The 111,851-nt window shown below is 68.4% G+C and carries 107 protein-coding genes, 3 tRNA genes and 1 riboswitch (2 of these 111 only partly in view); of the genes, 62 read left to right on the top strand and 48 right to left on the bottom strand.

Annotated features, from left to right (window positions below; translation table 11 throughout):
* On the top strand, positions 1 to 166 hold the final stretch of the coding sequence (locus KY493_RS14045; RefSeq protein WP_219896927.1) for an RNA pyrophosphohydrolase. The gene continues 323 nt to the left of window position 1, outside the view; 166 of the gene's 489 nt are visible here — the last part of the coding sequence; its start codon lies off the left edge, out of view; the stop codon is at positions 164 to 166.
* A gap of 57 nt (positions 167 to 223) precedes the next feature.
* Here KY493_RS14045 and KY493_RS14040 read toward each other — a convergent pair whose 3' ends face one another.
* A complete protein-coding gene (locus KY493_RS14040) occupies positions 224 to 688 on the bottom strand; it encodes an Hsp20 family protein (protein WP_219896926.1) in 465 nt (154 codons plus the stop codon).
* A gap of 234 nt (positions 689 to 922) precedes the next feature.
* Between KY493_RS14040 and KY493_RS14035 the strand changes: the two genes are divergently transcribed.
* The 11 genes from KY493_RS14035 to KY493_RS13985 all read left to right on the top strand — a co-directional run bounded on the left by KY493_RS14035 (position 923) and on the right by KY493_RS13985 (position 10,575).
* Positions 923 to 1,708 (top strand): class I SAM-dependent methyltransferase, encoded by a 786-nt coding sequence (locus tag KY493_RS14035; RefSeq protein WP_219896925.1) that lies wholly within the window; start codon positions 923 to 925, stop codon positions 1,706 to 1,708.
* Between the two features lie 109 nt (positions 1,709 to 1,817).
* Positions 1,818 to 2,741 carry a class I SAM-dependent methyltransferase gene (locus KY493_RS14030; protein WP_219896924.1) on the top strand — a complete coding sequence of 308 codons (924 nt, stop codon included), beginning with the start codon at positions 1,818 to 1,820 and terminating at the stop codon, positions 2,739 to 2,741.
* Entirely contained in the window at positions 2,738 to 3,736 is a 999-nt protein-coding gene (locus tag KY493_RS14025; protein ID WP_219896923.1) for an alpha/beta fold hydrolase, read from the top strand. The genes KY493_RS14030 and KY493_RS14025 overlap by 4 nt, the downstream gene beginning before the upstream one ends.
* A 134-nt stretch (positions 3,737 to 3,870) precedes the next feature.
* On the top strand, positions 3,871 to 4,365 hold the full coding sequence (locus KY493_RS14020) for a hypothetical protein (RefSeq protein ID WP_219896922.1): 495 nt from the start codon (positions 3,871 to 3,873) through the stop codon (positions 4,363 to 4,365).
* A gap of 55 nt (positions 4,366 to 4,420) precedes the next feature.
* Entirely contained in the window at positions 4,421 to 5,044 is a 624-nt protein-coding gene (locus tag KY493_RS14015; RefSeq protein ID WP_219896921.1) for a hypothetical protein, read from the top strand.
* On the top strand, positions 5,017 to 5,748 hold the full coding sequence (locus KY493_RS14010; protein WP_255567914.1) for a DUF2459 domain-containing protein: 732 nt from the start codon (positions 5,017 to 5,019) through the stop codon (positions 5,746 to 5,748). Before KY493_RS14015 ends, KY493_RS14010 begins: the two co-directional genes overlap by 28 nt.
* Before the next feature lie 65 nt (positions 5,749 to 5,813).
* On the top strand, positions 5,814 to 6,263 hold the full coding sequence (gene rbfA, locus KY493_RS14005) for a 30S ribosome-binding factor RbfA (protein ID WP_219896920.1): 450 nt from the start codon (positions 5,814 to 5,816) through the stop codon (positions 6,261 to 6,263).
* A 39-nt stretch (positions 6,264 to 6,302) separates the two neighbouring features.
* A complete protein-coding gene (gene truB, locus KY493_RS14000) occupies positions 6,303 to 7,247 on the top strand; it encodes a tRNA pseudouridine(55) synthase TruB (protein ID WP_219896919.1) in 945 nt (314 codons plus the stop codon).
* Between the two features lie 71 nt (positions 7,248 to 7,318).
* Complete coding sequence (gene rpsO / locus KY493_RS13995) at positions 7,319 to 7,588, top strand: 30S ribosomal protein S15 (protein WP_219896918.1); 270 nt, start codon at positions 7,319 to 7,321, stop codon at positions 7,586 to 7,588.
* Positions 7,589 to 7,825: 237 nt separating this feature from the next.
* A complete protein-coding gene (pnp, locus tag KY493_RS13990) occupies positions 7,826 to 10,063 on the top strand; it encodes a polyribonucleotide nucleotidyltransferase (RefSeq protein ID WP_219896917.1) in 2,238 nt (745 codons plus the stop codon).
* A gap of 131 nt (positions 10,064 to 10,194) precedes the next feature.
* Positions 10,195 to 10,575 (top strand): hypothetical protein, encoded by a 381-nt coding sequence (locus tag KY493_RS13985; RefSeq protein WP_219896916.1) that lies wholly within the window; start codon positions 10,195 to 10,197, stop codon positions 10,573 to 10,575.
* Positions 10,576 to 10,593: 18 nt separating this feature from the next.
* Here the strand turns inward: KY493_RS13985 and KY493_RS13980 are convergent.
* Positions 10,594 to 10,669: transfer RNA gene (locus KY493_RS13980), tRNA-Ala, on the bottom strand.
* Positions 10,670 to 10,849: 180 nt separating this feature from the next.
* Here KY493_RS13980 and KY493_RS13975 point away from each other — a divergent pair.
* The 6 genes from KY493_RS13975 (at position 10,850) to KY493_RS13950 (ending at position 16,895) form a co-directional block, all read left to right on the top strand.
* A complete protein-coding gene (locus KY493_RS13975) occupies positions 10,850 to 11,155 on the top strand; it encodes a YggT family protein (RefSeq protein WP_219896915.1) in 306 nt (101 codons plus the stop codon).
* Between the two features lie 133 nt (positions 11,156 to 11,288).
* Positions 11,289 to 12,170: a 3-hydroxybutyryl-CoA dehydrogenase gene (locus KY493_RS13970; RefSeq protein ID WP_219896914.1), complete on the top strand. Its 882-nt coding sequence runs from the start codon at positions 11,289 to 11,291 to the stop codon at positions 12,168 to 12,170.
* Positions 12,170 to 12,718: a phthalate transporter gene (locus tag KY493_RS13965; RefSeq protein ID WP_219898603.1), complete on the top strand. Its 549-nt coding sequence runs from the start codon at positions 12,170 to 12,172 to the stop codon at positions 12,716 to 12,718. Before KY493_RS13970 ends, KY493_RS13965 begins: the two co-directional genes overlap by 1 nt.
* A 45-nt stretch (positions 12,719 to 12,763) precedes the next feature.
* The gene (locus KY493_RS13960; protein ID WP_255567913.1) at positions 12,764 to 13,984 is read left to right on the top strand and encodes a DUF418 domain-containing protein; all 1,221 of its coding nucleotides are present in this window, start codon (positions 12,764 to 12,766) and stop codon (positions 13,982 to 13,984) included.
* 41 nt (positions 13,985 to 14,025) lie between these two features.
* Entirely contained in the window at positions 14,026 to 15,921 is a 1,896-nt protein-coding gene (gene cobT / locus KY493_RS13955; protein ID WP_219896912.1) for a cobaltochelatase subunit CobT, read from the top strand.
* Entirely contained in the window at positions 15,918 to 16,895 is a 978-nt protein-coding gene (locus tag KY493_RS13950; RefSeq protein WP_219896911.1) for an esterase-like activity of phytase family protein, read from the top strand. Before cobT ends, KY493_RS13950 begins: the two co-directional genes overlap by 4 nt.
* Here KY493_RS13950 and KY493_RS13945 read toward each other — a convergent pair.
* From KY493_RS13945 to otsB, 3 genes are read right to left on the bottom strand one after another with little or no spacing between them, the layout of a single operon-like run.
* Positions 16,826 to 18,313, bottom strand: a complete 1,488-nt coding sequence (locus tag KY493_RS13945; RefSeq protein WP_255567912.1) for a trehalose-6-phosphate synthase — start codon at positions 18,311 to 18,313, stop codon at positions 16,826 to 16,828. The two genes, KY493_RS13950 and KY493_RS13945, sit on opposite strands and share 70 nt — an antisense overlap.
* Before the next feature lie 40 nt (positions 18,314 to 18,353).
* On the bottom strand, positions 18,354 to 20,138 hold the full coding sequence (locus KY493_RS13940) for a glycoside hydrolase family 15 protein (protein ID WP_219896910.1): 1,785 nt from the start codon (positions 20,136 to 20,138) through the stop codon (positions 18,354 to 18,356).
* 2 nt (positions 20,139 to 20,140) lie between these two features.
* A complete protein-coding gene (gene otsB, locus KY493_RS13935) occupies positions 20,141 to 20,896 on the bottom strand; it encodes a trehalose-phosphatase (protein WP_255567911.1) in 756 nt (251 codons plus the stop codon).
* Between the two features lie 175 nt (positions 20,897 to 21,071).
* On the opposite strand from otsB, the gene KY493_RS13930 reads away from it, so the two are divergent.
* From KY493_RS13930 to truA, 9 genes are all read left to right on the top strand, one after another.
* Positions 21,072 to 22,022 (top strand): SIS domain-containing protein, encoded by a 951-nt coding sequence (locus KY493_RS13930; RefSeq protein ID WP_255567910.1) that lies wholly within the window; start codon positions 21,072 to 21,074, stop codon positions 22,020 to 22,022.
* A 1-nt stretch (position 22,023) separates the two neighbouring features.
* Positions 22,024 to 23,301 carry a glycosyltransferase family 1 protein gene (locus tag KY493_RS13925; protein WP_219896909.1) on the top strand — a complete coding sequence of 426 codons (1,278 nt, stop codon included), beginning with the start codon at positions 22,024 to 22,026 and terminating at the stop codon, positions 23,299 to 23,301.
* 66 nt (positions 23,302 to 23,367) lie between these two features.
* The gene (locus KY493_RS13920; RefSeq protein ID WP_219896908.1) at positions 23,368 to 24,567 is read left to right on the top strand and encodes a polysaccharide biosynthesis/export family protein; all 1,200 of its coding nucleotides are present in this window, start codon (positions 23,368 to 23,370) and stop codon (positions 24,565 to 24,567) included.
* 7 nt (positions 24,568 to 24,574) lie between these two features.
* Positions 24,575 to 25,153: a hypothetical protein gene (locus tag KY493_RS13915; protein ID WP_219896907.1), complete on the top strand. Its 579-nt coding sequence runs from the start codon at positions 24,575 to 24,577 to the stop codon at positions 25,151 to 25,153.
* Positions 25,154 to 25,216: 63 nt separating this feature from the next.
* Complete coding sequence (locus KY493_RS13910; RefSeq protein WP_219896906.1) at positions 25,217 to 25,618, top strand: acyl-CoA thioesterase; 402 nt, start codon at positions 25,217 to 25,219, stop codon at positions 25,616 to 25,618.
* A gap of 72 nt (positions 25,619 to 25,690) precedes the next feature.
* On the top strand, positions 25,691 to 26,266 hold the full coding sequence (gene def / locus KY493_RS13905; protein WP_219896905.1) for a peptide deformylase: 576 nt from the start codon (positions 25,691 to 25,693) through the stop codon (positions 26,264 to 26,266).
* A complete protein-coding gene (locus KY493_RS13900) occupies positions 26,266 to 26,541 on the top strand; it encodes a hypothetical protein (RefSeq protein ID WP_255567909.1) in 276 nt (91 codons plus the stop codon). Before def ends, KY493_RS13900 begins: the two co-directional genes overlap by 1 nt.
* A gap of 27 nt (positions 26,542 to 26,568) precedes the next feature.
* Positions 26,569 to 27,492 (top strand): methionyl-tRNA formyltransferase, encoded by a 924-nt coding sequence (gene fmt / locus KY493_RS13895; RefSeq protein WP_219896904.1) that lies wholly within the window; start codon positions 26,569 to 26,571, stop codon positions 27,490 to 27,492.
* Positions 27,492 to 28,235 carry a tRNA pseudouridine(38-40) synthase TruA gene (gene truA / locus KY493_RS13890; RefSeq protein ID WP_219896903.1) on the top strand — a complete coding sequence of 248 codons (744 nt, stop codon included), beginning with the start codon at positions 27,492 to 27,494 and terminating at the stop codon, positions 28,233 to 28,235. Before fmt ends, truA begins: the two co-directional genes overlap by 1 nt.
* A gap of 139 nt (positions 28,236 to 28,374) precedes the next feature.
* On the opposite strand, the gene fabB is transcribed toward truA, so the two are convergent.
* From fabB to KY493_RS13875, 3 genes are all read right to left on the bottom strand, one after another.
* Complete coding sequence (fabB, locus tag KY493_RS13885) at positions 28,375 to 29,604, bottom strand: beta-ketoacyl-ACP synthase I (protein ID WP_219896902.1); 1,230 nt, start codon at positions 29,602 to 29,604, stop codon at positions 28,375 to 28,377.
* A gap of 72 nt (positions 29,605 to 29,676) precedes the next feature.
* Positions 29,677 to 30,210, bottom strand: coding sequence for a 3-hydroxyacyl-[acyl-carrier-protein] dehydratase FabA (gene fabA / locus KY493_RS13880; protein WP_219896901.1), 534 nt, complete (start codon positions 30,208 to 30,210; stop codon positions 29,677 to 29,679).
* An 83-nt stretch (positions 30,211 to 30,293) separates the two neighbouring features.
* Positions 30,294 to 30,815, bottom strand: coding sequence for an SH3 domain-containing protein (locus KY493_RS13875; protein WP_255567908.1), 522 nt, complete (start codon positions 30,813 to 30,815; stop codon positions 30,294 to 30,296).
* Positions 30,816 to 31,064: 249 nt separating this feature from the next.
* Between KY493_RS13875 and KY493_RS13870 the strand changes: the two genes are divergently transcribed.
* Positions 31,065 to 31,733 carry a hypothetical protein gene (locus KY493_RS13870; protein WP_219896899.1) on the top strand — a complete coding sequence of 223 codons (669 nt, stop codon included), beginning with the start codon at positions 31,065 to 31,067 and terminating at the stop codon, positions 31,731 to 31,733.
* Positions 31,734 to 31,745: 12 nt separating this feature from the next.
* On the opposite strand, the gene KY493_RS13865 is transcribed toward KY493_RS13870, so the two are convergent.
* The 3 genes from KY493_RS13865 to KY493_RS13855 form a co-directional block, all read right to left on the bottom strand.
* Positions 31,746 to 32,498 carry a hypothetical protein gene (locus tag KY493_RS13865; RefSeq protein ID WP_219896898.1) on the bottom strand — a complete coding sequence of 251 codons (753 nt, stop codon included), beginning with the start codon at positions 32,496 to 32,498 and terminating at the stop codon, positions 31,746 to 31,748.
* 93 nt (positions 32,499 to 32,591) lie between these two features.
* A complete protein-coding gene (locus KY493_RS13860; protein WP_219896897.1) occupies positions 32,592 to 33,332 on the bottom strand; it encodes a molybdopterin-synthase adenylyltransferase MoeB in 741 nt (246 codons plus the stop codon).
* Between the two features lie 45 nt (positions 33,333 to 33,377).
* Complete coding sequence (locus KY493_RS13855) at positions 33,378 to 33,797, bottom strand: BLUF domain-containing protein (protein ID WP_219896896.1); 420 nt, start codon at positions 33,795 to 33,797, stop codon at positions 33,378 to 33,380.
* 101 nt (positions 33,798 to 33,898) lie between these two features.
* Between KY493_RS13855 and hslV the strand changes: the two genes are divergently transcribed.
* Together hslV and KY493_RS13845 are read left to right on the top strand one after the other, a co-directional pair.
* Positions 33,899 to 34,495 (top strand): ATP-dependent protease subunit HslV, encoded by a 597-nt coding sequence (hslV, locus tag KY493_RS13850; protein WP_304502413.1) that lies wholly within the window; start codon positions 33,899 to 33,901, stop codon positions 34,493 to 34,495.
* A gap of 74 nt (positions 34,496 to 34,569) precedes the next feature.
* Positions 34,570 to 35,316 carry a DUF4893 domain-containing protein gene (locus tag KY493_RS13845; protein ID WP_219896895.1) on the top strand — a complete coding sequence of 249 codons (747 nt, stop codon included), beginning with the start codon at positions 34,570 to 34,572 and terminating at the stop codon, positions 35,314 to 35,316.
* A 7-nt stretch (positions 35,317 to 35,323) separates the two neighbouring features.
* Here the strand turns inward: KY493_RS13845 and KY493_RS13840 are convergent, their stop codons facing one another.
* Entirely contained in the window at positions 35,324 to 36,940 is a 1,617-nt protein-coding gene (locus tag KY493_RS13840; RefSeq protein ID WP_219896894.1) for a serine hydrolase, read from the bottom strand.
* 116 nt (positions 36,941 to 37,056) lie between these two features.
* Positions 37,057 to 37,710, bottom strand: a complete 654-nt coding sequence (locus tag KY493_RS13835; protein WP_219896893.1) for a BA14K family protein — start codon at positions 37,708 to 37,710, stop codon at positions 37,057 to 37,059.
* Between the two features lie 203 nt (positions 37,711 to 37,913).
* Here KY493_RS13835 and clpB point away from each other — a divergent pair, with 203 nt between their 5' ends.
* On the top strand, positions 37,914 to 40,487 hold the full coding sequence (clpB, locus tag KY493_RS13830; RefSeq protein WP_219896892.1) for an ATP-dependent chaperone ClpB: 2,574 nt from the start codon (positions 37,914 to 37,916) through the stop codon (positions 40,485 to 40,487).
* Between the two features lie 468 nt (positions 40,488 to 40,955).
* Here the strand turns inward: clpB and KY493_RS13825 are convergent, their stop codons facing one another.
* The 7 genes from KY493_RS13825 to bcsS all read right to left on the bottom strand — a co-directional run bounded on the left by KY493_RS13825 (position 40,956) and on the right by bcsS (position 45,606).
* Positions 40,956 to 41,264 (bottom strand): DUF1493 family protein, encoded by a 309-nt coding sequence (locus KY493_RS13825; protein ID WP_219896891.1) that lies wholly within the window; start codon positions 41,262 to 41,264, stop codon positions 40,956 to 40,958.
* 6 nt (positions 41,265 to 41,270) lie between these two features.
* The gene (locus tag KY493_RS13820) at positions 41,271 to 41,414 is read right to left on the bottom strand and encodes a hypothetical protein (RefSeq protein ID WP_219896890.1); all 144 of its coding nucleotides are present in this window, start codon (positions 41,412 to 41,414) and stop codon (positions 41,271 to 41,273) included.
* Positions 41,411 to 41,770, bottom strand: coding sequence for a hypothetical protein (locus KY493_RS13815; RefSeq protein ID WP_219896889.1), 360 nt, complete (start codon positions 41,768 to 41,770; stop codon positions 41,411 to 41,413). Before KY493_RS13815 ends, KY493_RS13820 begins: the two co-directional genes overlap by 4 nt.
* Before the next feature lie 759 nt (positions 41,771 to 42,529).
* Positions 42,530 to 42,931, bottom strand: a complete 402-nt coding sequence (locus KY493_RS13810) for a response regulator (RefSeq protein WP_219896888.1) — start codon at positions 42,929 to 42,931, stop codon at positions 42,530 to 42,532.
* Positions 42,932 to 43,079: 148 nt separating this feature from the next.
* Positions 43,080 to 43,835, bottom strand: a complete 756-nt coding sequence (locus KY493_RS14565) for a Crp/Fnr family transcriptional regulator (protein WP_219896887.1) — start codon at positions 43,833 to 43,835, stop codon at positions 43,080 to 43,082.
* On the bottom strand, positions 43,832 to 44,845 hold the full coding sequence (locus KY493_RS13800; RefSeq protein WP_219896886.1) for a sensor histidine kinase: 1,014 nt from the start codon (positions 44,843 to 44,845) through the stop codon (positions 43,832 to 43,834). The genes KY493_RS14565 and KY493_RS13800 overlap by 4 nt, the downstream gene beginning before the upstream one ends.
* A gap of 38 nt (positions 44,846 to 44,883) precedes the next feature.
* Positions 44,884 to 45,606 carry a cellulose biosynthesis protein BcsS gene (gene bcsS / locus KY493_RS13795; protein ID WP_219896885.1) on the bottom strand — a complete coding sequence of 241 codons (723 nt, stop codon included), beginning with the start codon at positions 45,604 to 45,606 and terminating at the stop codon, positions 44,884 to 44,886.
* Between the two features lie 256 nt (positions 45,607 to 45,862).
* On the opposite strand from bcsS, the gene KY493_RS13790 reads away from it, so the two are divergent.
* Positions 45,863 to 46,858 (top strand): endo-1,4-beta-xylanase, encoded by a 996-nt coding sequence (locus KY493_RS13790; RefSeq protein WP_219896884.1) that lies wholly within the window; start codon positions 45,863 to 45,865, stop codon positions 46,856 to 46,858.
* Positions 46,859 to 46,863: 5 nt separating this feature from the next.
* On the opposite strand, the gene KY493_RS13785 is transcribed toward KY493_RS13790, so the two are convergent.
* Positions 46,864 to 48,294: a glycosyltransferase family 2 protein gene (locus KY493_RS13785; protein WP_219896883.1), complete on the bottom strand. Its 1,431-nt coding sequence runs from the start codon at positions 48,292 to 48,294 to the stop codon at positions 46,864 to 46,866.
* A gap of 615 nt (positions 48,295 to 48,909) precedes the next feature.
* Between KY493_RS13785 and KY493_RS13780 the strand changes: the two genes are divergently transcribed.
* The 4 genes from KY493_RS13780 (at position 48,910) to KY493_RS13765 (ending at position 52,149) form a co-directional block, all read left to right on the top strand.
* A complete protein-coding gene (locus KY493_RS13780) occupies positions 48,910 to 50,343 on the top strand; it encodes a hypothetical protein (protein ID WP_219896882.1) in 1,434 nt (477 codons plus the stop codon).
* Positions 50,344 to 50,408: 65 nt separating this feature from the next.
* A complete protein-coding gene (locus KY493_RS13775) occupies positions 50,409 to 50,816 on the top strand; it encodes a hypothetical protein (RefSeq protein ID WP_219896881.1) in 408 nt (135 codons plus the stop codon).
* Positions 50,816 to 51,535 (top strand): C39 family peptidase, encoded by a 720-nt coding sequence (locus KY493_RS13770; RefSeq protein ID WP_219896880.1) that lies wholly within the window; start codon positions 50,816 to 50,818, stop codon positions 51,533 to 51,535. Before KY493_RS13775 ends, KY493_RS13770 begins: the two co-directional genes overlap by 1 nt.
* A 5-nt stretch (positions 51,536 to 51,540) precedes the next feature.
* Positions 51,541 to 52,149 carry a hypothetical protein gene (locus KY493_RS13765; protein WP_219896879.1) on the top strand — a complete coding sequence of 203 codons (609 nt, stop codon included), beginning with the start codon at positions 51,541 to 51,543 and terminating at the stop codon, positions 52,147 to 52,149.
* A gap of 78 nt (positions 52,150 to 52,227) precedes the next feature.
* On the opposite strand, the gene KY493_RS13760 is transcribed toward KY493_RS13765, so the two are convergent.
* The 3 genes from KY493_RS13760 to KY493_RS13750 all read right to left on the bottom strand — a co-directional run bounded on the left by KY493_RS13760 (position 52,228) and on the right by KY493_RS13750 (position 54,930).
* Positions 52,228 to 53,511, bottom strand: a complete 1,284-nt coding sequence (locus KY493_RS13760; protein ID WP_255567907.1) for a porin family protein — start codon at positions 53,509 to 53,511, stop codon at positions 52,228 to 52,230.
* A gap of 129 nt (positions 53,512 to 53,640) precedes the next feature.
* Entirely contained in the window at positions 53,641 to 54,366 is a 726-nt protein-coding gene (locus KY493_RS13755) for a Crp/Fnr family transcriptional regulator (RefSeq protein ID WP_219896877.1), read from the bottom strand.
* A gap of 186 nt (positions 54,367 to 54,552) precedes the next feature.
* The gene (locus KY493_RS13750; protein ID WP_219896876.1) at positions 54,553 to 54,930 is read right to left on the bottom strand and encodes a response regulator; all 378 of its coding nucleotides are present in this window, start codon (positions 54,928 to 54,930) and stop codon (positions 54,553 to 54,555) included.
* 130 nt (positions 54,931 to 55,060) lie between these two features.
* On the opposite strand from KY493_RS13750, the gene KY493_RS13745 reads away from it, so the two are divergent.
* Complete coding sequence (locus KY493_RS13745) at positions 55,061 to 56,866, top strand: PAS domain S-box protein (RefSeq protein ID WP_219896875.1); 1,806 nt, start codon at positions 55,061 to 55,063, stop codon at positions 56,864 to 56,866.
* Between the two features lie 44 nt (positions 56,867 to 56,910).
* Here KY493_RS13745 and KY493_RS13740 read toward each other — a convergent pair whose 3' ends face one another.
* The 7 genes from KY493_RS13740 to KY493_RS13710 all read right to left on the bottom strand — a co-directional run bounded on the left by KY493_RS13740 (position 56,911) and on the right by KY493_RS13710 (position 65,529).
* On the bottom strand, positions 56,911 to 58,362 hold the full coding sequence (locus KY493_RS13740) for a methyl-accepting chemotaxis protein (protein WP_255567906.1): 1,452 nt from the start codon (positions 58,360 to 58,362) through the stop codon (positions 56,911 to 56,913).
* A 144-nt stretch (positions 58,363 to 58,506) separates the two neighbouring features.
* Entirely contained in the window at positions 58,507 to 60,702 is a 2,196-nt protein-coding gene (gene paoC, locus KY493_RS13735) for an aldehyde oxidoreductase molybdenum-binding subunit PaoC (protein WP_219896874.1), read from the bottom strand.
* Positions 60,699 to 61,649, bottom strand: a complete 951-nt coding sequence (locus KY493_RS13730; protein WP_219896873.1) for a xanthine dehydrogenase family protein subunit M — start codon at positions 61,647 to 61,649, stop codon at positions 60,699 to 60,701. Before KY493_RS13730 ends, paoC begins: the two co-directional genes overlap by 4 nt.
* Positions 61,646 to 62,317, bottom strand: a complete 672-nt coding sequence (gene paoA, locus KY493_RS13725; protein ID WP_219898592.1) for an aldehyde dehydrogenase iron-sulfur subunit PaoA — start codon at positions 62,315 to 62,317, stop codon at positions 61,646 to 61,648. The genes KY493_RS13730 and paoA overlap by 4 nt, the downstream gene beginning before the upstream one ends.
* A gap of 229 nt (positions 62,318 to 62,546) precedes the next feature.
* Positions 62,547 to 62,636: transfer RNA gene (locus KY493_RS13720), tRNA-Ser, on the bottom strand.
* Positions 62,637 to 62,702: 66 nt separating this feature from the next.
* Positions 62,703 to 63,554 carry an alpha/beta hydrolase gene (locus KY493_RS13715; protein WP_219896872.1) on the bottom strand — a complete coding sequence of 284 codons (852 nt, stop codon included), beginning with the start codon at positions 63,552 to 63,554 and terminating at the stop codon, positions 62,703 to 62,705.
* A gap of 19 nt (positions 63,555 to 63,573) precedes the next feature.
* Positions 63,574 to 65,529, bottom strand: a complete 1,956-nt coding sequence (locus KY493_RS13710) for an AsmA family protein (RefSeq protein ID WP_219896871.1) — start codon at positions 65,527 to 65,529, stop codon at positions 63,574 to 63,576.
* Positions 65,530 to 65,778: 249 nt separating this feature from the next.
* Between KY493_RS13710 and KY493_RS13705 the strand changes: the two genes are divergently transcribed.
* The gene (locus tag KY493_RS13705) at positions 65,779 to 66,090 is read left to right on the top strand and encodes a hypothetical protein (RefSeq protein WP_219896870.1); all 312 of its coding nucleotides are present in this window, start codon (positions 65,779 to 65,781) and stop codon (positions 66,088 to 66,090) included.
* Positions 66,091 to 66,143: 53 nt separating this feature from the next.
* Here the strand turns inward: KY493_RS13705 and KY493_RS13700 are convergent, their stop codons facing one another.
* Positions 66,144 to 68,252 (bottom strand): S9 family peptidase, encoded by a 2,109-nt coding sequence (locus KY493_RS13700; protein WP_219896869.1) that lies wholly within the window; start codon positions 68,250 to 68,252, stop codon positions 66,144 to 66,146.
* 63 nt (positions 68,253 to 68,315) lie between these two features.
* Between KY493_RS13700 and KY493_RS13695 the strand changes: the two genes are divergently transcribed.
* From KY493_RS13695 to trxA, 7 genes are all read left to right on the top strand, one after another.
* Positions 68,316 to 69,218, top strand: coding sequence for a GNAT family N-acetyltransferase (locus KY493_RS13695; RefSeq protein ID WP_370627334.1), 903 nt, complete (start codon positions 68,316 to 68,318; stop codon positions 69,216 to 69,218).
* A complete protein-coding gene (gene tsaE / locus KY493_RS13690; protein ID WP_219896868.1) occupies positions 69,215 to 69,676 on the top strand; it encodes a tRNA (adenosine(37)-N6)-threonylcarbamoyltransferase complex ATPase subunit type 1 TsaE in 462 nt (153 codons plus the stop codon). Before KY493_RS13695 ends, tsaE begins: the two co-directional genes overlap by 4 nt.
* The gene (gene amgK / locus KY493_RS13685) at positions 69,663 to 70,757 is read left to right on the top strand and encodes an N-acetylmuramate/N-acetylglucosamine kinase AmgK (protein ID WP_219896867.1); all 1,095 of its coding nucleotides are present in this window, start codon (positions 69,663 to 69,665) and stop codon (positions 70,755 to 70,757) included. The genes tsaE and amgK overlap by 14 nt, the downstream gene beginning before the upstream one ends.
* Positions 70,758 to 70,774: 17 nt before the next feature.
* Complete coding sequence (gene murU, locus KY493_RS13680; RefSeq protein ID WP_219898589.1) at positions 70,775 to 71,482, top strand: N-acetylmuramate alpha-1-phosphate uridylyltransferase MurU; 708 nt, start codon at positions 70,775 to 70,777, stop codon at positions 71,480 to 71,482.
* Positions 71,479 to 74,574, top strand: a complete 3,096-nt coding sequence (gene addB, locus KY493_RS13675; protein WP_219896866.1) for a double-strand break repair protein AddB — start codon at positions 71,479 to 71,481, stop codon at positions 74,572 to 74,574. The genes murU and addB overlap by 4 nt, the downstream gene beginning before the upstream one ends.
* A complete protein-coding gene (gene addA / locus KY493_RS13670) occupies positions 74,571 to 77,990 on the top strand; it encodes a double-strand break repair helicase AddA (protein WP_219896865.1) in 3,420 nt (1,139 codons plus the stop codon). The genes addB and addA overlap by 4 nt, the downstream gene beginning before the upstream one ends.
* Before the next feature lie 62 nt (positions 77,991 to 78,052).
* Entirely contained in the window at positions 78,053 to 78,388 is a 336-nt protein-coding gene (gene trxA, locus KY493_RS13665; RefSeq protein ID WP_219896864.1) for a thioredoxin TrxA, read from the top strand.
* An 87-nt stretch (positions 78,389 to 78,475) separates the two neighbouring features.
* Here the strand turns inward: trxA and KY493_RS13660 are convergent, their stop codons facing one another.
* The gene (locus tag KY493_RS13660) at positions 78,476 to 79,750 is read right to left on the bottom strand and encodes a folylpolyglutamate synthase/dihydrofolate synthase family protein (RefSeq protein WP_219896863.1); all 1,275 of its coding nucleotides are present in this window, start codon (positions 79,748 to 79,750) and stop codon (positions 78,476 to 78,478) included.
* 140 nt (positions 79,751 to 79,890) lie between these two features.
* On the opposite strand from KY493_RS13660, the gene sdhC reads away from it, so the two are divergent.
* The 5 genes from sdhC to KY493_RS13635 are packed head-to-tail and all read left to right on the top strand — an operon-like array spanning position 79,891 to position 83,722.
* Positions 79,891 to 80,367, top strand: a complete 477-nt coding sequence (gene sdhC / locus KY493_RS13655) for a succinate dehydrogenase, cytochrome b556 subunit (RefSeq protein WP_219896862.1) — start codon at positions 79,891 to 79,893, stop codon at positions 80,365 to 80,367.
* Complete coding sequence (sdhD, locus tag KY493_RS13650; RefSeq protein ID WP_219896861.1) at positions 80,364 to 80,771, top strand: succinate dehydrogenase, hydrophobic membrane anchor protein; 408 nt, start codon at positions 80,364 to 80,366, stop codon at positions 80,769 to 80,771. Before sdhC ends, sdhD begins: the two co-directional genes overlap by 4 nt.
* Before the next feature lie 7 nt (positions 80,772 to 80,778).
* Positions 80,779 to 82,563: a succinate dehydrogenase flavoprotein subunit gene (gene sdhA, locus KY493_RS13645; RefSeq protein ID WP_219896860.1), complete on the top strand. Its 1,785-nt coding sequence runs from the start codon at positions 80,779 to 80,781 to the stop codon at positions 82,561 to 82,563.
* Between the two features lie 2 nt (positions 82,564 to 82,565).
* Positions 82,566 to 83,363, top strand: coding sequence for a succinate dehydrogenase iron-sulfur subunit (locus KY493_RS13640; protein WP_219896859.1), 798 nt, complete (start codon positions 82,566 to 82,568; stop codon positions 83,361 to 83,363).
* Positions 83,364 to 83,401: 38 nt separating this feature from the next.
* Complete coding sequence (locus KY493_RS13635; protein ID WP_219896858.1) at positions 83,402 to 83,722, top strand: 2Fe-2S iron-sulfur cluster-binding protein; 321 nt, start codon at positions 83,402 to 83,404, stop codon at positions 83,720 to 83,722.
* A 4-nt stretch (positions 83,723 to 83,726) separates the two neighbouring features.
* Here KY493_RS13635 and galE read toward each other — a convergent pair whose 3' ends face one another.
* On the bottom strand, positions 83,727 to 84,725 hold the full coding sequence (gene galE, locus KY493_RS13630; protein WP_219896857.1) for a UDP-glucose 4-epimerase GalE: 999 nt from the start codon (positions 84,723 to 84,725) through the stop codon (positions 83,727 to 83,729).
* Between the two features lie 171 nt (positions 84,726 to 84,896).
* Here galE and KY493_RS13625 point away from each other — a divergent pair, with 171 nt between their 5' ends.
* Positions 84,897 to 86,945 (top strand): TonB-dependent receptor, encoded by a 2,049-nt coding sequence (locus KY493_RS13625; RefSeq protein ID WP_219896856.1) that lies wholly within the window; start codon positions 84,897 to 84,899, stop codon positions 86,943 to 86,945.
* A gap of 165 nt (positions 86,946 to 87,110) precedes the next feature.
* On the opposite strand, the gene KY493_RS13620 is transcribed toward KY493_RS13625, so the two are convergent.
* A tRNA-Arg gene (locus KY493_RS13620) sits at positions 87,111 to 87,187 on the bottom strand.
* 162 nt (positions 87,188 to 87,349) lie between these two features.
* Between KY493_RS13620 and KY493_RS13615 the strand changes: the two genes are divergently transcribed.
* Positions 87,350 to 89,086, top strand: coding sequence for a gamma-glutamyltransferase family protein (locus KY493_RS13615; RefSeq protein WP_219896855.1), 1,737 nt, complete (start codon positions 87,350 to 87,352; stop codon positions 89,084 to 89,086).
* 4 nt (positions 89,087 to 89,090) lie between these two features.
* Here the strand turns inward: KY493_RS13615 and KY493_RS13610 are convergent, their stop codons facing one another.
* Together KY493_RS13610 and KY493_RS13605 are read right to left on the bottom strand one after the other, a co-directional pair.
* Positions 89,091 to 89,936, bottom strand: a complete 846-nt coding sequence (locus KY493_RS13610) for a lipid A-modifier LpxR family protein (RefSeq protein WP_219896854.1) — start codon at positions 89,934 to 89,936, stop codon at positions 89,091 to 89,093.
* A gap of 124 nt (positions 89,937 to 90,060) precedes the next feature.
* On the bottom strand, positions 90,061 to 91,926 hold the full coding sequence (locus tag KY493_RS13605; RefSeq protein WP_255568145.1) for a ribonucleoside-diphosphate reductase subunit alpha: 1,866 nt from the start codon (positions 91,924 to 91,926) through the stop codon (positions 90,061 to 90,063).
* A gap of 282 nt (positions 91,927 to 92,208) precedes the next feature.
* On the opposite strand from KY493_RS13605, the gene KY493_RS13600 reads away from it, so the two are divergent.
* A complete protein-coding gene (locus KY493_RS13600) occupies positions 92,209 to 92,964 on the top strand; it encodes a phosphatase PAP2 family protein (protein ID WP_219896852.1) in 756 nt (251 codons plus the stop codon).
* Positions 92,965 to 93,016: 52 nt separating this feature from the next.
* A riboswitch (yybP-ykoY riboswitch) is annotated at positions 93,017 to 93,135 on the top strand.
* A 102-nt stretch (positions 93,136 to 93,237) separates the two neighbouring features.
* A complete protein-coding gene (locus KY493_RS13595; protein WP_219896851.1) occupies positions 93,238 to 93,801 on the top strand; it encodes a TMEM165/GDT1 family protein in 564 nt (187 codons plus the stop codon).
* Here KY493_RS13595 and KY493_RS13590 read toward each other — a convergent pair.
* Positions 93,798 to 94,616: a metallophosphoesterase gene (locus tag KY493_RS13590; RefSeq protein WP_219896850.1), complete on the bottom strand. Its 819-nt coding sequence runs from the start codon at positions 94,614 to 94,616 to the stop codon at positions 93,798 to 93,800. The genes KY493_RS13595 and KY493_RS13590 overlap by 4 nt on opposite strands.
* Positions 94,600 to 95,379 carry a nucleotidyltransferase family protein gene (locus tag KY493_RS13585; protein ID WP_219896849.1) on the bottom strand — a complete coding sequence of 260 codons (780 nt, stop codon included), beginning with the start codon at positions 95,377 to 95,379 and terminating at the stop codon, positions 94,600 to 94,602. The genes KY493_RS13590 and KY493_RS13585 overlap by 17 nt, the downstream gene beginning before the upstream one ends.
* A 264-nt stretch (positions 95,380 to 95,643) precedes the next feature.
* Here KY493_RS13585 and KY493_RS13580 point away from each other — a divergent pair, with 264 nt between their 5' ends.
* Positions 95,644 to 96,702, top strand: a complete 1,059-nt coding sequence (locus tag KY493_RS13580) for a ribonucleotide-diphosphate reductase subunit beta (protein ID WP_219896848.1) — start codon at positions 95,644 to 95,646, stop codon at positions 96,700 to 96,702.
* A 72-nt stretch (positions 96,703 to 96,774) separates the two neighbouring features.
* Here KY493_RS13580 and KY493_RS13575 read toward each other — a convergent pair whose 3' ends face one another.
* The 3 genes from KY493_RS13575 to KY493_RS13565 form a co-directional block, all read right to left on the bottom strand.
* Positions 96,775 to 97,332 carry a DUF4142 domain-containing protein gene (locus KY493_RS13575; protein ID WP_219896847.1) on the bottom strand — a complete coding sequence of 186 codons (558 nt, stop codon included), beginning with the start codon at positions 97,330 to 97,332 and terminating at the stop codon, positions 96,775 to 96,777.
* Between the two features lie 65 nt (positions 97,333 to 97,397).
* Entirely contained in the window at positions 97,398 to 98,159 is a 762-nt protein-coding gene (locus tag KY493_RS13570; RefSeq protein WP_219896846.1) for a molybdopterin-dependent oxidoreductase, read from the bottom strand.
* The gene (locus KY493_RS13565) at positions 98,156 to 98,905 is read right to left on the bottom strand and encodes a cytochrome b/b6 domain-containing protein (RefSeq protein ID WP_219896845.1); all 750 of its coding nucleotides are present in this window, start codon (positions 98,903 to 98,905) and stop codon (positions 98,156 to 98,158) included. The genes KY493_RS13570 and KY493_RS13565 overlap by 4 nt, the downstream gene beginning before the upstream one ends.
* 55 nt (positions 98,906 to 98,960) lie before the next feature.
* Between KY493_RS13565 and KY493_RS13560 the strand changes: the two genes are divergently transcribed.
* The 3 genes from KY493_RS13560 to KY493_RS13550 all read left to right on the top strand — a co-directional run bounded on the left by KY493_RS13560 (position 98,961) and on the right by KY493_RS13550 (position 101,462).
* The gene (locus KY493_RS13560) at positions 98,961 to 100,028 is read left to right on the top strand and encodes an oxidoreductase (protein ID WP_219896844.1); all 1,068 of its coding nucleotides are present in this window, start codon (positions 98,961 to 98,963) and stop codon (positions 100,026 to 100,028) included.
* A gap of 9 nt (positions 100,029 to 100,037) precedes the next feature.
* The gene (locus KY493_RS13555) at positions 100,038 to 100,301 is read left to right on the top strand and encodes a hypothetical protein (protein WP_219896843.1); all 264 of its coding nucleotides are present in this window, start codon (positions 100,038 to 100,040) and stop codon (positions 100,299 to 100,301) included.
* A 69-nt stretch (positions 100,302 to 100,370) separates the two neighbouring features.
* On the top strand, positions 100,371 to 101,462 hold the full coding sequence (locus tag KY493_RS13550) for an NAD(P)-dependent alcohol dehydrogenase (protein WP_219896842.1): 1,092 nt from the start codon (positions 100,371 to 100,373) through the stop codon (positions 101,460 to 101,462).
* A 9-nt stretch (positions 101,463 to 101,471) separates the two neighbouring features.
* On the opposite strand, the gene KY493_RS13545 is transcribed toward KY493_RS13550, so the two are convergent.
* Entirely contained in the window at positions 101,472 to 102,893 is a 1,422-nt protein-coding gene (locus KY493_RS13545) for a sensor histidine kinase (protein WP_219896841.1), read from the bottom strand.
* A complete protein-coding gene (locus KY493_RS13540; protein ID WP_219896840.1) occupies positions 102,890 to 103,636 on the bottom strand; it encodes a TVP38/TMEM64 family protein in 747 nt (248 codons plus the stop codon). The genes KY493_RS13545 and KY493_RS13540 overlap by 4 nt, the downstream gene beginning before the upstream one ends.
* Positions 103,637 to 103,765: 129 nt before the next feature.
* Between KY493_RS13540 and rpmH the strand changes: the two genes are divergently transcribed.
* Genes rpmH through yihA form a run of 4 tightly spaced genes read left to right on the top strand, consistent with a single transcriptional unit; the run spans position 103,766 to position 106,785 of the window.
* Positions 103,766 to 103,900 carry a 50S ribosomal protein L34 gene (gene rpmH, locus KY493_RS13535; protein WP_125255230.1) on the top strand — a complete coding sequence of 45 codons (135 nt, stop codon included), beginning with the start codon at positions 103,766 to 103,768 and terminating at the stop codon, positions 103,898 to 103,900.
* 28 nt (positions 103,901 to 103,928) lie between these two features.
* A complete protein-coding gene (rnpA, locus tag KY493_RS13530; protein ID WP_219896839.1) occupies positions 103,929 to 104,336 on the top strand; it encodes a ribonuclease P protein component in 408 nt (135 codons plus the stop codon).
* The gene (gene yidC / locus KY493_RS13525) at positions 104,333 to 106,144 is read left to right on the top strand and encodes a membrane protein insertase YidC (protein ID WP_219896838.1); all 1,812 of its coding nucleotides are present in this window, start codon (positions 104,333 to 104,335) and stop codon (positions 106,142 to 106,144) included. Before rnpA ends, yidC begins: the two co-directional genes overlap by 4 nt.
* Positions 106,141 to 106,785 carry a ribosome biogenesis GTP-binding protein YihA/YsxC gene (gene yihA / locus KY493_RS13520; RefSeq protein ID WP_219896837.1) on the top strand — a complete coding sequence of 215 codons (645 nt, stop codon included), beginning with the start codon at positions 106,141 to 106,143 and terminating at the stop codon, positions 106,783 to 106,785. Before yidC ends, yihA begins: the two co-directional genes overlap by 4 nt.
* Positions 106,786 to 106,863: 78 nt before the next feature.
* On the opposite strand, the gene KY493_RS13515 is transcribed toward yihA, so the two are convergent.
* The 4 genes from KY493_RS13515 to KY493_RS13500 all read right to left on the bottom strand — a co-directional run.
* Complete coding sequence (locus KY493_RS13515; protein ID WP_219896836.1) at positions 106,864 to 109,719, bottom strand: pitrilysin family protein; 2,856 nt, start codon at positions 109,717 to 109,719, stop codon at positions 106,864 to 106,866.
* A 227-nt stretch (positions 109,720 to 109,946) separates the two neighbouring features.
* The gene (lpdA, locus tag KY493_RS13510; protein ID WP_219896835.1) at positions 109,947 to 111,353 is read right to left on the bottom strand and encodes a dihydrolipoyl dehydrogenase; all 1,407 of its coding nucleotides are present in this window, start codon (positions 111,351 to 111,353) and stop codon (positions 109,947 to 109,949) included.
* Positions 111,354 to 111,363: 10 nt separating this feature from the next.
* Positions 111,364 to 111,729: a type II toxin-antitoxin system VapC family toxin gene (locus KY493_RS13505; RefSeq protein WP_219896834.1), complete on the bottom strand. Its 366-nt coding sequence runs from the start codon at positions 111,727 to 111,729 to the stop codon at positions 111,364 to 111,366.
* Positions 111,723 to 111,851 carry the 3' portion of a ribbon-helix-helix domain-containing protein gene (locus KY493_RS13500; protein WP_219896833.1) on the bottom strand. It continues 87 nt past the right edge of the window, so only the last 129 of its 216 coding nucleotides appear in the window; its start codon lies off the right edge, out of view; the stop codon is at positions 111,723 to 111,725. Before KY493_RS13500 ends, KY493_RS13505 begins: the two co-directional genes overlap by 7 nt.

Here is a 111,851-nt window from a genome sequence, read left to right as displayed (position 1 = left end):
CCCAGACAGCGAAATTGATCTGAAGAGCCATATCGACGAAGGCGGCGAGGTCGAGTTCGACGCCTGGCGCTGGGGGCGGCTGGACGAAGCCTGCGACCTGATCGTGCCGTTCAAGCGTGACGCCTACGCCCAGGTGGTCCGCGCCTTCGCCCATCTGGGGGCATAGAAAAAGGGGCGACGCCGAAGCGCCGCCCCCCTAGTCAGTTCAGCAGGCGAAAAGCGATTACGCCGCCTTGGCTTCGCCCTCGATCAGGGCCGGGCCCGTGCCGATCTCGATGCGGCGGGGCTTCAGCGCCTCGGGCAGTTCGCGCTTCAGGGCAATGGACAAGAGGCCGTTCGACAGATTGGCGTCGGTGACGATCACATAGTCGGCCAGCTGGAAGCGGCGCTCGAAGTCGCGCTCGGCGAGGCCGCGATGCAGATAGGTCTTCTGCGCCGCGCCGTCGTCGTTGGCCGTCTTGCGGCCGGAGACGGTGAGCAGGTTCTCCTTCACCTCGATGTTCAGCTCGTCGGGCGTAAAGCCGGCGACGGCGATCTCGATGCGATAGGCGTTCTCGCCCGTGGTCTCGATATTGTAGGGCGGATAGCCGCCTTCCTGGCTCGTGCGCGCGGCGCTTTCGAGCAGGTTGGCCAGGCGGTCGAAGCCGACGGCCGAACGGTACAGCGGCGAGAAGTCGTAGGTACGCATGGAAGCATCCTCCTGAGGATCAGCAAGGTCACAAGGTGTCAGTCGAGCGGCCCGAAACCGGCGCCGCCTGGCTGGAAGGCCCGACATCGGCGCCTTCGCAAAGGAATGTGGGAGGCGCTTTCGGCCGTTCAAGAGGGGGCAGATGCGCGTGAAATGGTCGCTGGCGAGGCTTCGACGCTGGCGCGCCGTCGCATCCGCAGGCAGGAAGGCCAGGACCCTTGCCGGAGCTGTTCCATGCGCCTGATCGTGCCCGCCGCCGCCCTTCTTCTGATCGGAGCGGCCGACGCCGCCGCCCAGACGACGCCTCAGACACGCTCGGCGCTCGCCATGACGCCGCCGGTGTTCCAGGAGGATGAGGCGCTGAAGGCGGCGGTGGCGTCGACCAGCCGTCCGGAAACGGACCGCGCCCGCGACGCCGCGCGTCATCCCTATGAGAGCCTGACCTTCTGGGGCCTGCAGCCGCGCATGACCGTGGTCGAGATCGAGCCGGGCCGCGGCGGCTGGTGGAGCGCGATCCTGCAGCCCTACCTGCAGGCGACCGGCGGACGCTACGTCGCCGTGAACCGCCCCTCGGAGGGGATGCAGGTCGAAGACGGATCGGCGGACATGGTGCTGGTCGCCCGCGCCTTTCACAACTGGGCTCGCGACGGGCGCACCGAGCCCTATATGCAGGCCTTCTTTCGGGCGCTGAAGCCGGGCGGGATCCTGGCGATTGAGCAGCATCGCAGCGCCGAGGGGCTGAACGCCGCCGACGTGGCGCCGACCGGCTATGTGCCCGAAAGCTACGTCATTCGTGCGGCTCAGAACGCCGGCTTCGTGCTGGACGCGCGCAACGAGCTGAACGCCAACCCAAAGGACGACCACGACCATCCGTTCGGCGTCTGGACCCTGCCGCCGATCCGTCAGTCGCAGGGGCGCGGCGATCAGGCCGCCCGCGTGCTGACGCCCGAAGAGCGCGCCGCATTCGACGCCATCGGCGAAAGCGACCGCATGACGCTGCGGCTGCGCAAGCCCGAGTAGGCTCGCACAAACGTCACCGATCCCGTTTTGACCGGTGGGGCGAAGCTGTCTAAGCGAAGGGTCAGGGATGGCGGCCTGCGGGGCGCCGCACGTCCGGCAAGGGTACCGTATGGCTGATGATCCGCATGGCTTTCCGTTCGCGTCGCGTCGCGGCCTGCTGCTGGCGGGCGCGGGGCTGGGGCTGACGGCTTGCCTGGGCGGATGCGGCCGCAGGGACGAGGCGACCCCGACGACGCCCGCGCCCGACGCGGCGCCCGCGGGGCCGCCCGAAGGCTCGCTGGAATGGGCTGTGGCCGGCGCCTGGCGCAACAAGGACAAGGACCGGGACGCCGCGCGCCACCCGATGGAGACGCTGCGCTTTTTCGGTCTTCAGCCCGCGATGACGGTTGTGGAGTTCTGGCCGGGCGGCGGCTGGTACACCGAGATCATCGCGCCCTATCTGGCCAAGGGCGGCGGCCGCTACTTCGCCGCGACCTTTGCGCGGGGACCGGCGGCCGATCCGGCGCAGGCGGCGCTGAATGCGGCCTTTCAGGCGCGCTTCACCTCGGACCGGGACCTCTACGGCGAGATCCAGTTCACCCAGTTCGGTGCGGGCACGGGCGCGGTCGCGCCGCCTGGAACCGCCGACCTGTGCCTGTTCATCCGCACCCTGCACGCCTGGATGGCCGCGGGAATTGCCGAAAAGGCGTTCGCCGACGCCTTTGTGGCCCTGCGACCCGGCGGCGTGTTGGGCATCGTCCAGCACCGGCTGGAGCCGGAGGAGGATCAGGACCCGGTCGCGGCCAACGGCTATGTGCAGGAGGCGTTCGTGCGCCAGCTGGCGGAGGAAGCGGGCTTCCAGTTCGTGGCCGGCTCCGAGATCAACGCCAACGAGGCCGACACCAAGGACCACCCCTTCGGCGTCGACACCCTGCCGCCCGTGCGGCTGACCGCGCCGGCCGGCCAGCCTGCCGATCCCGAGTTCGACCGCACGCCGTACGACGCGATCGGCGAGTCCGACCGCATGACCTTGAAGTTCAGGAAGCCCGAGTGAACCGCGCCCAAGCCTATGCCGCCGAAGCTCCGCTGATGGGCACGCCGGACGCCGCGTCTCCGCCGGGCGGACAGGGCGAGTGGTATCGCGGCGCAGGGGGCTTGCGCCTGCGCGCCGCCTTGTGGACGCCTCCCGCGCTCGCGGGCGCCGAACCGCGCGGCACGGTGGTGCTGAGCCCCGGCCGCACCGAGCCGATCGAGAAATATTTCGAGGTGATCGGCAACTTCCTGGCGCGCGGATGGTGCGTCTTGGCGCACGACTGGCGCGGGCAGGGGCTGTCTGCGCGGCTGCTGCCCGACCGGCTGAAGGGCCATGCGCGTGCGGTCGAGGAGTTCCTGGACGATTACGCGCGCCTGCTGAACGCCTTCGAGGCGCGCTGTCCCAAGCCCTGGATCATGGTCGGCCACTCCATGGGCGCGGCGCTGAACCTGCTGAGCCTGGAGGCGGGAGAGAACCGGTTCGCGGGCGCGCTGCTGTCCAGCCCCATGCTGCGGATCAAGACCGGCAAGCATTCCATGTGGTCGGTCAAGCTGGCGGTGCGCTGGAACATCCGCCACGGCAAGGCGGGCGACTATGTGCTGGACGAACCGGACGATCCGTTTGGCCACACCTTTGAAAAGGACGCCCTGACCTCGGACGAGGGGCGCTACGACCTGTGGCGCCAGCAACTGTATGCGTGCCCGCATCTGGCGATCGGCGGCACGACCTGGGGCTGGCTCGCGTTCGCGCTGGACGCCGGCGAGCGGGCGCTGAAGCTGAAGGCGCTGAAATCGGTGCGGATTCCGGTGACGGTGGTGCAGGCGGCTGACGACGACCGGATCTGGAAGCAGACCAGCCGCTGGGCGACCAAGCGCCTGCCGCACGGCCGCTATGTCGAGATCGGCGGCGCCCAGCACGAGGTGCTGATGGAGCGCGACGATCTTCGCGCCGAGGCTTTCCGGGAGTTCGAGGCGCTGGCCGAACAGGTCGCATCGACGGGACCGGAACAGGTGTAACACCGCTGCGCGCAGGGAGAAGAACGCAAGCGGCTCTCTTCCCCCGCTTCACGGGGGAGATGGCGCGAGGCGGAAGCCTCGTGACGGAGGGGTCGCCCCGGTGCCGCCTTAAACGCTGTTGAAGGATGACCTTCATGCGCCCATCCGCCGTCCTGCTGACCCTGTCGCTTCTCGCCGCGGCCACGCCCGCCCTGGCCGATGTCCGCTACCTCGCCTTTGACGCCAATGACCGGCTGACCCAGTCGCTGACGCGCGGCGTGACGCTGGAGGTCGAGCGCGGGCTGTTCGGCTCGATCCGCGTCAACCGCCTGTTCTCCACCACCTCGCGAGGGTCGGCGACATTCGAGCGCGGCGGCCCGGCCGAGGCGCTGTCGGTGCTGCCGTCCGGCGCATCCGGCGACCTGTATGAGGTGCAGCAGGTCGGAGACGGCAGGGGCCTGGCCCGCGCCCTGTGCCCCGCCGCCGATCAGGTCTGGCTGGCCATAGGCCGCGTTCGCGCCGCGCGGCCGCTGTCCATGCAGGCGGTCGGCCGCTGGCCCGACGGCAAGTACCGCCACTGCGCGGCCCTGGCTTACGAATGGCGCGGCGAGTGGGCGACGCGGCCGCCGTCAGGCCCTGCCGGCCAGTAACGCCTGCGGGGCGAAGCGGCTTCTGGACGCCGGCGTCGCGGGCTATGCTCCGACCATGACCGCCGCCCTGCATCCGTCGCCGCGACGTCCCGCCCCCCTATTCGCTGCCGGACCAGCCGTCGCGCTGGCCATCGGCGGCGTGGCGGCGGTGCTGAGCGGCGCCCTGCTGGTCGAGCCCATGCTGAACCGCCTGGCCGAACAGGGCGCGCTGGTCCATGCCTACGACGCCGCCCGCGCGGTGGCGGATCGCGCCGTCTTGGAAACGCGCGCCATCGACGTCACGCCCGCTGAGGCGGGTCCGCGTCCGGTCAACGATCTGTCGCCCGACGGCGTCTGGACCGCTTCCGACGAGCGGACCCGCGCCCTGTCCGACGCCCTGACGATCAAGGGCGCAGACCTGCGCCTCGCCCGCCAGGCCCCGTTCGCCACCACGCCCTATCGTCTGCTGGAGGCGCGAGAGCCGCTCGCGGGCGCCGACACCTACGCCCGCGCCCTGCGGGTGCCGGCCAATGTGCAGGTAGAGGTTCGCGATCTGGCGCGGCCGCAAGCCGGCGCGGCCCTGTGCGACGGCCGTCCAGTGGCTCGCCTCGCCATGGTGCAGACCGCGCGCGAGCTGATCCTGCTCCCCTTGACGACGGACGGCGCCGCGCCTTGCGCCCGCCTGCTCTGGCGCCGCTGACATCCATGCGCGTCTGGCGTTTTCCCCTGATCCTGATCCTCGCCGCGATGATCGGCGCAGGCGCGGCCCTGTGGACCTGGACCCGAGCGGGCGATCCAGTTGGGCCGGGAGCCGGCGAACAGACGGTGGTCGTCCACCTGCTCGACAACGGCTTTCATACCGATCTGGCGCTGCCCCGCGCCCTTCTGACCCGGCGAGGCGGTCCGCTGGCGCAGGCCGTCGAGCCGCTCGCGCCGGGAGACTGGATCTTCATCGGCTGGGGCGACGCCCGCTTCTATGTGGACCAGAGCCCGATCTCCAGTCGCCTGCCCGACGGCGCCCGCGCCTTCTTCCGCCCGAACAATCCGTCGGTGCTGATGCTGGATCCGGAGACGCGCGATCCCGCCGAGATGTACCCGACCGAGGGCCGCGCCGCCCTTCGCCTGTCGCCCGCCGCCTTTGCCCGAATGGCGGATCGCATCGAGGCGTCGCTGGACCTGTCCTCGGGCGCACCGCGCATCGCCGCACAAAGGCCCGGTGACGACGCCCGCTTCTTCAGGAGCCGCGAAACCTTTTCGATCCTGCACCTGTGCAATCACTGGACCGGTCAGGTGCTGTACGCCGCGGGCCTTGCGGTGCGTCCGGTCCGCAGCCTGACCTCCGGCGAGGTGATGCGGACCGTTCGGCGCGCCGCTCCGCTGGACAGCGGCGGCCCCGCCGCCTAGACCCCGCCCCTTCGCTTTTCCAGCCGGGTCCGAGCCCCGGCGAGCGGCACGAAAGGACGGCTCTCATGGCCAGGAAACAACATACCCGCAACGCCTCCGGCCCCGTCGGCCCCAGCCAGCGCCAGCTGCGCGCGGGCGAGCTGATCCGCCACGCCCTGGTCGACATCCTGCGCGAGGAGGAGATCCACGACGAGGCCTTGGCCGGCGTCTCCATCACCGTCACCGAGGTGCGTCTTTCGCCCGATCTGAAGCACGCCACCTGCTTTGTCGAACCCCTCGGCGCCGGCGTCGAGGCCGCCCCGACCACCGGCCACGAGAGCGAGATCATCAAGGCGCTGAACGCCCACGCCAAATTCCTCCGTGGTCGGCTCGGGCCCAAGCTGGACATGAAGTTCACGCCCGACCTCAAATTCCGCCACGACGAAAGCTTCGACGCCGCCAGCCGCATCGACCGTCTGTTCGCCGACCCCCGCGTCCGCGCCGACCTCGAGGCCGACGACGAGGTCGAGCAATGACCCCTCTGATCCTCCCCCTCTGGGAGAGGGGGATTTAGGATGGCGCGCAGGAAGAAGGGCGACGTGGTCGACGGCTGGGTCTGCCTGGACAAGCCCTACGAGATGGGATCGACCGAAGCCGTCACCCGCATCCGCCGCCTGTTCAACGCCCAGAAGGCGGGGCACGCCGGCACCTTGGACCCGCTCGCCAGCGGCATCCTGCCCATCGCGCTCGGCGAGGCGACAAAAACCGTGCCCATGATGATGGAAGCGCAAAAGGTCTATCGCTTCACCATCGCCTGGGGCGTCTCCACCGACAGCGTGGACCGCGAGGGCGAGATCATCGCCCGCTCCGAAGTGCGGCCGACGCTGGATCAGGTGAAGGCCGCCCTGCCCGCCTTTGTTGGCGAGATCGAGCAGGTCCCGCCGCGCTTCTCGGCCATCAAGGTCGACGGGCAGCGCGCCTATGATCTGGCCCGAGACGGCGCCGAGTTCGAGCTGGCCAGCCGCCGGGTGGTGATCCATTCCGCCGAGGTGACAGCCGCGCCGGATGCTGCCAAGGAACAGGATTGGGTCGAGCTGACCATCCGCACCGGCAAGGGCGTCTATGTCCGCTCCCTGGCCCGCGATCTCGCCGCCGCCCTGGGCACCGAGGGCCACGTTTCGGCGCTGCGGCGCGAGCGTGTCGGGCCGTTCAGCACGGAAAACGCCGTCACTCTGGCTTTTCTCGAGGATCTGGTGCATAGGGGCGCCGCCTCGGAAGGCTTGCTTCCCGTCGCGACCGCCCTGGACGACATCCCGGAGCTGGCCGTGACGACCGAAGACGCCTTCTCGCTTCGGCAGGGACGACCGATCGTTCTGCTCCCCCGCCAGGTGGAAACCCTGAAGAGCCGTCTTTCCGAAGGCTCCCGCACGGTGTCCGCCTTTCAGGACCAGACCCTCGTCGCGCTTTGTCAGTTGCGGGCCGGCCGGCTTGAACCCGACCGCGTTTTCAATCTCTCCTGACGCTCAAGTCCGGAGACTCCAACCCGGCCTCAAGTCGCGCGAAGCGCTATGGGCTACCAAGGGAGAACAAGATGTCGGTTACTGCTGAACGCAAGCAAGAGATCATTGCCGATAACGCCCGTGGCGCCGGCGACACCGGCTCGGCCGAGGTGCAGGTCGCGATCCTGTCGGAACGCATCGCCAACCTGACCGAGCACTTCAAGACCCACAAGAAGGACAACCACTCGCGTCGCGGCCTGCTCAAGATGGTGTCGCAGCGTCGTCGCCTTCTTGACCACCTGAACAAGGTCGACAGCGAGCGTTACCAGACGCTGATCACCAAGCTGGGCCTGCGCCGCTAAGGCGGGGCGTCCAGAGCGGAAACGCATCGGCGAGGCGCGGGCGGTCACGTCCGCGCCTCGTTCCGTAACTAGATACGACCCGCGCGCCGCGGCACTGAACGGCGCAAAGACGCGAGGGCTGAAATGGCTCTCACCACCCCCGGCATGTCGCCGGGTTCACCGGGACCGAGGGACTGAACGCCTGACGCTCCGCACACCCCCGACGGGAATACGCCCGCGGGAGACGAAAGACGAAACATGTTCGACATCAAACGCAAGACGATCGAGTGGGCCGGACGCCCGCTGACGCTGGAAACGGGCCGCATCGCCCGCCAGGCCGACGGCGCCGTTCTGGCGACCTACGGCGAGACCGTGGTCCTGGCCACCGTCGTCTACGGCCGCGCGCCCAAGCCCGGCCTGGACTTCTTCCCCCTGACCGTCAACTACCAGGAAAAGACCTTCGCCGCCGGCAAGATCCCGGGCGGCTACTTCAAGCGCGAGGGCCGTCCCTCCGAAAAGGAGACCCTGGTCTCGCGCCTGATCGACCGTCCGATCCGCCCGCTGTTCGTCAAGGGCTTCAAGAACGAGACCCAGGTCGTCGTCACCGTGCTGCAGCACGACATGGAAAACGACCCTGACGTTCTGGGCATGGTCGCGGCCTCCGCCGCCCTGACCGTCTCGGGCGTGCCCTTCATGGGCCCGATCGGCGCCGCGCGCGTCGGCCTGATCGACGGCGAGCTGGTGCTGAACCCCGCCGTTGACCTGATCCCGACCTCGGACCTCGACCTGGTGGTCGCCGGCACCCAGGACGCCCTGATGATGGTTGAATCCGAAGCCAAGGAGCTTTCGGAAGAGAAGATGCTCGAAGCCCTGATGTTCGCGCACGCGGGCATGCAGCCGGTGATCGACGCCATCATCGACCTGGCCGAACACGCCGCCAAGGAGCCGTTCGACTTCCAGGGCGAAGACCACTCCGACGTGGTCGCCTCGATCAAGTCGCTGGTCGGCGAGGACATCAAGGCCGCCTACACCCACCCCGGCAAGTACGACCGTCGCTCGGGCGTCGACGCGGCCAAGAAGACCGCCGCCGCCAAGCTGGTGAAGACCGACGAAAACCCCGACGGCGTCGATTCGTCCAAGTTCTCGGCCGCCTTCAAGGAATGCGAGGCCGAGGTCCTGCGTCGCGACATCATCGAGAACAGCCACCGCGTCGATGGCCGCGCCCTGGACAAGGTCCGCGCCATCGTTTCGGAAGTCGGCGTCCTGCCGCGCACCCACGGCTCGGCCCTGTTCACGCGTGGGGAAACCCAGGCCCTGGTCGTCGCCACCCTCGGCACCGGCGAGGACGAGCAGTACATCGACAGCCTGCAGGGCACCTACAAGGAAAGCTTCCTGCTGCACTACAACTTCCCCCCCTATTCGGTGGGTGAAGCAGGCCGCATGGGCTCGCCCGGCCGCCGCGAGATCGGTCACGGCAAGCTGGCCTGGCGCGCGATCCGTCCGATGCTGCCGACCAAGGAAGACTTCCCCTACACCATCCGCCTGGTCTCGGAGATCACCGAGTCCAACGGCTCGTCCTCGATGGCCACGGTGTGCGGGTCGTCGCTGGCCCTGATGGACGCCGGCGTGCCGCTGGTCCGTCCGGTTTCGGGCATCGCCATGGGCCTGATCCTTGAGCCCTCGGGCGAGTTCGCCATCCTGTCGGACATCCTGGGTGACGAAGACCACCTGGGCGACATGGACTTCAAGGTCGCGGGCACCTCCGAAGGCATCACCAGCCTTCAGATGGACATCAAGGTCGCCGGCATCACCAAGGAGATCATGCAGCAGGCCCTGACCCAGGCCTCGGCCGGTCGCCTCCACATCCTGGACGAGATGTCCAAGGCCATGGACGCGCCGCGCGCCGAACTGGGCGAGCACGCGCCCAAGATCGAGACGATCAAGATCGCGGTCGACAAGATCCGCGAAGTGATCGGCTCGGGCGGCAAGGTGATCCGCGAGATCGTCGAAAAGACCGGCGCCAAGATCGACATCGGCGACGACGGCACCATCAAGGTCGCCGCCAACGACCAGGAAAAGATCGACGCCGCCAAGGCCTGGATCCAGTCCATCGCCTCCGAACCGGAGATGGGCACGATCTACACCGGCAAGGTGGTCAAGGTCGTCGACTTCGGCGCCTTTGTGAACTTCTTCGGCGCCAAGGACGGCCTGGTTCACGTGTCCCAGATCAGCCTGGAGCGCGTCGCCAACCCGGCCGACGTCCTGAGCGAAGGCCAGGAGGTCAAGGTCAAGTTCCTGGGCTTCGACGATCGCGGCAAGACCAAGCTGTCGATGAAGGTCGTGGATCAGGAAACCGGCGAGGACATCACCGACAAGATCAACGCCGAGCGCGCCGAGCGCGGCGAGGCCCCGCTGTCGGAAGACACCGGCGGTCGTCCCAAGCGCGAGGGCGGCGGCGATCGGGGCGGTGACCGCGGCCGTCGCCGTCGCGACTGATCGCATCGCTGACCCGCTAAGATGAAGAGGCCCCGCCGGAGCGATCCGGCGGGGCCTTTTTCGGTGTTGAACCTCGCTTAACCAAAGCGGCGCACGCTCCCATCACAAACGCCCTTGAGGGAGGGACGGCCATGTCGACCAAGGTGACGGGCGGCTCGCGCCGCCATAGCGATCATTTCGAGCCGCAGGACGCCGATCCGCACGAGCAGCGCCGCCTGCGCGGCCAGCTCGAGGCCATCGACTACGCCGCCTATGTCGCCAACCGCGAGGTGATCGGCCAGACCCTGCCCTCGCTCGATCCCGCGTCCCTGCAGAAGCTCGCGGTCCTGACCGCCGGCGCCCGCGCCCGCTGGGCCGCCGAGGCGCTGCGCCTGGCCCACTCCGGCTCCCCCGTCACCCCCGACCAGGCCGCCCGCCTGACCAGCGCCCGCACCGCCTTCGACGAACTCACCGAAGCCTACGAAGCCATCCGCCGCATGGTGGAGCGAGGCTATGTGACGCTGAAAAGCTGATTTTGGGGAAAGACCGCCTGGTGGAGCCGAGGGGAGTCGAACCCCTGACCTCGTCATTGCGAACGACGCGCTCTACCAACTGAGCTACGGCCCCGGTTCCAGCGGGCTGGTCGGGCCTCCAGGCAGGGGCGGGACATAGAAGGCCGGGGGTCCGCGTGTCAACCGGGGGATGCGGCGAAAGCGCCCTCGCCGCCGCCCACGCTCGCAAATCATTGTCGCCGGGCGCACGGCCGCGCTAGAACGCCGGCTCACGCACGATATTTGGAGAGCGTTCATGGGCGAAGCCATTGTCTGGCTGGTCAACGCCGTCATCACCCTGCTGGTCTGGGCCATCATCGGCTCGGCCATCCTGAGCTGGCTGTTCGCCTTTGACGTCATCAACCACCGCAACCGGTTCGTGAACCAGCTGGCGACCTTTTTGGACACGGTGACCCGGCCGATCCTGGAGCCGTTCCGCCGCATCATTCCGCCGCTGGGCGGCATCGACATCTCGCCGATCGTGGTGCTGCTGCTGCTGCAGTTCGTCCGCATCCTGTTCAACAACATGGCCGCCCCGTCGCTGATCATGCTGCTGGGCTGAGACGCGCGTTGACGCCGGGACACGCCTGCGCGGGAATCTGGCGGCGCATCGGCGTTGCGGCCTTGCGCCCCGGCCATCGCCTGCCCAAGGTGGCCGGCCCTTCCTGCAGCAGGTCCCTCCGGGTTCGCCTTCTATGAGCACGATCAAGACAGTGGCCGTCATCGGCGCCGGGCAGATGGGCTCCGGCATCGCCCAGGCGGTGGCGCTGGGCGGCTATGCGGTGCGGCTGTTCGATGTGGCGCCCGACCGGCTGCCGCAGGCGCAGGGGCTGATCGCCGCCAGCCTGTCGCGCCAGACGGGCCGCGGCCTGGTGAGTCAGGCGGACGCCGACGCCGCCCTGTCGCGCGTTTCGCCCGCCGCCTCGGTCGCCGAGGCCGTGTCCGGCGCCGATCTGGTCATCGAGGCCACGGTCGAGGACGAGGCGGTCAAGAAGGCTGTGCTCGCCGAGGTGGCGCCGCACCTGTCGGCCGGCGCCCTGATCGCCTCCAACACCTCGTCGATCTCCATCACCCGGCTGGCCTCGTCGACGGACCGGCCGGACCGCTTCGTCGGCCTGCACTTCATGAAGCCGGCGCCCGCCATGCGCCTGGTGGAGATCATTCGCGGCATCGCCACTTCGGCCGAGACCCACGCCGCCGCCGTCGCCTTTGCCGAGTCGCTCGGCAAGACCACCACCGACGCCGAGGATTTCCCCGCCTTCATCGTCAACCGCATTCTGGTGCCAATGATGAACGAGGCGATCTTCGCCCTGTACGAGGGCGTCGGCAACGTCGCCTCCATCGACAAGGCGCTGAAGCTGGGCGCCAATCATCCGATGGGCCCGCTGGAACTGGCGGACTTCATGGGGCTGGACGTGGTCCTGGCCATCATGAACGTGCTCTATGACGGCCTGGCCGACAGCAAATATCGGCCCTGTCCGCTCCTGGTGAAATACGTCGAGGCCGGCTGGCTGGGTCGCAAGAGCGGACGCGGCTTCTACGACTATTCCGGCGAGACGCCGGCGCCGACCCGGTGATGCGGGTGGTGCTGCCGGGCCAGGTCGCCGTCGCGCCGCGCCGCCAGACCTCGGCGCGCGTCGCCGCGGCGGTGGCCGGCGCCGCCTGGCCGCCGCTGATCCTCACTCTGCCGTTCTGGCCGCCCAGCACCTGGACGCCCGGGCCGGAGATGGACTGGCGGCTGATGATCCTGCTGGTCGGGCTGATCGCCACGCCGCTGTGCCTGTGGCGGCTGGCGCGCGAGCGCGAGCGTCACGGTCGGCCGGCGACGCGGCTGGGCGTGGTGTGGCGCTTTGTCTTCTACGGCGGGCTGCTCGCGGCCGGGCTGCAGGCGCTGGTCGCCCTGGCCATGGCTGTCGCCGGCTGGCTGGAGGCGGGCGATCCCGCCCAGGCGCTGGGCTTCACCGAGACGACCCTGCTGATCTTCGGCGTCGGCTTTCTGCCGGTCGCGGTGATGGTGGGGATCAGCTACGCCCTGTGGGCCGGCCTGTGCGCGGCCTTTATCGCCTATGAGCCTCAGGCCGAGGCGCCGGATCGCATGAACAGGGTGGTGCGCCGCACCATCTGATCGCCGGCCCGTCCGGCGCCTTGTTGGGGGACAAGGACGATGACGATGGATGCTTCAGTCACGGCCGCGCCGCGAGCGCGCATCGCCACTCTGGACCTGATCCGGGGGCTCGCGGTGCTGGGCATTCTGGCGGTCAACGCCGACGGCTTCGCCGCGACCTTCGGCGCCTATGGCTCGGCCGACCTGTGGCCCTTCCCGAACGAAGGCGCGACGGCGATTTCCAAATGGATCATCGACGCCTTCTTCCACCAGAAGTTCATCAGCCTGTTCTCCATGCTGTTCGGCGCCTCCATCTTTCTGGTGGGCGGAGAACGCGACGAGCGCGGAGCCGAGGAGCGGGGACGGCGGTTGCGTCGCCGGTTGTTCTGGCTGTTCGTCTTCGCCCTGTTCCATGGCCTGGCGCTGTGGTGGGGCGACGTGCTGCTGCTCTACGCCTGGGCCGGGCTGTTCGTGATGCTGGCGCGATCGTGGCCGGTGCGGCGGCTGGCCGTGGTCGGCGCCCTGCTGTTCGGCCTGTTCGCCGGCCTGCAGATTCTGGGCCCGCTGGCGCTGCAGTTCGCCCCGGCCGAGACCCAGGCCGAGGTCATGGCCTCCATGCACCCGACGCCGGAGCGGATCGCCGCCGTCCAGGCCGAGACGGCCGATGCGCGCGGCTCGCTCGCCGGCGCCTACCGCCAGAACCTGAAGGGCTGGACCTCGCTTCAGGGGCCCAGCGTCATGTTCTTTGTCTTTCCGACCGTGGGCCTGATGATGATCGGCCTGGCGCTGTTAAAGTCGGGCTTTCTCGGCGGCGCACGCTCGGCCCGCGTCTATGTCGCCACAGCCGCCGCCGGCGCTCTGGCGCTCGCGGTGGTGGCCTGGCTGAGCTGGCGCCAGACGATGGAGGGCGCAGACATCCTGGTGGCCGGCGGGATCGAGTTCCTGCTCAACCCGCTGATCGGCGTGGGCTACGCCGCGTGCCTGATCCTGCTGTGGAAGGCGGGGCGCGCCGGCGCCCTGTCGCCGCTGGCCGCCGCCGGACGCATGGCCTTCACCAACTATCTGACCCAGTCCCTGATCATGACGACCCTGTTCTATGGCGGTCGCGGTCTTGGGCTGATGGGCCAGGTCGATCGGCCGGCTCTGTGGGCGATCGTCGCCGCCGTCTGGGTGCTGCAGCTGGCGTGGTCGGTGCTGTGGCTCCGGCGGTTCCAGATGGGGCCGCTGGAGTGGCTGTGGCGCTCGCTGACGGTCGGACAGCGTCTGCCGATCCGCCGCGCCGGCTGATCCGCCTTTTCCCCGCCGGCTTCACCGGCTAACGACAAGGCATGGCCGCTCCCGACACGCCCGCCGAGACCTTCAAGCGCGCCCTGTCCCACGCCGCCCGCGCCCTGGCCGAGCAGCCGGAGCTGGAGGTTCTGTTCGGCACGGACGGCCCGCGTCTGGCGAACGGCGTCCTGACCCTGCCCCATCCGCCGCGCGATCCGTCCGTGCCGGAAAGCGCCTCGCTGAGGGGGCAGGCCGACCGGCTGGCCCTGCGGCTGGCCAACCACGACGCCGCGGTGAACGCGCGCCTGCGCCCAGTCGACGCCACCGCCGCCGAGGTGTTCGACGCCGTCGAACAGGCGCGCGTCGAGGCGGTGGGCTCGACCGCCCTGGCTGGCGTGCGCGCCAACATGACGGCCGCCCTGCTGACCCGTCTGGAGAAGACCGGCGCCCTGCGCGTCAACGACCCCGACCGTGTCCCGGTGTCCGAGGCCGTGGCGCTTCTGGTGCGCGAGCGCCTGACCGGCCAGCGTACGCCCGACGGCGCCGGGGCCATGCTGGACCTGGTCCGCGAACCGCTGGAGCTGAAGGCCGGCCGCCAGATCGACGCCCTGTCCGAGGTCGCCGCCGATCAGTCCGCCTTCGCCGCCCGGATGCGAGAGGTGCTGCGCGCGCTCGACCTCGATCCCGGCGACGGCCAGGGCGAAGACAGCGCCGACGATCCCGGCGACGAGGAACCCGACCCGCAGGAACCCGAAGCCCAGGACCAGCCCGACGAGGACGAGGAGCAGGACGGCGGCGAAGGCGACCAGTCGATGGAGGGCTCGGCCGACGACCAATCCTCCGAGCAGGAGCGCGACAGCCGCCCCGAAGGCGCCCCCGCCGATCCGAACGGCGACGCCTCCGAAGACGGCCCCGAGCTGAACGAGGGCGACCAGCCGAACCGCCAGCAGACGCGCGACGACGGCCGCGCCGTCGATCTCTACCGCGTCTTCACCCAGGCCTATGACGAGGTGGTGGACGCCTCCGACCTGTGCGACCCGATGGAGCTGGACCGGCTGCGCAGCCTGCTGGACGGCCAGCTGGCGGTGCTGTCCAGCGTGGTTTCGCGCTTGGCCAACAAGCTGCAGCGGCGCCTTCTGGCCCAGCAGAACCGGTCCTGGATCTTCGACCTTGAGGAAGGGGTGCTGGACACCGCGCGCCTGACGCGGATCGTCACCGATCCGTCCGCGCCGCTCAGCTTCAAGGCCGAGAGCGAGAGCCCGTTCCGGGACACGGTGGTGACGCTGCTTCTGGACAATTCGGGCTCCATGCGGGGTCGGCCGATCATGGTGGCGGCGGTCTGCGCCGACATTCTTGCGCGCACGCTGGAGCGTTGCGGCGTCAAGGTCGAGATCCTGGGCTTCACCACCCGCGCCTGGAAGGGCGGCCAGAGCCGCGAGGCCTGGATCACCGCCGGCAAGCCGGCGAACCCGGGGCGCCTCAACGACCTGCGCCACATCATCTACAAGGCCGCTGATGCGCCGTGGCGCCGGGCCAAGAAGAACCTCGGCCTGATGATGCGCGAAGGCCTGCTGAAGGAAAACATCGACGGCGAGGCCCTGCTGTGGGCGCACGACCGCCTCTTGGCGCGGACTGAACAGCGTCGCATCCTGATGGTCATTTCCGACGGCTCTCCGGTGGACGACTCGACCCAGTCGGCCAACGCCGCGCTCTATCTCGACCAGCACCTGCGCCGCGTCATCGCCGACATTGAGGAACGTTCGCCGGTGGAGCTGCTGGCCATCGGCATCGGCCACGACGTGACCCGCTGGTACCGCCGCGCCCTGACCATCGTCGATGTGGAGCAGCTGGCCGGCGCCATGACCGAGAAGCTGGCCGAGCTGTTCGAAAGCGAGCCGGCCGGTCCCAGTCGCGCACAGGGCCGCACGCGCGGTCGTCGGCGCATCGCCGCATGATCCGCCTGCGTCGCCTGCTGGGCCCGGGCGCCGCGCTGGCGCTCGCCGCCTGCGCCGCCGTCGGCAGCACCCAGCGCCCGATCCCGCCGGCCGAAGACGGCTGGACGTCTCAGGTCGTTCAGACCCGCGCCGTCAGCCTGGGTCTTCCCGGCGGCGCCGAGCTCGCCCCCGGTGTCCGGTTCGCGGGCGGCCTGCAGATCAGCGCCCCGCCCGGCTCGCCGATCCACAGCCTGTCGGACCTGAAGCGCGTCGGCGAGCGGGGCCTCGTCAGCGTTTCGGACACCGGCGACCTGATCCGCGCCGACTTGCGGCTGGACGGCTCCGGCCGGCTGGTCGGGCTGGAGGCTCTGCGCAGCCTCCGCCTGACCGGGCTCGACGGCCTGCCCATCGGGGACAAGGCGGCCGGCGACGCCGAGGGCCTGCTGCTGACGGATCAGGGCGAGTTGCTGGTGTCGTTCGAGCGCGATCACCGCATCTGGAGCTATGGCCCGCTTGCCCGCCTGTCGTCGCGCCCCACCGCGATGCGAAAGCCCGACGCCGCCTTTGACGAAAACGCCGGCATGGAGGGGCTGGCGAGCGCGCCCGGCGGCGGCTGGCGCGTGGCGGGCGAAGGCGGCGGCCTGTGGGACTGCGACCCGGACGCCTGCCGCACGGTTCAGCCGCCCCCGGCCGCGCCCATCCCGGACGGCGAGTTCCGCATCACCGCCCTGGATCGCGATCCCGCCGGCGACGGCTGGTTCGTGGTGCAGCGCCTGTATCGCGCACCCATCGACATGCGTGCCCAGGTCCGGCGCATGACGCCTGACGGCGCGCTTGGCCCGGTCCTGATCTCGCTGAAGCTGCCGGGCACGACCGACAATTTCGAAGGCGTCTCGGCCGAACGGCTGAACGGCCGAACGCGCCTCTATGTTCTTTCGGACGACAACTTCAATCCGGCCCAGCGCACCTTGCTCCTGGGCTTCGACGTCGACTGAGCCTGCTCTCGGGCCCGCTCCAGCGTCACCCCGTCGTCCGACACCGGCGCCCCGACCAGCGCCTTGACGTAGTTGTCGCGCCAGATCGCCACGTCGGTCTTTCGCACCACGTCCATCAGGGCCGTCCATTTGCGAATGCGTTCGGCCAGCGGCATGGTCAGCGCCTTCTGGATCGCCTCCGACAGCTCCTCGCGGCTGTAGGGATTGACCAGCAGGGCCTCGCCCATCTGCTCGGCCGCGCCGGCGAAGCGCGACAGGATCAGCACGCCCGGATCGTCCGGGTTCTGCGCCGCCACATATTCCTTGGCCACCAGGTTCATCCCGTCGCGCAGCGGCGTCACCAGCCCGACGCGCGAGGCGCGATAGATGCCCGCCAGCTGGTCCCGGCGATAGGTGCGGTTCAGATAGCGAATCGGCGCCCAGTCCATGTCGGCGAAGGCGCCGTTGATGCGCCCGGCCAGCGCATCCAGCCGCGCGCGAATGTCCTGATAGCTGTCGACATCGTCGCGCGAAATCGGCGTGACCTGCAGCAGGAACACCTCGCCCCGCTGGTCCGGATTGTCCTGCAGGAACTGCTCATAGCCGAGCAGCCGCTCTTCCAGACCCTTGGAATAATCCAGCCGGTCCACGCCCACGATCATCGAACGGAACAGGGCCGAGGCGGCCATGCGGTCGTAGGTGCGCGTGCCGAGCGTCGATCTGCGCGCCTCCAGAAAACCGTCCACGTCGATGCCGATGGGGAACACCCCCGTCTGCACGTGCCGGCCGAAACAATCCAGCCCGCCGCGCCCATCCACCTCGCCGCGCGCCTCGGTCACCACATAGTCGGTGAACAGGTCCATCCACTCGCGCGTATGGAATCCGATCAGGTCGAAGTCGAACATCGACTCCACCAGCCGCCGATGGTGCGGCAGGGTGACCAGCAGCTGCCGCGTCGGCCAAGGCGTGTGCAGGAAAAAGCCGATACGGTTGGTGATGCCCAGCCGGCGCAGGTCCCGCGCCATCGGGATCATGTGGTAGTCGTGGATCCAGATCACGTCGTCCGGCTGGATCGCCGGCGCCAGCACCTCGGCGAAGCGGCGGTTCACCCGCTCATAGCCCTCGCCGTAGGACCGCTCGTACTGGGTCAGGTCCACACGGTGATGAAACAGCGGCCACAGCGTCTTGTTGGCGTAGCCGTTGTAGTATTCGTCGACGTCCTGCGCCTCGAGATCGACCAGGCCGACGGTGACGCCGGCGCGGTCCTCGATCTTCATCTCGCCGGTCCAGTGATCCGTCGTCTCCCCGGACCAGCCGAACCACAGGCCGTCGTATTTCCTGAGCGCCGCCGACAGCGCCATGGCCAGCCCGCCCGCCGAACCCGCCGCCGGATCGGCAGGGGCGGACACGCGATTGGATACGACGATCAGGCGGCTCATGACTTCACTTCAGGCGACGCTCCAGCCCCGGAGCGGACAATCAACGCACGTCCGTCCAGGAACGGCTCAACAGCACCGCGCAATTGATGATGCCCACAAGCGAATAGGTCTGCGGATAGTTGCCCCACAGTTCGCCGTCCTCGACCGAAATGTCCTCGCTGAGCAGCCCCGCCGAGGTCCGCCGGGCCAGCATTTCGTCGAAGATCTGCCGCGCCTCGTCGATGCGCCCGTTCTGCGCCAGAGCCTCGATGAACCAGAAGGTGCAGAAGTTGAACGCGGTTTCTGGCTCGCCGAAATCATCCGGCTCGACATAGCGGAACAGGAAGGCGCCCTTCTTCAAGTCGCGCTCGATGGCGTCAAAGGTGGCGACCTGACGCGGATCGTGGGCGTCCAGGAAGCCCAGATCGGTCATCTGCAGCAGGGACGCATCCAGCTCGCGATTGCCGAAGCTGGCGGCGAACCGGCCCTCGTCGGGCAGGAAGGCTTCGCGTTCGATCCGTTCACGGATGATCGCCGCCCGCTCGTTCCAGAACTCGGCCCTGTCGGCCAGACCCAGATAGTCCGCCGCCTTGGCCAGACGATCGCAGGCGGCCCAGCACATCACCGAAGAATAGGTGTGCACACGCGCGATGGTGCGGAACTCCCACAGCCCCGCATCGGTCTGGTCGTGCATGGCGAAGGCGCGGTCGCCGACCTTTTCCAAGGCCCGGAAATCCTCGATCGTGCCGGGACGCAGCAGACGCTGGTCATAGAAGGCCTGAACCAGCGGCAGCACGATCTGTCCGTACACGTCGTGTTGCAGGTGCTCGTGCGCCTGATTGCCGATGCGCACCGGCTTCATGCCGCGATAGCCTTCGACCGTCTCGACGATGCTTTCGCCGATGCCGGGCTCCAGCCCCACGCCATAGACCGGCTGAACGTGCCCGCCGGCCGCATCATCCACCAGGTTGCGCAGATAGACGAGATAGCCCTCCAGGATGTCCACCGCGCCCAGCCGGTTCAGCGCACGCACCGTGTAATAGGCGTCGCGAATCCAGCAGTAGCGATAGTCCCAGTTGCGCCCGCTGTTCTGGAACTCGGGTACCGAGGTGGTCATGGCCGCGACGATGGCGCCCGTTTCCTCATAGGCGCAGAGTTTCAGCGTGATCGCCGCCCGGATCACCGCTTCCTGGTAGTCCAGCGGCAGGTACAGCTTGCGCACCCAGTCCTGCCAATAGGCGATCGTGCGATCCAGCGCCGACTGCACGCCCGGCCCGACGTCCTGGTCATAGCCCTCGTCCGGCCCGAAGAAGAAGGTCAGCTCTCGTTCCAGCCGGAAGGTGCGTTCGTTCAGCACGTGCGACACCGGGCAGTCGGTGGTCAGGCGGAAGGTCACGTCCGGGCAGCGGTATCGGATGTGGTTCGAGCCCGACGTGTGCTCGGCTTCGCGCGCGCCCCAGTCGGCGCTGGGCTTCAGCCGGATGGCCACGCGCGGCGTGCCCTTCAGCGGCCGCACGATCCGTCCCAACGCCAGCGGGCGATAGGTGCGCGAGTGCTTCGGATGGCGCGGGGCGAAGTCGATGATCTCGACCTGGGCGCCGTCCTTGTCGGTCAACACGGTGCGCAGCACCGGCGTGTTGCGGACATAGGCCTGTTCGACGCTTTCCAGCCCTTCCAGATCGACCGCCCAGTAGCCGTGGGCCGGTTCCGAGCCGTTCATCAGGGCCGAGAACACCGGATCGCCGTCCACGCGCGGCGCACAGGCCCAGACATAGCGGCCCTGGCGGTCGATCAGCGCGCTGATCGAGCAGTTGCCGATGGGAAAGAGGTCGAGGTTGGGGGTCATGCTCACGCCTTGGTCACCGCTTCCAGCCAGTCCAGAACCGCATCAACGCCCGATAGTCCATACCGGGCCGCCGTTTCCCTGACCGGGCCGACCAGAACGCCGAAGCCGCCGAGGTCCTCGGCCGCGCGGAAACCGTGCTCGTCCGTCAGATCGTCGCCCAGCATCACCGGAACCGCGCCCCGGAACGGCGCCTCGGCCATGAAGGCCTGCACCGCCGTGCCCTTGGTGGCGCCTGGCGTCTTCAGTTCCAGCACCATGTGCCCGGGCTGCAGCGACAGGCCGGTGTCTGCTTCCAGCTGTTGCGCCAGCCGCGCCGCCTCGTCTTCGGCCTCCGGCGCCAGGCGATAGTGCAGGCCGGCGGAAATCCCCTTGTCCTCGACGATCACCCCCGGCCGGTCGGCGGCGAAGGCCTTGAAGGCGCGCAGGGCCTCGACCACGCCTTCGTCGGCCGGCGGCCGCACCACCGAGCCGTCGCGGCGGCGGCGTTCCAGTCCGTGCACGCCCGATGCCGTTGGCATGGCGCGATCGGCGATCCGGTCGATCTCGGCGATGGTTCGGCCGCTGACGATGGCGACGCGTCCGTCAAGACGCTGGTCCAGCGCCCGCAGCACCGCGGTCCGGCGCGAGGTGGGGACCACCGCGTCCGGCGTCGGCGCCATGGGCGCCAGCACGCCGTCGAGATCCAGGAACAGGGCCATGCCCTCGGCGCGGATGGGCGGCGGGGGCAACAGGAGGTCGACTCCGGCGGAAGACGGCATCAGAAACTCGGTGCGACGGGGAGGAGGCCCGCCTTGTAACGCCAAAATGCGGCAAAGGTTGACGCCGAAACGACTTGGGCGTTCAGAAAGCGCCCCACATTCGCCGTCGAGCTTGTGGAAGGGGCCTCATATGCTGTCGAACATCGTTCCGTCCTCCCCTGATCAGATCGCCTCCATGAGCGATCGCGCCCGCGAGGTGGTGCGGCTGAACATCGAGGCCTTGGAGGCGCTTGAACGATCGATCGACGTCTCGCTGGCGCGCGCCTGCGACATCATCATGGGCCGGCCGGGCTATGTGGTGGTGACCGGCATGGGCAAGTCGGGCCACATCGGCAACAAGATCGCCGCCACCCTCGCCTCAACCGGGACCAGCGCCTTTTTCGTCCATCCGGGCGAGATGAGCCACGGCGATCTCGGCATGCTGCGGCCGGACGTGACCTTGCTGGCCATCTCCAACTCGGGCGAGAGCCGCGAACTGCGCGACCCGCTGCTGTATTGCCAGCGCAACGACATCCCGGTGATCGGCCTGACCCAGCGGGCGTCCAGCTTCCTGGGTCGCCATTCCGCCGTGTGCCTGACCATGCCAAGCGTGGCCGAGGCCTGTCCCAACGGCCTGGCCCCCACCACCTCGACCCTGATGACCCTGGCGCTGGGCGATGCCCTGGCCATGGTGCTGATGGATCGTCGAGGCTTCACCGCCATGGACTTCGGCCTGCACCATCCGGGCGGGTCGCTGGGCATGAGCCTGCAAAGCGTGCGCGAATGGATGGGCGACAACGCCGCCGCCCCCGCCGCCGTCTCGCCGGACGCAGGCTTCAGCGAGGTGGTCTCGGCCGTGACCGAAGGGCGCAAGGGCGCCGTCGCGGTGATCGAGGGCAATGGCCGGCTCGCCGGCATCGTCACCGACGGCGACATCCGCCGGGCGTTCCAGCGCGACATCTCGGGCCTCCATGCCCGCGACATCATGAGCACCCACCCGATCACCGTCTCGCCAGAGGCGCGGATGAGCGACGTGGTCGACCTGCTGACCGCCAACAAGATCGCCAACCTGTTCGTGGTCGAGGACGAACGCCCCGTCGCCATCGTCCACATCGCCGAACTGATGCAGGCCGGCTACGTCTCCTGACATGACCACGCGCGTCCTGTTCGACGTCAGCCGGCTGATGAGCCGGATCGATCGCGGATCGCCCACCGGCGTCGACCGCGTCTGCCTGGCCTATGCCGAATGGCTGTCGGACCATCCGGGTGTCGACATGATCCCGGTGCGGGGACGCAAGGATCGGCTGGTCGCGGTCGATCCCGCCTGGTTCGAACGCAAGATGCGGGGCTTGCGCGCCCGCTGGAGCGGCGGGGTTGCGGACCAGCCCGAGACCGAGCATCAGCGGCGCCTGTTCGCGGCCCTGCTGTCGCCGTCCCGCCCGGTCGCCTCTGTGATCGGCGACCCGCCGCCTCCAACGCCGCCCAAGCCGCGCAAGACCGCGCCATGGCGGGTGTGGCGTCAGTATTTCCGCTCGGAGCCGGCTCGCGCCCCCGCGCCCGCCGGCGATCTCTATGTCAGCGTCGGCCACACCGGCCTGCACACGCCGTCCATCCTGGCGGACCTGAAGGCGCGCGGCATGGAGCGGGTGGTGCTGATCCACGACCTGATCCCCGTCACCCACCCCGAGTTCTGCCGCCCCGGCGACGGCGACAAGCACAAGGCGCGCGTCCGCAATGTCCTGCGCCATTCCAGCCGCATCATCGTCAACTCGGCCTACACCGGCCATGAGCTGGCGACCTTTGCGCAGGCCGAAGGCCTGCCCTGCCCGCCGGTCCATGTCGCCCATCTGGGGCTGGAGCCGGACTTCCTCCAGACCCGCAAGCCCAAGCCGGCCGTCCCCTTCTTTGTTCACATCGGCACCATCGAGGCGCGCAAGAATCTGGCCTTTCTGCTGACGCTGTGGCGCAGGCTGGAGGAGCGCAACGGCGACGCCTGTCCGCGCCTGGTGCTGGTCGGCCGCTATGGCTGGGAGAACGAGGCGGTGCTGGACCATCTGCAGCGTTCGCCCAACCTGCAGGGCCTGGTGCATCAGGCCGAGGATCTGCCGGACGCCGCCCTGGCGACGCTGATGCGCGACGCCCGCGCGGTCCTGGCGCCGTCGTCGGTCGAGGGCTTCGACCTGCCGGCGGTGGAGGCGTCCGCCATGCGCTGCCCGCTGATCGCGTCCGACATCCCGGTTCACCGGGAACTGATCGGGCACGCCCGCCTGGTCGATCCGCTGGACGGCCCCGGCTGGATCGAAGCCATCGAGAGCCGGGCCAAGGCGCCCGCCGGATCGGGTCCCGCCTATGACGCTCCGACATGGAAAAGCCACTTCGCCGTTGTCGAGCAGGTTCTCGGTCTGACCGCACCCCCCGCCCTCTGACGCTTGCCTATGGCTGTCTTCGCTGAAGCCCGGTATGGGACAAGCAGCACGGAAATCAGAGACTTCATGCAAACGCGCGCGCTTCTTCCCCGCCTCTCGCTTCGGGTCTCGGCCCTGGCCCTGACCGCGGTCCTCGCGGGCTGCTCGACCCTCCCCCGCGACGGCCCGTCGGGCGCCTCGGTCAACGCCGGCGCGACAACACCGGAGGCGCTGGGCAGCTACGCGCTGGTTCCGCTGACCTATGAGGTGACCGAGCGGATCAGGGCGGTGCCGCCGCAGTTCTTCGGCACCCTGGCCTTGTCCTCCAGCGACCAGCCCTCTGACGTCATCGGCGAGGGCGACACCTTGGCGGTGTCCATCTATGATCCCTCCGGCGTCCTTTTTGGCGGCTCGGGAACCCTGGGCGGCGCCAGCGCCAATCGTGCGGCCACGCTGCAAGGGTCCAATCAGAACTTTAACGGCGTCGTTGTGGACAGGAACGGCTCCGTCAGCGTGCCCTACGGCGGCCCCGTGCGGGTGCAGGGCCTGACCTCGACCCAGGCCGCCGCCGCCATTCGCCGCTCGCTGGTCGGCAAGGTCGCCAATCCGCAGGTGCTGGTCTCGGTCGCCGGCAACGTCTCCAACACCGTCAACGTCCTGGGTGACGTACGCCAGCCAGGCCGCGCACCGCTGGGCGTCAACAGCGACCGCATCCTGGACGTCATCGCCGCGGCCGGCGGCTCGGCCCGGACCAATGACGACCTGGTCATCAGCATTCAGCGCGGCGGCGAGACCTTCACCGCGCCCCTGACCGCCGTCACCACCCAGTTCGTCGAGAACGTGCGGCTGCAGCGCGGCGATGTGGTCAATGTCCAGTACAAGCCGCGTCGCATCTCGACCTTCGGGGCGCTGAACGCGGTGACCCAGATCGACATGCCCGCCGGTCCGATGACCCTGACGGGCGCCATGTCGCGCGTCGGCGGCCTGAACACCAACACCGCCAATCCGCGCCGGGTGCTGGTGTTCCGCTTCGAGCGGCCCGAGGTCGCCCAGGCGCTGGGGATCAGCCAGCCGGCGACGCCCCGCGGCGTGCCGGTGGTCTATGAGCTCGACTTCAACGACGCCGCCAACGTCTTCGCCGCCACCAACATGGAGATCATGCCGGAAGACGTGATCTATGTGCCGCTGGCCGGTGCGGCCGAGATGCGCAAGTTCTTCGAGGTCGTGCAGAGCCTGACGCGCGTCGTCTACGACGTTTCGGTCACCAGCACGCTGAACAACGACTGACGCCGCCGTGGCCGGTCGCTGGCGCGCCTGGCTGCCTAGCCGCCGGAGCACGCCTCCGGTCCCGGCCGAGCCGGATCCGTTCACGCCGCCGGCCGACTTCGAGCCCCCGCCCGAGGACGACGCCCTGTCGCTGCTGCTTGGGGAAATCCAGGCCGGGGCGCTCGCCGTCTATGATCGTCACGGCCTGCCGACCCGGATCGGCCACTATGTCTTCGATCCGGCGGATGGCGAGTGGCGCTTCATCGCCGAGCGTCTGTCGCCCGCCCGACGCTTCGAGCTGATGCTGGAGCATCCGCCGGAACAGGGCTGGCGCTTCGCCCGGCTCGAGGATCTGGGCGCGCGTCACCGCGACCATCCGGAGGTGGAGGTCGCCTCCGAACTGCTGAACGCCTGTTCGCGCCTTCGGCTGAACCGCGCCTCGGCCGACGCCGACGACCTTGCCGAGGCCATCCGCCTGGGCCAGGCCTGGCGCTCCTTGACCGCGCCTCGCGCCGCAGAGCCCGAGACGCCCTCACCGACCGAGCCGCTGCGTCCGCCGCTCGCGCTTCGGCCGCCCGACAAGCCCAGGCGTCGGCGCAAACGCTGACAGGCGCCCCGCACCGCTGTAGAGGACGCCCCTCCTCCCCGTCTTCCTCCCGAGCGCCTCCTCATGTCCGACGCCGTCCCCCAGCCCCCTTCCGGCCAGCCGGTCGGCCGCGTCATCGCCATGCCCGGCGACACCAATCCCGAGGGCGACATCTTCGGCGGCTGGCTGCTGGCCCAGATGGACCTCGCCGGCGCCACGCCTGCGTTCGAGCTCGCCTGCGGCCGCTGCGCCACCGTGGCGCTGGACGGCATGGTGTTTCACCAGCCCGTGTCGGTCGGCGACGAGGTCTCGATCTACGCCCAGGTGGTGGGCACGGGCCGCACCTCCATTCGCGTCCATGTCGAGGCCTGGAAGCGGTCGCGCAACCAGCCTCAGGTCGCCTCGGTGCGCGTGACCGAGGGCGTCTTCACCTATGTCGCCATCGACGGCGAGCGGAAGCCCCGCCCCCTGCCGGGCAAGGCGTAAGGCAAGGCGTGAAGACCCTTCGGTCCGCTGGGAAATCTTGACCTCGCGGCGGGGCGGCCCTACGTCCCGCCCATGGCCGTCCGTCGCATCCTCACCATCGACAACCCCGCCGATCTGGCGATCCTGAAACAGGTGTCCCAGGCGGTTCCGGCCGTGGACGACGCCGTCCGCACCCTGATGGACGACATGCTGGAGACCATGTACGCCGCCCCCGGCATCGGTCTGGCCGCCGTGCAGATCGGCGCCCTGGACCGCGTCATCGTCATGGATCTGGGCGACCGCGACGGCGACGTCCCCGAGACCGAAGAGGAAGAGGCGGAAGACGCCGAGGCCCGCCGCAATCCGCGCTTCTTCGCCAATCCCGAAATCCTGTGGTCGTCCGACGAGCTGTTCGTCTACGAGGAAGGCTGCCTGTCGATCCCGGAATATTTCGACAAGGTCGAGCGCCCGGCCCGCGTGCGCATCCGCTACCTGAACCGCGACGGCGTCTCGGTCGAGGAAGAGGCGTCCGGCCTCTACGCCGTCTGCATCCAGCACGAGATGGACCACCTGAACGGCGTCCTGTTCATCGACCACCTGTCGCGGTTGAAGCGCGAGCGCGCCGTGACCAAGGTCAAGAAGGCCGCCCGCGAAAGGATCGCCGCCTGATGCGCCTGCCCTCCGACGAGCTCGCGAACGACCTCCCCCGCACCGCCGCCCGCATCTCGCGTCGCGGCCGTTCGCTGGTCATAGACACCACCGGCCGTCGCCGCCTGACCCGCAGCCAGAAGGCCGGCGTCGCCGGCGTGGCGACCCTGGCGGGCGTGGCCCTGCTGGGCGTGGTGGCGGGTCTGCTGCTCGATCGTCTTCTGGATTTCGACGACGCTCTGGACGCGGGCGGCGAGTGGGACGAGGGCGGCGGCGTCTCCACCCGCTGGCAGTAACCGCCACGACCCTCTAAAGGCGTGCCCATGCGCCTCGCCTTTATGGGAACTCCCGACTTCGCCGTGCCGTCGCTGGCCGAGCTGATCGCCTCGGGCCACGACGTCGTCGCCGTCTATTCGCAACCGCCCAAGCCGAAGGGGCGCGGCCAGAAGCTGACGCCTTCGCCGGTTCACGCCTTTGCCGAGACCATGGGCCTGCCGGTCTTCACCCCCGCCTCCATGAAGGCGTCCGAGGCCATCGAGGTGTTCGGGAGCCTGGATCTCGACGCCGCCTGCGTCGTCGCCTACGGCCAGATCCTGAAGCCCTCCGTGCTGGAGGCGCCGCGTCTGGGCTGCTTCAACCTGCACGGCTCCTTGCTGCCGCGGTGGCGCGGCGCCGCGCCCATCCAGCGCGCCATCATGGCCGGCGATCGCCAGACGGGCGTTCAGATCATGCGCATGAGCGAGGGCCTGGATGAAGGCCCCATCCTGCTGGGCGAGGTGATGGGTATCCGCCCCGACGACACCGCCGCCTCCCTCTCCGACCGCATGGCCCATACCGGCGCAGCCCTGTGGCCCCGTGCGCTCGCCGCCATCGAACGCGGCGGCGCGACGCCGACCGAACAGACGGGCGAGCCGACCTACGCCCGAAAGATCACCCCGGCCGAGGCGCGCATCGACTGGAGCCGCCCCGCCGCCGAGGTCGACGCCCACATCCGCGGCCTGTCCCCCTTCCCCGGCGCCTGGTTCGAGGCGCCGTCCGCCGAGGGCCCCGTGCGCATCAAGGCGCTGCTTTCGATGCTGGCGGATGGGTCGGCCACCTCGGGAACCGTGATTGACGACCGCCTCACCGTCGCCTGCGGCTCGGGCGCCGTGCGTCTGCTGCGTGTCCAGCGCGAGGGCCGCGCGGCGCAATCGACTGACGACATGCTGCGCGGCTTTTCCCTGCCCGCCGGCGCCGTGCTCGGCTGATGCCGCGCTATCGGCTGACGGTCGAGTACGACGGCACGGCCTACAACGGCTTTCAGGCCCAGGCTGAACAGCCCACGGTGCAGGGCGCGCTGGAGACGGCGATCCACGCCTTCTCGGGCGAGCAAATCCGCATCGCCGCCGCCGGCCGCACCGACACCGGCGTGCATGCGACAGGCCAGGTGGTCCACGCCGACCTGGCGCGCGCCTGGCCGACGGCCACCGTCATGAACGCCATGAACGCGCACCTGGTGCACGAGGGCGTCTGCGTGCTGGACTGCGCGCTGGCGCCCGATCCCGAGTGGCACGCGCGATTTTCGGCCGTGGGACGCGCCTACCGCTATCGCATCCTGAACCGACAGGCCCAGCCGGTGCTGGAGCGCAGTCGCGTCTGGCATGTGCGAAAGCCGCTGGACGCCGAGGCCATGCACACGGCGGCGCAAGGGCTGGTCGGCCAGCACGACTTCACCACCTTTCGTGACGTCGGCTGCCAGTCGAAGTCGCCGATCAAGACGCTGGACGTCGCCCGCGTCGAACGCCATGGCGACGAGGTCCACCTGGTGTTCGAGGCCCGCAGCTTCCTGCACCGCCAGGTCCGTTCCATGGCCGGCACCCTGGTCGAGGTCGGCCTGGGCCACTGGACGGCCGAGGACATTGAGACAGCTCTGGCGGCGCGGGATCGCAGCGCCTGCGGACCCGTCGCACCCTCGGCGGGGCTCTATCTGACCGGGGTCAGGTACGCGTGAAGCCCCAGCACCGTCACCCGTTCGTCACCCTCGGGCTTGACCCGAGGGTTGGATCATCCGGCGCTCGGTGCGAACGAGCGACGCATGATCGTTCCCACGCCCGATCCTCGGGTCAAGCCCGAGGATGACGGGTAGGGGGTCACACCTTCGAGAACACCACCGTCCCGTTGGTGCCGCCGAAGCCGAAGCTGTTGGACATCACCGTGGTCAGTTCGCCGTCGCGGCGTTCGCGCAGGATCGGCATGCCCTCGAACGCCGGGTCGAGGTTTTCGATATGCGCGCTTTCGGCCGCAAAGCCGTTGTGCAGCATCAAGAGCGAATAGATCGCCTCCTGCGCGCCCGCCGCGCCCAGGCTGTGGCCCGTCAGCGACTTGGTGGACGAGATCAGCGGCATGTCGTCGCCGAACACCGCGCGCACCGCCTCCATCTCCTTGAGGTCGCCCACCGGGGTCGAGGTGCCGTGCGGGTTCAGATAGTCGATCTTGCGCCCGCCCGCCTGCTCCATGGCGATCTTCATGCAGCGCTGGGCGCCTTCGCCCGACGGAGCCACCATGTCGTAGCCGTCGGAGTTGGCGCCGTAGCCCACGACCTCGCCATAGATGGTCGCGCCCCGCGCCTTGGCCCGCTCGTACTCCTCCAGCACCACGATGCCCGCGCCGCCCGCAATGACAAAGCCGTCGCGCGCCGCGTCATAGGCGCGCGAAGCGACCGATGGCGTTTCGTTGAAGTCCGAAGACATGGCGCCCATGGCGTCGAACATGTTCGACATAGACCAGTCGATGTCTTCGCAGCCGCCGGCGAACACCACGTCCTGCTTGCCCCACTGGATCTGCTCGGCGCCCGCGCCGATGCAGTGGGCCGAGGTCGCACAGGCCGAGGAGATTGAATAGTTGATGCCCCGCATGCCGAACCAGGTGGCCAGCACCGCCGACGGGCCGCTGGCCATGGCCTTGGGCACCGCGAACGGGCCGATGCGCTTGGGCGAGCCCTTTTCCACCGTGGTCTGGGCCGCCTGCAGGATCACCTGGGTCGAGGGGCCGCCCTCGCCGACGATCAGGCCGATGCGGTCGTCCTTGATCTCCTCGGCCGTCATGCCCGACGATTTCAGCGCCTCCTCAAAGGCGATGTGACCCCAGGCCGTGCCGTTGGCGAGGAAGCGCGAGGCCCGGCGGTCCACCAACGGCGCCCAGTCCTCGGCCGTCGCGCCCAGCGCAGGCGGCGCCCACACCTGACTGCGGAAGCCGTGCGTGATGTGATCGGGCGCCGCGACCACGCCCGAGCGGGCGTCGCGCAGCGACTGCGTGACCTCTTCCACCCCGGTGCCGATGGAGGAAACGATGCCCAGGCCGGTGACGACGACGCGACGCATGGTATGTCCTTCTTGTGCTGTGAGCTCTTTTAGCAGAGCCGGCCGCGAGTTCTCGCGGCTCATATGGGGGCGTCAGCCGCCCGCCGCTTCATCCTTTGCGCCGAACAGGCCGACGCGCATGTCGTTGCAGGTGTAGATGACCTCGCCGTCGGCCTCCAGCACGCCGTCGGCGATGCCCATCACCAGCTTGCGGTTGATGACCCGCTTCAGGTCGATCTTGTAGACCACCTTCTTGATGTCCGGCGTGACCTGGCCGGTGAATTTCACGTCGCCGACGCCCAGCGCCCGCCCGCGTCCCGGCCCGCCGATCCAGCCCAGGTAGAAGCCGACCAGCTGCCACATGGCGTCCAGGCCCAGGCACCCCGGCATCACCGGATCGCCGATGAAGTGGCACTGAAAGAACCAGAGGTCCGGATGGATATCCAGCTCGGCCTCGACGTAGCCCTTGCCGTGCGCGCCGCCGTCGCTGTTGATCGTCGTGATCCGGTCGAACATCAGCATCGGCGGGGCCGGCAGCTGGGCGTTGCCGGGACCGAACAGCTCGCCGCGTCCCGAGGCGAGCAGCGCCTCCTTGTCGAAGGACGAGGGGTATTGGGACTGGCTCAAGGCGTTTCCGTTTCTCTCTGTTGTTGCCGTCGGGTTACACGACCCGGCCGAACGGCTCAACAGCGAGCGCTAACGGCTCGGGATCAGGTGCGGCCCCGCCCGGCCGGCCGCGCGGCGTTGCACAGGGCCCGCTCCTGGGCGCCGAACACCGCCCGCTGGCTGACCCAGCCGCGCGTCTTCCTGGCCCGCACCCGGCACCAGCCCTCTTCGCACTCGTCCAGCGACACGATGGAGCGCGGCTGAAGGCGCGCACGGACGCCCGACGCCTGGGTGCGGCCCGCGTGGATCATCACCTCTTGGGCGGAGGCGTTGAAGACGCTGCGCCGGCCCGACGCCACCGTGCGATGGATCCACGACACCGAGCCTTGCGCGTCGCAGATCTTTCGCCACTCTCGCGTTTCGGCGATCACCTGAACCGGCAGGCCGGCCGCGCGATATTCCCACAGGATCGGATAATCCAGCCCCGGGCCCTGCCGCGCCCGCACGTGCGAGGACTTCAGCGAAACCCAGCGCGGCACCTCCAGCCCCGTGGGCGTCGGCCGACCGTCCGGCATGGTGTTCCCCGCCGCCGCCATGACGCCGCCGGCCAGAACGGCCGCAACCACGGCGATCCTCTTGATCCTGCTTGCAGCCTTGCTCGACACCAGAGGTGAACCCATCGCGTTTGGTCTTCACGAAAGACGAGCCGCCAGCCCCGCGAACCCGAAGGCGCCAATGTCGGCTCGCAAGCTTAAGGCCGCGTTAACCAGACACCCGCCCAAGCGGCCAGACGCGGCGCCGCGCCCGGACCGTCTTTCATCAAACAACGCCATCAAGGTAGGGTCGCACCATCGACCGCCCGACCGAGGAGCCCGATGGACTTCCTGAAGATCCTGCGCAGCTTCGAGGAGTTCCTGTTCGAGGCGGCCAGCTGGCTGCTGTTCTATCCGCTGACGATGTGGCGGATCATCCGTCGGCCGCTGACCACGATGGAATACTCCGACCGCGAGCAGACGGACGTCGAGGACCACCGCTACGACGACGCGCTCAGCCCGCCGCTGGTCCTTCTGGTCACCATTGTCCTGTGCAACGTGATCTCCAGCGCCGCCCATGTGCCGCTGCCGCCGAACGAGTCCGACCTGCTGAAGGCCGTCACCAGCTCCCAGCAGAACCTGGTCCTGTTCCGCTCCCTGGTGTTCAGCCTGGTGCCGCTGATCTCGGCGCTGGTTCTGCTGCGCCGCCAGAACAAGCGGATCGCCCGCGAGACGTTGCGCGCGTCTTTCTACGCCCAGTGCTATCTCGCCGCCCCGTGCGCCGCCTGCGTCTCGGCCGGCGGCGTGATGCTGCAGCGGCCGGACATGTCGAATGCCTGGGGGCTTGCGATCATCGCGGCCGGCGCGGCCTGGTTCGTTATCATCCAAACGGCCTGGTTCGCCAAGAAGCTGAACCTGCCGATGATGCGCGCGGCGTGGGTCGCCGTCAGCGCCGACCTCAGCGCCCTGGTCTATCTGGTCCTGATCCTGATCCCCGTGGGGCTGATCTGAGACGCCGACGTCTCAGAACGGCTCCATCGCCCGTACCTCGCCGGAGGCGGACACGCGGCAGATCGAGCGGTAGGGGCCGGTCGCCATGGTCAGCTCGTATTCGCCGCGCCCGAGATCGCGCATGCTGACCGGCACGCTGGAGCCTTCGGGCCGGTTCTGAAAGGCGTCCGCCCGTGCGGCGCAGGCGGTCTGCGCGGCCATCGGCGCCCCGCGCACCCAGCGGCTGCCGGCGTGCCTGCGGTTCTGGTTCTCGTCCTCGCCGGCCAGATAGCCTTCGTGATAGCCCTCGCTCTCGTGACGGTCGTCGTAGTCGGCGCCGTAGAGCCCGGCCTGATAGCCCCGCTCGTATTCCCGGTCATGCTCGGCGCCCGAGTCGCCGTGACGCTGCTTGTGGGCCGCAATGGCCGCCGCCAAGCCGACAATGGCCACGCCCGCCGCGATCGCCGCCGCGTTCGAACCGGAACGGCCCGCGTCGCCGCACTCGCTGCGCCCTGCCTGATTGATCGAGGCGTAGCGCCCGTCGCGGGTCATGATGCTCACGCACTCGTCGCCGCGCCGCCAGTAGGTCATGCGCCCGTCGCCAAAGGCTTCGGATCGGTCGGTGGCCTGGTAGCCCCGCCGCTGCAGCTCGCCTTCGGACTGCCCGGCCCGTGCGCCCACCAGGTCCTGCAGCGCCGACGGCGTCTGCGCCAGGGCTGCGCCTGCGGAACTGAGGACCAGACATCCGGTCGACAGGCCGGCGATGAGACGACGAGAGGACAGCATGACGAGTCTCCGTGCAAGGATTGCCAGAGAACGAGATCACAAAGCGCGGCGTTCGACAATCGTCGCTTCGTGACGCCAGGCGGCCCGTCGCGACTATGGCTGACCGCACACCGGACACGTCGGATCGGCCGCCACCCTGACGGTCCGCGCCTCGCCCGCCAGGCCGTCGTAGAGCATCAGCCGGCCGGTCAGCGGCTCGCCGGCGCCGGTGATGATCTTGATCGTCTCCAGCGCCGCCAGGGTTCCGATCACGCCGGCTAGGGCCCCGATCACGCCGACGCGGGCGCAGGTCTCGGCGTCCGGCGGGATCTCCGGCACCAGGCACTGATAGCAGGGCCGGCCTGCGAACACGCCGATCTGTCCGCTCCAGCGGCCCAGCGCCCCGGACACCAGCGGCTTGCCGGCCGCCACACAGGCCCGATTGACCAACAGGCGCGTTTCAAAGTCGTCCGTGCCGTCCAGCACCAGGTCGAAAGCCCCGACCACCGCCGCGGCGTTCGCCACGGTCAGCCGCTCGGGAAAGGTCCGCACCTCCACATGCGGGTTCAGGGCGCTCAGCCGCTCGGCGCCCGCCTCGACCTTGAGACGGCCTTGGTCCGCCGTGTCAAACAGCACCTGCCGCTGCAGGTTGGACAGCGACACCACATCCTCGTCGATCAGACCCAGCGTTCCCACGCCCGCCGCCGCCAGATACAGGGCCGCCGGGCTGCCCACGCCGCCCGCGCCGACGATCAGCACGCGCGCGCGCGCCAGCCGCTGCTGGCCTGGCCCGCCGACCTCGCGCAGCACCAGATGGCGGGCGTAGCGTTCGACTTCGTCATCGGAGAAGGGCACAGGCCCTCCTAGCCGCTCACGCCGCGCGAGGCGAGACCCGTGGCCTCAGGGCGCGACCGCCATGGACCGGCTGGCGTTCACCAGCAGCCGCTCGGCCCGCTCCCCGGCCTCGACGCCGTTCATGGCGTCCATCGCGCGGTCGAGAAAATCAGCGACCTCCGGCGTAGGATCGACCCGCGCCATGCCCCAGTCGGGGAACAGCCGTTGCTGGATCGGCTCGTCGCTGAGGATGCGAATGTTCTTGTGACGCTTGTCGCCGGCCAACCGCGCCATCAGGCGGTCCAGGTCCGCCCGCGTGCCCTCGATGGCCTGCAGAAAGCGTCGCTCGTGACGCAGCAGCACGCCGGTCAGCCGGTCGCGGCGGTTGTTGCGATCGGAAGCGCCGACGATGTCGATCAACGGCATCAGGCCGTCGCTCGCCGCGCCCACAGCCTCGCTGACATAGACGATGCGGAACAGATCCATGGAGAACCTCGTGTGCCAATCGGTTATCCACACTCTGCCGACGAGCCCTTAACAAATCGGCGCCGCTTGCTGGCGAGGCGGGGCGAGGCGGGCGCGCCTTGATGCGGACGGCGGACATCGCCATCTGCCCGGACATGAACACCTCGACCGACACCGCCTCTCCCGGCTGGCACGGCACCACCATCCTGGCGGTGCGAAAGAACGGCCGCACCGTGATCGCCGGCGACGGCCAGGTCTCCATGGGCCCCACCATCGTCAAGGGCGCCGCGCGCAAGGTGCGCACCCTGGCGAACGGACGCGTGCTGGCGGGTTTCGCCGGGGCCACCGCCGACGCCTTTACCCTGATCGAGCGGCTGGAGGCCAAGCTGGAGCAGTATCCGGACCAGCTGGCCCGCGCCTGCGTCGACCTGGCCAAGGACTGGCGCACCGACCGTTATCTGCGCCGGCTGGAGGCCATGCTGCTGGTGGCCGACGCCCATTCGATCTTCACCGTGACCGGCGTCGGCGACGTGCTGGAGCCGGAACATGGCGTCGCGGCCGTGGGCTCCGGAGGCAACTTCGCCCTGTCCGCCGCCCGCGCCCTGATCGAGGAAACCGACCTGGACGCCGAGACCATCGCCCGCAAGGCCATGAAGATCGCGGCCGAAGTCTGCGTCTACACCAACGGCAATCTGACGGTGGAAACGCTGAGCGCCTGATTGACGGCTGAACCGAAGGCCAGCGTGGCCGTTTGGACCTGCGTCGTTCCTGTTGACGACGGTTGGATCCTGTCATGCGCGCCTTCATCCCCCTGCTCGCGTCCTCCGCCTTGCTGCTGACGGCGGCCTGCGGCGCATCCGATGACCGGACGGCGCAGGATGCGCAGGTGGCGTCGTCGCCCACAGACCCGACACAGGGCGAGCAGGTCGCCGACGACAGCGCCTCCGCCACGCCGCCGGCCGTTGCGCCCGTCGCGCCCGATCAGGGCCTCCAGGGCGGAAGCGCCGACTGGCGCACCGTCGCCCGCGCCGCCGACGCCAGCCTGCTGGGCCGGCTGGACCAGGCCTGGCGTCTCGGCCGCGCCGAGGCCGAGGACGCCGGCTTCGCCGCCCAGGTCGAGGCGCTGGGTCCCCTGGTCGATCCGAACGCCGCCCAGAACGGCCAGCTTCAGCCGCCGCCCGGCGCCTATCGCTGCCGCACGATCAAGCTCGGGCGCAAGGTCGAGGGCCAGGGCCTGGCCTATGTCGATTATCCGCCTTTCCGCTGCACGGTCGAGCTGACGCCCGGCGGCGATCTGGTTCTGACCAAGACCACCGGTTCGCAGCGCACGCGCGGCCTGCTCTATCCGGACGGAGAGCGCCGCCTGGTCTATCTCGGCGCCCAGGCGCTGGGCGACGAGACCGGCTTCCCCGACTACGGCGATCGCAACGAGCGTAACCAGATCGGCGTGCTGGAGCGCGTCGGCCCGAACCGCTGGCGCCTGGCCCTGCCGTGGCCCCGCGTCGAAGCCAAGCTGGAGCTGCTGGAGCTGACGCGCTGACCTTGTGTCAGACCCGCGTCAGCCGAAGGTCCTGATAGTCGTAGGAGAAGTCGATGTCGGGCGACACGCCCTTCATCGTCGCCGTCTCCGGCCGCCCGTCCCGCAGCGCAAAGGTGATAAAGGCGTCCTCTTCCCGCTTGTCGGGGAAGCGGGTGCGGAAGGTTTCGCCGTCATAGGGCTCCAGCGGCCCCTTCAGCGCCGGCGTGTGGGTGAAGTCGAGCCACAGCCCACGCCCTTGCCGCGAGATGACGATGTCGCCGTACCAGGGATCGCGCCAGGTCCCGACATATCGGTCCAGCGGCAGCGACGGCCGGGCGCCCGCCTTCTGCTTTGCGTCGATCTCGGCGGCGGCGGCCAGCGACTTCTGCGTGCCTTCCGCCTCCAGCTTCTTGGAGTCGGCGATCCAGTCGAAACCGCCCTTGTCCATGCACAGATCGGCGATGCCGGAGCGCAGCGCGCGCAAGAGCAGGCTCTCCTCCGCATTTGAGAAGATCGAGAAGCCGATGTTGCGTGCCGGCAGCAGCACGGTCGCCGAGATGCCGCCCGGCGAGCCGCCGCCGTGGCTGATCAGCCGCTCGCCGCGATAGTCCTGCACCTGGAACCCCATGGCGTAGGTCGAGGCGATGGCCCGGCCTGGCAGTTCGGCCGTGGGCCCGGGCGATGATCCCACAATGATGTTGGGCCGCCACATCTCGCGCGCGGCGGCTTCCGAGAACAGACGCGAGCCGTCGGGCAGCACGCCTTCCTTCAGCCGCACGGTCATCCACTTGGCCCAGTCCGTCGCGGTGGTGCAGATGCCGCCGGCGGCTGCCGCGGAATCCCAGTTCCACACCTCCACGATGCTGTCGGCGATCGGGACCATCCGGCCCTGATAGCGCAGCGGCGGCCCCACCCGCCCATGCGGCAGGGCCGAGCGCGCGGGCGTGGCGCGACTGGCCAGCGGCACGGTCTCGCTCATGCCGACCCGGTCCAGGATGCGCGTCTGGACAAAATCCTCCCACGTCTGTCCGGACACCGCCTCGATCACCGCGCCCGCGACCACGAACATCAGGTTGCAATAGTCGTACTTGGCGCGAAATCCGTTGGCGATCGGCACAAAGGCCGCCTGCTGGATCACCTCGGCGCGCGTGCGGTCGCTGTTGGGCCAGAACAGCAGGTCCCCCGCGCCGAGGCCAAAGCCCGCCCGATGGCTCAGCGCGTCGCGCACCGTCGCGTGCTCGGTGATGTAGGGATCGGCCAGGCGGAAGCCGGGCATATGGGTCCGGATCGGCTCGTCCCACTTCACCTTGCCCTCGTCCACCAGGATGGCGAGCGCGGCGGCGGTGACGTTCTTGGTGTTGGAGGCGATGGCGAACAGGGTGTGCTCGTCCGCGCGGTCGGCCTGCCCCTGACGCTTGACGCCGTAGCCGCGCGCCAGCACCGACCGGCCATCCCTGACCACCGCGATCCCCAGCGCCGGCTGCTCGGGCCAGGCGGCCATGCACTGCTGGACAAAGGCGTCCACGGCCTGCGCCAGGTCCGCATCGTCGTTGGCGGGCGTCTGCGCCCAGGCGGGGCGGGAGGCCAGCGCCGCCGCGCCTCCGGATGCGAACAGGGCGGAACGGCGCGACAGGCGAACGGACATAGGCAGGCGGCTTCCCCGAGGATCGATGCGCGGACGCTAAGGCGCCGCTCGTCCGCCGCCAAGCAAAAGCCCCGCGCCTTGCGGTCGCGGGGCTCGGCTCGGGCGTCAGCCGTGGCTCAAAGCGTGCAGCGCGCCGTCTGGCCCGCACGCGGCACGAACATGTCCGTGCGCGGATTATAGCTCTTGTAGCGTTGCTGGCAGGCGCGGACGTGGGCGTACCAGTTGCCGCTGTTGGCGTAGCCGGACGGCGGCGCCGGCGGCTGCGGGCCCCAGCTGGTCTCCCAGCGGCCATAGGTCGAGGCCTGCCCTTGCGTGCCGGACCCCTGCATGCCGCCGGCCATCGATCCCTGCACGCCCGGTTCGGACATGTAGGGGCGCGGCGTGCCGGTCATGCCCGGCGCGGCGCCCGACGCCGGTCGGCTGGTGGCGCCGCTCTGTCCGCTCATCGGCGGCTGCGACATCGAACCGGGCGACATCGAACCGGGAGCCATCGATCCCGGCGTCATCGATCCCGTCGCCGGGCGGTTCTGCATGTTCGGCGCCTGGGCGGCCGGACGCGTCGTCGGCGTGGTGGTGGTGGTCGAGCCCGTGCCCGGCTGGTTCGGCCGCATGGCGGGCGCGGCCGGATTGGTCGGGGTCTGGCCGGTCGTGCTTTGCGCCGGCTCGCGTGCGGGCTCCTGCGGCAGGGTCGGCGGGGTGGTCTGGGCCAGCGCAGGCAGGCTGGCCGTGGTCAGCAGCCCGGCGAGGGCCACAGCGAGGGTCTTGGTCATGACGGTTTCCTCCATCTTGCGTTCTCCCCCGCAGATGAACCGACCAACCGCTGTTTGGTCTCAGCTTGACCGCAAGGAATCTCGGGCCGCCCTTCCTCTTGTGGGGCCGGATCGACGCGCCCACTTCCTCCATCAAGAGCCGGTCGCCCGCTTCAGGGGGCTGGCGCCGACCTCCGCCTGATCCAGGGGAACCAGAAGAACCGATGAACCTCGACCTCTACTCCGACCGCGCCAAACAGGCCGTCCAGTCCGCCCAGTCGCTGGCGCTCGCCCGCCGCCACCAGCAGTTCGCCCCCGAACACCTGCTCAAGGTCCTGCTGGAAGAGCGCGACGGCCTCGCCCGCAACCTGATCCAGTCCGCGGGCGGCGACCCCCGCCGCGCCGAGACCGACATCGAGACCGCCCTGTCCAAGCGCGCCCAGGTCACGGGCGGCTCGGGCCAGCTTTATCTCGACGGCGACACCGCCCGCGTCTTCGCCTCCGCCGAAGCCGCCGCCAGGAAGGCCGGCGACGCATTCGTCACCACCGAGCGCCTCCTGGCCGCGCTGGCCCGCGAGGGCGGCGTGGCCGCGACCGTGCTCGCCGCCGCCGGCGCCAAGGCCGAGGCGCTGGACGCCGCCATCACCGAAATCCGCAAGGGCAAGACCGCCGACAGCTCGGGCGCCGAAGACGCCTATGACGCGCTGAAACGCTACGCCCGCGACCTGACGCTGGCCGCCCGCGACGGCAAGATCGACCCGGTGATCGGCCGCGACGAGGAGATCCGCCGCACCATCCAGGTTCTGGCGCGCCGCACCAAGAACAACCCCGTCCTGATCGGCGAGCCCGGCGTCGGCAAGACCGCCATCGTCGAGGGCCTGGCGCTGCGCATCGTCAACGGCGACGTGCCCGAGAGCTTGCGCGACAAGAAGGTGCTGTCGCTCGACATGGGCGCCCTGATCGCCGGCGCGAAATATCGGGGCGAGTTCGAAGAGCGGCTTAAGGCCGTCCTGACCGAGGTCGGCGCGGCCGAAGGCCAGATCGTCCTGTTCATCGACGAGATGCACACCCTGGTCGGCGCCGGAAAGGGCGACGGCGCCATGGACGCCTCCAACCTGCTGAAGCCCGCCCTGGCGCGCGGCGAACTGCACTGCGTCGGCGCCACCACGCTCGACGAATATCGCAAGCACGTCGAAAAGGACGCCGCGCTCGCTCGCCGCTTCCAGCCGGTGATGGTCGAGGAGCCGTCGGTCGAGGATACGGTGTCGATCCTGCGCGGCCTGAAGGAGAAGTACGAGGTCCACCACGGCGTGCGCATTTCCGACAGCGCTATCGTCGCCGCCGCCTCGCTCTCGAACCGCTACATCACAGACCGCTTCCTGCCGGACAAGGCAATCGACCTGGTGGACGAAGCCGCCAGCCGCGTGCGCATGGCCGTCGATTCCAAGCCCGAGGCCCTGGACGAGATCGACCGCCGCCTGGTCCAGCTGAAGATCGAGCGTGAGGCCCTGAAAAAGGAAACCGACACCGCCTCCAAGGCCCGCCTCGACAAGCTCGAAGACGAGATCGCCGATCTGGAGGGCCAGTCCGACGATCTCACCGCCCGCTGGAAGGCGGAAAAGGACAAGGTGGCCGGCGGCGCCCAGCTGCGCGAAACGCTGGACCGCCTGCGCGTCGAACTGGCCACCGCCCAGCGCCAGGGCGACCTCGGCCGCGCCTCCGAGATCGCCTACGGCCAGATCCCGCAGATCGAAAAGCAGCTGGCCGAAGCCGAAGCTGCTGAGGCCGACAAGTCCGGCCCCCTGACGCCCGAGGTCGTCGACGCCGAACAGATCGCCGCCGTCGTCAGCCGCTGGACCGGCGTGCCCGTCGACAAGATGCTGGAGGGCGAGCGCGAAAAGCTGCTGGCCATGGAGGACGCGCTTCGCCGCCGCGTGGTGGGCCAGGAGGACGCCCTGATCGCGGTTTCCGACGCCGTGCGCCGGGCGCGCGCCGGCCTGAACGACCCCAACCGCCCGCTGGGCTCGTTCCTGTTCCTGGGCCCCACGGGCGTCGGCAAGACCGAGCTGACCCGGGCGCTGGCCGAGTTTCTGTTCGACGACGAGGCGGCCATCACCCGCCTGGACATGAGCGAATACATGGAGAAGCACAGCGTCTCCCGCCTGATCGGCGCGCCTCCCGGCTATGTCGGCTATGACGAGGGCGGCGCCCTGACCGAGGCGGTGCGTCGCCGCCCCTACCAGGTCGTGCTGTTCGACGAGGTCGAAAAGGCCCACCCCGACGTCTTCAACGTCCTGCTTCAGGTGCTGGACGACGGCCGCCTGACCGACAGCCAGGGCCGCACCGTCGACTTCAAGAACACCCTGATCATCATGACCTCGAACCTTGGCGGCCAGTTCCTGGCCAACCAGGACGAACATGAGGAGGTCGAGACCGTGCGCCCCTTCGTCATGGAGGCGGTGCGCGCCCACTTCCGCCCCGAGTTCCTGAACCGGATCGACGAGATCATCCTGTTCCAGCGCCTGGGCCGCGCCCAGATGGGCGGCATCGTCCGCATCCAGCTTGGGCGGTTCGAGCGCCTGCTCGCCGACCGCCGCCTGTCGCTGACGCTGGACGACTCCGCCCTGCAATGGCTCGCAGACAAGGGCTACGACCCCGCCTACGGCGCCCGCCCGCTCAAGCGCGTGATCCAGAAGGACCTTGTCGACCCCATCGCCCGCAAACTCCTCGCCGGCGACATCGAGGACGGGTCAGTGATTGCAGTGACGACGAGCCCGGACGGGCTTGAGATCGGGTAGGTGCGGGGGGAGTAGGGCCGTCTTGTAGCGCCTGGCGCCTGTCGAAACATCCGGATGCGGCGCCTCACGACCGGGCGCTTCGGTCGGCCAAACAGGGCGGTCAGGTCAGCTAAGTTGGCACGCCCTTGAACTACCTGCACTGCCGCCCCCCTGATCCTTCTCCCATTGGGAGAAGGTGGCCCGGCGGAGCCGGGTCGGGTGAGGGTCGGACGGTCCAGTCGGCGTAAGCCGTCGCACCGGCCGCGACGCGGCTGACGCCGGGTGGCGCGCGGTGTCAGGCGGCTGGCCGTCATTGGCCCATCACCGGCATCACCTCCACCCCGTCGCAGGGCCAGATCCTCTTGTGGGTGTGGCCTTCGAACAGGCGGGCGGCGGCGTCGTGGGACGGGGCGCGCACGACCATGAAGACGGTTAGCAGGTTGGTGATGTCGGTCGCATCTTGCTGCTGATGGGCTGGGACCTTGAGAACTATCTGAGCCAATCGATGAGACGCGTGACGGCCCACATCGCCGTCCAAGCCAGCCAAACGCCGATAACAGCGCGATTGATCAGGATGTCCCATCGGCGGCGCGGCACATGATGGGGCGGATAAACCACCGGCCAACGCCGAGTGCGCGCTGCTTCGGTCAAGGTGGCCAGGGTGATCGGAATGCGCGCGACACGTCGATAAATCGGCTTGAAGAACAAGGCGCCGAGGCTCCAACCCTCTTCGCCATGGTGGAAGTACCAAAGGTAATCCGCGCCATCGACTTCGAAGCGTTCCGAGAAGTCGTCCATGAACTCCTACGCATCGTCGCCCTCGATCCCCAGCGTACCGAACAGGTCGTCGTCGTCGGCCAGCCTGCCGAGCGGCCCCCACAGCTCATCCACGAACGCCCGAACGGCCGCTCGCGTGTCACGCTCGGATGGGTCGGAACTGGCGCTCACGCCCCCACCATAACCGGCATCACCTCCACCCCGTCGCAGGGCCAGATCGTGATGTGGGGGTGGCCTTCGAACAGGCGGGCGGCGGCGTCGTGGGACGGAGCGCGCACGACCATGAAGACGGTCAGCAGGTTGATGATGTCCGCCAGACCCTCTTCCGTCAGCCGCTTGGTCGGCCCCAGCGCGCCGCCGCCATAGACGATGCTGTCGCGGTGCTTGGCCTCCCATTCCGCGACGGCGGCCACGCCGGCGGCGTCGGTCGCGCGCTGCTCTTCCTCCGTCATCGCATACCAGGCGCGCCAGCGTGGGCCGGTCTTGTCGGAGGTGAAGACGGCCAGATAATGGGCCTGGTCAGACATGGCGGGCTCCTGCGGTTCTGCCGCCACCTTAAGCCGACCGCCGTTCGCAGGGCCAGTGCACCCCTCTCCCTCCCCGAACGGGGAGGGAGAACCGACGCCTCGCCGCCACTTCGTTCCCTTTCCCTTCCCCCCGTCACCCTCGGGCCGTCGCGTCGCTCGCACGCGAGCTTTGGCTCCACCCGAGGGTCCAGACTCCCGGTCTCTGCCGGCTCGCACCGGGAGTCTGGATCCTCGCCACAAGGGCGAGGATGACGGGAATAAAGTCGCAGACAGCGCATCAGCAGTGACAAAACCTCGGCGCATCAACTCTCTAGCCAAACCTCGCCCCGACTTCCCCGCCTGAGTTCAAACTCATGCCACCCTGCATCCGTCTCGTCGCACTGGAGGGCTCGCCTGGCCTGCGACCTTGCGAGCGACGGGAGCGGATGGAGCGGGAGGTCGCAGGGGTTCGCCTTTGCGGCCGCCGGTGCTGAACTCGGTTCAGCGCCGAGAGGGTCGAGGGGGATACTCGGCCGGTCCGGGGACAGGGTCGCAGCCCTGCCCGCCCACGTCCACCCTCGGGCTTGACCCGGGGGCGCAGGCTTATGGGGTTAGGCGATACGACCGCCACCATCCTCCGCCCCGAGCTTGCAGCCAACCACCCGCGCGGGGCGTCAGCTTTCGTCGAAACGGTAACCACTACTCCTACTCCGGGCGAAGGCCCGGCGCCCCGCCCGCCCTCCGAACCGGATGCCCGCATCCGGCGCCTTCGCGCGCGCGTCAGACGGCGGGGCTCAGGCCCTGCACGACCTGGGCGGGGGCCGCCGGTTTTTCCAGACGGGCGCAGTGATGCAGGTCGGACGGAGCGGCCTCGGGGTCCCAGCCGCTGACGAACAGCAGGCGCACGCCGCTTTCGTCCAGCCGGCGGGCCAGGTCGTAGATGTCGCCGTCGCGCAGCTTCACGTCCAGCACGGCGGCGTGCAGCCCGTCCTCGCCGGCCACCAGCCGCGTCGCCGCGTCGATCGAGCCGGCCGGCCCCACCACAGCCGCGCCCTCTCGGGCCAGGGCCTTGGCGATCTCATCGGCCAGCAGCCAGTCGTCCTCGACGATCAGGACGCGGAGCCCGTGAAGCGACGGCGCGGGCGAAGGCCGCCTGGGGAGCGCGCGATTGACCTGTCCCATGATCGCCTTCCCGATCCCAGGACGCGCGGCGGGCCATGCCCGCTTGCGCATCGTCCCGCCGAACGTCGCTATCCTTCGATCCTTTAACCATAGACGAAAGATAGGGGAAAACCTTCACCCACGTTAAGCCGCTTGAAGCGGCGGCCGATCAGGCCGCGGCTTCAAGCCAGGTCTGCGGCTGCGGCTCGCGAAAGTCGCACAGTTGCGCCATGGCGACGGGGTCCAGCACCCGCAGCCGGCCGTTCTGCAGCTCGATCAACTTTTCGCGCCTCATCTGCTGCAGCGTGCGATTGACGTGAACAATGCTGAGCCCCAGCGCGTCGGCCAGCGTCTCCTGCGTCAGGGGAAACGGGAACTGGTCGCCGACGCCCAGCTCCACCGCCGTCAGCCGCCAGCGCAGCTCCATGATCAGATGCGCCATCCGCTCATAGGCCGCCAGCCGTCCCAGCCGGATCACCTGGTCCAGCACCCAGACCTCTTCCAGGCTGGCCGCCACGTCCAGCGCCTGGCGCAGCGGAGCCGTCTGCGGCAGTTGCGTCACGGCCCGGATCAGCGGCGCGGCGTCCACCGTCTGCACCGGGGTCAGCGCCATTACCGGACACAGGCCCAGCGGATGCGGTCGCTGGTGCAGCGCCAGGCCGTCGCCGGGCAGAACAAAGCTGACGATCTGGCGTCGGCCGTCCGACAGCCAGCGCACCTTGGCCGCCCAGCCGCTCAGCAGCAGGCGCGGCGTGGCGCTGCGGACGTCGCGGATCAGCTCGACGCCCGGCGGATCGGGTCGCCAATCCTCGAGCGAGCCGATCAGCGCCTCTTCGGCCGCGCCGATCGCCCCATAGCGACGCAGCCGCGCCACAGCCAGCTGCGGCCCGGCGCGGCGCGACGGCGCCCTGTACCGCGCCGTCATCCGACCGCCTCGTCGGCGAGCGGCGTCCGGATCACGCAGCGGAAGTCGCCGGCCTCGAAGCGGATATCGACATCCGCCGCCAGCTCGTACGGAAGCCCCTGCCGCAGCAGCTCAAAGCCGAAGCCGGCGCCGGACGGCGCCACCGGACCGATGTCGGCCTCGAACCAGTCGAGCCGCAGCGCCCGGCCCATCTCCGATGGTTCGATCCGCCAGGACACCGACAGCCGGCCGCCCTCGCTCGACAGGGAGCCGAACTTGACCGCATTGACCGCCAGTTCGTGCAGGGCCATGGCCATCAGCTCGGCGGTGCGGCCCTTCAGCCCGATGTCCGGTCCCTCGATGGTGACGGCCTCGCCCACTTCGCCCGCGCTTTTCAGCAGCTCCTCGCGGACCAGGTCCTGCAGGTCCGCCGCGCCGTCGGGCGACCGCGCCAGCGCCGTCTGCACATGCGCCAGCGCGGCCAGCCGCCCGTCGAAATGGGCCGAAAAATCCTCCAGCGAGCGGCTGTTCGACCGCGTGCGATTGGCCAAGGATCGGATCACGGCCAACATGTTCTTGATGCGGTGCTGCAGTTCCTGGATCAGCTCGCGGCGGCGCTCGTCGCCGGCGTGCTGCTCCGTCACGTCGCTGACCACGCCAAAGATTCCCTCGCCCCAGGCGCGACGCTGGAACAACAGCCGCGGGGGCCAGCCGGGCCCCTCCAGGCGAACGACGGCCTCGATCTCATGATCCGCCGCCGCCGCATCCACGAACAGACCTGCCAGCCGGTTCCGGTCCTCGGCCAGGATTTCGGTCGCCAGGGCCTCGATATCGATCCAGAGGTCGCCCGTCTTCAGCAGCTCGGCCGCGCGGCGCGACAGGCGCAACCTGCGCGACGCGGGCTCCAGCGCCCACAGGCCGACGCCGGCAAGGTCAAGGGCCGCAAACGCCTGCTCGGGCACGAAGCCGTCATGGCCGGAGGCGACGATGTCGCCGTTGCCTGGGGGCGTCTGCATGGCTTGGCCGGACATCAGCGCATCATCCGGGCGCGAGACGACCCGCCCCGCCCCTAGAAGCTCCTGACGAAGCCGAGCCCGACATAGCCGTCGTCGCCGATGTCGCTGGTCTTGACGCCGGCGGAGACCCGAAACGAGAGGCCGTCGGACCGCTGCAGCACGGCCACCGCGCCGACGCGCTGCTTGTCATAGTTCTCGTCGCCCTCGATCGCGCCCTCGACACCCAGGCGCAGACCGCCGCCGCCCACCGCGCGGGTCACGTCCGCACGCAGGAAGTAGGCCTGCATGCGCACCCCGTATTCGGCATAGGCGCCCGTTTCCCACGAACCGAACCGGCGAACGCCGTCGGCCGTCAACACGGCGTCCGCCTCGGCGCCGTTGCGGTCGTTTCCGGGATCGTTCGGGCTGAGATCGGTGTCGGTGTAGCGCGCGCCGACGCCGAAGTTGACGTAGCCCCAAGCCCCGGCGTTCTGCCGCACCAGGAAGACATCGCCCTGAACGTACTCGCCCTCGATCTCGACGCCCTGGGTTTCATAATCATAGCGCCCGCCGGAGACGACGCCGCGAACGGCCCACCCTTGCGTCTGGGTCGCACCCGGCAGCGGCGCCACCACGCCGAGGTAAGCCGACCTGTCGCCGCCCACCTCGCCGCCACCGTAAAGGGTGGTCGAAGGCGCCATGGCGCTTTGCGCCTCCGCGCGGTCGGGCGCCGTCGAGGCGAGCAGGCCCATGGCGAAAACGGTGGCGGCGAGCACCGGCGAAAAGGCGCGAAGCAAGGCAGGCTCCTGGAGAAGGGCCCAAACGCTCGGGCTCACATCACGCTTGCATGATAGACCTGACATCTTCTTTTGCTTTTGATAAGATTCGGAACCGGTAACCCTCGCCGTTCAGAGATCTTTAGGAACGAACGGCGATCTTCCTCGCAAGGACACGGGGATCGTTGCGCTCATGAACCGGCGTGCGTTACTTTTCGGGATGGCGGCGACCCCTGGACTGGCGGCCATGGGCGTCGGTCGCCCGGCCAGAGGCGCCATGACGGCGTCCTTGTCCACGGCGGCGACCGAAAAGGGCCGCTATTTCGGAACCGCCGTGCGGATCGATCAGATCGAGGCGAGCCCGCGTCTGCGCCAGGCCGTGCTGAACGACTGCGGCTTCCTGACCCCTGAAATTCACATGAAGTGGAACGCGCTGCAGCCGGCGCGGGACCATTGGACGCCCGGCCCCGCGGATGGGCTGGTGCGCTTCGCCCAGGCGAACGAACTGCGTGTTCGCGGTCACGCTCTGCTGTGGCACAACAGCACGCCGCACTGGGCCGAGGACGAGATCGTGCGAGAGCGGAACTGGAACACGGTCGGCCGCTACATCGAGGCCGTGGCCGGGCGCTACCGCGACCATGTCGAGGAATGGGACGTGGTCAACGAGCCCATCGACGCCGACGGATCGACGGATGGACTGCGCGACAACGTCTTCATGCGCAGCTATGGCTCGAGCTATATCGCCCGCGCTCTGGAGGCGGCCCATGCGGCGGCCCCGAAGGCGCGGCTGGCCATCAACGACTACAGCTTTGAATACGACAATTCCACTGAACAGGTCCGCCGCACGGCCTTCCTGAAGCTTCTGGAACGCCTGAAGACGGCGGGAACGCCGCTGGACGCGGTTGGCCTGCAGGCGCACCTCGACCTGTCCAAGGGCCCACTCAAGCCCGAAATTCTCAAGCCATTCCTGGCCGAGATCGCCGGCATGGGCCTGGACATCGCCATCACCGAGCTCGACGTCAACGAACACGATCGCCGTCTGTCTCTGCGGGAACGCGACGCTCGTGTCGCCGATGAAGTGCGTCGCTACCTCGACATCGTGCTGGACGAGCCCAAGGTGAAGGGCGTCACGACCTGGGGTCTCAGCGACGAGCATTCATGGCTCCAGCCCACGGGCGCCAAGGGCGCGGCCCTGAACCGCGGCCTGCCCTATGACGCGGTGCTGGAACCCAAGCCCATGCACCGCGCCATCCACGCCTCCCTGCTGGCCTGACCTGATCAGGCCTTTTGCACCACCTGGTGCATGATCAGGTCCTCGTTGGCGTTGATCTTCTCGGTGCGCTCCCACACCAGTCCGCCGCCGGCCAGATACATGCGCAGGCCGATGAACAGCGGCACAAGCCAGATCACCCACCACACCATCAGGAACAGCGGATTGATCCGCAGCAGGTAGAGGATGCGGTCGGACGTCCGCGTCAGCACCAGGCCGGTGCGCTTCCACGTATTGACGTAAAGCGCCGCCATGGAGAGCACATAGGCCACCACGTTGATGGTGCACAGTACGGTCAGCCACAGCGGAATCACGTCGGCGTCGCGTATCCATTGCACGATGGCCCAGACGCCGATCGGAAAGCCGATCGCGTTGACCCACAGTGACATGCACGGCAGGAAGTTCATCCACGCCTTCAGCTTTTCCCAAGGCGTGAAGCCGAGTTCCGTCAGGGGCATGCTCAGACTCTGGAAGAAGCCGCAGACCCAACGCTTGCGCTGCGTCACGCCGCGCCCAAAGGTCTCGGGCACCTCCTCGATCAAGGGGTTCTCGATGATGCCGAGCTTCTTGCCGGCGGCCCAGAAGCGCATGCCGACTTCCGGATCCTCGATCGCGACCCAAGGATGCAGGCCGCCGAGTTGCTCCAGGTCGTTGGAGCGGAAGAAGAGGCCCTTCCCCAGCATCCAGTAGGGATGGCGGCCATCGGCCGACTGGTGCGGATACTTCATGCCGTCCCAGGCCATGTGGTCAAAGGCGTGCCAGCTGGCCGCCAGGCTGGCGTTCAGGTTGCCGGCGACGTTGGTCGACTGCAGCACGTCGAAGGAGCGCATGCCGATGGCGCCGGCCTTGAAGTGATCGCGCGGCGGCGCGCTGTCGGCGTCGATGTAGTTGACCAGGAAGTCGCCCTTGTCGGCAAAGGTGCGGCGCGCCTGATAGAAGGCGTGGATCATCTGCCGCGTCTTCTTGGGCGGCAGGTCGCGCACGCCGGCGTAGCGGCCCCGGTGCCACCAGTAGGCCTTGGGGTTCGCCTCCCAGGCCGCCCAGACCGCGTCCCAGCTGGGGTCGGTGGTCGGCGGGGTCTCGCTGATCTGCAGGAAGCCGAACTCACCCTGGAGGCGCCGCAGCGAGGCGATGGTGTCGTGATCGTCCCAGTTCGGCACGGCCACGATGGCGTAGCGATCCCTGGGGTAGTCGATGTGAGCGAGCGCCGCGAGCGTCGTGTGCATCGTCGCTTCCAGCTCGTTCAGCACCGGATAGAACAGGATAATGAACGGCGCATCGACCAGCGCATCTGAATCGGCGCGGCTCATGTCCACGCGATTCACCGGACGGGTGAAGTGATAGAGGTCCACCAGAAAGGCGAGGCCGTAAAGGATCTGCGCCACGGCCAGCACGACGATCCAAAGCAGCGTCAATCCGCCGTCATCCGCGATGTTCATCAAACTTCCTTTCGGTTCGGGCGACGGGTCGCGGGTTTCGCCCTGGACGAGGCGTCTGCAACGCCATGATCCTTCGCAGTGATCGCGCCGCGCGAAGCGATCGGCCGGCCGTCACCCGCGGGGCCTCTATGACACAGAGCGTATCCATGAACGTCTTTCGCCTTGATCGCATCGCAAAGCGTCAGCCAGCAGGTGGACGATCAGCATGCCTGTGGCCCCCAGACAGCATGCTGCAAGCGAAAGGCGCATTGTCCTTTGATACTTTTCGCTCGGGCGCATTAAGATTATCGCCGCGGCGACATCAGCCGCATCAGGCGGTTACCGTCGGAAATGCAGCTTTTGACATGCTCAAAACCGCTTATCGGACCGTCGCCTGCCCGAGATCGCGGCATTTCTTTGTCACGCGTTTTCGATCATTTGACGCAGATCTGACGCGGCAGCCGCATCACCTAACATCCTTTGATTGGGCTCGGTCTGAATTGTCCAGGCTGTAACCCAAAACACGCGCAGTGCTCTGCGTATGGCTACGCTGGACCGTGTTTACCTCCTGTTGATGATTAGCGACAGGAGGCCGAGGGGCCTTCCTTGAGATTCATTCATTGAAAGGCCACCACGATGAAAGCCAGACTCATGACCTCGGCAATGGCGCTGACCGCGCTGTTGGCCTACGGCCAAGTCGCTTCCGCGCAGTCGACGACCCCGTCGCCTACGGACTCCTATAACGACAACTCGACCAACACGTCGAACTCGGGCAACGACGCCTCGGCTGACGGATCGGGCAACGACAACTCCGACAACTCCACCAGCACGGCGGATTCCGGCAACGACAACTCGGTTGCCGACTCGGGTAACGACAGCTCGACCAACGGATCGTTCAACGACAATTCGAGCATGGACGACAACTCGACCAACACCGACAACTCGAGCATGGATGACAACTCGAGCAACGACAACAACTCGAGCAACGACGACAACTCGAGCAATGACGACAACTCGACCTACGCGGACAACTCCACGACCGACAACTCGGTGGCGGACTCCGGCAACGACAACTCCAGCAACGACGACAATTCGACCTACGCGGACAACTCCACGACCGACAACTCGATCGCCGACTCGGGCAATGACAACTCGAGCAACGACGTCGCCGATTCGGGCAACGACAACTCGACCGACATCGCCGACTCGGGCAACGACAGCTCGACCAACGTGAGCGACTCGAACAACGACAACTCGACGGCCGACTCCGGCAACGACAGCTCGATCGACGGGTCCTTCAATGACAACTCGAGCAACGACGACAACTCGACGAACACCGATAATTCGAGCAACGACGACAACTCGAGCGTCGACAACTCGGTTGCGGATTCGGGTAATGACAACTCGACCAACACCGACAACTCCAGCAACGACGACAACTCGACCACCGATGGTTCGGTGAACGGCTCCTATAACGACAATTCGAGCAACGACGTCACCGACTCCGGCAACGACAACTCCACTGCCGACTCGGGCAACGACAGCTCGGTCAACGGATCGTTCAACGACAATTCGAGCAACGACGACAACTCGGATAGCTCGGACAACTCGACGACCGACAATTCGGTTGACGGTTCGTTCAACGACAACTCGAGCAACGACGACAACTCGACGAACACCGACAACTCGAGCAACGACGACAACTCCTCGAACGACGACAACTCCGACAACTCGGTGGACGTCGCCGACTCGTACAACGACAACTCGGTGGACGGCTCGGGCAACGACAACTCGGTCAACACCGACAACTCCAGCACCCGCACGGCCATGTCGATGCAGGAGCTGAGCGGCTCGGTCAGCAACATCAGCGCCGGCCTCGGCGGTGATGGCGAAGGCGATCAGAACGGCAGCCTGAACACCGGCGCGATCGTCGCCGAAGGCGGCGCCTACGCCGGCTTCGCGGGTATCCAGACGGTGACCAACAACACCGGCTTCGGCTCGCTGGGCCAAGCGGCGACGGCGGTCACGGCCAACGCCAACGTCAGCTTCGGCGGCGGCTCGGGTCAGTAAACCCAACGGAGGGTCGGAGCCTTCGCGGGCTCCGACCCTTCTTTTTTCTAGTTCAGGAGGCTCTCATGCGAACCACGGCCCTAATGCTGGCGGCGATCGCGATCGCGGCCCCGACATCCCTCTACGCCCAGGTTCTGGAGGCGACGCCGCAGGCGTCCGTCACGGCCAAGGCGCCCGCTTCTGTTTCGACGCCCACCAAGACGCCGGAGCCCTTGGCCCTGGACGAACTCGCCGACCTTCACGGCAAGCAGGGCGTGACCACCAACAACATCCTGAGCAGCCAGGAGCTGACGGCGATCAGTCAGGGCAACACCATCAACGCCAACACCGTCACCGCCGGCCAGATCTCCATCGGTCCCGGCGCCTTCGACGGCTTCGCCGGTGTCGGCAATTTCGTCATCAACAGCGGCCAGAACAACAACCTTCAGGGCGCGCTGACCGTCAACATTCAGGCCCCGGTGACCTTCCCGTGATGCGGACGGCCTTCCAGATCGCAATCTGCGCCCTGACGGTTGGCGTACTTGCCCTGGAGGCCCCGTCGGCCCATGCCCAGGTGTTGCTGAACACCGCGCCCGGCCAGATGAGCGTCAATGTCGTCAGCTATCGCGACACGCCGTTCCGCACCGTGGTGCGCCAGCAGTACGATTTTTCCTGCGGCTCGGCCGCCCTGGCGACGCTGCTGCGCTTCCACTACGACCGCGATGTCGATGAAAAGACCGTCTTCAAGGCGATGTACGACACCGGCAATCAGGAAGAAATCACCCGCGTCGGCTTTTCGCTTCTGGACATGAAGCGGTTTCTAGACGTCCACGGCTTCGCCTCTGACGGCTTTCGCCTGACGTTGAAGGAGTTGGAAGACAGCCATTCGCCGGCGATCGTCATGGTCAACACCAATGGCTACAAGCATTTCGTGGTGCTGAAGGGCGTGGATGCGACCCGCGTCCTGGTTGGCGATCCCGCCCTGGGGCTGAAGATCTACACCCACGAGCAGTTCACCGAGATGTGGAACGGCGTGGCCTTCATGATCCGTGATCCGGCGGATCGCTACAACCAGGACGGCGAATGGAAGCCCTGGGCGCCGGCGCCGATGGCGACGGCCCTGCCGGACAATTCCCTGTCCGCGATGACGCTCCAGTTGCCCCCCCTCTACCAGATCAGCACCAGCTTTTCGCTCGACAGCTACCTGAGGTGAGCCTGATGACACCCAATCGCCTCATCCGGCTTCTTCTTGCCGGAACCGTGCTGGCCGGCTTCGGCGCGGGCGCCCAGGCGCAGGACGCGTCGGCGCCGGCGGTCATCGCGCAAATACCGTCGGCTGCTCCCTTGGCGTCGGCTGAACTCGCGGAGTTGCGCGGCGGCTTTCTTGTCGCGGGCGGCATACAGCTGGATTTCGGAGCGGTGGTGCGCACCTATGTCGATGGGCAGCTGGCGCTGGAGTCGCGCCTGCAGTGGACCGACCAGGGCGCTGTGACGAGCCAGAGTCTCGGCTCGGTGCCCGGAGCCGTCGATCTGGCCGGAGCCATGGACCAGGCGCTGAAGGCGGGTCTGGACATCCAGGCCTTGGGTTCCGGTCAAGGCGTGCTGCTGGCCGACGGCTCCGGCGCCACGGCCCTGATCCAGAACATCGGGCGCGACGGCATCCAGAACGTCATCGTCAACAACGCCGACGGTCGCAACCTGCGGCAGGAGGTCGAGATCAATCTCGCCCTGCCGCAGCTTGACGCGCTTCAGGCCGGATCGATCCGGGATCGGCTGAGCGCCCAGATGAGCAGCGATCTGGCTGCCGCCTCGCTGCTCGGACGCTGAGGCCTTCCCAGCCGACATAAAGGAAACGGCCGCCGGGTTGTCCCGGCGGCCGTTCTTCGTTGGGGGCGCTCCGGCCGATCAGAAAACCAGCGGCACCCGCAACACGAAGCGCATGTCCGGCGCATCCTCGGTCACGCCGAATTCGAAGTTGCCGTTCAGGCTGAAGCGGTCGTTGAACCGGTAGGACATGCCGAACTGCAGCGTGCCGACCTGCAGTTCGTCCGACTCTTCCGTGATGTTGTTCAGCTGGCTGGTCGTGGACAGAATGTAGTTGTGCCGGTAGCCGAGCGAATAGGAGAAGTTCTGATTCATGGCGAAGCCGAAGCCGATGGCCGCCCCGATGCTGTCGCCCGGATCGACCTCTCCCACCAGGATGTCGCCCTCCTGCATGTTCACGTCCTTGGGCAGGTGCGCGAAATAGGACAGGTTGGCGAAGATCACCGCCGGGTCGCTGGGGAACAGCATGGAGACGCTGGGCTCGACGCCCCAGAAGCCCGAGCCGGTCGCCAGGCGCGTGGCCACGCCGAACTCGTCTCGGTCGATGTCGAACGGGCCTTCGCCGGTGTCGCTCTTGACCCGAAGCGTGCCGACAAAGATAGGGCGGCCACGTTCGCCACGATTGATCTGATATCGGACGGCGGCCTCGACGTCGCCGACGCCGTCGCCCTTCAGGTCGATGGTGCGGGTGACCGCCTCATCTCGCTGCTGCACGGTGGTGATGATGTCGCTGCGACGAACATACGGAACGCGCGCTTCCACCTCGAGCCGGTCGGTCAGGCCGAAGCGCCCGGCCACGGTCGCGCCGATGGTGTCGCGATCGGCTTCGTTGGCCTCGATCACGCCGATCTGGATGCCGGGTACGATTTCGATGCCGCGAAACACCAGCCGGTTTGACGAGGATCGCGTGTAGTCGGTCGACAGGTCGAACGAGAACCGACCCGGGCGGCTGAGCACCGTCATGCCTTCGGGGATGGCGGCCAGTTCTGCGCGCTGGCGGCTCAACGCCGGTGGCGCGGCCTGCGCCTGCGGCGTGTCGTCGGCCGAGGCCGCCAAAGACGCGCCCGCCGCGGGCGTCGCCGCGACTACACTGGGCGTCGATCCTTCTTCCTGAGCCAGTCCTCGGCCGGTTTCGCTCGCCAGGACGGCTTCGGGCTGAACCCGCCAGGCGTCGAGGATGCCCGGCGTCGCGGCTTGCGTCGCCGGCGCGGCGCGCTGCGCCAGCAGGGCTTCCTGCGCCTCGATGCGCGCCTGCTGACTGGCGACGAGCGCCTCGAGACGCGCCAGACGTGCGGACACGTCCTCATCCTGGGCGAAGGCCGCCACCGGGGCGACCAGCATGGTCAAGGCCGTCGCCGCGGCCACTGCGCTCCTGAAGGTCCGCCTCGCCATCGCATCCTCCGCTCCCGGTCTCCCCCGGAAACAGCATGCTAGTCGCGGCAGGCTGATGATCCCTTATCAAAGGACAGGAGCGGCCACGAAAATGCGCCGAGGTCAGTAGTCGTGCTGACCGTAGTCCGCGAGGTTCTTCAGGCAACCCACATCCAGCAGGGTGATCCAGCCGGCGCGCATCTCGATCAGGGCGTCGCGCTTCATCTGCTGAAGCGTGCGGTTCAGGTGAACGATGCTGAGGCCCAAGGCGTCCGACAGCACTTCCTGGGTCAGCGGAAGCGGAAAACGGTCGCCTTCGGACAGACCGGCGGCGCGGGTCCGCTGGCGCATCTCCATGAACAGGTGCGCGGTTCTCTCCAGCGCAGACTGCCGGCCCAGCCGCATGATGTGGTCCAGCAATCCCGCGTCTTCCTGCCGACGCAGCCCCTTCAGCGACTCGGCGAGACGCGCGTGGCGAACATCGCCCACCGCCAGGATCTCTCTCAGCATCAACGCGTCCATGCATTCAACGCGCGTCAGGGCGACGGTGGAAACCTCGTCCAGCGGCGACGAGCCGCCCAGCAGGCCGATCGAGTCGCCCGGCAGCAGGAAGCCGAAGATCTGGCGCCGACCATCCGGCAGGGTTCGCTGGCGCGCCGCCCAGCCGCTCAGGATGATCTTGGCGCCGACCGACTGGCCCGGACGCCAGAATGGGCGTCCGGCCTGGATCGTTTCACGAAAAACACTCAGCCGGCGGATCAGGGCGCGTTCTTCCTCGGTGAGGGTGCAGACGCTTTCCAGAACCCGGATGGCCACCGCCTCGCTGGGCGCCTTGAGGGTAGGCCGCACTGTCGCTCTGCGAACCGTCTCCGGAACCGACGGCAGAGACCGCTTCAACGGCGTTGAAGCCAACTCTACGTGCATCATGGTGTCACCCCCATCGTTGGCAAGCTGAACCAGCTAGTCGGACGAGCGTTCCGGATCACGTCAATTGCTAAACGGATCCGTGCCGGCGAGGACCATTGGAGCCGTCGGCTAGGGGCCGCTATCCAGGGCTTGCAGAAACAGCCGAACGTCCAGCGGCTTCTCATAGTGAGGCACGTCCGAAAAGCGCGGCGGGGTGGCGCTCTGATCATAACCGGTCGCAAACACGAAGCGTACGCCTCGATCCCGTAAGCGGTCGGCGATGACGAAGGCCTTTTCGCCTCCAAGATTGAGGTCCAGAACGGCCAAGTCCACCTCGTCCGTAGCGTCGAGCAACTGCAAGGCCTGCGTCACTGTGGCGACGGGTCCGATGACGTGGGCGCCCGACCGCTCCAGAAGCCGGCGCATGTCGTCGGCGATCATGTATTCGTCTTCGGCGAGAAAGATATGTTTGCCGGCGAGACGGTCCAAGGCTTCGGGCTGGGTCATTCGAGATGTCCACGATCACGTGCGGCGCGGCTGGTTCAGATGCAAACGTCGTGCCGTGCAATCAAGGTCCGCCATGCTATGATGTCTCGCCCCACGCGGCTCGGCGCCGGAGATGGCGATGAGATCGAGCTTGAAACCTCAGCCGCCTGAACGCTTCTCCGCCTTTACGCGGGGCGGCGGCGAGATGGGACGGCGTCTGCGCGAGCACGACTGGTCTTCGACCCTGGGCGAGGTCAGCCACTGGCCGATGGCCCTGCGTCACGCCGTCGCGCTATGTCTGCGCACGACGCTGCCGATGGCGGTGCTGTGGGGACCGGAACGGATCCAGATCTACAACGACGCCTATCGGCTGGGCGCCGTCGGCTATTCACGCCGGTTCGGTGAAGGGTGGAGGCCGGTCGAGGACGATCTCCGTTGCGCGATCGACCGCGCCTTGACGGGAACGACCGCGATCCTCGGCGATGGCTCCACCCTGTCGCCGATCGTGGATGAGCTCGGCGCGATCGTCGGCCTCCTTCATCTGTTCGCCGACTGGCCTGACGATCCCGATCCGCAGCCGGACGAAAACGCGGCGATCGGACGCCAACGACTTTCGGCGATCTTCGACACGGCGTCCGTCGGGCTCGCCGAGATCACGCTGGAAGGGCGCTTCGCGCGCGTGAACGAGGAGCTTTGCCGGATCATGGGCCTGACTCGCGAGGACTTGCTCGGCCTTACGATCCAGGATCTCACCTATCCCGAGGACTTGTGGCTGACTGCGCGCGCGCTCGAGGAGGTGCTGTCGACCGGCCGCGCGACGGGCTTCGACAAACGATATCAGCCCCCCAACACCCCGCCCATCTGGGTCAACACCAGCGCCGCCCGCCTGTTCGACGCGGACGGGCGACCCGGCAACATTCTGGTGGTCACCGCAGACCTGAGCGCACGCAAGCTGGCGGAACAGGCGCTGGCCGACAGCGAGGCCAAGCTGCGCCGGCTGGCCGAGGGCATTCCGCAACTGGTGTGGCGCGCCCAAGGTCAGGGCCGCTGGACCTGGGCCGGTCCGCAATGGTCGCGGTTTACGGGCCAGAGCGAGGCGCAGAGCCTCAATCTCGGCTGGCTCGAGGTGGTGCATCCGGACGACCGCGCGCCGGCCATGGCGGCCTGGAGCGAGGCCCGGGCCAATGGCGTGTTCGAGGCCGAGTTCCGCATCCGCCGCGCGGACGACGGCGCGTGGATTTGGCACCACACCCGTTCGCTGCCGATCGGAGAGGATGGTGAGGTCGAGTGGCTCGGCACCAGCACCGACATGCAGGAAGTCAAGGAGATGCAGCAGCGACAAAGCCTGCTGGTCAACGAACTTCAGCACCGCACGCGCAATCTGATCGGCGTCGTCCGCTCCATGGCCGACCGGACGCTGAGCGCCAGCGGCAGTTTGGAGGAGTTCGAGCCGGTGTTCCGCGACCGCCTGGCGCTGCTGGCCCGGGTGCAGGGGCTGTTGTCGAGACTGAGCGACGGCGAACGGGTGACGCTGGACGCCCTGATCCGCAGCGAACTGGGCGCCATAGGCGCCTTCGACGGCGCGCCGGACCGCATCATCCTGAACGGCTCGCCGGACGCCAGGCTGCGCTCGCGGACGCTGCAGACCTTTTCGATGGCCCTGCACGAACTGGCCACCAACGCCGCGAAATACGGAGCCCTGAGCCATGACAGCGGCCGATTGATCCTCAGCTGGCGCGAACAGGTCGATCCTGTCGATAACGAGACGTGGCTCTATGTCGACTGGCGCGAGACCGGCATGCGCGGCCTGATGCCCGCACAGGCCACCGTCGGCGGGGGGCAGGGCCGCGAACTGATCGAGCGCGCCCTGCCCTATCAGCTGGGCGCGCGCACGACCTTCGACATCACCCCCGACGGCGTCCACTGCACCATCGCCATGCCCGCCGTGCGCGCCTAGCCGAGCCGAGTCAGGCGGTCGAGCCGAACGTCTAGCGCGACGACCTACGCGACTCGGGCCGGCGGCCGGCACGCGGGCGCCTCGGCTTCGCATTGCGGGGTGTTTCCGGCGCCGCCTGGAAGGACCCTCAGCTCAGGTCTCGCGCCCTGCGTCTGCGTGGTGAACTGTCCGGCAAGCGCAACCAGCTGGTTCGCCTCCGCTCGCAGGGACATGGCCGATGCGGTGGTCTGTCCGACCATGGCGGCGTTCTGCTGGGTGACTTGGTCCATCTCATTGACCGCGCCGTTGACCTGGCGCAACCCGATCGCCTGTTCGTGCGCCGAGGCCGCGATCTCGGCGGCGAGGCGGTCCATTTCCGCGACCTGGTCTGTCATTCCGTTGAGGGCGCTGCTGGCCTCGCTCACCAGATCGACGCCCCGGCCGACCTCGCGCGAGGATGCGGAGATCAGGCCCTTGATCTCCTTAGCCGCGTCGGCGGACCTTTGGGCCAGCATCCGCACCTCGGAGGCGACAACGGCGAAGCCACGGCCGCTTTCGCCCGCCCGCGCGGCCTCGACTCCAGCGTTCAAGGCTAGAAGATTGGTCTGGAAGGCGATTTCGTCGATCACGCCGATGATGTCGTTGATGCTGCTGGAGCTGGCCTGGATGCCGCTCATGGCGGCCACTGCGGCCTGCATGACTTGGCGCGAACGCTCTCCCGCCTCGCCGGCGCGCGCGGCGGCGACCGACGCCAGACGCGCACGCTCGGCGCTCTGCGAGACAGTGGCGGTCACCTGATCGAGCGCGGCGGCGGTTTCCTCCAGGCTCGCCGCCTGGTGCTCCGTTCTTCGGGACAGGTCATCGGACGCCATGGAGATTTCGTCGGCGCTGCCGCCGAGAGCCCCGGCCGCGTCGAGGACCTGGTGCATGGCGCCGCGCAGACTTTCCACGGCCCGGTTGAAGTCACCGCCGACCTGCCGGTGCGCCTCGCATAGCGGTTCGTCGATGCAACTGGTCAGATCGCCCTGCGACAGGCGCGCCAGCTTGGTTTCCAGAAGCGCGATCAGATCGGCCTGTTGAGATTCGCCAAGCGTGCGCGCCGCCTCTCCGGCGGCGGCCGACTGCTGCTCGGCGGTGATGTCGATCGCCAGCTTGATCACGCTTTTCGGCGCGCCCGTCTCGTCTCGCACCGGATTGTAGGACGCCTGCAGCCACACTTCGCGGCCGTGCTTGGCCACGCGGCGAAAACGCGCCGCCACGAACTCTCCGGCGTTGAGGCGACGCCAGAAGTCCGCGTAGTCGCCGCTGGCGGCCTCTCCCGGCGGCATGAACATCCGATGGTGTGCGCCTTTGATTTCGTTCAGCGCATAGCCCATGGCCTCGGTGAAGTTGGCGTTGGCGTCAAGGATGACGCCGTCCATGTCGAATTCGATCACGGCCTGGGACCGCTGAATGGCGTCGAGCCGAGCCTGCGCCGCTCTGGCCCGTTCCGCCGCCATGCCTTGTCTGCGCAGCATCTGCATCATCATGTCGTCCCCCTTCCCCAAGGAGCCTGGAGGCTAGGACGGAAGAGGTTTCCAGACCGTTTCTACCCTGGATTGCATAGACTGACGCCGCAACTTATTGATTAAGCGGCGCCAGACGGCCCGATGCCGTCAGCGTCACGCCACCTCGGGCAACCGATCAAGATATTTGTCGAGCGTGATCGGATACTCGCGGATGCGCACGCCCGTGGCGTTGTAGATCGCGTTGGCCACCGCCGCGCCGACGCCGCACAGGCCCAGTTCGCCCACGCCCTTGGCCTTCATCGGCGAGACCTTGTCGTCGGCCTCTTCCAGGAAGACGACCTCCTGGTGCGGGATGTCGGCGTGGACCGGGACCTCATAGCTGGCCAGGTCGTGGTTGACGAAGAAGCCGACGCGCTTGTCGACGGCGAGTTCCTCCATCAGGGCGCCGCCGACGCCCATGGTCATGGCGCCGATGACCTGGCTGCGGGCGGTCTTCGGATTGAGGATGCGCCCGGCCGCGCAGACCGCCAGCATGCGCCGGATGTGGGTCTGGCCGGTGAAGCGATCAACCACCGCCTCGACGAAGTGTGCGCCGAAGGTGGACTGCTGATAGCGTTCGGCCAGGTCGCCCCACTCCATCGTGTCCTCGACCACCAGATCGCCGTCGCGAGCGGCCTGGCCCAGCGGCGTCGAGCGACGCCCGCTGCGCACCCGGCCGCCGGAAAAGACGACGTCGTCCGGGTTCAGGCCCAGGCGTTCCGCCGCCGTACGCCGCAGCTTGACGCAGGCCGCATAGACGCCGGACGTCGCGCTGTTGGCGCCCCACTGACCGCCGGAACCGGCGGACACCGGAAAGCTGGAGTCGCCCAGCACCACCGAAACGCGATCCAGATCGACGCCCAGCATCTCGGCCGCCGTCTGCGCGATGATGGTGTAGCTGCCGGTGCCGATGTCGGTCATGTCGGTTTCAACCGTGACCCGCCCGTCCGAGCTCAGGCGCACGCGGGCAGCGGACTTCATGTTCATGTTGTTGCGAAAGGCGGCGGCCACGCCCATGCCGACCAGCCAACGGCCATCCTGCGTTGAGCCCGGCGCCGCGCGGCGGCTCCAGCCGAACCGCTCGGCCCCTTCCTCGAGGCACCGCACCAGCTGGCGCTGGGAGAAGGGCCGCTCGGGCTTCATCGGATCGACCTGGGTGTCGTTGACGACTCGAAAGGCGACCGGGTCCATGCCCAGCTTTTCGGCCATTTCGTCCATGGCGATCTCGAGCGCCATCAGACCGGGCGCCTCGCCCGGCGCGCGCATGGCGTTGGCCTCCGGCAGGTCCAGTTCGGCCAGGCGCAGGCGGGTGACGATGGCGGGACTGCCATACAGCAGCTGGGTCTGGCCCGTCGCCGTCTCGGGTCCGCCGCCCGGCAGGTCGCCGCTCCAGCTTTCGTGCGACAGCGCGGTGATCCGACCGTCGCGCCCTGCCCCGATGCGGATGCGCTGGGCCGTCGCCGGCCGATGGGTCGTGTTGTTGCCCATGAAGGGCCGCGGCAGCGCGACCTTGACCGGTCGGCGCACCTCGCGCGCGGCCAGGGCGGCAAGCAGCGCGTCCGCTCTCAGGAACAGCTTTCCGCCGAAACCGCCACCCACATAGGGCGACGAGATGCGCACCTTCTCCTTGGGCATCTTCAACGTGGCGGCCAGGTCGCTGCGTCCCCAATCGATCATCTGGTTGGAGGTCCAGACAAACAGCTCGTCGCCGTTCCAGCGCGCGATGGAGGCGTGCGGCTCCATCATCGCGTGGCTCTGGTCGGGGGTGTGATACTCCTCGTCCAGGGTGACCGGGGCGCCGGCGAAGGCGGTGTCGAAATCGCCGGAGGTCTTGTCCTCGTTTCCGCCGTCGGGCTCCTTGGCCGATGCGCGCTGGTTTTCCAGGCTGAAGCGGCCCTGCGCGCGGGCATAGCCGACCTTGAGACTCGCGGCGGCGGCGCGCGCCTGCTCAAAGGTCTCGGCCACGACCACGGCCACCGCCTGGTGATAGTGCTGCACCTCCGGCCCCGCCAGCAGCCTGGCGGTGTTGTACTGCCCCTTGCCCAGTTCGCCCGCCGTTTCGGCGGTGACGACGCCCAGCACGCCCGGCGAGGCGAGCGCGGCGGCGGCGTCGATGGAACGGATACGCCCCTTGGCGATGGCCGAGCCGACCACATAGCCATAGGCGGCGTTCTCCACGCCCTGGCGGTGCTCATAGGCGTACAGCGCGCGGCCGGTGGTCTTCAGCGGCCCGTCGATGCGATCATGGGGGCGTCCCACGACCTTCATCTGGTCGATGGGATTGGCGCCGGCGGGTTGTTCGAACTTCATGCCCGGCTCTCCGAAATCGCTGCGGCCAGGGTGCGCTTGGCCAGGGTCACCTTGAAGGCGTTGTCGGGCTGGGGTCGCGCATCGGCGAAAACCCGGTCGGCCACGGCCGATGCACCGTCAGGCATCGCGCTTTCCGCCGCCTCCATCCGCCAGGGCTTGTGCGCCACGCCACCGAAGGCGACGCGTCCGCTTCCGTCCGGCTGCAGCACCGCCGCCACCGAGACCAGCGCAAAGGCGTAGGAAGACCGGTCCCGCACCTTGTGATAGCTGTGCGTTCCGCCGATCGGGCGCGGCAGGGTCACCGCCGTGATCAGCTCGCCCGGCTCCAGATTGACGTCCTTGTGGGGCGCGTCGCCGGGCAGGCGGTGGAGCTCGCTGATCGCAAGGCTGCGCGTCTCGCCGCGCGGCGTCACGGTCTCGACCACGGCGTCCAGCACCCGCATCGCCACCGCCATGTCGCCGGGATAGGTGGCGATGCAGGACTCGCTGACGCCGACCACGGCGAGCTGACGAGCAAAGCCGCCGATGGCCGAACAGCCCGTGCCCGGCTCGCGTTTGTTGCAGGCCTGATCGGTGTCGTAGAAATACGGACACCGCGTGCGCTGCAACAGGTTGCCGCCTGTGGTCGCCTTGTTGCGCAGCTGGCCGGATGCGCCGGCGACAATGGCCTTGGTCAGTACGCCATAGTCGCGCCGCACGCGCGGATGGCTGGCGAGCGCGGTGTTGGTCACCAGCGTGCCGATCCTGAGACCGCCCTCCTCCGTATCCTCGATCCGGTCCAGCCTTAGATCCTGAACATCGACCAGGTGCTCCGGCGTCTCGATCTCCAGCTTCATCAGATCGAGCAGGTTGGTGCCGCCCGCGATGAACTTGGCGCCCGGGCGGCCAGCGACCGCCGCCGCGGCCTCGGCCGGCGTGCGAGCGCGTTCGTAGGTAAAGGCCCTCATGCCCGCACCCCGGCGACATCGGCCATGGCGTCGGCGATGTTGGAATAGGCGCCGCAACGGCAGATGTTGCCGCTCATGCGCTCGCGCATCTCCGCCGTCGACATCTCGGGCCGCCCGGCCACATCGGCCTGCACATGACTGGGGACGCCGGCGCGGATTTCTTCAAGCACCGCCACGGCCGAGCAGATCTGGCCCGGCGTGCAGTAGCCGCATTGATAGCCGTCATGTTTGACGAAGGCGGCCTGCATCGGGTGCATCCGCTCCGGCGTGCCCAGGCCCTCGATGGTGGTCACCTTGTCCCCGGTGTGCATGACCGCAAGCGACAGGCAGGCGTTGATCCTCTCGCCGTTCACCAGGACAGTGCAGGCGCCGCACTGGCCGTGGTCGCAGCCCTTCTTGGTTCCGGTCAGCCGCAGGTGCTCCCGCAGCGCGTCCAGCAGGGTGGTGCGGGTGTCGAGCTGCAGCGACACCGCCGCGCCATTCACCTCCATCGCGACGGGCACGACGCTTCCGGCGCCGGCCGGCGTCCCGACGGACCGATCCGTCGCTTGAGTCGATGTCTGGGCCGGCATCTGGGCTTTAGCCGGCAAGGCGCCGAGCGCCGCGCCCCCGGCGCTGCTGATCAGCACCTTTCGTCTCGAGACCTCCAAATCGATTATGTCCGGCATCGCCGCCTCCACTTCAAAAGTCTCGTTCGTCGCCCGTGCGGCTCCGACGCCCAGATTATCTGCTCGCATGGAAGCGCCCAGCCTCGCCCAAGCCGTCACAGGTTCAGCCTAAATGCACCGCACCCCGAAAGGCGCCAATAATCACGATGGGATCAGCGTATCGGGGACATGAGCGACGCGCGGTCTTCGCACCGAGAACAGTGATGTGGGTGAACGGCCGAGGGCGGTCTGGCGGACAGGGTGGGATTCGAACCCACGGTAGGCTTCCACCTACGGCGGTTTTCAAGACCGCTGCCTTAAACCACTCGGCCACCTGTCCGGGGAGCTGTGTTGAGCGCCGGGAGCGGCGTCCTAGCAGCCTGGCCCGGCTTCGCCAACCTCGAGGTCAGCCGAGTTCGCGGTGGAAGAAGGCGGCCATGTCGGCCAGCACCGGGGCCTTGCGTCGGAACAGGGGCGAGAAGCTGGCCAGGGTGTCGGTGTGGCTGAGGCCGGGGTAGAGCTTGGCCTCGGATCGTCCGCCGGCGGCGCGCTGGCGCTGGTCCAGGATGATCGTGTCCTTCGGGTGGACCACCGTGTCGGCGTCTCCGTGTCCCAGCCAGATCGGCGGGGCGTCGGGACGCACGAACGTCACGGGCTGGGTCAGCGTCGGATCGGGCGCACGGCCGAAGGCGTTGATCGAGGCCGGCACGTCGAACGGCAGGAAGTCGTAGGGGCCCGACACGCCCGCTGCGGCGCGGATCAGGCGCGGCTGGCCGGCGGCCTCCATGTAGCGCCGATCCAACGCGATCATCAGCGCCAGGTGCGCGCCGGCCGAATGGCCGCACACGCCCAGGCGCGCCGGATCGCCGCGATAGGTCGAGGCGATCTCGCCCGCCTTCGCCGTCGCCGCGGCCGCGTCCTCGATAAAGGCGGGAAACACCACCTGCGGCACGAGGCGGTAGTCGGGCAGGACCACGACAAAGCCTTGCGCGGCGATGGCCTGGGCGGCCCAGCCATAGACGTCCCTGGAACCTGAATCCCAACTGCCGCCATAGAAGAAGACCAGGACGGGCCATGGCCCCTCGCCGACGGGTGCATAGACGTCCAGCCTTTGGCGAGGATCGGGGCCATAGGCGATGTCGCGTCCGACCCGGCGAACGCCGCCGTCGCGCGGGCCGACGGCGTTCAGCACGGCCAGCGGCGAGCAGGCCGCCGCCAGCGCGCCGATCGCGGGCGCAAAGAAGCCTCTGCGGGTCAAGCTGTGCGTCCTTTCGGTATCAACGGGCGCCGGCGATCAACTGGCCGCAGTTGGCGTCCTCGGCAAGACCCGGATCGACAAAGGCGAACAGGGCGGCGACCGGCGCGGCGACCGCGCCGACGATGGCCGCCAGTCCGCCCTGCTTGACCACTTCGCCCACGTCCACGCCAGGGCGCGGCGCGGTGAAGGTGCCGCCAATGGTGATCGGCGCCCACACGCGCAGCAGGCGCGGCTTCTTGGAGTCGCCGTCGATGCGCAGGTTCAACGTTTCCTGACCCAGGTTGAACGATCCCGATCCCTTGGCCAGCACCACGCCGGTGTCGATCACAAAGGTCTTGGTGCTGGCCACGCCGCCCGCGACGTTGAAGTCGGCCACAGCGCAGCGAATCTGGGTCTGGCCCTGGTCGCCCCGCAGCAGCTTGATCAGGCCGGCGCTGGCGTTGATCCCCAGCAGTTCGGCAAAGGCCTCGCGCATCTGGCCTTGCGGGACGACCACGCTGAGCGAGCCCTTGGAAGCGGCGGCGAAACGGTGGATCGACGATCCGGGACCTTCCAGCCGCACGCGGCCCAGCATGCGCCCGCTGATCGGCTGAACCCCGCCCCGCGCTGGGACCAGCGATTCCAGCGGGTAGCCGCCCAGGCGGAAGTCGATGGCGCTGTAGGGGGTGTCGCGCGTGGCGTTGATCTTGGCCGTGCCGTTCAGCTCGCCCCGGTTGAAGTTGAAGCTGACCGGATCGAGGTTCAGCACCCCGCCTTCCAGCTCGGCCCCGAGACGCACGGCGCGCACGTCGAACTCGTTGGCCTTCACCGAGGCGGCGCGATAGCTCAGCGAGCCGTCCATGGTGCGCAGACGCTCGACCTGCAGCGTGGCGTCGGGCAGCAGCTTGCCGGGCGCGCCGCTGGTGGTTTCGGTGTTCTCGCCGGACGTGCGCGGCTGGGCGCCGACCACGGTCAGCAGGTCGTCCAAGTCGAGGCGGCGGGACGTCAGCTGCGCCTCGACGCGCAGCCGCTCGGCCGCATCGACCTTGACGTCGCCGGACAGGTCGGAGGCGCCGACGCGTCCATCTAAGTCGTTGAAAGTCCAGACCCGATCGTCGCGCGCCAGGGCGCCCGAAAGACGATAGGCCGGCGTGTTCGGCAGGGTCACGCCGGTCAGCAGGTAGAGGTCGGCCAGGTTCTGGCCCTGCAGGCTCAGCGTCGCCTGGAACTGACCCAGATCGAACGGCCGGGTAATGGCCCCGTCCGCCCTCAGCCGCGATCCCGCCCCATCCACCGCCGCCGTGAACTGATAGGGCCGATTACGCCGGATGTTGATAAAAGGACCGCCCTGAACCCGCAGCGTCAGGGGCGAGCCGTTGATGCTGCCGCGTCCATCCAGCAGGAACCCGGCGTCGCCGTCGTTGGCGGTCTCGCGCGCGTTGACCTGGGCGTTCAGCGTCAGGTCGCGCCCCTGCTCATCGACAGTGAGACGGCCGTCGGTGATCACCAGCTGCTGGATGACCGGAAGCTTCATGCCCTCGCCGTCGTCCGGCTTGTCGGGCTCCAGCTCCCAGCTCTTCCTGCCGTCCTCGGTGGCGATCAGCACCACGTTCGGTCGGGTGAAAGACAGCAGGGGCATTTCGATCTGCCCGGCGAACAGCTTGCGCAGCCGCACGGACGCTTCGATCCGCCCGACGTTGGCGGTGTCTTGCTCGCGCGCCCAGTTCGGGCCGCCGAATTTCAGGTCGTTGACCACCACAGACGGGGTCCAGCTGAAGAGGTTCACGTCCAGGTCGCCGCGCAGCGCCACCTCGCGATCGTACTTCTGAGACGCCCAACGTCCGATCGGCCCACGAAGCCAGTTCCAGTCGAACAGCATCAGGAAGATCACCACAGCCGCGACCAGCAGCAGGGTGACGGACGCCGCCGCCTTTTCGGCGCGGCCGGGATGACGGGCGGCCGCATAGACGGGATCGTTCGCCCTGACCCAGTCCATACCGCGGTGAAGTCGATCCGGCGTCCGAGACATCCAGCCCCGAAGGTCGCCGCCAATATCCTTTATGTTCAGCGTATTGGCCAAATCGGCGCCTCCGTGAGGCTGTCAAACGCATCAACGGCCGGTTGGAGCCAGACGGCCGCAATGTCATTCGCCTGACATGCAGACGTCGTGAAACCTTTACATTCCGAACGATCGGCGCATTCTGCTGCAAAGACCCGCGACAAGGCGGGCCATGGGAGAGTTTCGATGCGCCGTCTCACCGCCCTTGCCCTGTCGCTCGCAGCGGCCGCTGCTGTTCATGCACCTGTGAAAGCCCAAGGTCCCACGCGGACGGCGGCGTCAGAACCCGCCGGTCGGCAGACGGTGATGATCTGCGCCTCTGACAACGCCACTCGCCGCGCCTATCAGCGCGAGCACGGCTCCGCCCCGGTGTTCGTCACCGCCCGCGAGGTCATGGACGCCCAGCGCGCGGGCGAGGCCTGGAGCAAGCCCCGCTGCATGAACGAGCAGGAGTATCGGCGGCTGATCCTGCTGGCCAACACGCGCGCCTCGCTCTGACGCAACAAGAGGCGCGGTGATCGCCGCGCCCCTTGTCATCCAGCTAATCTCGGTCAGCGCGCCGCGCTGAGATGCTTGTTCAGCCAGCCGAACACCTCGTCGTGCCAGCGCTGGCTGTTGGCGGGCTTCAGCACCCAGTGGTTCTCGTCGGGAAACACCACCAGCCGGCTGTCGATCCCGCGCCGCTGCAGGGCCGTGAAGGTCGACAGACCCTGCGATGTCGGGATGCGGAAGTCCAGATCGCCCTGCACCACCAGCATCGGCGTCTTCCAGTTCTCGACGTGGTTGGCCGGGTTGAAGCGCTGGTAGCCTTCCGGCTTGTCCCAGGGCGTGCCGCCGTATTCCCACTCGGTGAACCATAGCTCTTCGGTCGAATAGCCCATTCCGAAGGTGTCAAAGACGCCGTCGTGGTTGACCAGGCATTTGAAGGCGTCGTTCCACCGGCCCGCGATCCAGTTGATCATGTAGCCCCCGTAGGAGGCGCCGAGCGCACAGGCGTTTTCACCGTCGAGGAAGGAGAACTGGCGCTGCGCATGGGCCCAGCCCTTCTGCAGGTCCTCAAGCGGCCGGTCGCCCCAGTGCTGGCTGATCGCATCGGTGAAGCCTTGGCCATAGCCGGTCGAGCCGTGGAAATCGATCATCACCACCGCATATCCCGCGCCCGCATAGGTTTCCGGGTTCCAGCGATAGGACCAGCTGTCGCCGAACGAGCCCTGCGGTCCGCCGTGGATCAGGAAGGCCACCGGGTATTTGCGACCCTCGACATAGCCGACCGGCTTGATGACGTAGCCGTGGACGGTTTCGTTGTTCCAGCCGGCGAAGCTGAACTGCTCGAATTCGCCAAAGCTCTTGGCGTCCAACTGCGGGTTCACATTGGTGATGCGGCGCGGCAGTTCGCGACCAAGGTAGGTCTTCACATAGAGCTCGCTCGGACGGGTCAGGCTGTCCTGCGCCAGGACGAAACCCGACGGCGTCTGGGCAAAGGCCGAGACATGGCCGTCGCCGGTGACCGGCGTCACCACGCCGTTGCGGGCGTCGATGGCGAACAGCTTGGTGCGTCCGACATCGCCGGCGATGGCGTACAGCGTGTTTCCGTCACGCGACCATTGCAGCGTGTCGGCTGAGCGGTCCCAGTTGGCCGCGATCTCGCGCGTCTGGCCGCTCGCCACGTCCATCAGCGTGATCTGATAGCGATCGGCCTCGAAGCCAGGCCGGGCCATGGCGCGATAGGCCAGAGTGCGGCCATCCGGCGAGAACACCGGGCCGGCGTCCCAGGCGTCGTTGGCGTCCGTCAGATTGGTGAAGGTTCCATCGCCCGACAGGCTGTTGGTGCGCCACAGGTCGAAGTTGGTGCTCCACGGTTCGGTCCGGCCGGCCAGCCGCGCCGAGAACACCAGGGCGTCGCCTGACGGCGTGAAGACGAAGTCGTTCTCGTCCCCGAACGGCTTGGAGGGCGTGTCGCCGTCAAAGCCCTTGGTCACCCACACCGGCGAGCCGGCGGCGCGGCCGTCCGAGCCGATGGACTGAACGAACAGGTGGTTCTGGGTGTGGTCGTTCCACGTATCCCAGTGCCGCACGAACATGCGGTCATAGACCTGGGCCGTGGTCTTCTGCTCGGCGCGCGACTGGGCCATGGCGACCGAGGCGCCGAGGTCCGCCGCGTCCGGATAAACCGCCAGCGACACCGCCACCTTGTCGCCTTGCGGGCTCAGCCGATAGGCGTTGACGTCCAGCGGCAGGTCCGTGACCTGCACCGGGCGCGAGCCGTCCGTCTCGGCGCGCCAGACCTGGCTGGAGCCCGACTTGCCTGACAGGAAGTAGATGCGGCCGTCCACGCCCCAGCGCGCGGTGTTGGCGCCCTGGTCCGAGATCGGCAGGCGGCGCGCCTCGGCGTCCGAGGACAGGTCCTTCAGGAACAGCGCGCCCGAGCGCCGGTTCGCCGCCACATCGGTGGTCGTCACCGAATAGATCACCCAGCGGCCGTCCGACGATACCTGCGGATCGCCCAGCCGGTTGGCCGAGATCATGTCCTGATAGGTGAAGGCGTCCGGCGTCGCGGCCGACGCTGGGACGGGCGCCGCCGGAACCTGGGCCAGAACCGGCGCGGCCGTGACAAGGGCGATGGCGGCGCAGGCGGCCGACAAAAGGGTGCGGTGACGCATGAAAGAGGTCCTCAACCGGAGCTGTGGCGCAAAGGCCTAGCACCACCGCCCGAACGGCGGAAGTTGATCCTTGCCCACGCCCGCGCGACCGGCGACAAGCAGGCGTCCATGCTGTCCGCCTTCGCCCCGATCCGGTCCTCGCCGCACATCGTCGATGTGCTGATCGCCGAGCGTGGGCCGCGCCTGACACGATCCGCCGCCTGGCCGCTGGTCAAGCCGGGCCTTTATGCGCTGCTCGGCTACGGCAAGGCGCGCAGCATGGCCGATGCGATCGCGCCGATGTCAGGCGAGGAGACGCTGCGCTACATCTCGAACCTGCTGAAGCTCCAGGTCGAGGCGAACCATCTGGAGCGGCTGCCCGCCAAGGGCCGCTGCATCGTCGCGTGCAACCATCCCACCGGCATCGCGGATGGCATCGCGGTGTACGATGCGGTCCGAGAGCGGCGGTCCGACGCCATCTTCTTCGCCAACGCCGACGCCCTGCGGGTCTCGCCGCGCCTGTCCGAAACGGTGATCCCGGTCGAGTGGGTGCACAACAAGCGCACGCGCGAAAAGACTCGCGCCACGCTGCAGGCTGCGCGCGAAGCGTTCGAGGCCGAACGCTGCATCGTCATGTTTCCCGCCGGCCGCCTGGCGCGTGTCGATAGGGACGGTCTGCTGACCGATCCGGAGTGGGCGCCCACCGCCGCCTCCTTGTCACGCAAGTTCGATGCGCCGGTGATCCCCATGCATGTGACCGGTCCTTACAGTCGGCTGTTCCACCTGTTCGACAGGGTTTCGCAGGAGCTGCGCGACGTGACGCTGTTCCACGAACTGCTGAACAAGGCGGGCAGGCGGTTCACCGTCACCGCCGGCCACCCGATCCCGCCGGCGCGGCTGCCGGTCGATCCGGTCGAGGCGACAAGCGCCCTGAAGCGGTTCACCGAACGGACCCTGTCTGCGGACGCCGACGCGGTGTTCGCATGAACCGGATCGTGCTGCCCGACGCCGAAGCAACCACGCGGCTGGGGCGGGTCATCGCCCCCTTGCTTGAGGCGGGCGACAGCGTGCTGCTGTACGGACCGCTCGGCATGGGCAAGTCGACGCTGGCGCGCGGCCTGATCCGGGCGCTGACCACGCCGGACGAGGATGTGCCCTCGCCGACCTTCACCCTGGTGCAATTCTACGAAAGCGAACCGCCCGTCGCGCACTTCGACCTCTATCGCCTGACCCAGCCGGAAGAGGCGTGGGAGATCGGCCTGGACGAGGCGCTGGACGACGGCTGCGCCATTGTCGAGTGGCCCGAGCGGCTGGGCGAGGATCCGACGCGCTTCTTACGCGCCGATCGTCTGGTGATCGTCATCGCGGAAGACAACGCAGGCCGCGTTGCGACCATTTCCGGCGCAGGCCGGTGGGAAAGGCTGATCGACCATGTCCATTCCTGACCGCGAGGAACAGCGCCGCAGCTTCCTGGCCGCATCGGGCCTGGGCGACGCTGTGCGCACGCCCTTGCCGGGCGACGCCTCCACGCGCCGCTACGAACGACTGAGCCTGCCGTCGGGCGCGACCCTGATGCTGATGGATCAGCCGCCCGCCGCCGAGAGCCTGCCCTGCGATTCCGCCTGGTCGCCTGGGGAACGCCACGCCCGGGGGTGGAACGCCGTCGCGCGCCTGTCCGCCGGCCGGATCGAGGCCTTTGCCGCCGTCGCCGCCCACCTGCGGTCGGCCGGCTTGTCGGCGCCTGAGATCATGGCGGTGGATGCGCCTGCCGGGCTCGCCGTGATCGAGGATTTCGGCGACGACCTGTTCGCCCGCGTGATCGAGGCCGGCGAGGCCGAGGCGCCGCTCTACCTCGCCGCCGTCGAGGCTCTGGCCAGGCTGCACGAGGCTCTAACGCCGGAGACGCTGAGCGGGCCGGCCGGCGACTGGCCGCTGCTGGCGTATGACGAGACGGCGCTGCAGGGCGGGGCCGACCTGTTCGTGGAGTGGGCGCCCAAGCTCGAGCCGCGCCTGGGCTTCGACGAGGCGGCGATCGCGGAGTGGCGCACCGCCTGGGCGCCGATCGTCCGCGAGGGGGCGGAAGGGGCCACGGTGATGGCGCACCGCGATTATCACGCCGAGAACCTGATCTGGCTGGCGGGGCGCGAGGGCGCGGCTCGCGTCGGCATGATCGACTTCCAGGACGCGGTGCGGGCGCACCCGAGCTGGGATCTGCATTCGCTGCTTCAGGACGCACGCCGCGACGTCTCGCCCGAGCTGGAGCAGCTGGCGCTCGACCGCTATTTCGCCTTGCGGCCGCAGGTGGAGCGCCAATTGTTCATGCAGACCTACGCCGGGCTCGCCGCGCTGAACGAGGCGCGCATCCTGGGCATCTTCGCCCGACTGATCGCGCGCGACGGCAAGCCGCGTTACGCCCGCTTCATGCCGCGCGTGTGGGCGCACCTGAACGCCAACCTGAAGAAGCCGGGGCTGGAGCCGGTCGCCGCCTGGTTCGACCGCCACGTCGCGGCGGGGCTCCGTCGGTGAGCGCCCCCGTGACCGCCATGGTGCTGGCGGCGGGACTGGGCACCCGCATGCGTCCGCTCACGGACGATCGCCCAAAGGCGCTGGTGGAGGTCGGCGGCCGCGCCCTGATCGACCATGTGCTGGACCGGCTGGCGGACGCGGGCGTCGAGCGCGCCGTGGTCAACGTCCACTGGTTCGCCGATCGGCTGGAGGCGCATCTGCAAGGTCGCAGTCGCCCCAACATCGCGATCTCCGACGAAAGGCTTCAGCTGCTGGAGACCGGCGGCGGCCTGAAGAAGGCAAGGCCGCTGCTCGGCGATGACCCGGTGTTTGTCGCCAACATCGACAGCGTCTGGATCGATCGCGGAGATGCGCTCGGCGACCTCGCGCGTCTGTGGGACCCGCAGCGGATGGACGCGGCGCTGCTGCTCGCCCGGCGTGAAGGCTCGATCGGCTTCGAGGGCGACGGCGATGTCTTCCTGGCTGACGACGGTCGCCTGACCTTCCGGGGCGAGGCGCCGAGCGCACCCTTCGCCTACATGGGCGTCCATATCACCCGACCCGACTATGCCGACGCCGGACCCGCCGGTCCGTTCTCGCTAAGCCCGCTCTGGCGCGAGTCAGCCAAGGCCGGCCGCCTGTTCGGCTGCGTGTTGGACGGCGACTGGATGCACGTCGGCGATCCCGGCGCCCGTGACGAAGCGGAGGCGCGGCTGAGCGGTCTCTCCGCTGCCGAGCAGGCATGAGCGGCTTCGATCCCTTCGCCGGTCCGGCGCCGCGCTGGTACGTCATCCCGGCGCATCGGCCGTTCCTGGAGGACCTGGCGGCGGGCGTGTTGTCCTGGCTGGGCGAACTGCCGCCCGAGACGCTGTCGGACGCCACCATCCTGCTGCCCAACCGCCGGGCGGCGCGGGCCTTTACCACGGCCCTTTCGCGACAGGCGAACGGGCGTGCGGTGCTGCTGCCGCAGGTGCGACCGCTGGGCGACCTGGAGGAGGACGAGCCGCCGTTCACGCCGGGCGCCCTGGGCGTTGACCTGCCGCCCGCCATCGCCCCCATGCGGCGACGCTTCGAGATGGCGCGCATGATCGCCGAGGATTTCGACCACGAGCTGACGCCGTTGCGGGCGCTGGAGATGGCCGACGCCCTGGGCGGCTTCATCGACTCCTGCAACCTTGAGGAGGTCGCCGATCCCGGCCGCGTCGCGCGTCTGGTGGACGGAGAGATGGCCGAACACTGGGAGCGGTCGGCCAAGTTCCTGGGCATGGCGGTCGAGGCCTGGCCGAAGCGTCTGGAGGCGCTGGGCCTGGTCGATCCGTCGTGGCGTCGCGCGACCCTGCTGCGCCGGCTGGCCGAGGCGTGGGACAAGAGCCCGCCCACCCAACCGGTGATCGCCGCCGGATCGACCGGCACCGTGCCCGCCGCCGCCGACGTGCTGGGTGCGGTGGCGCGCGCGCCGCAGGGCTGCGTGGTGCTTCCGGGGCTCGACTGCGATCTGGACGCCCGCGTGTGGGACCTGATCGACGAGAACAACGAGGGACATCCGCAACGGGCGCTGAAGCGGCTGCTCGACCGGCACGACCTCGCCCGATCCGACGTGCGCCCCTGGTTCGAGCCGCCGACGGCGCCGGCGGCGCGCGCGCGCGGTCTGGCGCGCCAGCGGCTGCTGAACGAAGCCCTGCGCCCCGCCGACGCCACCGACGACTGGCACCGCGAGATCGGCCGTATCCGCAGCCGTGCGGCCGAGGCCAGGCAGTCCGCCGACCCCATCGCCCTGGGATTGGAAGGGCTTTCGGTCCTGACCCTGCGCACCGAGGAAGAGGCCGCCGCCTCTATCGCCCTGCTGATGCGCGAAACGCTGGAGACGCCGAACGCCGATGGATCGCCCCGCACTTGCGCGCTGGTCACCCCCGATCAGGCGCTGGGCCGTCGGGTCGAGGCGCGGCTTGAGCGTTGGGGCGTGGTCCCGGACTCTTCCGCAGGGCGGCCGCTGTCGCGCATGCCGGCGGGGGTGCTGATTGACCTGTGTGCTCGCCTCATCGCCGATCCGCTGGAGCCGCATGTTCTGCTGGGCCTGATTAAGCATCCGCTGGTTCGGTTCGATCTGGATGGCGTCGACGTGCGGCGCGCCGTCGAGGCGTTGGAGCAGTACGGACTGCGCGGGCCGCGTGTGCGCGATCTGGCCAGGCTGCGCCGCCGCCTGCTGGAGGCGGCCGAGCCGGATCGGCGCGGCAGGGGAGCGCCCGAGTGGCGGCGCGAGCATCTGACAGGAGCCGGCCGCCTGCTTGATCGGCTGGAGGCTCTGGCGACCGAGGCGCAAGGCCCCTTTGCGCCCGAGGCGTCGCTGGATGAGGCCGCGCGATCCCTCACGCGACTGGCCGAGGCCCTGGCTGGTCAGGCCCTGTGGGCGGGACCGGACGGCGAATGCGCGGCGACTGCGCTGTCGGGCCTGATCGAAGGCGGCGCGCCGGTAGGGGCCGTGTCGCGCACTGACTTCGCCGAACTGATCAGGAGCGTGCTGAACGACGCGGTGGTCCGCACCGGCGGCGCAACGCATCCGTCCCTGCGCATCCTCGGCGCCATCGAGGCGCGGCTGGTGCGCGCCGATCGCATGATCCTCGCGGGCCTCGAGGAAGGCGTGTGGCCGCAAGCCGCGGCGACCGACCCCTTCCTGTCGCGGCCGATGAGGAAAAGCCTGGGCCTGCCGCCACCCGAACGGCGCCTCGGCCAGACCGCGCAGGACTTCGTCCAGGCCGCCTGCGCGCCCGAGGCCATCCTGGTCCATTCCGATCGTCGGGGCGGTCAGCCGGCCGTGCGTTCGCGCTGGCTGTGGCGACTGGAGATGCTGACGCGCGGCGCGAACAGCGAAAAGACGCCGGTGACGCTGGAACGCCCATCGGCCGCCATCGACTGGACGCGAGCGCTGGATGCGCCGCCGCCAGGTCCGCCTGCCTTCGCCCTGCGTCCGCAGCCTCGTCCGCCCGTGCATCGCCGCCCGCGCAGCCTCTATGTCACGCGCGTCGAGCGATGGGTGCGCGACCCTTACTCCGTATACGCACAATCCATTCTGAGACTGGAGACGATGGAGCGGCCGGGCGCCTCGGCCGAGGCGCTGGCGCGCGGCAATGCGGTGCACAAGGCCATCGAGATGTTGACGCTGGAATGGCCAAACGAGCTGCCCGAGGACTGCGAGGCGGTGTTGCATGATCACCTGCTGCATCAGCTCGGCGCGCACGGCTTTGAGGATGCGGCCATGGCGCGCGAGGCGCCGCTGGCGCGCAACTGCGCGCGTTGGCTCGCCGAGTTCGAGCGCAGCCGCCGCGAGCGCGGCGTGACCCTGCTGATCGAGCAGCAGGGCGCCATGACCTTTGACGCCCCCGCCGGGCCCTTCACCCTCAAGGCATACGCCGACCGCATCGAGCTGTCCGGCGCGGGCGCGGCGGTGATGGACTTCAAGACAGGCGCCGCGCCGTCGATGAAGCAGGTCAAGACCGGCTTCTCGCCCCAGCTGACCCTGACCGGCGCCATCCTGGCCGACGGCGGCTTTTCCGACACCAACGGACCGGTCGAGCCGGACGAGCTGACCTATGTGCGCGTGGTCGGGCGCAAGGTGGCGGGTGAGGTCGCCGTGCGCGGCCAGGGCCTGGAGGCCGCCGACCTGTCGCGCGGCGCGCTGGAAGGCCTGAAGCGTCGCATCGCGCGCTTCGATGATGAGAACACGCCCTACGTCTCCTGGGCGGCGCCGCAGTTCATGGGCAATCAGGGCGGCAACTACGACCATCTGGCCCGCGTGTGGGAATGGACCGTGGCCGGCGGCGACGAGGACGGTTCGGAATGAGCAGCGCCGCCCATCAGATCCGCGCCGCCGATCCCGCCCTGTCGGTGTTCGTCACCGCCAACGCCGGCTCGGGCAAGACCACCACCCTGGTGAACCGGGTGGCGCGCCTGCTGCTGGCCAAGGCCGCGCCTGACGCCATTTTGTGCGTCACCTACACCAAGGCCGCTGCCGCCGAGATGCAGGCCCGCCTGTTCGATCAGCTGGGCGGCTGGGCGGTGATGGACGACCGTGATCTGGCCGAGGCCGTGGCCGCGCTGGACGACGGCGATCCGGCCGCGCTCAGCGATGCGCAGCTGTCGGAGGCGCGTCGCCTGTTCGCCCGCGCGCTGGAGACGCCCGGCGGGCTGAAGATCCAGACCATTCACGCCTTTTGCGAAAAGCTGCTCAGGCGGTTCCCGCTTGAGGCCGGCGTGTCGCCCGCCTTTGTCGTGCTGGAGGACCAGGCGGCCGCGCTGCTGTCGCACCAGGCGCGCGAGGACCTGGCCCGCTACGCCCTGGCCGACGCCGACGGGCCGGTCGGCGCGGCCTACAGCCATTTCGCCGTGGAACTGGACTGGCCGCGTTTTCAGGCCCTGCTGGCCATGATCGAGGCCAAGCGCGATGCGCTGACCGCCTACGTCAATGCCTGGGAGGCGGGCGCCGCGCCCTCGCCGCACGCCCTCACCGGCGCCGATCCCGACCAGACGCCGGAAGAGATCGAGCGCGATTTCATCCGTTTCATCGATGCTGGAGAATGGAGCGGCATGGCCGAGGCCATGGCCACAGGCTCCAAGACCGACGGCAAGGTCGCCGACGCGATGCGCGCCGTCACCCTGCCGGACGCCGCCTTTGCATCGCTCGCGGCCGTCTTCTGCAAGGCGGACGGTGACGGGCGGGCCAGCATGGGCACCAAGTCCGCGCCGCCCGCCGCCGTCGGATGGCTGACCGAGCTTCAGGCCAAATATCTGGCGACCCGGGATGTGCTGCGCGCCGCCAAGGTCGCGGACGACACGGTCAAGGTGCTGAGGCTCGCCCGCGCGCACGCCGCGCTCTACGAGCAGGCCAAGGCCGCGCGCGGGGCGCTGGACTTCTCCGACCTGGTGGCGCGGACGGTCAAGCTGTTGACCAAGAATGCCTCGGCCGCCTGGGTGCTGTACAAGCTGGACGGCGGCGTCGAACACGTCCTGATCGACGAGGCCCAGGACACAGCGCCCGACCAGTGGGAGATCGTCCGTGCACTGACGGGCGAGTTCTTCGCCGCCGACGCGCGGGGTCGCACCGTCTTCGCCGTGGGCGACGAGAAGCAGTCCATCTACTCCTTCCAGGGCGCCCGACCGGAGCGTCTGCGGCAGGAAAGCCGCTTCTACCAGCAACGGGTGGAAGGCGCGGGCGAGGTGTTCCAGCAGGTCCCGCTGGAGACCTCATACCGTTCCACCGAGGAGGTGCTTCAGTTCGTCGATGCGGTGTTCGAGGGGCCTGAACGCACCCGCGCCCTGGTCGGCAAGGAAGGCGACATACCCCGCCATCAGCCTGCGCGCATAGGTCAGCACGGCTCGGTCGAACTGTGGCCCCTGTTCGTGGATGAGCCAGCGCCGGAACGCGACGCCTGGGACGCCGCCGTGGACGAGGAAGCCGCCTCCAGCGCCCGCAAGCGTATGGCCATGACGCTGGCCGACGAGATCCGGCGTCAGGTCGAAGGCGGGATCGCCGTCTTCGACCGCAAGAAACGGACCTTGCGGCCGGCCGGATATGGCGACTTCCTGGTGCTGGTGCGCCGACGCGACGCCACCTTCGAAGAGGTGATCCGGGCGCTGAAGACGGCGGGCGTGCCCGTGGCCGGCGCTGATCGGCTGAAGCTGTCCAGCCACATCGTCTTCGACGACCTGATCGCGCTGGCGCGCTTTGCCCTGTTCCCGGACGACGACCTCTCTCTGGCCTGCATCCTGCGCAGCCCCTTCTGCGACGTGGACGAGGACGGACTTTACGCGCTGGCGGGCCGCGAAGGCCGCACGTCGGGCCAGTTGTGGCGGGACCTGCGCGAGCGGGCGGACGAACGACCGGAGTGGGGACGCGCGCGCGACCTGTTGCGCGACGCGATTGACCAGCGCGCACGCGATCCGTTCGGCTTCTTCTCCGGCCTGCTGAACCGCGTGGACGACACCGGCCGTTCGGGTCGGGCGCGCATCCTGGCGCGGCTCGGCCGCGAGGCGGAGGAGGCCATCGACGAGACGCTGAACCAGGTGCTGGCGGCCGAGGATCGCGGCGGGATCGATCTCGAAACCTGCGTCGCCCTGATGGAAGCCGCCGACGTCGAGGTGAAGCGCGAGCTGGAAGGCGCGCGCGGCGAGGTGCGGGTGATGACCGTGCATGGCGCCAAGGGCTTGGAGGCGCCGGTCGTGATCCTGCCCGACACCACCATGAAGGCGAAGGCGCAGGGCCCCAGCCTGATGCCGGTGGCGCTGGACGAGGACGGCGCCGAGGCGTGGCTGATGTGTCCGGGGTCCAAGAAGGACGACTGCGCGGCGTCCGCCGCCGCCCGCGACGCGCGCCAGAGCCGCACCGACGACGAGACGCTGCGCCTGCTCTATGTCGCCCTGACGCGGGCGCGCGACCGCGTCATCGTCATGGGACGCGCCTCGAGCCGAGGCCCCGAGGCCGGCAGTTGGTGGTCGGTCATCGAAGAGACGTTTGATCTGCTCGGAGGCCAGGTGCACGCGACCGCGGGTGGCGTGCGCCGCTTCGGGGTCGATCCCGACATCCGGCCGCCCAGCGCGGCGTCCCTGCCCGCAGACGCGTCGGTGCCGGAGTGGGCGCGTCGTTCACCACCGGCCGACGCCTCGGCGCGCTTTGCCTCGCCGTCGCGGATGGAAGGTTCGATCCGCATTCCCGCGCCGTCGCCTCTGGCGAAATCGGGCGCCAACCTCGGCCGGTTCCGGCGCGGCGACCTGATCCACCGGCTGCTGGATCGCCTGCCCGAGATCGCGCCCGAAGACCGCGCCGACGCCGCCCGCCGCATGCTGGCCAGAGAGGCGGACCTCGACGACGCCCAGCGTGGAGAGATGATCGAGGCCGCTTTCGGCGTGCTGGACGACGCCCGTTTCGCGCCCGTGTTCGAGCCCGGCTCACGCGGCGAGGTCGCGCTGACCGGCGCGTCCGCCGACCTGCCGCCCGGCGTGGTGGTGTCGGGCCGTATCGACCGGCTGGTGGTCACGCCGGAACGCGTGCTGGTCGTCGATTACAAGACCAACCGGCCCGCGCCCGATCGGATCGAAGACGCCGATCCCGCCTATGTGCTGCAGCTGGCGGTCTATGCGGCGGTGCTGAAGGGTCTGTATCCGGATCGGCCGGTCGAGGCGGCGCTGGTCTGGACCGACGGCCCCCGGCTGATGCCCATCCCAGAGGCGATGATGGTTGAGGCGCTGCGAAGCGCGCGTTGATTTCCGCCCGGGCCTCGCCCACATCTGCGCCAGCGCCTCTGGCGACAATGGAGAGATTGAACATGGCCACCGTCAAGGTCACCGACGACAGCTTCGAGACCGATGTGCTGAAGGCCTCCACCCCCGTACTGGTGGATTTCTGGGCGGAGTGGTGCGGCCCGTGCAAGCAGATCGGCCCGGCGCTGGAGCAGATCGCCGACGAGCTGGGCGGCCAGGTCACCGTGGCCAAGGTCAACATCGACGACAGCCCGATGACGCCGTCCAAGCTGGGCGTGAAGGGCATTCCGACCCTGATGCTGTTCAAGGACGGCCAGATGACCTCGATGAAGGTCGGCGCCATGCCCAAGGGCAAGATCGTCGAATGGCTGGCGGAGGCCGGCGTCAAGGCCGAGAGCTGAGACGACCCGTCGCCCCTCGGCGACAGGGAATGATCGAGCGATCGAGGGGCGGTTCGGGAACGGGCCGCCCCTTTCCTGTTCGACGTCTCAGGTCGGCCAGGTCTCGGAGCTGGCGCCCAGCACCTCGCCCGCCAGGTACAGCGAGCCGCAGATGACCACGCGGCCGGCGCCGAAGCGCAGCGCCATGTCCAGGGCTTGGGTCACCGACCCGGCGGGCGTCGCCGCCAGACCATGACCGCGCGCCACGGCGGCCAGCGCCTGGGGATCGGCCGCGGCGCCGTCGAAGCCGACAGTGAAGACGGCGGCGCCCGTCGCCCTTAGCGCCTCGAAGAAGCCGCCGGCGTCCTTGTTCCCCAACATGCCGCAGATCAGCGCCAACGGTCGCGGCGCGCGCGCCTGGCGTTCGGCCAGAAACGCGGCCAGCGCCCGCGCCGCGTGGGGATTGTGACCGCCGTCCAGCCACAGCTCGGCGTCCGCGTCTCGCGCCGCCTCGGCATAGGGACCGGCCGTCAGCCGCTGCAGTCGGGCGGGCCAGCGCACCGCCTGCAAGCCCTGCACGATCGCGGCTTCAGGCAGGTCCAACTCCAGCGCCGCCGCGATGGCCACGCCCGCGTTGTCGATCTGGTGCGCGCCCGCCAGCGCCGATGCGGGCAGGTCGAGAAAACACTCGCCATTCTGGAACGCCACTCCACCGCGTTCCGCCCAGGCGTCGAAGTCCACGCCCATCACGGCGAGGCGCGCCTGGACGTTTGATGCGGCGCGTTCGATCTCGATCATGGCGGCTTCGCTCTGGCGCGCGATCACCGCCGGCGCGCCTGGCTTCAGCACGCCCGCCTTTTCCCGCGCGATTGCCGCCAGATCGGTCCCCAGGAACTCGGCGTGGTCGAGGTCTACGGGCGTGATGACGCTGAGCAGGGGGCGTTCGATGACGTTGGTCGCATCCAACGTTCCGCCCAGTCCCACCTCGATGATCGCCAGGTCCGCCGGCGTCTCGGCCATGGCGACGAATGCAGCGGCGGTGGTGCTTTCGAACACGGTGGCTTCGCCGGCGACGGCCTCGACCCGGTCCAGAACCGCGTTCAGCGTCGCATCGTTGATCAGCCGGCCAGCCAGGCGAATGCGCTCGTTGAACCGCACGAGGTGCGGCGAGGTGTAGGCGTGGACGCGCAGGCCCGCCGCCTCGGCGATGGCGCGGATAAGCGCGACGGTGGACCCCTTGCCGTTGGTTCCGGCCACATGGATCACCGGCGGCAGACGGTTCTGCGGATCGCCTAGCGCGGCGCACAGACGGCGCATCCGCTCCAGCGACAGGTCGATCTTCTGCGGGTGGCGCGCGCGCAGGCGCTGGGAAATGGCGTCCATGCCGCTACCTAGGCCAACGATAGCGGCCTCGCCATGGCGGCCTCTGTTGCCCTCGCCGCGTTGACCCTCCGGCCCTGCGACACTAAAGCCATCGCAACCCTCCCGGCGATTGAATTCACTCGCTTTTGAGAACTATTCGCATGACCGACTCCAGCCCGGTGTCCGGCGACCATCCCAAGGATGCGCGCGACGACCAGACCGGCCGCTTCATCCAGCAGCCGAACGGACGCATCCGGCCGCTGTCGCCGCACCTGCAGGTCTGGCGCTTTCACCTGACCATGCTGGGATCGATCCTGAACCGAGGCGCGGCGATCGCCCTGTCGGTCGGCGCCTTGTTTGTGGTCGCCTGGATCGCGGCGGCGTCGTTCGGGCCCGACGCCTATGCCGATTTCGTCGCGGTGATGGGCTCGCCGCTGGGGCTGCTGATCTGGTTCGGCCTGACGCTGGCTGCGGCCTACCATCTGACCGCCGGCATTCGCCACATGATCTGGGACGCCGGCTCGGGCCTGACGCCCAAGTCCGCCACCAACCTGACGATGGTCAGCATGGTCGTCGCCATCGTCATCGCCCTGGGCTTCTGGGCCTATCTGTTTGCTTCCGGAAAGGTGACGCTGTGAGCCGTCAGCCCAAGGCCTTTGTAAAGGGCGTCAAGGTTTCCGAACGCCACGGCGCCGGCGAGTGGACGGCCGAGCGCCTGTCCTCGCTGATCCTGATCCCGCTGGTGCTGTGGGGCCTCTGGAGCGCGGCCGTGCTGTCGGGCGCGACCTATGACGGCATGATGGAGTGGTTCTCCAGCCCGGTGAACGCGACCCTGTTGGCTGCGACCCTGCTGATCTCCATCTGGCACATGAACATGGGCCTGAAGGTTGTGGTCGACGACTACATCCACCGGCCGGGTTCGCGCGGCGCCCTCTTGGGGCTGATCGCGGCGATCTGCGTCGTGCTGGCGGTGGCCAGCGTCTTCTTCATCGTGCGGCTGGCGCTGGGTTCGGCGCCGCTGCCCGCCGGCTTCGGAGCCTGAGTTCGGTATGGCTGCTTACGAGTTCATCGACCACGAATACGACGTCGTCGTCGTCGGCGCCGGCGGGTCGGGCCTGCGAGCCGCCCTGGGCGCCGCCCAGCAGGGCCTCAAGGTCGCCTGCGTCACCAAGGTGTTTCCGACCCGCTCCCACACCGTGGCGGCGCAGGGCGGCATCTCCGCCTCGCTCGGCAACATGGGCGAGGACAGCTGGCAGTGGCACATGTACGACACCGTCAAGGGGTCGGACTGGCTGGGCGATCAGGACGCCATCGAATACCTGGTGCGTAACGCCCCCAAGGCGGTCTACGAGCTCGAGCACTGGGGCGTGCCCTTCTCGCGCACCGACGAGGGCAAGATCTATCAGCGCGCCTTTGGCGGCATGACCCGGAACTTCGGCGAAGGCCCGGTGCAGCGCACCTGCGCCGCCGCCGACCGCACCGGCCACGCCATCCTGCACACACTGTACGGCCAGTCGGTGCGCCGGGAGGTGAAGTTCTTCGTCGAATATTTCGCGCTGGACCTGATCATGCAGGACGGCGCCTGCACCGGCGTGACGGCGCTTCAGCTCGACACGGGCGCGCTTCACCAGTTCCGCGCCAAGATGGTGGTGCTGGCGACCGGCGGCTACGGCCGCGCCTATTTCTCGGCGACCTCGGCCCACACCTGCACCGGCGACGGCAACGCCATGGTGCTGCGCGCCGGCTTGCCGCTGCAGGACATGGAGTTCGTCCAGTTCCACCCCACCGGCATCTACGGCGCCGGCTGCCTGATCACGGAAGGCGCGCGCGGCGAGGGCGGCTATCTGACCAACTCCGAGGGCGAGCGCTTCATGGAGCGCTATGCGCCGACCGTGAAGGACCTGGCTCCGCGCGACATGGTCAGCCGCTCCATGACCATCGAAATCCGCGAAGGCCGCGGCGTGGGTCCGAACAAGGACCACATCTTCCTGCACCTGGACCACCTCGATCCAAAGATCCTGCACCAGCGCCTGCCCGGCATCTCCGAGTCGGCCAAGATCTTCGCCGGCGTCGATGTGACCAAGGAGCCGATCCCGGTCCTGCCGACCGTCCACTACAACATGGGCGGCATCCCCACGAACTATCACGGCGAGGTGCTGACGCTGCGCGACGGCAACCCGGACAGCGTGGTGCCCGGCCTGATGGCTGTCGGCGAGGCGGCCTGCGTGTCGGTGCATGGCGCGAACCGCCTGGGTTCCAACTCCCTGACCGACCTGGTGGTGTTCGGCCGCGCCGTCGGCCTGCGCTGCGGCGAGGTGGTGGACAAGGCCTCGGCCGTGCCCTCCGCCTCCAAGTCCCAGACCGACGCCCACATCGCGCGCCTGGATCGTTTCCGGAACGCCAACGGCTCGACGCCGACGTCCGAGCTTCGCATCCAGATGCAGCGCGCCATGCAGGCCGACGCGGCGGTGTTCCGCACCGGCGAGACCCTGAAAGGGGGCGTCGACAAGCTGCGCGCCATCGACGCGGCCGGCGCCGACATCAAGACCACCGATCGCGGCCTGATCTGGAACACCGATCTGGTCGAGACGATGGAATACGACAACCTGATCGCCCAGGCGCTGGTCACCATCGAGGGCGGCCTTAACCGCACGGAATCGCGCGGCGCCCACGCCCGCGAGGACTATCCCAATCGCGACGACGTCAACTGGATGAAGCACACCCTGGCCTGGAAGCGGCCGGGCGAAGGCGTCCAGATCGACTATCGTCCGGTGCACAACTACACCATGTCCGACGAGGTCTCGTACATCGAGCCCAAGGCCCGGGTTTACTGATAATGGTCCAGCTTTCCCTCCCCAAAGGCTCCAAGCCGTCCAAGGGCAAGGTCTACAAGGCCCCGTCCGGCGCCAAGAACGTCAAGACCTACAAGGTCTACCGCTACGACCCCGAGGTGGACGCCGATCCGCGCTGGGACGTCTATGAGGTGTCGTCGGACGACCACGGCCCGATGCTGCTGGACGCCCTGATCCACATCAAGAACAGCATCGACCCGACGCTGGCCTTCCGCCGCTCGTGCCGCGAGGGCATCTGCGGCTCCTGCTCGATGAACATCGACGGGCGCAACACCCTGGCCTGCACCAAGGGCTGGGACGAGTGCAGCAGCCACAACATCTCCATCGCCCCCCTGCCCCACCAGCCGGTGGTCAAGGACCTGGTGACGGATCTGTCGCTGTTCTACGCCCAGTACGATTCCATCCAGCCCTATCTTCAGTCCGATGTGGCCGATCCCGAAACCGAGCGGCTGCAGACGCCGGCCGAGCGCGAGAAGCTGGATGGCCTGTACGAGTGCATCCTGTGCGCCTGCTGCTCGACCTCCTGCCCCAGCTACTGGTGGAACCAGGAAGAATATCTGGGCCCAGCCGCGCTGCTGCAGTCCTATCGCTGGATTTCGGACAGCCGCGACGACGCCACGCAGAAGCGGCTCGACGATCTGGAAGACCCGTTCAAGCTGTACCGCTGCCATACCATCATGAACTGCGCCCAGGTCTGCCCCAAGGGGCTGAACCCGGCCAAGGCCATCGCCGAGACCAAGAAGCTGATGGTCGCGCCCGGCCGCAAGAAGCAGGCGGCTTGATGATTTTTCTCGCTACCGCTTTCGCTGCTTGAGGGCTGATGGCCAAGATCACCTACATCGAGCACGACGGAACCGAGCATGCGGTCGAGGTGAAGCCCGGCCTCTCGGTCATGGAAGGCGCCATCCGCAACAATGTGCCGGGGATCGACGCGGATTGCGGCGGCGCCTGCGCCTGCGCCACGTGCCATGTCTATGTCGACGAAGCCTGGCGCGAGGCGACAGGCAAGCCCTCGGCCATGGAGGAGTCCATGCTCGACTTCGCCGAAGAGGTTGAGCCGAACTCACGCCTCTCGTGTCAGATCCGGATATCGGACGCCCTGGACGGCCTGATCGTCCGCCTGCCGGAAAACCAGCACTAGGGCGTCAAACAAGCTCCGGCGTGGCGCGCTCGATCTCGGCGGCGTGCCAGCGCCAGGCGGTGCGCACGATGTCGTCCAGCGTTCGCGTCGGCGTCCAGCCCAGCACCTCGCGCGCCCGGGTATTGTTGGCCACCAGGCATGGAGCGTCCCCAGGCCTGCGCTCCACCACCTCGACCGGGAAGGCCCGGTTGGTCGTGCGCCGGATGGTTTCGACCAGTTCCTTCACCGTGGTGCCCGTGCCGGTGCCGAGGTTGATCGCCGTGGTCTCGCCCCCGTCCAGCAGATAGCGCAGCGCCCGCACATGGGCGTCGGCGAGGTCCATCACGTGGATGTAGTCGCGCACTGCCGTGCCGTCGCGGGTGTCATAGTCGTCGCCGAACAGCTTGAAGCCCTGACGCACGCCCAGCGCCGTCTGCACCGCCAGCGGAATGGCGTGGGTTTCCGGATGGTGGCGCTCGCCGATCCGCCCCTCCTCGTCCGCGCCCGCCGCGTTGAAATAGCGCAACGACACAGAGCGGAAGCCGGCATAGGTCGAATAGTCGGCCAGCGCCTGCTCGATCATCAGCTTGGAGCGGCCATAGGGGTTCAGCGGCGCCTGCGGGTGGGCCTCGTCCATCGGCAGCCGCACCGGATCGCCATAGGTCGCGCAGGTCGAGGAAAACACCATGGCTTCGACGCCGCCCCGCCGCGCCGCCTCGATCAGGGTGATCGCGCCGGCCACGTTGTTCTGGTAGAAGCGACCCGGCTCCTTCACGGACTCGCCCACCTCGATCAGGGCCGCGAAGTGCAGCACCGCGATCGGCCGATGGCGCGCGATCACCTGATCCAGACGCGCCGCGTCGCCGATGTCGCCCTGCTCCAGCTCGCCCCACTGCACAAAGGCGGCATGACCATTCGACAGGTTGTCGTAGACGACGGGCCGGAATCCGGCCTGCGACAGCGCCAGGCACACGTGCGACCCGACATAGCCGGCGCCGCCCGCCACCAGAACCGTCTGCGTCATTGCTGATCCTTCTCACCCAACGAACACCAACCGTCGAGCCGCCGCAGCGGTTGCGGCGCCGGACGATCTTTGTCGAGGCCTGATTGCTGCGCCGCCCTGGAAGACACCTTCCGTCTTGACCAGACGAGATGATATTTCGTAACGCTGAATGCGCGTTTGTACGAGGTCTCGATGCACGTCCGATCCCCTTCCCGTCATGTCCTGCTCACCGCCGCCGCCTGGTCCGTCCTCGCCGCGCCGGCTTTGGCGCAGTCCGTCCAGCCCTCGGCCTCCCCGTCCGACAGCACGACCCTGGAGGACGTCATCGTCACCGGCGCGCCTTATGGCGTCAGCCAGCGCGCCGCGGTGATCGCCACGGACGTGCTGGATGAGCAGACGCTGGCGACCGCGCCGTCCGCGTCGCTGGGCGACCTGCTGAACGGCCGCCCGGGCGTGCGCTCCACCGACTTTGCACCCGGCGCCAGCCGTCCCGTGATCCGGGGGCTCAGCGGCCCGCGCGTGCAGGTGCTGACGAACGGCATCGGCCTGATCGACGCCTCGTCCGTGTCGCCCGACCATGCGGTGGCGACCGACCCGGCCGAGGCCAACCGCATCGAGATCATCCGCGGGCCCTCCACCCTGGTCTATGGCGGCTCGGCCATCGGCGGCGTGGTTAATGTGCTGGACGGCCGCATCCCTACCGAGATCCCCGAAGGGGGGATCGACGGCGTGGTCTCGGGCCAGGTGTCCAGCGTCGACGACGGCCGCGGCGGTTTTGGCCGCGTCACCGTGGGCGGCGGCGCCTTCGCCTTCAACATCGATGCGGTGAAGCGTCGGACAGACGACTACGAGATTCCCTCGCCCTCCATCTCTCAGCGCCTGGCCGATGCGGAAGGGATCGAACGCGAGGGCGGCGATACTCAGCCGAACAGCTACACCGACCTGGAGGCCTGGGGCGTCGGCGGCGCCTATATCGGCGACAAGGGCTTCGCCGGCCTGTCCTACAAGGAGACCGACAGCGAGTATGGCGTGGTCGCCGAGGAGAGCGTCTTCATCAAGCTGAACCAGGAACGCTGGGACGCACGCGGCGAATACCGCTTCGATCAGGGTCCGTTCTCGGCCCTGCGCGGGTCCTACGGCCATGCCGACTACACCCACACCGAGTTCGAGGACGTGGGCGAGCCGGGCACCGTGTTCAACTCGGACGGTTGGGAAGGTCGCGCCGACCTGGTCCAGCGGGCGCGCGGCGGATGGAACGGCGCCGTCGGCGTCCAGGCCCTTTCGCGCGACTTCGAAGCCATCGGCGAGGAAGCCTTCGTGCCCACCGTCGGCATCGAGGAGATCGGCGTCTATACGGTTCAGCGCCTCGATCTGGGCAACCACGGTTTCGAAGGCGGCCTGCGCTATGACCGCCGCACATTGAACGCCGTGCCGCTGGGCGAGGACGCCGAGGTCGAGCGCGAGTTCGACAACTGGTCCGGCTCGGTCGCCGGCTTCCTGCGCCCCGCGCCCGGCCTGTTCCTGGGCCTCAGCCTCGCGCACAACCAGCGCGCACCCAGCGAGGTCGAGCTGTTCGCCGACGGCGTCCACATCGCCACCGCCGCTTATGAGACCGGCGACATCGACCTGGACACCGAAAAGGTCACGACGCTCGAGGGCACGGCCCACTACGACCGCGGCCGTTTCTCGGGCGACCTGCACCTCTATCATTCCTGGTACGACGGCTTCATCGACGAGCGGCCGACCGGGGAGGAGTTCCTGTTCGAGGAAGAGGACGAGCTGTTCCCGGTCTACCAGTTCGTGCAGACGGACGCGCAGTTCTACGGCTTCGAAGTCGAGGGCGCCTACGCCCTGTGGGAGGACGGCGATCGCAAGCTGTCGCTGGAGGGCGCGGCCGACTATGTCCGCGCCGACACCGACCTGGGTCCCGCCGCCCGCATCCCGCCGTGGTCGGCGACGGGCCGCCTGGCCTGGACCACCGCCCGCTACGACGCCAGCGTCGAGGTGCGCCATGTGGCCGAGCAGGACCGGATCGCCAACGAATTCGAGCTGCCGACCGACAGCTACACCCTGCTGAACCTGGCGGCGGCGGTGCGGCCGTTCTCCGATCGGAACGTCACCGTCTTCGCCGAGGCGCGCAACCTGACAGACGAGGAGGCGCGCGAGCACGCGTCCTTCCTCAAGGACATCGCACCGCTTCCGGGTCGCAACCTGCGCGTCGGCGTCGCCTACCGCTTCTAAGGGGCGCGTACATGGACGAACGAGAAGGCGGCGTCGGAGCGATCCGGCGCCGCCTTTCTCATTGGTCGTTCCCGAGATGAGCGAATAAGGCCCGGCTGCCGCCAGGACCCCGCCACTCAATGATGTTTTCGGATCATCTCACGCTGTCGGACCAGCGGAGGAAAGTGGCGCACCCGAAGAGATTCGAACTCCTGACCCCCAGATTCGTAGTCTGGTGCTCTATCCAGCTGAGCTACGGGTGCGCATGCCTTGGCGGCGAGGGCGGGTGTGTAGCGGCTGGCGGGGCGAGGCGCAAGCGGGCGGGCGAAGATTATCTGGCGCTCGGCGGCGGTTGACGCTTGGCGCGTCGCCAGGCCGGGGTTACGTCCGGGTCTCTCCCCCGTTTGTCCGCCCAAAGGTTCGCCATGGGACCGTTTCGCCGCCTTCTCGCTGTCCTGCTGACGCCGATCGTGCTGGCCGCCTGCCAGACGCCGGCGCATCCCGCCTCGTCCGCCGCTGCGTTCAGCGTGGCGGCGGAGCAACCGGCGCGCGGACCGTTCGTGGCGGCCGCCAATCCGTTGGCGGCGGAGGCGGGCATGGCGGTGCTGCGGCGCGGCGGATCGGCCGTGGATGCAGCCGTGGCCGTGCAAGCGGTGCTGGGGCTGGTCGAGCCGCAGTCGTCGGGCCTGGGCGGCGGCGCCTTCATGATGGTCTATGACGCCGAGACCGGCGCGGTCGAGGCTTACGACGGGCGCGAGACGGCGCCGGCCGCGGCGACGCCGGAGCTGTTTCAGGAGAATGGCCGCCCTCTGGCTTTCCGCGATGCGGTGCTGTCGGGTCGCTCGACCGGCGCGCCCGGCGTGGTGGCCATGCTGGCGATGGCGCAGGGCGAGCACGGCAAGCTGGCGTGGCGCGACCTGTTCGGCGACGCGCGCGCGCTGGCCAGCGACGGTTTCGTGGTCAGCCCGCGTCTGGCCGGCATGATCGCCTCGACTTCGGCGCAGGTTCCGGAAGCGGGCGCTGCGGACGTGATCCGCTACTTCACCCGCCCGGACGGGGGGCGCTATCAGGCGGGCGACCGCCTGCGCAATCCAGACTACGCCGCGACGCTGGACCGGCTCGCCGCCGAGGGACCCTCGGCCTTCTACCAGGGGGAGATCGCACGCGACATCGCCGCCAGGACGCGGGAGGCGCCGCGCCCCGGCGCGCTGACGGCGGCCGACATCGCCGCATATCGACCGCTGAAGCGCGACGCCGTGTGTCGGCCCTATCGTCTGTATGTCGTCTGCGCGCCGCCGCCGCCGTCGAGCGGGGTGTCGATCCTGCAAATGCTGGCCATGGCCGAGCGGACGCCGGATTTGACCCGGGGGCCGCAAAGCCCCGAGGCCTGGGTCGCATTCGGGCGGCTGCAGCGACTGATGTACGCCGACCGGGATCGCTACATCGGCGACGCCGACTTCGTGGGCGTGCCGCTCGCCGGTTTGTTGGCCGAAGACTATGTCACGGCGCGCGCCGCCCTGGTCCCGCAGGTCAATGGACCGGTCGATGCGGGGCGCCCGACGGGCAGCGCGCCCGCGGGTGCGGACAGGACGCTTGAGCCGGCCGGCACCTCTCACTTCGTAATCGTCGGCGCCGAAGGCAATGCCGTCAGCATGACAACGACGGTCGAGAGCGTGTTCGGCTCCGGCCGCATGACCCATGGCTTCTTCCTGAACAATCAGCTGACCGACTTCTCCTTTTCGCCGACGGAGGCGGATGGCGCGCCGGCGGCCAATGCGGTGGCGGCGGGCAAGCGGCCCCGGTCCTCGATGAGCCCGATCCTGATCCTGGACCGTGAGGGACAGCTGGTCGGCGCGCTGGGGTCGCCCGGCGGCTCCAGCATCCTGGCCTATAATCTGAAGGCGCTGATCGGCGTGCTGGACTGGGGCCTGACGATGCAGGAGGCGATCGACCTGCCCAACCTGGTGGTGCGCGCAGAGACCATTGGGGCAGACACCGCCGGTTTCGACGCGGCGACGCGGGAGGCGCTGGCCCAAGCCGGCATGAGCTTGCGGCCCAATGCGTCAGAGACCTCGGGCCTGCACGGCGCGATCTGGCGCAATGGACGCTGGGACGGCGGCGCGGACCGGCGGCGAGAGGGCGTGGCCCTGACCGCGCCCTGACCTGTCAGTTGGCCTTGATCGAGAACTGGAAGGCGATCAGGCCCTCGTCCACGTCGGTGTCAACGTCGGGGCCGAAGTTGACGCCCTCGGTCTCGATCTCGCGATAGACGACGCCGAGCGAGCCCTGCATCGCGCCCCGGCGATAGGCCACGCCGATGGAGGCGTCGCCCAGAAATGCGCCCTCGTCGCGGCTGTATCCCGAGCGGGCGTAGTCGCCGTCGCGCGTGCGGGCGAAGTTGTAGCCGACCGCGCGGCCCGAGCCGGCGGCGTAGACGAACCAGCGCGAGCGTTCGCCGAACACCTCGTCGCCGTCGGGCATCAGCTTCTTCAGGCCCGAGCCCACGCGCAGGGTGGCGCCCGCCTCCGCCGAGCCGCCCCGGCTGCCGACGCCGAAGCCGGCGTGGGGCGTCAGGCTGACCTCGAGGCCGGAGGCGGTGCGGGTTCGCGCGCCCGACCAGCCGCGCACATAGCGGACATCGTAGTCGGTCGGATCAAGCTCGGCCTCGTCCAGCAGGGTCGCCGGCAAGGGGGCGCCGTCGGCGCGGCGCAGGCGTCCGCTGGTGCTGAGGCTGACGCGATCGGTGAAGCCATCATGCTCGAGCCACACGTCGCGCCGGTCCGTGGCCGCCGCGCCCTGTGCGGGCTTGAAGTCGGCCGCGAGCTCGACCGCGGGTCCGAAGGCGGCGTCGGCGCGGGCCGTGAACGGCGCCTGGGCGTCCAGCTTGATCGTATCCGAAGCCGCGTCGTTCCAAGCGTGAGGCGCCCAGGTCTGAGCCTCGGCCGGTGACAGGCCGGCGGCCGCGCCGACCAGCACGCCCCCGCAACCCGCGATCCAAGCCCTCAGACGCATACGACCCCCTCAAGTCGCCGACGACCCACCCTGCACCACAAGGCCGCCGGAGCCAATCGCCAACTTCGCGACACATTCGAGCATCGAACGCTGAAGCTTGGCGAGGAGTTCCTGCGTCAGCCGCCTATTGGCAGGCGAGGCACTCGTCGTAGTCTGTCTTGGGCATGGAGAAGAGGTCCGGCTGGTTCGGATCGATCTCGTCTTCCTTTTTGTCCTCGGCGCCGGCGAAGGCGGCGCGCTGCACCGACTTGGAGCGCAGATAGTAGAGCGACTTCACGCCCCGCTCCCACGCCGACCAGTGCAGCATGTGCAGGTCCCACTTGTTGACGTCGCCAGGGATGAACAGGTTCAGCGATTGGGCCTGGCAGATTTCCGGCGCGCGATCGGCGGCCAGTTCGATCAGCCAGCGCTGGTCCAGCTCAAAGGCGGTCTTGAACACGCCCTTCTGGTCCTCGTCGAGTTCGTCGATGTGCTGGACCGAGCCTTCCTTCTCCAGGATGGTGTTCCACACGGCCTCGGTGTTGATGCCCTTCTGCTCGAGCAGTCGCTCCAGATAGGGGTTCTTGACCGCGAACGAGCCCGACAGGGTCTTGTGGGTATAGATGTTGGCCGGGATCGGCTCGATGCCGGCGCTCGTGCCGCCGCAGATGATCGAGATGGAGGCGGTCGGGGCGATGGCCAGCTTGTGGCTGAACCGCTCCATCACGCCCTGGTCGGCGGCGTCCAGGCAGGGTCCCTTTTCCTCGGCCAGCAGGCGGCTGGCCTTGTCGGCCTCGCGGCGCAGGTGCTTGAACAGCCGCATGTTCCACGACTTGGCCATCGCGGATTCGAACGCCACGCCCTGCGCCTGAAGGAAGGAGTGGAAGCCCATCAGCCCCAGACCGACCGAGCGCTCGCGCCTGGCCGAATAGACGGCGTCGGCCATGGCCGGCGGCGCGCGCTGGATGAAGTCCTCCAGCACATTGTCGAGGAAGCGCATCACGTCCTCGATGAAGCGAGGCTCCTTGCGCCATTCCAGGAACGTCTCGGCGTTGACCGACGACAGGCAGCAGACGGCGGTCCGGTCGACGCCTAGGTGGTCCTTGCCCGTGTGCAGCATGATCTCGGCGCACAGGTTGGACTGCTTGACCTTGAGGCCCAGCGCCTTCTGGTGCGGCGCCATCTGGCGGTTCACCGTGTCGGAGAAGATCAGATAGGGCTCGCCCGTCTGCATCCGGATCTCGAGGATCTTGGTCCACAGGCTGCGGGCGTCCACGGTCTTTCTGACCTCGCCGCTCTTGGGCGACTTCAGATCAAAGGTCGCGCCGGTCTTCACCGCCTCCATGAACTCGTCGGTGATGTTGATGCCGTGGTGCAGGTTCAGGGACTTGCGGTTGAAGTCGCCCGACGGCTTGCGGATCTCCAGGAACTCCTCGATCTCCGGGTGGAAGACGTCCAGGTAGACCGCCGCCGAGCCCCGCCGCAGCGAACCCTGGCTGATCGCCAGCGTCAGCGAGTCCATCACGCGGATGAAGGGGATGATGCCGGAGGTCTTGCCCGCGCCCTTGACCTTTTCGCCGATCGACCGGACGCCGCCCCAATAGGTGCCGATGCCACCGCCGTTGGAGGCCAAGGCCACGTTCTCGTTCCAGACGTTCTGGATGCCGCCCAGGCTGTCGCCCACCGCGTTCAGAAAGCAGGAGATCGGCAGGCCGCGGTCGGCGCCGCCGTTGGACAGGACGGGCGTGGCCGGCATGAACCACAGCCGGCTCATGTAGTCGTAGACGCGCTGGGCGTGGCCGGCGTCGTCGGAGAAGGCGGTGGCCACCCGCGCGAACATGTCCTGGTAGCTTTCGCCGGCCAGCAGATAGCGGTCCTCCAGCGTCTTCTTGCCGAAGTCGGTCAGCAGCGAATCGCGCGAGCGGTCGATGCGCACGCCCGCCTCCACCGCCGCCAGCTGCGGCCGAAACGGCGTCTTGACCGGCTCCGAACCTGCGAAGTTGGCCGTCATGAGTGCTTCGCCGTCAGCCATATCGATCCCTATCGCGTGCCTGAGCTACCAGATGTTGTGTCCGGTTTGCTTAAGAGAGACTAAATCACCTGGTTCCTCGTCCCTCAACATCCATTTTTTTATCGGACGGGCTCGACAAGCCGACCAAGGGCGCGCCGCGCTCGATTCGGCGCCGGGCGGACGCCGGAATCCCTGATCTTCATCCGCTTTGCACAGGACCGCCCACAGGCGGCGTTTTTCCCGTGGAGGAACGATGCAGCGAGCGTGGCCGTTCGGCAGTCCATGACTTCGTCCGCCCTCAGACCCTTTTTCACCCGCGCCGTGCGTCTGGCCCGCACCGAGTTCGCCGTTCTGGGCGCCATGGCGGTGATCGCGCTGGGCATTATGGCCTTCGTGGAGCTTGCCGACGACATGACCGAGGCGGACGGTCAGGCGCTGGACGGCCGCATCCTGACGATGATGCGGCCCTACGCCGACGATCCCTCCCGGCCATGGGGTCCCTGGTGGCTGAAGGAGGCGGCGTCGGACATCACCTCCCTGGGCGGCATCTCGGTCTTGGGGCTGTTCGCCACCATCGCGGTGGTGTTTCTGCTGACTCAGCGCAAATGGCTGTCCTCAATGCTGCTGATCGTGGGGCTGGCCGGCGGCGTCGCCCTGTCGGAGGGGCTGAAGGCGGTGTTCGAGCGCGAGCGTCCGCCCGAGATCGTCCAGGCGGTGGAGACGATCAACGCCAGCTTCCCGTCGGGCCATGCGCTCCTGTCCACCGTCTTCTATCTGACGCTGGGGGTCATGCTGACGCGCGCCTTTCCGCGCCGTCGGTTCAAGATCTTCGTCCTGGTGGTGTCGGTGATCATGGCGCTGCTGGTCGGGGCGACGCGGGTCTATCTGGGCGCGCACTGGGCCTCCGACGTCCTGGCCGGCTGGAGCGTCGGCGCGGCCTGGGCCATGGCGCTGTGGCTGGTCGCCTATGCGGTGGAGCGGTTCCAGCAGGCGCGCCGCGCCCCGCTTCAGGACGCGCCCACCCCCGCCGCCATCTGAAGACCTGCGAGTCGTTTCCGCTTGCGTCCCGGCGACCGCCGGGCGTAAAGCGCCGCTCGTCATCGGGGAGTAGCCGCCCGCGCCGATCATGCGGGGCTCGCGTCAACACACTTTCCCTTCGCCCGGAGGGAATGGCGCAAGACGCCGGAGGAGCCCAGCGCCCCCTCCGGCACGGCAAGACCGTTGGCTTTCGCAGGGTGCATCCACGCGGGGCCCGGCTGCGAACGCCACAGGTCCGTCCGCCGAGGATCCCCGCGCAAACGAGAACGGCTTTTGGAGGCCTTTCTGATCTCGACCGGCCTGGTCTCCATCGCGGAGATCGGGGACAAGACCATGTTGCTGTCGATCGTCATGGCGGCGACCTGGCGGCGGCCCGCGCCCATCATCCTGGGCATCCTCGCGGCGACGCTGCTGAACCACGCGTTCGCGGCGCTGGCCGGCACGGTGCTGGCCCAGTTCATCCAGGGCGAGTGGATGCGGTGGATCGTCGGGGTCGCCTTTCTGGGCTTCGCCGGCTGGGCGCTGATCCCCGACACGCTTGAAGAACAGTCGGCGGACGTCCAGCGCGGCTTCTGGGCCATCTTCTGGACCACCGCCTCGGCCTTTTTCCTGATCGAGATGGGCGACAAGACCCAGGTCGCCACCGCCATGCTGGCCGCGCGGTTCGAGGACCTGCCGGCCGTGGTCGCGGGATCGACCCTGGGCATGATGCTGGTCAACGGCCCGGCCGTGCTGCTGGGCGAGACGGCGGCCCGGCGCCTGCCGCTGAAGTGGATCCGCCTCGCGGCGGCGGCCGGCTTCGCCGCCACCGGCCTATGGATCCTCTTCGCCGGCTAGATCTCGAACACGCGGTAGGGAGTCTCGCCCAGGGTCCGGAGCACCGGCAGGGCGACGTTGTAGACCGGCACCCCCTTGTTGGTCCGTCCCTCGTGCGCGCCGCGGTGGGCGTGGCCGTGGACCACCAGCTTGACGTTGTCGTAGCGGTCGATGGTCTCGGCCAGGCGCGAGGAGCCCAGAAAGGCGTGGATCTCCGGCGGCTCGCCCATCACCGTCTCCACCACCGGCGCATAATGCAGCAGCACCACCGAGCGTTCGGTGCGCAGGGTGCGGATCGAAGTGTCGATGGCGTTGGCGTCCTCGACCGCCTCGCCCACGAAGGTCTTGATCGACTGCTCGCCGAACGGGCTCAGCATGTAGCGGCCGAAGCCGCCGACGAACCCCTTGCCGCCGGCGAAGCCCACCCCCTCGATCTCATAGGCCCGGCCTTCGCCCAGCATCTTGACCCCGGCGTCGCACAGCATCTTGAACACATGGTCGGGCTGGCCGCACTCGTGCTCGTGGTTGCCCAAGACGCCCACCATGGGGATGCGGCAGGCCTTGAGGTCCTCCAGCAGAATCTCGACCTCGCGCGTCTTGCCGTAGTTGACCAAGTCCCCGCACAGGCACAGCACGTCCGCGTCGTCGCCCACCCGTTCGAACAGGTCGCGGTACGGGCGCTCGGACGTTTCTCCGACATGCAGGTCGCCCACGGCGGCCACGCGCAGCTTGCGCGCCGGACCCTGGTCCATGCCGGGCTGGGGCGTCTGAGGGTCGGTCGCGGGCGGGTCGTTGGCGGCGTCCGACAGGCTCACGGGATCAGTGGACGGGATCATGGCGCTCCTCCAGGCCCTTGCCGACCACGTCGCCGAAGCCCCATTCTGAGATGTCGGCCACATAGTCGCGCGGGCTGAACAGGCGGCCGCGGCACACCTTCACACGCGGCGCCGGCAGATCGATCTGCGCCTCCAACCGCTCGCTGAGCTCCTCCATCAGCCAGCGCGGCACGCGGTCGCGCTCCGTCGGATAGGCGAAGCGGAAGTTCAGCAGGTGCGACATCAGCACCTCCCAGTACAGGTCCATCTGGTCCAGCAGGCTCTTCCAGTCGATGGCCTCGGACTGTTTCAGAATGACGTGGTTCACGTCGGCGCCGTCGTACCGGTAGCGGTCCTGGATGAAGACCTTGGACAGGATCAGGGCGGTCGGCGGGGTGATCTTCACCTCATGGCCGTAGACCTTGATGAGGTCGCCGCCGAACCAGGCGTCCGACACCGCGATGGTGCCGTTGGACATGGCGAAGATGACGTCAAAGAAGTGCTTGTCGTCCTTCCAGACCTTGGCGATCCAGCGCTCGTCCTCGACGTCGGTGCGATAGCCCTTGGCCTGGAAGAAGGCCAGAATGCGGGGATAGTCCCCGGGCTTGCAGAAGACGTCCAGATCCTTGGTCGGCCGCCGGATGCCGGTGTAGGCGGTCACCGCATAGGTGCCCGACAGCAGAAACGGCACGCCCGATTCCTTCAGTAGCCGCAGGCTCTCTTCGTAAAAGGCCAGCGCTTCGGGCGGCGGCTCGAAGGTCGGTTCGAGAATGACTTCGGACATGTCGCGGGCCCCTGATTTGGTCAGGGTAGGCAAACGGCGGCGAAAGCGGCGCGGTTCCGCATCGAGAGGCGCGCCTCCGCATCGAAGCGTCGCCGTACAGCCGGAATCATCAACAGGCTCATCCCCACCTAAATGACTAGGGGACACCAGATTTGGTGCTATCCACGAAAGTTGATCGCAACATCTGCGAAACAGCCCTTGGCGCCGGGCGCTTGGGGCCGCATGGTGAAGAGGTCCTTTCCGAATCCGCCAGGCCTCTTTTCGATGAACGCTCACAGCCCGATCATCCGCCCAGAAGGCGCGCAAGCCGCCGGCCTGCTGACCCCGTCGCTCGCCTACAAGCCGTTCCGCTATCCGTGGGCGTTCGACATGTGGAAGAAGCAGCAGCAGGTCCACTGGATGCCCGAGGAGGTGCCGCTCGGCGAGGACGTCAAGGACTGGGCCTCGACCCTGAACGACGGCGAGCGCAACCTGCTGACCCAGATCTTTCGCTTCTTCACCCAGGCGGACATCGAGGTTCAGGACAACTACATGGAGCGCTACGGCCGGGTCTTCAAACCGACCGAGGTGAAGATGATGCTGGCCGCCTTCGGCAATATGGAGACCATCCATATCGCGGCCTACGCCCTGCTGCTCGAGACCATCGGCATGCCCGAGAGCGAGTTCGGCGCCTTCATGGAATACGAGGCCATGCGGGACAAGCATGACTACATGGGCCAGTTCGGGGTCGACTCGGACGCTGACATCTGCCGGACCCTGGCCATGTTCGGCGGCTTCTCGGAAGGTGTTCAGCTGTTCGCGTCGTTCGCCATGCTGATGAACTTCCCGCGCCAGAACAAGATGAAGGGCATGGGCCAGATCGTCAGCTGGTCGGTGCGCGACGAGAGCCTGCACTGCGAGGGCATCATCAAGCTGTACCACGCCTTCAACAAGGAAACCGGCGCCGTCACCAAGACCGTCGCCGACGACATCGTTGATTGCTGCAAGACGGTGGTGAACATGGAGGACAAGTTCATCGACCTGGCCTTCGAGATGGGCTCGGTCGACGGCATGACGCCCCACGACATCAAACAGTACATCCGCTTCATCGCCGACTGGCGCCTGCGCCAGCTGAAGCTGCCAGAGGTCTACGGCGTGACCGAGAACCCGCTGCCGTGGCTGCAGGCGCTGCTGAGCGGCGTCGAGCACGCCAACTTCTTTGAAGCGCGCGCGACCGAATACTCCAAGGCCGCGACGCAAGGGAGCTGGCATGGCGCCGAGGGCGTGTGGACCGAGTTCGATCGCATGATGGCCCGGCGCGACATGAGCCTGGTCGCCGGCTGATCACAGCAATACCGACAGCAAAAAGGCCCGGCGGCGACGCCGGGCCTTTTCTTTTGGATTCGCAGCGCGTGATCAGCGAGCGGCGGCGATCATCCGCTCGACCTCGGCCAGGTGGCGCTGGACGATCGGCACGGTGGCCGTGGCTGCCGCCTTCAGCGCAGGCGACGTGCCGGCTTCCGAATAGGTCTTGTGCACGCCCAAGGCTTCCTTGTGCGCCATCTGCTGCTGCGTCAGATACAGGCGGTCGCGCTCGACGCCCTGGAACATCTTCAGCGCATTGATCATCGCGGCCTGGTGCTGGGCCGGCATCGCCGGCGGAGGCGTCACGCCGTCGCGGCGGGCGGCGGCCATGGCGTCGGCGCTGGTCTTGGTGTGATGATCGATCATCATCTGGGCGAAGCGACGAAGCTCGGGGTTCTGGGTCGTCTCCAGCACCGCCTGGCTCGACTGAATTTCATACTGGTCGCCGCCGCCGGCCAGCATCAGGAAGTCCATCGGCGAGGGCGCGGGCGTCAGCGTTCCGGCCGGCGTCCAGTTGTAGCGATAGGCCTGAGGCGCGGACTGCGCGCTTGCGGCGCCGGCGGCGATCAGGGCGGCGGCGCAGACGGCGCCGGCGATGAGCTTTTGCATGGATATCCTCGTTGTTCCGGCACCAGAACTTCAATGAACGCCGATAGTTCCCGCAAGGTCCGCGCTCAGATGCCGGCGTACCAGGCGTAGCCCAGATCCTCCCAATAGCCGCCGCGTCCGCCGCCGATCGCGTCGAAGCTTTCCACCGCCTCGATCCGGCGAATGTATTTGGCGTGCTTGTAGCCGAGTTGCCGCTCCACCCTCAGCCGCAAGGGCGCGCCATGCGCGACCGGAAGCACCCGACCGTTCATCGCATAGGCCAGGATCGTCTGCGGATGACGTGCGTCTATCAGGTCGATCGACTCATAATACCTGACGCCGTTCTCGGTCTGATCCAGCGCGTCGAAGCAGTGGAAGACGATGAAGCGGGCCTCGGGCCGCAGACCCGCCTCGTCCAGCAGCGCCGACAGGCGCACGCCTGTCCATTCGGCGATCGAGGTCCAGCCCTCCACGCAGTCGTGCTTGGTGATCTGGCTCTGGCCGGGTCGCGCGCGCAGTTCGCCGAGCGACAGCGACAAGGTTCGCTCGACCAGGCCGCCGATCTCAAGCCGATAGTCGGCAAAGCCGCCGTCTCGCAGCCGGACATAGTCGGACGCGGCCGGATCGATCGAGCCGTTGGGTCGGAAGTCAGGCGAGATCTCCGCACGGCTGTAGGTCGGCGCCAGGGCGTCTCGCGGCACGATCAGGCGCTGAGCCCGCAGCGTCAGACCCTCGGCCATCCGCAAAGCCTGCTGCACCGTGGGTGAAGCCGCGATCCGGTCGCACCCCGCCAGCACCGCCCCCAGCGCCGCCGCCGCCGCACCGCTCAGCCAGCGCCGCCGGTTCATCGCCGTTCGTCCCCATTCGACGGTCGGATGGCGAACCAGCCCGTCGTCATCGCGCGCATGTTGTTGAAGACGCCGGTCCAGATCACCAGTCCCACATGCACCACGATGAAGGCCACGATCAGGCCGGCCGACAGGAAGTGCAGCGTCCTCGCCGACTGGCGTCCGCCCATCAGCTCCAGCAACACCCCGCCGATGGCGTTGAAACCGGGCGACATCGACAGGCCGGTCACCAGCATCATCGGCAGCACGACCAGGATCATCGCGGCGTAGCTGATCTTCTGCAGCACATTGTAGCGCCGGGCGGTCTCGCCATGATCGAAGCGCAGGCGCGCGTGGTCGCCGACCGACCGCCAGAAGCCCGCAAGGTCATCCCGCGTCGGCCAGATGCGCCGCGCCAGCCGGCCGGTGAACGCCAGGTAGAGCAGATAGATCAGGCCGTTCAGAACGAACAGCCAGGCACAGGCGAAATGCCACAACCGCCCTGCCGCGAGGTCCCGCCCCTGCGGGATCATCACCCCCGCCGGGATTTCGCCAAAGGAGAGCCAGGGATCGGCGAAGGTGGACCGCACGCCCCAGTACAGGTGCGGATGCGCCGCCAATATGTTCAGCCCGCTCATCAGCAGCACCACCACCGCCGCGACATTGATCCAGTGGGTGACGCGCACGACGACCGGGTGGCGATAGATCAACCAGCCGCCCTCGGGCGTCGGACGATCAGCTTTGAGGCTGCGGCGCGGCTCAGGCATGGAGAAAGGCTTGTCACGAGTGGCGCGCGCCGACAATGGCGCTTAAGTCGGAGCCATGGTTCAGGCGCAGCCGCTCAACGTCGCCCTGGTGGGATTTGGCTATGGGGGACGGACGTTCCACGCGCCGCTGATCGGGGCTTCGCCGCGCCTGCGGCTGCACACGGTGGTGTCGAGCCGCCCCGAAGCGGTGCACGCGCGCCTGCCGGACGCCAAGGTCGTCCCCGACCTCGCCGCCGCCCTGACCGATCCGAACATCGCGCTGGTGGTCGTCGCCGCGCCCAACGCCGAGCACGCGCCGTTGGCGCGCCAGGCGCTCGAGACCGGCCGCGCCGTGGTCGTGGACAAGCCCTTCACCTTGACGCTGGCCGAGGCCGTCGAACTGGTGGGCATGACCGAAGCGCGGGGAAGGCTCCTGTCGGTGTTCCACAATCGTCGCTGGGACGCCGACTTCCTGACTTTGCAATCATTGGTCGAGGCGGACCGGCTGGGCCGGATCGTGCGACTGGAGAGCCGGTTCAACCGCTACAGGCCGGAAGTCCGAGACCGCTGGCGCGAGGCGGACGTGCCTGGCGCGGGCGTCTGGTACGACCTCGGTCCGCACCTGATCGACCAGGCGCTGGTGCTGTTCGGCATGCCGGTGGGCGTCAGCGCCGATCTCACGATCCTGCGCGATGGCGGCAAGGCCTGCGATTACGCCCACGTCGTCCTGCGCTACCCGGACAGGCGCGTGATCCTGCACGCCGACATGCTGAGCGCCGAGCCCGATCCGCGCTTCCTTGTGCAGGGGACGAGGGCGGCCTTTTTGAGCCACGGTCTCGACCCGCAAGAGGAACAGCTGAAGGCGACCGGCGGGGCCGGCGGCGCCGGCTGGGGCGTCGATCCTCAACCGGGCGAGATCATCGACGGCGCGACTGGAGCGCGCGAGCCGGCGCCAGGCGTTCCAGGCGACTACCGCCGCTACTACGACGGCATAGCCGCCGCCTTGCTGGAAGGGGCGCCCAACCCCGTGCCGCCGGATGAGGCGGTCGCGGTGATGGCGGTGCTGGAGACTGCGCGCATCAGCGCCGAGCAGGGCCGCGAAGTGTGTCTGGACGGATTGCCCATCCGGCCCGGCGCGGCGTAGGCTCCGTTCATGATCCTTGCGACCTCGTCAGGCGACTATCCGATCCCACCCGAGGTGGCGCGCGTCCTGCCCGACGTGCCCAGCCTGCCTCAACCCGGCGCGCCCGATGCGCGCGGGCAGATGGAAACCTTCCAGGACTGGCTGAACGCCGCGCCCCAGCACGCCATCGATTACGAGCGGGTGCGCCGCTGGCATCTGGTGCAGGACGAACTGGCCGCCGCCGCGAAGGCCGAGAGCCGCCCCTTTATCGTGACCACGGACGGGCTGGAGTAAGCCAAGCCGTTGGAACTAGAGGCGGTTTTTCGGGGTTAGACGCGCTGATCCTTTCAGCGGAGTTCCCCAATGATCCAGTCCGTCGGCTACGGCGCCAAGGCCGCGCAGGCCAAACTCGAACGCATGGAGTTCGAGCGCGACGATCCCAAGCCGAACGAGGTGGTGATCGAGGTCCTCTATACCGGCGTGTGTCACTCCGACATTCACCAGGTGAAAAACGAGTGGAAGAACACCGTTTACCCCTGCATTCCGGGCCACGAGATCGTCGGTCGCATCAAGTCGACGGGCTCCGAGGCCAGCCGCTTCAAGGAAGGCGACATGGTCGGCGTCGGCTGCATGATCGACAGCTGTCGCCAGTGCGAGCCGTGCCAGGCGGGCGACCAGAACTACTGCGCCGGTCCGAACAGCTGGCTGGCCACCTACAACGGTCCGATGACGCCCAAGGGCATGACCGAGGACGGCTCCAACATGTACGGCCGCGACAACACCTTTGGCGGCTATTCCGACGTGGTGGTGGTGCCTGAGGATTTCGTGCTGCGCATCCCCGAGGGTCTCGATCCCAAGGCGGCGGCGCCGATCCTGTGCGCGGGCGTGACCACCTTTTCCCCGATGAAGCACTGGGGCGTGAAGGCGGGCGACAAGGTCGCGATCCTGGGCTTCGGCGGCCTCGGCCACATGGCGCTGAAGCTCGCCAAGGGATTGGGCGCGGAAGTGACCGTGCTGACCTCCACGCCCGAGAAGATCGAGCTGGCCAAGTCGCTCGGCGCCGACGCCGCCTATGTCGAGACGGACAAGACGTCGCTGACGCCGCTCGCCGCCTCCTTCGACCTGATCCTTTCGACCGTGCCGGAGAAGCATGAAGTGGGTCCGTTGCTGGACCTGCTGAAGCGCGACGCGACCTTTGTGGTGGTCGGCAACCTCGACGTCGTCGACGGCGTGGACAACATGAAGCTGGCCGGATCGCGCCAGAGCGTGGCGGGCTCCTTGATCGGCAACCTCAAGGAAACGCAGGACGTGCTCGACTTCTGCGCCGAGAACGGCATCGCCCCCGAAGTCGAGATCATCGACATCAAGGACGTCAACGACGCCTACACCAAGGTCGAGAACGGCGAGGTGCGCTTCCGCTATGTGATCGACATGGCGACGCTGAAGGCCGCCTGACCGGACGGCTCAGCCCGGCAGGCGCAGTTCGAACGCCGCGCCTGTCGGGCCGCTTTCCACCAGCCGCAGGTCGCCGCCGTGAAGCGCGGCCAGCTCGCGCGAGATGGTGAGGCCGAGGCCGGTGCCCTCCGAGGCGCGGCCGCTGACGAAGGGTTCGAACAGCCGCTCGGCCAGGCGCGGCGGGATGCCGGGTCCATCGTCGGCGATGCGCAGCACGCAGAAGCCGTCCTCGCCACGCGCGGTGACGGTGATGACGCCGCGTCCGCGCCGATCGGCTGAACGGGCGGCGTCGCCCTCGATGGCCTGACGGGCGTTGCGCATCAGATTGACAAGGATGCGGTGCAGCTGATCACCGTCCGCCTTCAGCACGAAGCGGGCCGGAACCTCGGCCTTTAGCCGCACGCCGCCGGACATCAGGCCCGCGTCCTCGGCGGCGCCGGCCAAGGCGGCGTCCAGGGGCACGCGCGTTTTCTGCGGGGGCGGCTCCTCGCTCTTGCCGTACTGCAGCACATTGGCCGTCAGGGCCGCGGCCCTGCCTAGCGCCCGCTCCAGCCGCGGCAGCACCTTGGCCACCTGCGGATCGGGCGAGGCGGCCAGGCGCTCGGACGTCATCTGGGCCGAGGCCAGCATGTTGCCGAGGTCGTGGTTGATCTTGGCCACCGCCTCGCCCAGCGCCACCAGCCGCGCGCGCGAGCGCAGGGACTGGCGCACCTCTTCCTGCATGCGCGCCAGCTCGCGCTCGACCCGGCCGATTTCGTCGTGGCGATCCGACGGCGCGTCCGGCTGGCTTTCCGGATCGGCGGCGAAATGCTCGATCGAGCGGGTCACCCGCCGCAGCGGCCGCAGCACCAGCAGGGCCAGACACAGATACAGCAGGGCGCCGGCCGTGGCCGAGATCAGCAGCGACACCAGCAGGCTGTTCAGCAGAAAGGCCCGCAGCTCCTGCTTCAGCGGCTCGGCCGGGGTGACGATCTCGATGAAATCGCCCGATCGATAGCGGGGCCGCGCCTGCACCCGCAGCGACCGGTCCGGGTGCCCGACCAGGGTTCGCCACGGATCGGCCAGCCGCGCCACTGTGTCCTGGCGGCGCAGGTCGATCAGCTCGGGCGCGCGCGGCAGGTTTGGCGCCTGCAGCAGAAGGCGGCGCACCCCCTCTTCCGTCAGGGCCACCGCCTGCACCCCGCCGATCCGCATCAGCTCGGCCGCCGTGTCGTCCTCCACCGCGCTGTAGGGCAGGGCCTCGACGCCCACCGACGCCAGCTCCGCCGCCTGCAGTCGATCCTGCAGCCATCGCTCATGGAAGGCCGAGGCGTTGGGCGCGACGATCAGCACCTCCACCGCCAGGGTGAAAACCACCGTCAGCAGCAGCAGCCGCGCCGACAGCCCATCCGGCTTCAACCCGGCGGCGATGCGCTGGAACAGCGCCCTCACGCCGGCTGCACCCCACGCCGGCCGCGCGCCATCTGCACCAGGCGGATGCCCACCGGCAGCAGCAGCGACAGGAACACCACCCCCATCAGCGGCCAGAAGAACTGGTGCAACAGCAGATCGAGGTCCGGCCGCACGCCGCGTCGCAACAGTTCGCCCAGCTCCGAGCCGATCCAGGTGTAGATGGTGGTGGACGGCAGGAGGCCGACAAAGGTGGCGACCACATACGGCCGGATCGGCACGGCCATCATGCCGGCCGTGGCGTTGATCAGCACGAACGGCACGCTCGGGATCAGCCGCAGCGTCAAAAGGGTGGTGAAGGCGTTGCGATCCAGTCCCCTCGCCAGCCGGTCCATCAGCCCCGCGTCGCTGGCGAGCTTGGCCCTCAGCCAAGTGCCGATCGAGGTGCGGTACACATAATAGATGACGACCGAGCCGATCGTGGCGCCCGTCGCCTGCGCCAGCGCCCCGATCCACGGCCCGAACATCAGCCCGCCGAGTAGGGTCAGGAACACCGGACCGGGAATGGTCGAGGCGGTGGCCAGCGCATAGACGCCGACAAAGACCAGAAGCGCGATCCAGAAATGCGTCCGCGCATAGGCCTGCAGCCCCAGCCCGTGCTCGCGGATCATCTCCATCGACAGCCAGCGGTTCAGGCCCAGGGCGAAGAAGGCGACGACCAGGCCGGCGATGGCGACCAGCGGCAAGAGCCGCAGTCCCCATTCCCTCGCCGATCGCTGCGTCATAGGATGCCCCGCTCCCTCGAAGATTCGTCCGCGGCGTTGACTCGCGTCAACATGCGACTTATACGCCCGCCCTTCCCGCGACGGAGCCTTTTTGCCCGCCGCTCAACCTTTTAACGTCAGGAGCCGACCGTGAAGCGGACCTATCAGCCGTCCCGACTCGTGCGCAAGCGCCGTCACGGTTTCCGCGCGCGGATGGCCACCAAGAACGGCCAGAAGATCGTTGCGCGCCGTCGCGCCAAGGGCCGCAAGCGCCTGACGGCGTAAGCGCCCCCGCGTCCGGATCAGGACGCGCATGAGCGAGACCCTACAGATCAAACGTCTGCTGCGGCGGCCCCAGTTCCTGGCGGCCGCCAAAGGCGTTTCCGAGGCGCGCGGCGGCGTGGTGATCCAGAGGCTGGATCGCCGTGACGGCTCGGCCCACGTCGGCCTGGGCTTCACCGCTACCCGCAAGGTCGGCGGCGCCGTAGTCCGCAACCGCTGCAAGCGCCGCCTGCGCGAGGCCGCCCGCGCCCTTTTGCCGGTCCATGGCAAGGCGGGATGCGACTATGTGTTCATCGCGCGGATGGGCACGGCCGAGCGCGACTGGGACCGTTTGCTTGACGATGTGAAAACCGTCCTTACAAGGCTGGCGAGCCCCAAGGACCCGGCCTCCCGGCCGCATGGCCGCCCCTCCGGCGGCCCGGATGCCCGACCCCGATGAAAAACGAGAATTCGCGCAACACGATCATCTTTATCGTGGCGTCGGCCCTGATCCTGGGCCTGTACTGGTTCACCGTCCTGCGCCCGCAGGCCGAGGTGCGCCGCGCCAATCAGCTGGCCGCCGCCGAACAGCAGAGCGAGGCGGCGTCGGACGCCTCCAACACGGCGCTTCGGCCCGAGAGCGCCATCTTCGTCACGGACCGGACCCAGGCCCTGGGCGCCGGCGCCCGCGTGCCGATCCAGACGCCGACGCTGCGCGGTTCGCTGTCGCTTCAGGGCGGGCGCATCGACGACCTGTTCCTGGTCCGCTACCGCGAGACGCTGGACGCCGACAGCCCGCCGGTCGAGCTGTTCCGCCCGCAGGGCATGGAGCACGCCTATTTCGCCCAGTTCGGCTGGACCGGCCCCAATGTCGCGGGCGGCGTGCCGGGCCCGAACACGCCTTGGCGGCTGACGGCCGGATCGACGCTTACGCCCACCTCGCCCGTCACCCTGACCTGGGACAACGGCCAGGGCCTGCGCTTTACCCGCGTGATCGCGATCGACGACCAGTACATGTTCACCGTCGCCGACACGGTGCAGAACCTGGGAACCCAGCCGATGACCATCGCCCCCTATGGTTCGGTCCAGCGCCAGGGCGTGCCCGCAGATCTTGGCAAGCAAATGATCCTGCACGAGGGCGCAATCGGCGTGTTCGGCCAGCCGGGCCGCTACGCCACCGATCAGTACAAGTACAAGGACTGGCAGGGCAAAGCCCGCATCCAGGAGACCTCCACCGGCGGCTGGCTGGGCATCACCGACAAATACTGGATGGCCGCGCTGATCCCGCCGCAGACCGAGCAGGTGTCGGCCGAGTTCCGCGTGCGCGATCCTGACGGCGCCAACCAGCACGAAGCCAACGTCCTGGGCGCGACCCGCACCATCCAGCCGGGCGCCAGCGTCACCGAGACGCAGCGCCTGTTCGCCGGCGCCAAGCGCAACGAGATCCTGAAAGGCTATGAGCAGGATCTGAACCTGCCGCGCTTCGTCTACGCCATCGACTGGGGCATGTTCTGGTTCCTGACCCGCCCCATCTTCATGGTGGTGGAGTTCTTCTTCCAGCTGCTGGGCAACTTCGGCCTGGCCATCCTGGCGCTGACCGTTCTGGTCAAGCTGCTGCTCTTCCCGCTCGCCAACAAGAGCTACGAGAGCATGTCCAAGATGCGCAACCTCCAGCCCAAGATGGAGGAGATCAAGAAGAAGCACGGCTCCGACCCGCAGAAGCAGCAGCAGGAGACCATGGCCCTGTACCAGCGCGAGAAGATCAATCCGGTCGCCGGCTGCCTGCCGATCCTGGTGCAGATCCCGATCTTCTTTGCGCTCTACAAGGTGCTTTTCGTGACCATCGAGATGCGGCACCAGCCCTTCTTCGGCTGGATTCGTGACCTGTCGGCGCGCGACCATTCGACGATCTGGAACCTGTTCGGCCTGCTGCCCTATGACCCGGCGACCGTGCCGCTGATCGGCGCCTTCCTGAACGGGCCGGCGCACATTGGTCTGCTGCCGATCCTGTACGGGATCACCATGTGGCTGCAGCAGGCGATGAACCCGGCCGTGCCCGATCCGATGCAGCGGCGCATCTTCGCCCTGATGCCCGTGGTGCTGGCCTTTGTGCTGGCGCCCTCGCCGGCCGGCGTCCTGATCTACTGGGTGTGGAGCACCATCCTGTCGATCTTGCAGCAGTACATCATCATGCACCGCTTCGGCGCCGAGAACCCGATCGACAGTTTCATCGCGCGCCTGAAGTCGCCGAAGACGAAGGCCGCGTGAGCGACTTCTCCGAAGACGAGCTGGAACAGGCGCGCGTCCTGTTCCAGCGCCCGGCGACCTTTGTCATGGGCGCCGCCAAGATCGAGCAGCTGCCCGATCCGGACCTGCCGGAAATCGCCTTCGCCGGCCGCTCCAACGTCGGCAAGTCCAGCCTGATCAACGGCCTGGTCGGCATGCACAAGCTGGCGCGCGCCTCCAACGAGCCGGGCCGCACGCGAGAGGTCAACTTCTTCGACCTGGACGGCCGCATGCGGCTGGTCGATCTGCCCGGCTATGGTTTCGCCAAGGCGTCCAAGGCCGCGACGCGCAAGTTCCAGGACCTGGGCCGCGACTATCTGCGCGGGCGGGTGACGCTGAAGCGGGTCTATCTGCTGATCGACAGCCGCCACGGCCTGAAGGCGGTGGACGGCGAGGCGCTGGACGCGCTCGATCTCGCCGCCGTCTCCTATCAGATCGTGCTGACCAAGGGTGACAAGCTGAAGAAGGGCGAGGGCGAAGCGGTGGCGGCGGCGACGCTGAAGGCCATCGCCAAGCGCCCAGCCGCTTTTCCCGCCGTGATCCTCACCTCGTCGGAGAAGGGCGAGGGTCTGCCCGAGCTGCGCGCCGAGATCATGCGCACCACCGGCGCGACGCTGGACTGAGGCGCAAACCTTCCGAACACCAAAAAAGGCCCGGAGAGCGATCTCCGGGCCTTTCTTCATGGGCGTCGAGGAACCGGCCTACTGGGCGCCGGCCTGACGCACCTCGACCGGCAGGCCCAGGGCGTCGAGCTGCGGCTTGACCACCGAGGCGTCGCCGACGACCACCCAGACGAACTCCGACGGATCGATCGTCGCCTTGATGGCGGCGTCCATCTCAGCCGCCGTCAGGGCCTTGGTGCGGCTGGCGATGGTCTCCTGATAGGTGTCCGGACGCTTGTAGAGGTCGTTCGACCGCAGGGCGGCCAGCACCGCGCCCGAGGTCTCGAAGCCGCCGGCCAGCTGGCGCGTATTGCCGTTGACCGTGCGCTCCAGCTCCTGCGGGGTGACGCCCTTGCCGCCGATGAAGTCGTTGTACTGGGTCAGCAGCGCGGTGATCGCCGGCCCGGTCTGGTTGGCCTGGACCGGAGCGGTCACGAAGTAGGGCGAGCGGTTCTCCAGCGTGTTGACGCTGGCGCGCACCCCATAGGACCAGCCCTTGGTCTCGCGCAGGTCGGTGTTGATGCGCGACAGGAAGTCGGCGCCCACGACGTTGTTGGCCGCATTCAGGGTCAGCAGATCGTCCGAACCCGAAACGTCCAGAACCGAGCCGCCCATGATCAGCGACTGCGGCGACTGGGGCCGGTCGATCAGGACGATGCGCGGCGTGGCGGCCGGAATCGCGCCGTCGAAGGACTTGGCGCCCTTCGGCGCGGACGGGACCGACCACTGACCGAACTGCGCCTCGAGCACCGGCGTCAGCTCGGCCAGAGGACGATCGGACACCACGAAGATCTTGGCGTTGTCCGGTCGGATCCAGGCGTCCTTGACCGCCAGCAGCTGCTCGCGCGTGACCGGCGAGATGCTGTCGGCCGTGCCGCTGCCGGTGAAGGAGCGGCCATAGGGCGAGGCCTCGCCATAGAGGATCGCCGGCAGGGCCCGCATCGCCAGGGCGTTGGGGTTGGTCAGCTCGGCCGAGATGGCCGAAAGACGCTGCGCCTTCAGGCGCTCGACCTCGGCCGGCGCAAAGGCCGGGTTCTTGATCACATCCGCCATCAGGGCCACCGAGGGCTGGAGATTGGCCGACAGCGCCGTCAGCGACACGGTGGAGCGGTCCATCGATGCGGCGGCGTTGATGCTCGCGCCCAGCGCCTCTTCGGCCTCGGCCAGCTGATTGGCGTCCAGCGTCGTGGTGGCCTCGTCCAGCAGGTCCAGCATCAGGCTTTGCTGACCCAGGCCGTCCGGCGCGTCGGCGGCGATGCCGGCGTTGAAGTCCACCGCCATGCGCGTCACCGGCACGGCGTCGCGCTGGGCGTAGACGACCTCGATGCCGTTCGAGAGGCGCGTGCGCTGGACGTCGGGGAAGTCGAGGTCGGCGACCTGGCCGATCTCGGGCTGCGGCATGCGGGGCTTGCGCTGGATTTCGGCCGCCGGTTCGCGGTTGGCGCCCGACGGGGCCGCCGCGGCCTCGACATAGGCCTCGCGTTCGCCAGGCAGGGTGGTCAGCGTATAGACCGGGCGGCTCAGCCACTTGCGCATCGCCGCCTGCACCTGGGCCGGAGTCACCGCCGCATAGGCCGCCAGCTCCTTCTTGTAGTGCTCGGGATCGCCGGCATAGAGCTGGCCTTCCGCCAGGGCCACGGCCTTGCCGCCGAAGCCGCCGACCTGCTCCAGCCCCTGGATGCGGCCCGAGACGTACTGCGTCACGACGCGGTCCACCTCGGCCTGGGTCGGGCCTTCGGCGATCAGGCGGTCCAGCACCTGCCGGGTGCGCGCCTCGACCGCCTTGGGGTCCTGGCCGGGTTTCACATTGGCGGTGACCTCGAACATGCCGACGCGGTGGAAGGCGCCGTTGGAGGCGCTGACCGACACGGCCGACTGGTCGCCGCGCACCAGTTCATTGTCGAGGCGCGAGGACGCCAGGCCGCCCAGCACGGCGGCGCCGACCGACAGTGGCACCGCATCGGCGTCCAGCATGCCGGGCACGGCCCAGCTCATCTCGATCCGGGCATTGGCCACCCGGTCGTGAACGGTCTCGCTGAGCGGCGCCTCGAGGCTGGGCACCGGCGCCTCGGCCGGCGTATTCACCGGACCGCGCGCGATGGGGCCGAAATACTTCTCGGTCAGGCGGCGCGCCTCGGCCTCGTTGATGTCGCCGGCCAGCACCAGCACGGCGTTGTTGGGGCCATAGTTGTCGGTGAACCAGTCGCGCACCGTCTGCATCGAGGCGGCGTCCAGGTCGGCCATCGAGCCGATGGTCGAGTGACGGTAGGGGTGGCCTTCCGGGAACAGGGCCTCCAGCTGCTTGTACTGGTTCAGGCCGTACGGCTGGTTGTCGCCCTGGCGCTTCTCGTTCTGAACAACGCCGCGTTGCAGATCGAGCGTTTCCTGGCTGATGGCGCCGAGCATGTAGCCCATGCGGTCGCTTTCCAGGAACAGGGTCTGCTCAAGCGCGGGCGTCGGCACCGTTTCGAAATAGTTGGTGCGGTCGAACCAGGTCGTGCCGTTCATGTCGGTCGCGCCGGCGTTGCGCATCGGCGTGAAATAGCTGCCGGGCGCATTCTCCGATCCGCCGAACATCAGGTGTTCGAACAGATGGGCGAAGCCCGTGCGGCCCTGCGGCTCGTCCTTGGAGCCGACGTTGTACCAGACGGACACGGCGACGACCGGCGCCTTGCGGTCTTCGTGCACCAGCACGGTCAGGCCGTTGTCCAGGGTGAACTTGGAATAGGGAATGTCCACCTCGCCCACCAGGGCCGAGGTCGGCGCCGCCTGCAGGCCGGGCGCTGCGGCCTGTGTGGATGCGGCCTGAGCCGGCGCGGCGGGGCTGAAGGCCCAGACCGGCGTGGTGGGGGCCAACAAGGCGGCCAGGGCGACTAGGGGCGCGACGCGACGCATGGGGCAGGTTCCTCCGGAAAATCGTTGGGGCGAACCTTAACCGGGCGACACAGGCGTGCAACGCCATCGCCACAAACATGAAGAAAGCTTCATGATCCACGATGTCGCAGGGGCCCCTCGCCCGCCGGAGCCACGGGCCGGCGTTGCGCCCCTAGGGTCGGGCCTGTCAGTGACGAGCGCCCCTGCTCGCGCTCAAGCCGCGAGCGACCGCGTCGCGAGCATAGCGCTCAAATATGAATGGCGTGTCCCAGCGCGCGCAGCGACGCCTCGTGGAAGGCTTCCCCCAGAGTGGGGTGGACGTGGATGGTTCCCGCCACGTCCTCCAGCACCGCGCCCATCTCCAGCATCTGGGCAAAGCTGTTGGACAGCTCCGACACATGCTGGCCCACGGCCTGGATGCCCAGCAGGCGATGATCGGCCTTGGAGGCGATCACCCGCACGAAGCCGCCGTCCTCGCCCGCCTCAATAGCCAAGGCGCGGCCGATGGCGGCGAAGGGGAACACCGCCGTGATCACGTCGTCGCGGCCTTCGACATCCTGCGGCAGCAGACCGGCGGCGGCGATCTCCGGCTCGGTGAAGCAGACGGCGGCTATGGTGGTGGGATCGAACACCCGGTCGTGTCCGGCGATGATCTCGGCCACCACCTCGCCCTGGGCCGAGCCCTTGTGGGCCAGCATCGGCTCGCCCGTCAGGTCGCCCACGGCCCAGACGTTCCGCATGCTGGTGGCGCAGCGTTCGTCGATCTTCACGAACGGTCCGGCCATGGCGACGCCCATGGTCTCCAGGCCCCAGCCTTGCGTGCGCGGCTTGCGACCCACGGTGACGAGGACCTTGTCGGCGGTGATCTGCAGCGGCGCGCCGTCCCTGGTGGTGACCGACAGCTTCCCGTCCCCGAAGCCGCCGGCCCGCGCGCCGAGATGCAGCTCCACGCCGTGGTTGGTCAGCCACTTGGCCACCGGATCGGTCAGGGCCTTGTCGAACAGCGGCAGGACACGGTCGGCCATCTCAACGATGGCGACCTCGGCCCCCAGCTTGCGATAGGCGATGCCCAGCTCCAGCCCGATGTAGCCGCCGCCGACGACGACCAGCTTCTTGGGCACTTCCGACAGGCTCAGCGCCTCTGTGGAGGAGATCACGTCGCCGCCGAACGGCAGGAAGGGCAGCTCGACCGGTTCGGACCCGGTGGCCAGAATGACGTGCTCGGCGGTGATGGTGATGTCGCCCCCATTCCCATCAATGCCGGTCTTCACCGTGCAGGTCTTGGCGTCGGAAAAGGTCGCCCAGCCGGCGATCACCTTGACCTTGGACTTTTTCAGCAGGGCAGAAACGCCGTTGTTCAGCTTGCGGACGATGCCGTCCTTCCACTCCACCGTCTGCTTCAGATCGATGGCCGGCTTGGCCGCCGTGATGCCCAGGGTGCCGCCGCCCGCCGCCTTGGCCACGGTCTCGAACTTGCCGGCGGCATGGATGATCGCCTTGGACGGAATGCAGCCGACGTTCAGGCACGTCCCGCCCAGGCCGCTTCCACCGTCAACCAGCACGGTGTCGAGGCCCAGTTGCCCGCAACGGATGCCCGCGACATAGCCGCCGGTGCCGGCGCCGATGATCAGGACTTTGGTCTTCAGGGTCTGCATTCGAAGCCTGTCAGAGGACGTAGGGAGAGCGGACACCCGGATCGTCAACCGGAAAATCCTTGGTGTTTCGCGTAACGAGCAGACGACCGGTCGTCTGGGCGGCGGCCCAGATGACGGCATCAGGCAATTTCAACCGGTGCGACTTTCGGATGGTCACTGCACGCTCCGCCACCCCACGGTCCAACCCGACCACCGAGAACTCGCCGAGAAATTCGCGGGCAGGCATGGTCAGATGGTCAGGCACGCCGACCATGATCTCGATCCAGGTAACGATGCTGATGGCGCGGTCTTCATAGCGATCGACTTCGGCCTTCGCCTGCGGAAAGCCCCGCATATGATCGACAAGAATGTTGGAGTCGAAGAGCGCCGCTACCATTCGCTGCGCAGCTTCTCTTGAAACTCGAGACCATCCGGTCCGTCGGGCCATATCCCGAACGAATTCTCGAGAGCCGCTTTTCGGGTATTGCGCGCCACATAATCGTCGATCGCGGCGCGGAT

It is taken from the genome of Brevundimonas sp. PAMC22021 (genome assembly GCF_019443405.1).
Taxonomy (GTDB): domain Bacteria; phylum Pseudomonadota; class Alphaproteobacteria; order Caulobacterales; family Caulobacteraceae; genus Brevundimonas.
This window is presented reverse-complemented; position numbering and strand designations above follow the sequence as displayed.

Excerpts from the sequence above, each read along its gene's own strand:
- KY493_RS14040 (WP_219896926.1), bottom strand. The coding sequence starts at position 688 with ATGCGTACCTACGACTTCTCGCCGCTGTACCGTTCGGCCGTCGGCTTC.
- KY493_RS14035 (WP_219896925.1), top strand. The coding sequence starts at position 923 with ATGCGCCTGATCGTGCCCGCCGCCGCCCTTCTTCTGATCGGAGCGGCC.
- KY493_RS14030 (WP_219896924.1), top strand. The coding sequence starts at position 1,818 with ATGGCTGATGATCCGCATGGCTTTCCGTTCGCGTCGCGTCGCGGCCTG.
- KY493_RS14020 (WP_219896922.1), top strand. The coding sequence starts at position 3,871 with ATGCGCCCATCCGCCGTCCTGCTGACCCTGTCGCTTCTCGCCGCGGCC.
- KY493_RS14015 (WP_219896921.1), top strand. The coding sequence starts at position 4,421 with ATGACCGCCGCCCTGCATCCGTCGCCGCGACGTCCCGCCCCCCTATTC.
- rbfA (WP_219896920.1), top strand. The coding sequence starts at position 5,814 with ATGGCCAGGAAACAACATACCCGCAACGCCTCCGGCCCCGTCGGCCCC.
- truB (WP_219896919.1), top strand. The coding sequence starts at position 6,303 with ATGGCGCGCAGGAAGAAGGGCGACGTGGTCGACGGCTGGGTCTGCCTG.
- rpsO (WP_219896918.1), top strand. The coding sequence starts at position 7,319 with ATGTCGGTTACTGCTGAACGCAAGCAAGAGATCATTGCCGATAACGCC.
- pnp (WP_219896917.1), top strand. The coding sequence starts at position 7,826 with ATGTTCGACATCAAACGCAAGACGATCGAGTGGGCCGGACGCCCGCTG.
- KY493_RS13985 (WP_219896916.1), top strand. The coding sequence starts at position 10,195 with ATGTCGACCAAGGTGACGGGCGGCTCGCGCCGCCATAGCGATCATTTC.
- KY493_RS13975 (WP_219896915.1), top strand. The coding sequence starts at position 10,850 with ATGGGCGAAGCCATTGTCTGGCTGGTCAACGCCGTCATCACCCTGCTG.
- KY493_RS13970 (WP_219896914.1), top strand. The coding sequence starts at position 11,289 with ATGAGCACGATCAAGACAGTGGCCGTCATCGGCGCCGGGCAGATGGGC.
- KY493_RS13965 (WP_219898603.1), top strand. The coding sequence starts at position 12,170 with ATGCGGGTGGTGCTGCCGGGCCAGGTCGCCGTCGCGCCGCGCCGCCAG.
- KY493_RS13960 (WP_255567913.1), top strand. The coding sequence starts at position 12,764 with ATGGATGCTTCAGTCACGGCCGCGCCGCGAGCGCGCATCGCCACTCTG.
- cobT (WP_219896912.1), top strand. The coding sequence starts at position 14,026 with ATGGCCGCTCCCGACACGCCCGCCGAGACCTTCAAGCGCGCCCTGTCC.
- KY493_RS13950 (WP_219896911.1), top strand. The coding sequence starts at position 15,918 with ATGATCCGCCTGCGTCGCCTGCTGGGCCCGGGCGCCGCGCTGGCGCTC.
- KY493_RS13945 (WP_255567912.1), bottom strand. The coding sequence starts at position 18,313 with ATGAGCCGCCTGATCGTCGTATCCAATCGCGTGTCCGCCCCTGCCGAT.
- KY493_RS13940 (WP_219896910.1), bottom strand. The coding sequence starts at position 20,138 with ATGACCCCCAACCTCGACCTCTTTCCCATCGGCAACTGCTCGATCAGC.
- otsB (WP_255567911.1), bottom strand. The coding sequence starts at position 20,896 with ATGCCGTCTTCCGCCGGAGTCGACCTCCTGTTGCCCCCGCCGCCCATC.
- KY493_RS13930 (WP_255567910.1), top strand. The coding sequence starts at position 21,072 with ATGAGCGATCGCGCCCGCGAGGTGGTGCGGCTGAACATCGAGGCCTTG.
- KY493_RS13925 (WP_219896909.1), top strand. The coding sequence starts at position 22,024 with ATGACCACGCGCGTCCTGTTCGACGTCAGCCGGCTGATGAGCCGGATC.
- KY493_RS13920 (WP_219896908.1), top strand. The coding sequence starts at position 23,368 with ATGCAAACGCGCGCGCTTCTTCCCCGCCTCTCGCTTCGGGTCTCGGCC.
- KY493_RS13910 (WP_219896906.1), top strand. The coding sequence starts at position 25,217 with ATGTCCGACGCCGTCCCCCAGCCCCCTTCCGGCCAGCCGGTCGGCCGC.
- def (WP_219896905.1), top strand. The coding sequence starts at position 25,691 with ATGGCCGTCCGTCGCATCCTCACCATCGACAACCCCGCCGATCTGGCG.
- KY493_RS13900 (WP_255567909.1), top strand. The coding sequence starts at position 26,266 with ATGCGCCTGCCCTCCGACGAGCTCGCGAACGACCTCCCCCGCACCGCC.
- fmt (WP_219896904.1), top strand. The coding sequence starts at position 26,569 with ATGCGCCTCGCCTTTATGGGAACTCCCGACTTCGCCGTGCCGTCGCTG.
- truA (WP_219896903.1), top strand. The coding sequence starts at position 27,492 with ATGCCGCGCTATCGGCTGACGGTCGAGTACGACGGCACGGCCTACAAC.
- fabB (WP_219896902.1), bottom strand. The coding sequence starts at position 29,604 with ATGCGTCGCGTCGTCGTCACCGGCCTGGGCATCGTTTCCTCCATCGGC.
- KY493_RS13870 (WP_219896899.1), top strand. The coding sequence starts at position 31,065 with ATGGACTTCCTGAAGATCCTGCGCAGCTTCGAGGAGTTCCTGTTCGAG.
- KY493_RS13865 (WP_219896898.1), bottom strand. The coding sequence starts at position 32,498 with ATGCTGTCCTCTCGTCGTCTCATCGCCGGCCTGTCGACCGGATGTCTG.
- KY493_RS13855 (WP_219896896.1), bottom strand. The coding sequence starts at position 33,797 with ATGGATCTGTTCCGCATCGTCTATGTCAGCGAGGCTGTGGGCGCGGCG.
- hslV (WP_304502413.1), top strand. The coding sequence starts at position 33,899 with ATGCGGACGGCGGACATCGCCATCTGCCCGGACATGAACACCTCGACC.
- KY493_RS13845 (WP_219896895.1), top strand. The coding sequence starts at position 34,570 with ATGCGCGCCTTCATCCCCCTGCTCGCGTCCTCCGCCTTGCTGCTGACG.
- KY493_RS13840 (WP_219896894.1), bottom strand. The coding sequence starts at position 36,940 with ATGTCCGTTCGCCTGTCGCGCCGTTCCGCCCTGTTCGCATCCGGAGGC.
- KY493_RS13835 (WP_219896893.1), bottom strand. The coding sequence starts at position 37,710 with ATGACCAAGACCCTCGCTGTGGCCCTCGCCGGGCTGCTGACCACGGCC.
- clpB (WP_219896892.1), top strand. The coding sequence starts at position 37,914 with ATGAACCTCGACCTCTACTCCGACCGCGCCAAACAGGCCGTCCAGTCC.
- KY493_RS13825 (WP_219896891.1), bottom strand. The coding sequence starts at position 41,264 with ATGGACGACTTCTCGGAACGCTTCGAAGTCGATGGCGCGGATTACCTT.
- KY493_RS13815 (WP_219896889.1), bottom strand. The coding sequence starts at position 41,770 with ATGTCTGACCAGGCCCATTATCTGGCCGTCTTCACCTCCGACAAGACC.
- KY493_RS13810 (WP_219896888.1), bottom strand. The coding sequence starts at position 42,931 with ATGGGACAGGTCAATCGCGCGCTCCCCAGGCGGCCTTCGCCCGCGCCG.
- KY493_RS14565 (WP_219896887.1), bottom strand. The coding sequence starts at position 43,835 with ATGACGGCGCGGTACAGGGCGCCGTCGCGCCGCGCCGGGCCGCAGCTG.
- KY493_RS13800 (WP_219896886.1), bottom strand. The coding sequence starts at position 44,845 with ATGTCCGGCCAAGCCATGCAGACGCCCCCAGGCAACGGCGACATCGTC.
- KY493_RS13790 (WP_219896884.1), top strand. The coding sequence starts at position 45,863 with ATGACGGCGTCCTTGTCCACGGCGGCGACCGAAAAGGGCCGCTATTTC.
- KY493_RS13785 (WP_219896883.1), bottom strand. The coding sequence starts at position 48,294 with ATGAACATCGCGGATGACGGCGGATTGACGCTGCTTTGGATCGTCGTG.
- KY493_RS13780 (WP_219896882.1), top strand. The coding sequence starts at position 48,910 with ATGAAAGCCAGACTCATGACCTCGGCAATGGCGCTGACCGCGCTGTTG.
- KY493_RS13775 (WP_219896881.1), top strand. The coding sequence starts at position 50,409 with ATGCGAACCACGGCCCTAATGCTGGCGGCGATCGCGATCGCGGCCCCG.
- KY493_RS13770 (WP_219896880.1), top strand. The coding sequence starts at position 50,816 with ATGCGGACGGCCTTCCAGATCGCAATCTGCGCCCTGACGGTTGGCGTA.
- KY493_RS13765 (WP_219896879.1), top strand. The coding sequence starts at position 51,541 with ATGACACCCAATCGCCTCATCCGGCTTCTTCTTGCCGGAACCGTGCTG.
- KY493_RS13750 (WP_219896876.1), bottom strand. The coding sequence starts at position 54,930 with ATGACCCAGCCCGAAGCCTTGGACCGTCTCGCCGGCAAACATATCTTT.
- KY493_RS13740 (WP_255567906.1), bottom strand. The coding sequence starts at position 58,362 with ATGCTGCGCAGACAAGGCATGGCGGCGGAACGGGCCAGAGCGGCGCAG.
- paoC (WP_219896874.1), bottom strand. The coding sequence starts at position 60,702 with ATGAAGTTCGAACAACCCGCCGGCGCCAATCCCATCGACCAGATGAAG.
- KY493_RS13730 (WP_219896873.1), bottom strand. The coding sequence starts at position 61,649 with ATGAGGGCCTTTACCTACGAACGCGCTCGCACGCCGGCCGAGGCCGCG.
- paoA (WP_219898592.1), bottom strand. The coding sequence starts at position 62,317 with ATGCCGGACATAATCGATTTGGAGGTCTCGAGACGAAAGGTGCTGATC.
- KY493_RS13710 (WP_219896871.1), bottom strand. The coding sequence starts at position 65,529 with ATGGACTGGGTCAGGGCGAACGATCCCGTCTATGCGGCCGCCCGTCAT.
- KY493_RS13705 (WP_219896870.1), top strand. The coding sequence starts at position 65,779 with ATGCGCCGTCTCACCGCCCTTGCCCTGTCGCTCGCAGCGGCCGCTGCT.
- KY493_RS13700 (WP_219896869.1), bottom strand. The coding sequence starts at position 68,252 with ATGCGTCACCGCACCCTTTTGTCGGCCGCCTGCGCCGCCATCGCCCTT.
- tsaE (WP_219896868.1), top strand. The coding sequence starts at position 69,215 with ATGAACCGGATCGTGCTGCCCGACGCCGAAGCAACCACGCGGCTGGGG.
- amgK (WP_219896867.1), top strand. The coding sequence starts at position 69,663 with ATGTCCATTCCTGACCGCGAGGAACAGCGCCGCAGCTTCCTGGCCGCA.
- murU (WP_219898589.1), top strand. The coding sequence starts at position 70,775 with ATGGTGCTGGCGGCGGGACTGGGCACCCGCATGCGTCCGCTCACGGAC.
- addB (WP_219896866.1), top strand. The coding sequence starts at position 71,479 with ATGAGCGGCTTCGATCCCTTCGCCGGTCCGGCGCCGCGCTGGTACGTC.
- addA (WP_219896865.1), top strand. The coding sequence starts at position 74,571 with ATGAGCAGCGCCGCCCATCAGATCCGCGCCGCCGATCCCGCCCTGTCG.
- trxA (WP_219896864.1), top strand. The coding sequence starts at position 78,053 with ATGGCCACCGTCAAGGTCACCGACGACAGCTTCGAGACCGATGTGCTG.
- KY493_RS13660 (WP_219896863.1), bottom strand. The coding sequence starts at position 79,750 with ATGGACGCCATTTCCCAGCGCCTGCGCGCGCGCCACCCGCAGAAGATC.
- sdhC (WP_219896862.1), top strand. The coding sequence starts at position 79,891 with ATGACCGACTCCAGCCCGGTGTCCGGCGACCATCCCAAGGATGCGCGC.
- sdhA (WP_219896860.1), top strand. The coding sequence starts at position 80,779 with ATGGCTGCTTACGAGTTCATCGACCACGAATACGACGTCGTCGTCGTC.
- KY493_RS13640 (WP_219896859.1), top strand. The coding sequence starts at position 82,566 with ATGGTCCAGCTTTCCCTCCCCAAAGGCTCCAAGCCGTCCAAGGGCAAG.
- KY493_RS13635 (WP_219896858.1), top strand. The coding sequence starts at position 83,402 with ATGGCCAAGATCACCTACATCGAGCACGACGGAACCGAGCATGCGGTC.
- galE (WP_219896857.1), bottom strand. The coding sequence starts at position 84,725 with ATGACGCAGACGGTTCTGGTGGCGGGCGGCGCCGGCTATGTCGGGTCG.
- KY493_RS13625 (WP_219896856.1), top strand. The coding sequence starts at position 84,897 with ATGCACGTCCGATCCCCTTCCCGTCATGTCCTGCTCACCGCCGCCGCC.
- KY493_RS13615 (WP_219896855.1), top strand. The coding sequence starts at position 87,350 with ATGGGACCGTTTCGCCGCCTTCTCGCTGTCCTGCTGACGCCGATCGTG.
- KY493_RS13610 (WP_219896854.1), bottom strand. The coding sequence starts at position 89,936 with ATGCGTCTGAGGGCTTGGATCGCGGGTTGCGGGGGCGTGCTGGTCGGC.
- KY493_RS13605 (WP_255568145.1), bottom strand. The coding sequence starts at position 91,926 with ATGACGGCCAACTTCGCAGGTTCGGAGCCGGTCAAGACGCCGTTTCGG.
- KY493_RS13600 (WP_219896852.1), top strand. The coding sequence starts at position 92,209 with ATGACTTCGTCCGCCCTCAGACCCTTTTTCACCCGCGCCGTGCGTCTG.
- KY493_RS13590 (WP_219896850.1), bottom strand. The coding sequence starts at position 94,616 with ATGATCCCGTCCACTGATCCCGTGAGCCTGTCGGACGCCGCCAACGAC.
- KY493_RS13585 (WP_219896849.1), bottom strand. The coding sequence starts at position 95,379 with ATGTCCGAAGTCATTCTCGAACCGACCTTCGAGCCGCCGCCCGAAGCG.
- KY493_RS13580 (WP_219896848.1), top strand. The coding sequence starts at position 95,644 with ATGAACGCTCACAGCCCGATCATCCGCCCAGAAGGCGCGCAAGCCGCC.
- KY493_RS13575 (WP_219896847.1), bottom strand. The coding sequence starts at position 97,332 with ATGCAAAAGCTCATCGCCGGCGCCGTCTGCGCCGCCGCCCTGATCGCC.
- KY493_RS13570 (WP_219896846.1), bottom strand. The coding sequence starts at position 98,159 with ATGAACCGGCGGCGCTGGCTGAGCGGTGCGGCGGCGGCGGCGCTGGGG.
- KY493_RS13565 (WP_219896845.1), bottom strand. The coding sequence starts at position 98,905 with ATGCCTGAGCCGCGCCGCAGCCTCAAAGCTGATCGTCCGACGCCCGAG.
- KY493_RS13560 (WP_219896844.1), top strand. The coding sequence starts at position 98,961 with ATGGTTCAGGCGCAGCCGCTCAACGTCGCCCTGGTGGGATTTGGCTAT.
- KY493_RS13555 (WP_219896843.1), top strand. The coding sequence starts at position 100,038 with ATGATCCTTGCGACCTCGTCAGGCGACTATCCGATCCCACCCGAGGTG.
- KY493_RS13550 (WP_219896842.1), top strand. The coding sequence starts at position 100,371 with ATGATCCAGTCCGTCGGCTACGGCGCCAAGGCCGCGCAGGCCAAACTC.
- KY493_RS13540 (WP_219896840.1), bottom strand. The coding sequence starts at position 103,636 with ATGACGCAGCGATCGGCGAGGGAATGGGGACTGCGGCTCTTGCCGCTG.
- rnpA (WP_219896839.1), top strand. The coding sequence starts at position 103,929 with ATGAGCGAGACCCTACAGATCAAACGTCTGCTGCGGCGGCCCCAGTTC.
- yidC (WP_219896838.1), top strand. The coding sequence starts at position 104,333 with ATGAAAAACGAGAATTCGCGCAACACGATCATCTTTATCGTGGCGTCG.
- KY493_RS13515 (WP_219896836.1), bottom strand. The coding sequence starts at position 109,719 with ATGCGTCGCGTCGCGCCCCTAGTCGCCCTGGCCGCCTTGTTGGCCCCC.
- lpdA (WP_219896835.1), bottom strand. The coding sequence starts at position 111,353 with ATGCAGACCCTGAAGACCAAAGTCCTGATCATCGGCGCCGGCACCGGC.
- KY493_RS13505 (WP_219896834.1), bottom strand. The coding sequence starts at position 111,729 with ATGGTAGCGGCGCTCTTCGACTCCAACATTCTTGTCGATCATATGCGG.